Below are 114,610 nucleotides of genomic sequence, written 5' to 3'. Positions count from 1 at the left end.
TACTTCACCTTCGTGCAGCTGGGTCGGGAGGGGTACCGCCGCATCCATGCCGTGTCCCACGCCGTGGCGCAGGTGGTGGCCTCCGCACTGCAGGCGATGCCGCTGTTCGAGGTGCTGCACGATGGCAACCCCCACCGCGGCATCCCCGCCGTGGTGTGGCGGCTGGCGCCGGGGCAGGATCCGGGCTTCAGCCTCTACGACCTGGCCGATCGGCTGCGGGTGCGGGGCTGGCAGGTGCCTGCCTATCCGTTCACGGGCAGCCTCGCCGCCACCCCCTTCCAGCGCATCCTGGTCAAGCGGGGTTTCACGCGGGAAATGGCGGACCTGCTGCTGCAGGACATCCGTCAGGCGGTGGAGCACCTCAGCCGTCATCCCCGGGCGGTGCCCCTCTCCGCCGCCGAAGCGGCCTCCTACAACCACCTGTGAGCCGGGGGCTCCGGGCCATGGGGCGGGCTGTGACGCCGCTGGTTGTGCTGCTGGTGGCCGGGTTGGCGTGCCCCCTGGCGGGGGCCCAGCCCGCCGGCAGCGGCAACCAGGGGACTCCATCCCTGAGCCTGGCCGGTCAGCGCTACTGGCTGCGCTGGGCGAGGGCGGGACAGCACGAGTTCACCCCAGCCGGCCAGGAGGATCTGCGCCGCTGGAGCGAGATGGTCACACTGTGGCGGTACCCCGGCATCACGGCCGAAGAGCAGCTGGCGGCCCACGCCAACCACGTGCTGGCCGCCTATCGCCAGGCCGGAGCCCGCATCCTGCGCACCGCCTCCCTGCCCCGCAAGGCCGGGCAGCCTGCCGAACACCTGATCGTGGCGCGCTTCCAGCGGCCCGGCTTCAGCGAGTTCGCCGCCACTCGCCTGCTCCTGCATCAGGGCCAGGGGGTGGGCCTGATCTACGGCCGCCGCTTCTATGGGCCCCAGGCGGCCGCGCAGCTGGGGGCCTGGGTGCCGCGGCAGGCCGCGGCCATGGAAGCGGCCCTGCTCCAGGCCGACGGGCCCGCCCTGCTCCAGGCGGCGGCGCCCTGAGCGGGGCTGCGGCCGCAGGGCCTGGACTCAGCGTGAGGCTTCGGCGTGGTTCAGCAGCAGGTGCTCGACCTGGTCCAGCGATTCGCCCGCCAGGGCCCGCACCGTTTCGAACTGGCCATCGCCCTCCTCGAGCATGGCCACCGCCACGCGGTCCAGCAGGTCGTCGCGCTGTTCCTTCAGCAGCACCAGCAGCTCCCGTTCGATCAGCTGCTGCAGCACCTGGGCGCGCAGCGAGCCGTTGGAGCCGGTTGCTGCCAGGGTGCCCTGCACCAGTTCCCGCACGAACAGCCGCTGCACCTCATGGCTGCGCAGGAAGCTCTCCACTGCGTTGATCGCCCCGTCCACCACCGTGCGCTCCGGTTCGGCCTCCTCCCCCTGCAGCCGGAACTCCCAGTCGAGATGGCGGCGCTGCCAGCCCGGCTGGTGCAGGTGGGGGGTCACGCTCTGGCTGAAGCTGTCCACCGAGAGTTCGTAGACCCGCTCGGCCAGGCGCTCGCACCAGTCGCGGCCGTGGCGCTGAAGACTGTCATCCAGATCGGTGCGGGCCACGGTGTGACCGCCATGAAAGCTGTGGCAGACGCCATTGGGGCACTCAACCGCCGAGAGGCTCATGCTGAAGAAGGAGCAACGCCCCCACACCTAGCCACGGCCCGAGCCGAGCACCAACAGCGTCTGCACGTTCCGCCAACCTCTGCACGGCCCCCGATCAGGATTCCGATCAGGGCCCCGAGCCAGAGCCGGTAGGGTGCGCCGAGGAAGGAGTCCTGCAGGAGATCCTGTCGATGCGCATCCTCATGGTGCTCACCTCCCACGACCGGTTGGGAGACACCGGCGAGCCGACCGGGTTCTGGCTGGAGGAGCTGGCCGCCCCGTACTACGTGCTCCGCGATGCCGGCGCCGTCGTGACCCTCGCCTCGCCCCTGGGCGGCCAGCCGCCACTGGATCCCAAGAGCAGCGCCCCCGACTTCCAGACGGATGCCACCCGGCGGTTCCAGGCCGACCCTGCCGCTCAGGAGGCCCTGGCCGCCACGCTGCCCCTGGCGCAGGTGCGGGCCGACAGCTTCGAGGCGGTGTTCTTTCCCGGAGGCCATGGTCCCCTCTGGGACCTGGCCCACGACCCCACCGTCCGCGCCCTGATCGAGGCCTTCGTGGCCCAGGGGAAACCCGTGGCGGCCGTATGCCATGCCTCTGCGGTGCTCCAGGCGGCCACCACTCCGGCAGGTGAACCGCTGGTGGCGGGGCGCCGTGTGACGGGCTTCAGCAACAGCGAGGAGGCGGCCGTGGGGCTCACCGAGGTGGTGCCCTTCCTGGTGGAGGACAGACTGAAGGCTCTGGGGGGCCGTTACGCCGCTGCAGCGGACTGGCAGCCCCACGTGCTGGAGGACGGGCCGTTGATCACCGGCCAGAATCCCGCCTCCTCCGATCCGGCGGCCCGGGCCCTGCTGGAGCGGTTGCAGGCCGGGATGGCGGCGCGGGCCTGAACTTCAGGACGACTCCATTTCCAGGATCACGATCGCCATCACACCCACGCCCATGCCCAGATATTGCTGGCGGCTGATGGTTTCTCCATAGAGAAAGCGTGTGGCGATGATCAGCGTGATCACGTTGAACACCACGCAGATGATCGATGCCGTCGCGATGTTGCGGTGGCGGAAGGTGTGGGCAAGCACGGCCATGCCGGCCATGTAGATGGCCATGCCCAGCCAGAAGGCGGGGCGATTCTGCTGGATGATCCATGTCTTGATGGCCAGATCACCGAGGGTGAGGATGACGCCGCCGAGCAGCATCAGGGCCGTTGGACTCAGATTCAGCCACGTCATCACCGATCCCCGTCTCAGCGAACAGAACATCGTCGCCGCGGGTGCCAGGGCTCTCTGAGCGCCAACGCCAGGCAACGCTGCAGTGAGTTCAGGATGAATCCTTCATGGTGCTGGCTTTCCAGTGGCATTCCAGGCGATCGATGATCATGGTTGGTGATCGGGCAGCTTGATCAAGGGCGGCTGGGACAAGCTGTTCGGTCAGATTGGTCAGATCGGTCAGGCTGTTCGGTCAGATTGTTGGATCAGGCTGGTCAGTCCGGATGCTGAGTACGGATGATGGATCAAGTGGTTCGATGGAGCCTGTTGATCCGGCGGTTGTGCACGATTGGACGAACACGATTGGTTGACCAAGTTGGTTGACCAAGATTGGTTGTGCAAGATTCTGGCCATCGAGCACCCATCCAAACTGAAACCTAGCCATGGCTTCTTCGTGCTGCTGAACGTTGGCGTTCAACGTCAACATCTCGTCAACTTCACTCTGATGCCGGAATTCCGTGTCGGCCCGAACGGCTCAGGGGGCAGGGGTGTCGTCCTCGCCGGCGTGGTAGCTGCTGCGCACCAGAGGGCCGCTGCGCACCTGCGCGAAGCCCAGATCCCGGGCCACCGCCGCCAGCCGCTCGAACTCCTCGGGCCGCCAGTAGCGGGCCACGGGCAGGTGGGCCAGCGACGGCCGCAGGTACTGCCCCAGCGTGAGGCGCTGGCAGTCCACGGCCCGCAGGTCCTGGAGGCTGGCCACCACCTCCTCGAAACTCTCCCCCAGACCCAGCATCAGGCCGCTCTTGGTGGGGATCTCAGGCGCCAGCTCCCGGGCCGCCGCGAGCAGCCCCAGGGAGCGCCGGTAGGTGGCGCCGCGTCGTACCTCCCCCTGCAGCCGCTCCACCGTCTCCAGGTTGTGGTTGAAGCACACCGGCGCGGCGGCCAGCACGCTGGCCAGCCGCTGGCGCTGGGCTCGCACAGCAGCCACCGGATCCGCGTTGCCGCCCCAGAAGTCCGGCGTGAGCACCTCGATCGCCACCGCCGGAGTGCGGCGCCGGATCGCCGCCATGGTGGCGGTGAACAGGCCGGCGCCATGGTCGACCAGGTCGTCGCGGGCGACGGCGGTGAGCACCACGTAGCGCAGCTGCAGACTGGCCACCGCTTCGGCCACGCGCTCGGCCTCGCCCCCATCCACCGGCACCGGGGCCAGGCCCTTCTCCACCTGGCAGAAGGCGCAGCTGCGGGTGCAGATCGGTCCGCCCAGCAGGAAGGTGGCGGTGCCGGCGGCGTAGCACTCCCCGCGGTTGGGGCAGCGGCCCTCCTCGCAGATGGTGTGCAGCCGCTGCTGCTTCACCACCCCCTGCACCGCCTCCAGGCGGGACGCCTCCCCGACCGGCCGTCGCAGCCACTCCGGCAGCCGTTCGGCCGGAGGGATCGCGCTGTAGCGGCTGGTGCTTCCGCGGCTGGAGGCGGGGCTCATCGCTGTGGACAGGTCACGGGACGATCACGGGAGGGGCCGCCGGAGACGGAGACGGTGATGGAGCCTGGCTTGGCCTGGGGCGATGGGGCTGGGCGGCCTGCGCTGTGGGGTTCATTCCACCTGCCGCCGCCCTTCGAAGGCCCGGGCCAGGGTCACCTCATCGGCATACTCCAGCTCACTGCCCACCGGCAGGCCGTAGGCGATCCGGCTCACGGTGGTGAAGGGTTTGAGCAGACGGGCCAGGTAGAGGCTGGTGGTGTCCCCCTCCACGCTCGGTGTGAGCGCCAGAATCACTTCCTCCACGCCGTCGGCCGCCACCCGCTGCACCAGGGGCTGGATCTGCAGCAGTTCCGGACCGATGCCGTCCATGGGGGAGATCAGTCCGCCCAGCACGTGGTAGCCCCCTCGGAACTCCCGCGTCCGCTCCATCGCCAGAAGATCGCGGGAATCGGCCACCACGCAGAGCTGGCCGTTGCGCCGTTCCTCGTTGCGGCAGATCTCGCAGAGCGGTTCGGCGGAGAGGTGGAAACAGCGCTGGCATTGCCCCACCTGGCTGCGGGCGGCCAGCAGCGCATCGGCGAAGGCCCGGATCTGCTCCTCGGGCTGGCGCAGCAGATGCAGGGCGAGCCGCTGGGCGGTGCGGGGACCGACCCCGGGCAGTCTCTCGAACTGCTCGATCAGCCGGGCCAGCGGGCGCGTGAAACCGCTCAGGGGGGCCAGCGCAGGTGATCAGACTCTAGGCGGGGCATCCCAGGGGCCGTGTGCGGAGGGGGCGCCGCGCAGAATGGGCCCAGCCTTGCCTGCCCGTCCCCATGACCAGCCACTCCGCACCGGTGCCGCGCCTGCAGCCGCGTTTCCTGCTGCGGGGGGCGGTGGCCCTGCTGCTGGCGCTGGTGCTGGTGGGCTGCAGCGCCGCGGCCGCCGGTCTGAACCGCTACCAGAATCCCGATGGCCGTTTCGCCTTCCTCTACCCCACCGGCTGGACGCGGGTGCAGGTGAGCGAGGGGCCCCAGCTGGTGTTTCACGACCTGATCAACAGCGATGAAACCCTCAGCCTGGTGATCTCCGAGGTGGGCACCGACGGGGATCTCTCCGACCTGGGCAGCGCGGTGGCCGTGGGTGAGCGGCTGCGGCGGGCTGTGATCGCGCCGGAGGGGAGCGGCCGCCAGGCCGAGCTGCTGGAGGCCGACGAGCGCGACCAGGACGGCCGCACCTTCTACGACCTCGAGTACGCCGTCCACCTGGGGGACCGGGACCGTCACGAGCTGGCCACGGTGGTGGTGGACCGGGGGCGCCTCTACACCTTCGCCGCCAGCACCAACGAGATCCGCTGGAACAAGGTGAAGGAGCTGTTCCATCAGGTGGTCACATCCTTCACCCTGCTGGTCTGATCAACGATCCGGTGCCCACGGATCGCCGGACCGGGCCCTGGGATGTGGTGGTGGTGGGTGGTGGGCTTGCCGGTGGCCTGCTGGCCCTCGAGCTGGCTGAGCGATTCTCCTCCGTGCTGGTGCTCGACGCCGGTGACAGCTCGGCCACGGCCCTGAGCTACGGCGTGATGGCCCTGCCGGCGGCGCTCCCCTGGCTCGCGCTGCAGTTGCGCCATGGCGCCCTGGGGCTGCGCTGGCGCTGGGCGCGGCTGGCCAGCGTTCCTGGGGGCGGTCGCGGTCTGGAGCCCCTACTCGAGCGCCTGCCGCTGCCGGTGGCCCAGGTGGAGGCCCCCGCCTTCCTGGCGGCTCTGCCGGCCGCCCTCGCCGCTGCGGGGGTGGAACGGCTCCAGGCCCGGGCAGGCCGGCTGGAGAGCCTGCCGCGCCCCGATGGTTCACCGGGCTGGGCGCTGGCGCTGGAGGAGGACACGGTGCTGGAGGCCCGGCAGGTGGTGCTGGCTGCGGGATCCGGTTGCCGCAGCCTCTGGCCCGAACTGGACCCGCGTCTGCGCACCAGCTGGGCGGGCGTGCTGGAGCTGGACAGGCCACCGCCGCCATCGGTGCGCTGGCCGGCGGAGCTGGTGGTGCCCCGCCGCTTCCAGCGGCTGGAATTGGAGCGCCGTGCGGCGCAACTCACGGAACCCGCTTGGGTGGTGGATGCCGGAGTGGTGAGCACGGGCGGCCGCTGGCTGGCCGGCCAGATCAGCCGGGTGGATCCGCTGTCCGGGCCACCCGATCCTGAGCGGATGGAGGGATGGCTGCGGCGGGGACTGGCGGGACTGGAGCGGCACCTGGGCGCCGCCGCCGGCCGCTACCTGCAGGTGCCGGTGCCCTTCTGCACCGATGCGGTGCCCCTGGTGGGTGCGGTGCCCGGGGCCGATGGGCTGTGGGTGTTCACTGGCTTCACCGCCGCCTTCAGCCAGGTGCCCGGGAAGGCGCGCGCTCTGGCCAGGGCGATCCCTCAGTAGAGGTAGCGGTTGTCGAAACCGGGATCGGCCGCGTCCCCGGCCCTGGGCCAATCGGCCTCCCAGTAGCTGATGCCGTTGAGCATGAAGGGCCGGCCCCCCAGCCGTTCGGTCTTGAGTTCGGTGGTGCCCATGGCGGTGATCAGGCCACCCAGTTCCATCGGGCCGAGGTCGGTCTTCACGTCCTTGCCGCCCGCGTTCAGCAGCACGGGCAGGCGCACCAGATTCTCCGGCCTGGTGAGCTTCCTGAACAGGGCCTTGAGGGCCAGCTGCTGGCGCTCGATCCGGCCGATGTCGCCCCACTCGTCATGGCGGAAGCGCAGGAATCCCTCCAGGTCGTTGCCCTTCAGCAGCTGGGGGCCAGGCTGGAGATCGATGTACAGCCCCTGGCTGCGATCGGTGTAGCGCATGCGCTTGGGCACATCCACTTCAATGCCCCCGAGGGCATCGGCCATGTGGCGGATCGCCCGCAGGTTCACCACCACGTGATGGGTGATCGGCCGGCCCAGCTTGCGGGAGAGCTCCTGCTCCAGCAGATCGGTGCCGCCGATGGCATAGAGGGCGTTGATCTTCTGGGGCCCGTAACCCTCCGGTTCGATGTAGGTGTCGCGGGGGACCTGGGTGATGTGGGTGGTGCCGCCCTCGATCCTCAGGGTGGCGATCACATCGGTGTTGCCCCCGCCCACATCGGTGCCGAGCACGAGGATGTTCTGATCGCCGATCCCCCGCCAGGCGGTGAAGGGATTGGTGATGCGGGGGTTCTCCGGCAGCTGGGCCCCGCTCAGCCAGTCCGCCAGCGGCATCGAGGCCAGAAGCCCTCCACCCATCCCGATCAGCATCGCCAGCAGCACCGGTGCGCGCCGCCGCCGCCGTGGGGGCGGTCGATGGGGAGCCTGCGGGCGCGCCGACGTCTTCATCCCGAAAAGCTATTCCACGGCAGCGACGCGGCCGGTCGCCGTTGAGCCGGTTGCTGCGGCTGCCCTCAGAGGGTGAGGGCCTCATCCCGCCGCAGCCCCGCCTGCACCCGCCAGAGATTGGCGTAGGCCCCCTCGGCGGCGATCAGCTGGTCGTGGCGGCCGCTCTCCACGATCCGGCCGTGTTCCATCACCACGATGCGGTCGGCATGGCGCACCGTGGAGAGGCGATGGGCGATCACCAGGGTGGTGCGCTCGGCGGTGATCTGCTCCAGGGACCGCTGGATCGCGGCCTCGGTGTCGTTGTCCACGGCGGCGGTGGCCTCATCGAGCACCAGCACCGGCGGATTCTTGAGGATGGCCCGGGCCAGGGCGATGCGCTGCCGCTGGCCGCCGGAGAGGCGCTGGCCCCGCTCTCCCACCACCGTGGCGTAGCCCTGGGGCAGGGCCCGGATGAAGGCATCCGCCTCGGCCAGCCGGGCGGCCGCCTCGATCGCGTCGCCGCCGGCCTGGAAGCTGCCGTAGGCGATGTTCTCGGCCACGGTGCCGTGGAAGAGGAACACCTCCTGGCTCACCAGTCCGATCGCCTGGCGCAGGTCGTCGAGCCGCAGGGCGCTGATCGGGATGCCATCCAGCCGGATCTCACCGGCCTGGATGTCGTAGAGCCGCAGCAGCAGCTTCACGATTGTGCTCTTGCCGGATCCGGTGGAGCCCACGATCCCCAGGGTGCTGCCGGCCGGGATTGCCAGGTCGAAACGCCGCAGCAGCGGATCGCGGCCCGGGTAGGCGAAGTCCACCCCCTCGAAGCGGATCTCACCCCGCACATGGTCCAGGGGCAGCCTGCGCTCTCCGCCGGGAATGGTCACGGGGGTGTCGAGCAGATCCAGCACCCGGTTGGTGGAGGCCATCGCCCGCTGGTAGTCGTCGAGGGTGCGGCCCAGGGTGGTGAGGGGCCAGAGCAGCCGCTGGGTGATGAACACCAGGAAGGCGTAGGTGCCGGTGGCGATTGTGCCGCGCCAGGCCTGCAGTCCGCCGATCACCAGGATGGCGATGAAGGCGAACAGGATCGCGTAGCGGATCAGGGGAACGAAGGCGGCGGAGAGGCTGATCGCCCGGCGGTTGGCCAGCCGGTAGGCCTGGCTCTGCTGGCGCAGCCGCTCCAGCTCCCAGTCCTCGGCGGTGTAGCTCTTGATCGTGAGCATCCCGCCGAGGTTGGTGCTCAGACGGCTGGCCAGATCCCCCGCCTGCTGGCGCACGGCGGCATAGCGGGGGGCCAGCCGCTTCTGGAAGCGCAGCGAGCCCCACAGGATCACGGGGATCGGGATGAACGACACCCCGGCCACCGCCGGAGAGAGCACCACCATGGCGCCACCCACCGCCAGCACGGTGGTGATCAGCTGCAGGATCTCATTGGCGCCGTGGTCGAGGAAGCGCTCCAGCTGGTTGATGTCGTCGTTGAGCACGGCCATCAGACGGCCGCTGCTGCTCGTTTCGAAGTAGGCCATCTCCAGCTTCTGGAGATGGTCGTAGGCCTCGAGCCGCAGCTCGTGCTGCACGGTCTGGGCCAGGTTGCGCCACAGCACCCCGTAGAGGTATTCGAACAGGGATTCGGCGCTCCAGATCAGGAAGGAGAGCACCGCCAGCACGCCCAGCTGACCGGGCACGCTGCCCACGCCGAAGCGGCTCAGCCAGGCCGTGTTCTGCTGCACCACCACATCCACGGCCAGGCCGATCAGCACCGGTGGCGCCAGATCGAACAGCTTGTTGAGCACCGAGCAGGTAGCCGCCAGGCTCACCAGGCGTCGATGGGGCCGCAGGGCGGTGAGCAGCCGCTGCAGGGCCGAGGGGGAGGCCGGAGCCTGGGGAGCCATGGGCGTCGTCGCGATGCGGATTCACGCAGGGCCCACTCTCCCGCGCCGGGGTCCGCTCCGCCCCGGGCCGGCCATGGGCCAGGCGCGGGGGGCGGAGTGGGGGATTTCCGGGATCAGATCGGCTCCGCCGGCCCGGCGATCACATCACCAACGGTTGCCGCCGCCACCGCCACCGCCACCGCCACCGCCACCTCCGCCGTAGCCGCCGCCACCACCGCCGCGGTTCCCGCCGCCGTAGCCGCCGCGGTTGCCGCCGCCTCCTTCCCGCGGAGTGGCCTTGTTGACGCGGATCATCCGACCCATCCACTCCACGTCCTGGAGATCGTCGATCGCCTTCTGTTCGTCGGCGTCGTTGGCGAGTTCAACAAAGGCGAAGCCGCGCTTGCGGCCGGTCTCGCGGTCGAGCGGAAGGCTGCACTGACGCACCTCTCCGTACTGGCCGAAGAGATCGAGCAGGTCCTCGCGTTCTGCCTGGAACGAGAGGTTGCCAACGTAGATGGTCATTAATGGAGCAAAACCTGGAACTGATTCGGGAGATGCTGCGAGTCCCAGGGAGGGCCAGGGATGGCTGGACGACCCATGAGGGCGCAAGAACGCCTGGAATCGCCCACCAGCCTAGGGCTTGCCCTGCCGGACTATGGCGAAGATTGAAGGTGTTGTGAAAAGACCCTGTAGAAGCGCGGGCGATCCCCAAGACTGGTTCATTGTCAGCAAATCCTGATCCGATCCCGAAGCAGAGATGACGGCCCCTGTCCCCTGGAGCCTCGCCTGGAGCGAGGATGGAGAGCTGGCTCCGCAGGATCGATTCGACCTTCTGCAGAGCCTTGTGCTGAGCGAAACCGAGGAGGTGCAGGCCTCCCTGATCGCCGCTGTGGAAACCATGGCGGTCACCGACATCACCACCTGCACCTGTGCCTCGGTGACCCGCCTCTGTGCCTGAACCCCCGGAACGCCCGGGGGTCGCCGTCCAGCCTCAGCCCCGGAAGCGGGAAATCTGAAGAGGCTTGTTCAGGACCCTGAGGTTGCGCAGGCCCTGGAAGATGTCTTCCGGCATCCCCTTGGGCAGATCGATGATGCTGTGGGTGTCGAAGATCTGAATCCGGCCGATCGCCCGGCCCTGGAGCCCCGTCTCGTTGGCGATCGCGCCCACCAGGTTGCCGGGTTTGATGCGGTCCCGCCAGCCGAGCTCAACCCGGAAGCGCTCCATGTCGGGCTCGGGGGCGCCCACGGGTCGCTCGCTGCGGCCCCGGCGCGGCTCCCGGTTGCCGAAGTCCCTGCCATCGCGGCTCTCGCGGCCGTCACGGCGGTTCGGACCCTGGGAGCGCACCTGGGTGAAGTCGTCATTGCCGTGCAGCAGCAGCGGCTTGCCGCCGAGGCTGAGCTCCAGGGCGGCCAGGGCCAGCTGCTCCGGGGTGCAGGTCTGTTCCTGGGCCACCCGCTGCACGATCTCACTGAGCAGGGCCTGCTCCTCGGGGCTCACCGCGCTCTTGTGCAGGGCGTTGGTGAGGCGCTGGCGCAGGCGATCGAGCCGGTTCTGGTTGATGGTGGCGTTGCTGGGCACCTCCATCGGTTCGATCGGCTTGCCCGCGGCCCGCTCGAGTCCGCCGAGGAAACGGCGCTCCCGGGGGGTGAGGAAGAGGATGGCCTCACCGCTGCGACCGGCCCTGCCGGTGCGGCCGATGCGGTGCACGTAGGCCTCCCCGTCGAAGGGGATGTCGTAGTTGATCACCAGGCCGATCCGCTCCACGTCAAGGCCCCTGGCGGCCACGTCGGTGGCCACGAGCACGTCCACCTGGCCGTTCTTGAGCCGTTCGATCGTGCGCTCCCGCTGGGCCTGGGGAACGTCGCCGTTGAGCACGGCCACGTCATAACCGTGGGCTTCCAGCGATTCGGCCACGGTGAGGGTGATGGCCTTGGTGCGGGCGAAGATGATCACGCCCTCGCTGGTCTCGCTCTCCAGCACCCGCTCCAGGGCGGCGAGCTTGAGCGGGGCGGGCACCGTGAGGAAACGCTGACGGATGCGGCTGGCATCCGCGGCCTTGGTCCTGATGGTGATCTCGGCGGGACCGTTGAGGTACTGCTGGGAGATCCGCCGGATCTCGGCGGGCATCGTGGCGGAGAACAGCACCACCTGGCGCTGTTCGGGCAGCTGGCCCAGCACCCACTCCACATCGTCGATGAAGCCCATCCGCAGCATCTCATCGGCCTCGTCCAGCACCAGCGAGCGCAGTTCGGAGAGGTCGAGGGTGCCCTGGCGCATGTGATCCATCACCCGGCCAGGGGTGCCCACCACGACCTGGGCACCGCGGCGCAGATGGTGGATCTGGTCGCGGAAGTCGGCGCCGCCATACACGGCCACCGTGCGCACCTGGGGCAGCTGGGCGGCGTAGCTGTTGAACGATTCGGCCACCTGCAGGGCCAGTTCCCGCGTCGGGGCGAGCACCAGCACCTGGGGTTTGCGCTGCTCGGCATCGAGGCCCGCCAGCAGCGGCAGGGCGAAGGCGGCGGTCTTGCCGGTGCCGGTCTGGGCCTGGCCCACCAGATCCCGGCCCAGCATCAGCTCGGGAATGGCGGCCTTCTGGATCGGGGAGGGCTCGCTGTAGCCGATGGCGGCGAGGGCCTCGAGGATCTCGGGGCCGAAGCCGAAGCCGGCGAACCCGCCGGTGGGCGCGTCGGCCTGGGGGCCGGACTCGGGGGAGGCAGAGGGAAGGCTCTGGCTGGGATCGCCCACGGCGGATGCGCTCAGCGAGGGGTCGGCGAGGGATTCAGAGCACACGGAAGCGGTGCCGCTGATCGGTTCAGTCACGGAAGTCAATGGGGCCTGCACAGGCCGGAGCCTGATGTGATCCTTCTACGCAGGCTGGCAGTGACCAGAGGCTGAATGGCTCTGGGTCGCAAGGTGGAGTCGTCGCTGTTGGCTCCCGCCGTTCGATGACGTTCACGACGGTGAGGCTGGGCGTTGGGCCGATTGCCTTGCTGTCGATGCTTCGCGCCTGATGCGCTTAGGTCCTTGTAAGTACGCGTTAGGGGCGCAGTACTGCCGTGCCCTTGAAAAAGGGTGAAAACAGACACTAACACCTGAACCTCCCGCGTCCACAGTCAGCGCCCGTAGTCGTCGGCCAGCCGCTCGATGTCCTCCTCGCTGAGGATCTCGCCGCGCTGCACCTCCACGATCACCAGCGGACCTGCCCCCACGGCATGGGCACGATGCACCGCACCGAGGGGGATCCACAGGCTCGTGCCGGGTTGGGCAGCCACGGTGCTGCCCTCCACCTCCAGCTCCCCCTCGCCGGCCACCACCACCCAGTGTTCGCAGCGGTGGCGGTGGCGCTGCCGGCTCAGCCGCTGACCCGGCTCCAGCTGCAGACGCTTCACCCGGTAGCCGGGTCCCTCTCCCAGGGTCTCGAACCACCCCCAGGGGCGCAGCACCCGCTGCGTGGGCTGGTCGGGGTGGTGAGATCGATCGGGAGGAAGGGATGGCATGGCACCAGTCTGGGGACCTCAGGGCGCCGGGGTGATGGGCGGGGTGATCAACTGGGCCTGCTGCCGAGCCCGGGTGAGGGCGGTGTAGAGCAGCCGGTCGGTGGGACGGCTGCTGTCCGGCATCAGCACCCACACCTCCAGGGCCTCGCTGCCCTGGGCCTTGTGCACGGTGAGCGCCAGGGCAGGCTGGGGATCCGGCAGCTGGGCCGGGTGCAGCCAGAGCAGCTCCCCGTCACCGCCTGGCGCGAACAGCACCCGCCGGCCTTCACCGCCTGGGCTTCGGCCGGCCCCGGCAGCAGCGGCGGCACCCACCAGGATGCCCACGTCTCCATTGGCCAGCCCCAGGTCGCCGAGATTGCGCTGGCAGAGCACCGGTGTGCCGATCGGCCAGGCCTGGATCGGCTGCTCCACGGTGTCACCCAGGAGGGCCCGGTGGACGGCCTCCACGCCCCAGCGCCCCCGCCGCACGGGGCTCAGCACCAGCAGGGTGTCGAGCTCCTGCAGCAGGGCCCGTGCGGCGGAGCGATCGCCCGGCTCCAGGCTCAGGGCCAGCCGCTGCAGCTGCAGCTGGTGCTGCCGCAGCCGCTCCAGCAGCTCCGGAGGCAGGCGCCGTGGTGAGGCGGGCCGCCAGCCGAGGTTGGCGTTGGCCGGCAGCTGCTCCAGGGTGGAGCGGAGGCCGCGCCAGCTGGTGGCGGCCCCCAGCTCGCCCGGCTCGGCGCCCTGGCGCCGCAGCTGCCCTGCCACCTGGGCGATGGCCCCGTTGTTGCGGTAGGTGGTGCGCAGCTCCACCACGGCACCGCCCAGGGCGCCCCGCCAGCGGGGGCTCTGGAGTTCCACCAGCACGGCCCCCGGCCGCACCGGCGGCAGCTGGGCGGCATCGCCGACGAGCACGAGGCGGCAACGGGCCGGCAGGGCGTCCAGCACGGCGCCCATCAGGGCCAGATCCACCATCGACACCTCGTCGATCACCAGCAGGTCGAGCTCGAGCGGGTGGTGGCGGTGGCGTGCGAACCGCTCGCCCTGGCTCTCCAGCAGCCGGTGCAGCGTGCTGCAGGGCAGGGCAAGGCCGCTCCCGGCGCCGGCGATGGCGGCCCGCAGCCGTGCCGCCGCCTTGCCGGTGGGCGCCGCCAGCTGCATCCGCGCCCCGGGGGCGTGGGCCCGCAGAGCCGCCAGCATGCGGGTCACGGTGCTGGTCTTGCCGGTGCCCGGACCGCCTTCGAGCAGCACCAGCCCGTAGTGCAGCACCGCTGCCACCGCCCGGCGCTGTTCGGCGTCGAGGCCCTCGCCGTGCCCGGCGGCCTGCTGCCTGGCCTGCTCGAGGCTGCAGGGGTGCGCGGCGGCCGGTCCGGCCCGCCGGCCCAGGCTCTCCAGCACCCCCTGCCGCTGCTGGTGCCAGCGCCGCCAGAGCAGGCGATCGCCGTCGAGCACCAGCGGACTCCACGGCCCGCTGCACAGCGGCGATGCGGCCAGGTGCCGCCGCTGCTCCGGGTCGGGAAGTGGCAGCTCCAGCTCTCCATCGGCCAGGGCCCGCGCCATGGCGTCGATCACCGCCGGGATGGCCGGATCGGCTGGGCAGCCGTACAGGCGCGGCAGGGCCTCCGCCAGCCCCCCCGCCACGGCCTCCAGCCAGGCGGGACTCTGCGGCAGTGGGCTGGAGTCCGTCATGCGGCTGTCTCCCTGGAGCGGGCCAGGGCCGGGTTCAGGGCCCGGTCGAGGGCCAGCAGGCGCTCCAGCGGTGGACACTCCACGGCCAGGCCCGGCAGCACCGCGCCTTCTCCAGCCCGCTGCCGGAGCGCTTCCGACGGCTCCGCAAGGCCGCGCAGGAACACGTAGGCATAGCCGCCCAGGTGGCGGGCCGGGTCGTAGCCCCGCAGACGCCAGCGCAGGTACCGGTGCAGCGCCACCAGGTAGAGATGGGCCTGCAGGGGGTAGTGGTTGGCGGCCATCAGGGCGGCGAGCGCCGCGGCTCCGTAGTGCCGCGGGCCGCAGTGCAGGGGCTGGCCGTCGGCTCCACGTTCGCCGAGCCAGTTGCTCTTCCAGTCGGCCACCCACCAGCGGCCCTGATGGCAGAACACCAGATCGATCGAGCCCGTGAGGAAGCCGCGGCCCTGCACGGACAGCGCCGCCAGCTGGTCGGCGTAGCCGGCCCCGAAGCTGCCGCCCGGGTGGTCGCGGAAGGGGCGGGCCAGGGAGTCGCTGGTGACCGGGCCCAGGGTGAGATCGAAGTTCATCTCGTTGATGCGGGATCCGCGCTCCAGCCCGGCCAGCCGGAAGTCGCCGAGGGGCCCGCCCATCGGGCTCAGCCGCAGGCGCTCCACGCCGCTGAGCACGTCCTCCAGATGGTCACGGCCGATGCCGCTGCGCTCCAGCTCCCGCCGCACCGCCTCGGACTGCTGCGTGGCCGGACGCTGGTAGTCGAGGCTTTCGAGGATCCGGTGCAGACAGTCGCCGGCCCGGGACCCCCGCGGGATGTCCGCCAGCGGACTCTCCCCGGGCCAGGGCTCCTGGTCCACGGCCGCCAGCTCGGGTTCCCTCGCCAGAGCATCCGTTTCCCGCCCCTCCTCCAGGGCCTGGGGAGCGGCGGCGTGGCTGCCCCGGGTCCAGCTGGTGTAGCTGCTGCGGCCCCAGCTGTGATCGAGGCGCCGCTGCGGCACCGGCCCCAGCGTCAGGGGTTCCGTTGCGGTGGCTGGGGGTCTCCCCGGGAGTGGCCCGGCGGCGGGAGGCACCGTCATCAGCACCATCGGCACCTGGCGCGCGGCCAGCCCCAGCTCCAGGGCCTGGCGCAGTTCCCCATCCCCCTGGGTGGCGTAGGGGTCATCATCGGCATCCGCAAGGGCAGCCTGGGCCGCCAGCAGCCAGGGATGCAGGGGGTTGCCCGCCTGCCCCTTCACCGGACCCCAGGCCAGCAGCAGGCGTCGCTTGGCCCGGGTGCAGGCCACATAGGCGCGCCGCTCCGCCTCCTGCAGCTCCGCCGCCCGGTGCTGCTCCAGGGCCTGGTGGCCCCGGCCCCAGCGGCTGCCCAGGTGCAGGTCGAGCACCGGGCCCGTGCGATCGGAGGGCTGCCAGCGCAGGCCCAGGCCCCTGGGATTGGCATGGGGAGCCTTCCACAGGTACGGGCAGATCACCACGGGGTATTCGAGGCCCTTGCTGCGGTGCACCGTCACCACCCACACCGCCTCATCCTCCACATCGCTGTTGGGCTGGTGGCTCTCCGGGGGGGAGGGGTCCGGCGCCAGACGCCGCTGCCGCAACCACTCCGCAGCGGCGTCCGCCCCCAGCTGGTCGGTGTGGATCCGCTCCTGCAGCAACAGGGCGCACTGGTTGAGATCGGCCAGCACCCGGCCCTCCAGTCCAAGCCTGGCCAGCCCCTCGTCGTCGAGCAGCGCCGCCAGCACCCCCAGCAGCCCCAGTCGCGGCAGCCCGTCGCGGCCCCGCAGCAGTTTCTCGCTCAGCGCACTCCACTGCTCCGCCCCGGCGGCGGCGATGGCGCCGGCACTCCAGCCCAGCAGCGGTGATGCCGCCAGCAGCCGCAGGCGGCGGGGATCGCCGGGATGGGCCAGGCCATCGAGCAGCCGCTGCAGCGCCGTGGCGCCATCGCTGGCGAACACATCCCCATCGCTCACCAGCCGGCTGGCGATGCCGGCGCGGGCCAGGGCCACCCGCAGCTGGCCGGCCTGGCGATGGGTGCTCACCAGCAGACAGAGATCAGCGGGCGCTTCTCCGGTCCGGATCTCGGCGGCCACCAGCCTGGCCACCCGATCCGGCAGCTCCTGCTCCACGGCGGAGGTGGTGGGGGGCGCCTCGCCGGCCGGCCGGTCGCTGCCCAGCCAGAGCAGGGACAGCGTTGGGGCATCCCCGCCCTCCCCCCCTGGGGCGGACCACCCAGATGGGGAGGGCGGGGGCTGCACCGGCGGAACCGCCAGGCCCGAGCGCGGCAGGCCTGGCGCCATCAGGGCATTGAGGCCGGCGATGAGGGAGGGGGTGGCGCGGTAGTTGGTGTCGAGGCGGCTGATGCCGCCATCGGCCGCGGCCTGCCGGTAGGCCAGCCGGTAGGTGGCCAGTTCGCCGCCGCGGAAGCGGTAGATGGCCTGCTTGGGATCACCCACCAGCACCAGTCGGTGCCGCCGGGCGTCGAAGGCCCGGCTCAGGATCCGCCACTGGATCGGGTCGGTGTCCTGGAATTCATCCACCAGCACGGCGCTGTAGCGCTCCCCCACGGCGTCCAGCAGGGGGCACGGCGCCTCGGGGTCGTCACCCGGATCCAGGCTTTCGAGCAGCTGGCCGTAGCCCATGCGCCCCTGGCGCTCGCGTCGGTGCGCCAGCTCGCGGCGGCCCCAGTGGGCGGCGTGCAGGAGCACGGCCTCCGCCGGCCCTTCCCGGAGGTCGGCCACCGCTTCCAGCAGGGGCCGCTGGGGGAGGCTCGGTTCCCTGGCCGCCGGGCCCGATGCGGTGGCCTCGATCGGCCGCGCCACCTTCAGGAAGGCACCGGGATGGAAGTACTCCTTCAGCTCCTTCTGCTCGAGGGTGGCGGCGTAGTCCCCCTTGCTGCCCTGGTGCTGGATCCACTGGCTCAGGGCCTGGCAGCGGTCCTTCCGGGGTTTGGGGCTGTAGGGGGTGGTCTTGCTGGCCCCCAGGTCACGCCAGTGCCCGGCCGCGGCGCGCAGCTCCGCCTCCAGGGCCTCGCCGTGCTGCTGCCACAGCAGCTGAAACCGGTCCCAGCGGCTCTGCCACAGGCTCTCCAGCTGCGGGGCCAGGGGCTGGTCTGCCTCCATGCCGTCCGGCAACGGATCCACCGCCAGGGCCGGATCGCCATCCAGCGTCTGCAGCACATCCACCAGCGCCTCCGGACCCTTCACCAGGCGCTGCACCCCGTCGAGCAGGTGCGGCGGCAGGGCAAGCACCTGCTGGCGCCAGTAGTCGTGGCACACCTGGCGCACCAGCGGTGCGGCGTCGCTGTCGAGCTGGAGCTCCGGCGGTTGGCCCGCTTCCAGGGCCTGGCGCTGCAGGGTGCGCAGGCAGAAGCCATGGATGGTGGTGATGTCGGCGCCATCCAGGTCCTCCAGGGCCAGCAGCAGCGGCGCCCGCAGCAGGGCGGCCCGGGGCCGTGCCCACTGCAGCCAGGCCTCCAGGCTGGGATCAACCGGGTTCCCGGTCTCGACGGCCGCCTCCCCGCGATCGAGGTGGCCGAGGGCTGTTTGCAGACGCTGCCCGATCCTGTCCCGCAGCTCCGCGGCTGCCGCATTGGTGAAGGTCACCACCAGCAGCTGACGCAGCGGCACCTCGGCCTCACTCACGTACCGGAGCACCAGATGGGCCAGGGAGAAGGTCTTGCCCGTGCCGGCGCTGGCCTCGAGCAGCCGCAGGCCCGGCTCGAGCGGAAAGGTGTGGGCCTCGAAGCGGCTGGTCATGCCCGGTGCTCCAGCAGACCACCGAGCAGCTCCTCCGCCCTGGCTTCGGCTGCGTCCTCCAGCAGCTGGCCGGCGGGGAGATCCCGGCCGAAGCAGAGGGCCTGCTCGGGCTCCTCCCGTTCCCCCCGCAGCTGAAACGTTCCCTCCCAGCAGTCGACGGCGGCGGATCGGCCGCGGCTGAGCAGAGCCCAGCCGGTCTCTGGCGGCACCGGCCAGCAGCGGTGCCGCCAGCGCTCCCGCAGGGCGGCGAGCCGCGCCAGCTCGCTCCGGGCCTCGGCGGCCTCGGGGGGGCGAAGGCGCAGCTGCTCCCCGAAGCCCCTGTCGCCCCGGGCCACCACCACGCCGGCCCGGGGCTCCTGGCCGTCGGCCGCCGCCAGCAGCAGCTGCAGCCACAGATCCAGCCGGTGGTGGCTGCGGGGCCTGGCGGTGTGAACCACCACCACCGTGTCCCCGTGCCAGTTCAGGGTCGCCAGCCACGGTCCCGACTCGGCCGGTTGCTGCCGCGGGCTGCCGAGCCCCTCCAGCGTGCTCTGCAGATCGCTCCAGCGCTGGGCCAGCTGCCGGGCCTCCAGCACGCCCCCCGCCGCCGGGGGCAGCAGATTGCGGCCGCGCTGCAACCGCAGCCAGGCCTCGGCGTCGCCGGGATCGGCCTGCTCCGGATCCGTCGCCAGGTCGGCGGCGGGTTCACGGCGCAGCGCCTCCCGCAGCAGCCGTGAGCGCTGGCGCTCATCCAGGGTGGCGGCGTCCAGGTCATCGAGCACGTCGGCCCATTCCCGCGGCAGCAGGCCCAGCCCCTGCAGCCAGCTCGCCTGCGGGTGCATCGCCCACTGGCGCAGGTCCTCGAAGGTCATGGCTGCCGGCGGGCCCGCCTCGGGTTGTGGGGGCTGGCTGGCCGCAAGCTGGCGCGGCAGCAGCCGGTCGTCCGGACTGTCCAGCCGCTGCCGTGCCGCCAGCAGCCGCCGGTCACAGCAGGCGGGGGGGCGCTCCTTCGAACCCATGAAGTTGCCGCGATCGAGGGGATTGGCCGGATGCAGCACCGTCAGTTCCCCAGGCTGGTCCTTCAGCTGCTGCTTGAGCCAGGCCATCCACTGGCTCACCGGGGTGGCGGGCTGCAAGGGCTCGCCGTTGCGTTCGTCGCGGCAGTTCCAGGTCACCAGCAGGTGGTCGCGGGCCGACAGCACCGCCTCCAGCAGGGCGTAGCGGTCCTGATCCGCCGGGCTCGGATCCCCCAGCTGCCGCTGCCGCTCCAGATGGTGGAAGCCGGGGCGGTGCCGCTGGCGGGGAAAGCAGCCGGCATCCAGGCCCATCAGCACGATCACCCGGTGTGGAATCGCCCGCATCGGCTCGAGCGCACTGATGGTGAGCGCGCCGCTGCGGTGGCCGAACCGGCCCGCATCAGCCGCCAGACGCTCCTCCAGGACCGCCGCCACCACCGGCGCCGTCAGCTCCAGCTCACACCCCGCCGCCGCCTGCTGCCAGGCGTCGATGGCCTCCAGCACCTGGGGCAGCTCCCAGCCGGCCTCTCCACCGTCGCCGAACAGTTCGGCCAGGGCGGCCTGCAGGCTGGCGGCCCAGGCCGCACAGCTTCGGGGCCGTCGCCACTGCAGCAGCCAGGAGCGCAACCGTTGCAGCAGATGCAGCCATCGCCCCAGGCGTTCCAGATCGGGCGCGGCGCCGAAGGGAGCGGTGTCCGCCGGAGCCAGCCCCGGCTGCTCCGGCAGCACCACACCCAGCAACAGCCGATCGATGGCCCAGCTCAGGCTGCCGGTGGCCTCGCCGCCCCGCTCCTGGCCATCGAGTCCCCAGCGGAAGCCCGCCTGCTGCAGGGTGCGGTGCAGGCCATGCATGGCCTCACGCTCCAGCTCGAACCGTTCCCGCAGGGGGCCGCTCTCCAGCAGGGCCTGAAGCGAGGAGGCGGTGAGGCGCTCGCCCGCCTGGCGCAGCAGGGCCAGCAGGGTGCGCCCGAGGCCGGCCTGCTCCTGCTGGCTGCGGTCGGTGAGGCGCCACTCCAGGGCCACGCCCGTGGCGTCCCGATCCCCGAACACCGCTGCCACCAGGGGAGCGAAGCCATCCACCTGGGGCGTCATCACCAGCACGTCGCGGGGCTCGAGGCTGTCGTCGTCGTGCAGCAGCTGCAGGATGCGATCGCGCACCAGCTCCACCTGGCGCAGCCGCCCCGGGCAGGGGTGGAACTCGAGCGAGCTGTCGCCGGGAGCGCGCTCCAGAGCAGGTGCGGCGGCGGGATCCGCCAGCTGACGCTGCAGTTGCCGCAGCAACGGGGCTGGCCCGCAGGAGGCCGCCGGGCCGGAACCGGTGGCTGGATCGGGACGGGCCCGGTGGCGGGTGGGCTCCGGGAAGACGTCGCCATAGGAGCTCATGCCCAGCTGGCAGGCGCCGGTGCCCTCCAGCAGCTGCTGGAATTCGGCCCCCAGCCGGCCGAAGCGGGCCTCGAGACCGCCGGCCGCGGCGACCCAGTCGCCGCCGAGGGGCTCCCGCAGGGCCACGGCGTCGCTGAGGCGGGCGCGCCGGTTGGTGCAGTGCTGCCACAGGTCGGGGCAGGGGGTGAGCAGGTAGAGGTCCACGGGCAGGTGGGCGCTCACGGCGTGCAGCAGCTCCACCTGCACCGGAGCCATGCTGCTGAGGCCGAACAGCCGCAGGCAGCCGCCCCGCCAGGGGCCGTCCGCGGGCGGAGTCCACGGCGCCTCGCGCAGCCGGGCGATGGCCTCCCGCACCTTCAGCGCGAAGGGCTTCTCCCCCAGCCGCTGGCGCAGCTGGCGCACCAGCAGGGCCTGCCAGTCGCTGCCATCTTCCTCGCCCTCCCACCACTGCTGCAGCAGATCGGGGCGGTAGAGGGCGTAGTCGTCGAGCGCATCGGCGATGCTGCGGCCCAGCTGCCAGCGGGCCAGAGTCAGCTCCCGGGAGGAGCCGCCGCGGCGGTACAGCCACTGGCGCAGGCTGGCTGCCGCCGGTTGGTCCACGAGCGCAGGCAGGGCCTCCAGCACGGGCCACACCAGCTCGGTGGCGCGCCAGGGGTCGGGGCCGCCGGCCTCCTCCCCCAGCACCGCGTTCACCAGCCTGCGCAACTGGCTGCCGGGGAAGGGATAGCGGATGTGGGCCGCGATGCCGCCCAGCTCCTCAGCCAGCTGCTCCCCGAGCCAGCGGCTGGTGGGCCAGGTGTTCACCACCACCTCCACCGGTTCGAACGGAGGCGGGGGTGAATCGCGCAACTGGGCGGCCAGGATGCCGGCCAGGACTTCGGCGCGGTTGCTGCGGAAGACCGTGAGCACCGGAGGGGCTCAGGACCGGCAGACCTGCTGCAGGGTCCCGCGGGTTCCGGTGATGAGACCCGCCGACATGAACCAGGGCTTCACCCCCGGCACGCTGTGGCTGGAGCCGGTTTCGGGACAGTAGGCCGAGAGCAGGCCGCCGTAGCAGGCGCCGGTGTCGATCAGCACGATCTTTCCCCTGGCCTGCCGCCTCACCGCGTGGCCCGGTGTGTGGGCCACGATCACGTCGCCGAAGCGGCCGTCGTAGGCCTCCCAGAAGGGCATCCGCACGGTGAGGGAGGGCTCCCAGGTGGTGGGATCGAAGCCGGCGTGGGTGGCCACCCAGCCGTCACCCGCGTAGGTGAGGGGGAGGGAGGCCAGCCGCTCCATCCAGATGCGGCAACGGCGGTCGCCGAGCTGCCGGTAGGTGTCGCACCCCGCCAGGGTCTGCTCGGCCTGCCAGTCGCCGCGGCGCAGGGCGGCCACCAGATCGGCCTCGTGGTTGCCCTGAAGCCATACCGCCCGTCCGCTGCACACCAAAGACCAGGCCAGCTCCATGCTGCGCTCGATCTGGGGCCCCCGGTTGATCACGTCGCCGCAGAGGACGAGGCGATCGCGGGCCGGCAGGTCGTCCACCAGCTGTTCGAGGGCCTGCGCACAGCCATGAACATCCCCGATGACCCAGTGGCGGGTGGGGGCTGAGGGGGACGACATCAATCCGGGGCGATGGGCCCAGTCTTGCCTTGCCGGGGTCGGATTGTCAGCCCCGGGGCAGGACGGGTCTCCCCCCGTCGCTGGAAAGCGCTGGTACGGTTCGCTTCCCCCCGCCCGTGCCCGCCATGGATCTGCAGTCGCTGCCGGTGGGTCAGCGGGTCAAGGCGCTCGTGAAGGCCCTCAACGGCGCCCGGCGCACCAACGAGTCCCTGGCCCGCTGCAGCGATGGGGAGCAGATGCTGGATGTGCTGCTCGATGCCTCGGCCAAGCTCGGCCTCGGCCTCACCCGCCAGCAATTGCGCGACACCCCGCCCATCCGTGACTGGATCTGGTGGAAGAACAAGGAGGCGCTGCTCACCATCGGCGACAACAAGCCCCGCTACCAGCAGGACGGCGGCCAGGGACGTCCGCCCGCGCCCGCTCCTGACGAGCAGCCGGAAGGGAGCCGCAAGCGGTTCTTCGGGCTGTTCTGAAGGAGTCCCCGGACCTCAGTCCAGGCTGGCGAGGGCATCGGGGATGGCCTCACTCGGACTCTCGAAGCGGCCCACCAGCACGAACTCCAGGCGCAGCTTCAGAAAGGTGATGAACTTCTCGTCGGTGGACACCACCGCCGCCGCCGGTCTGGGCACCGAGGCACTGTCGGCCGCGAGGGCCGGCGCCTCCAGAAAGGCGGGCCGGCGCACGAGCCAGAAGTCGATCGCCTTGCCCTTCTCGCCGTAGTTCCGCACCCGCTCCCGCAGCACCTCCTCCAGCGGCTCCTCCACGGTGAGGAACGGCTCGCTGGCGGCAACGAAGTGGTAGGTGGTCATGGCTGCAGGCTGCCGAACAGGGGGTCGCGGCGGGGATTCTGAACCAGCACCTTCATCTCCCGCACCGCCTGCTCGAGGCCCACGGCGAGGGCGCGGGCCACGATCGTGTGGCCGATGTTGAGCTCCTCCATGCCCTCGATCGCCGCCACCGGCTCCACGTTCTGGTAGGTGAGGCCATGGCCGGCATTCACCCGCAGACCGAGGCTGCGGGCGATGAAGCTGCCCTCGGTGAGCCGGGCGAGTTCGTCGCTCTGCCTCTGCCAGTCGGCCTCGGCATAGGCCCCGGTGTGCAGCTCCACCCAGCGGGCGCCGATGGCCCGGCAGGCCTCCAGCTGGGCGGCGGCCGGATCCACGAACAGGCTCACGCCGATGCCCGCCTGCTGCAGGCGCGTCACCATCGCGGTGAGGGGGCCGGTCTGGGCCGCCACGTCCAGCCCCCCCTCGGTGGTCACCTCCTCCCGCTTCTCCGGCACCAGGGTCACCATGTCGGGCCGCAGGCGCAGGGCGATCGCCTCCATCTCGGCGGTGGCGGCCATCTCGAGGTTGAGCCGGCTGCGCACGGTCTGCCGCAGCAGCTCCACGTCCCGCTCCTGGATGTGACGCCGGTCCTCGCGCAGGTGCACGGTGATGCCGTCGGCGCCGCCCAGCTCCGCCAGCAGGGCGTAGGTCACCGGGTCGGGCTCCACGGTGCGCCGGGCCTGGCGCACGTTGGCGATGTGATCGATGTTGACCCCGAGGCTGGCCATGGCGGGTGAAGAAGGCCTGCCGGATCCTATGGAGCGGCACCCGGTGGGCCGCAGGGTCAACTGCCCGCCGCGGCGGTGTGAACGCGGCTGGGCTCCGTAGCGTTTGCCCCATGACCTTGATCGGGGAGCGAACGGCGCCGATGGCCCAGCCGGAGGCGGAGGGCGATGGCCGGAGTGCCGCGCCTGGCGACAGGCCGGGGTCGGCCCTGGCCGGCACCAGTCCGCGGGAGGCGCAGGTGTGCCGCGGCATCAGCCCCTGGCTGGCCCCGCTGGCCATGGTCACCACCCAGGATCTGGTGCTGCCCCTCTGGTTTCGCTCGATCCAGGTGGAGGGCCGGGAGCTGCTGCCCGCGGCAGGCCCGGTGCTGCTCGCCCCCACCCACAAGGCCCGCTGGGATGCCCTGTTGCTGCCCCATGCGGCCGGCCGACGCGTCACCGGCCGCGACTGCCGCTTCATGGTCACCATCGACGAGATGCGCAGCCTGCAGGGCTGGTTCCTGCAGCGGCTCGGCTGTTTCCCCGTGAACCAGGCCAGGCCGTCCCTGGCGAGCCTGCGCTATGCCGTGGACCTGTTGGCGGCCGGAGAGCAGCTGGTGGTCTTCCCCGAAGGCCGCATCCGCCGCGAGCAGGGGCCGCTCCGTCTCCACCAGGGTCTGGCCCGGCTGGCCCTGCTCGCGGCCGGGCGTGGGGTGTCCGTGCCGGTGGTTCCGGTGGGGCTGGCCTACACCCATCCCTCCCCCCGCCCCTGTGACCGGGCGGCCGTTCACTTCGGAGCCCCGATGTGGATTCAGGGGGAGGGGAGGGATGCGGCCCAGGCGTTCACCCAGGACCTGGCCGCTGCCCTCACCCTGCTCGAGGCCCGGGCCACGGCTTCGCTCGCGCCGGACGGCGATCCCCCGGTGCCCTCCGGATAGGCCTTCTCGTCGGGCTCTGGGGAGCTGGCGTTGGGGGGCCTCGAGGCCCCAGTCCTGGCCGCACGCTCCCTGCCGCGCTCCCGCTTCAGCGCCCAGAAGCGGTCCCTCCCAGTCCCTCTAGAGTCTTGCCCTCATGGTCCGATCTGCTGTGCGTAGGCCCTCCCGCCGTCTGTGCGGAACCGCCCTGGCCGCCCTGGCTGTTCTCGCCCCCGCCGCTGGCCTGCCGGCCCTGGCCCAGGAGGAGGCGGCGCAGACCGTCGCCGCCACCCAGAGCCCGATCAGCCTGGAGGCGGCCCGCCGCCTGCTCGCCCAGGGCGACGCCGCCGCCGCCAGCGGCAACCTGCCCGAGGCTCGCCGTCAGTACGACCTGGCCCGCGACTACTGCCGCCGCCTGCTGGGCTTCTACCGCGACCTCAGCGGTTCCTTCCGGGGCCTCGATGCCCGCATCCCCCGGGAAATGGATCAGAAGGGTCGTCAGGCCCTCGAACTCCTGGCCCAGACCAACCTCCGGCTGGCCGCCCTCTTCCGCCGCCAGAACGAGCCCGAAGTGGCCGTCCCCCTCCTGGTGGAGGTGGTGAAGGTGATGACCCCGGCCACCGAGGAAGGCCGCAAGGCCTACCAGATGCTGGTGGAGATCGGGTTCGCCACCACCCCTTACACCGCCGGGCAGGCCGCGGCGACCCGATGATCGCCACCACCCCCTAGATTCCGCCCGTCCCGTTCACACCCCGATGGTGCAACCTGACCAGGTCAAGGCCGCCATCCAGCGCGCCATGCCGGACGCTCTCATCGATGTGGAGGATCTCACCGGCGGTGGTGATCATCTGCAGGTGACGGTGGTGTCGAGTGCGTTTGCCGGGCTGACCCGCATCCGGCAGCACCAGCTCGTGTACGGCGCCCTGCGCCAGGAACTGGCCAGCGAGGCCATCCATGCCCTGGCCCTGCAAACGTCAACCCCCAGCTGATCCCATGGACGCATCCGTCAAGCAGCGCATCGACGCCCTCGTTTCCAGCAGCCCGATCATGGTGTTCATGAAGGGCACCAAGCTGATGCCGCAGTGCGGCTTCTCGAACAACGTGGTCCAGATCCTCAACGCCCTGGGCGTTCCCTTCGACACGTTCGATGTGCTGAGCGATCCGGAGATCCGTCAGGGCATCAAGGAGTACTCGGAATGGCCCACCATCCCCCAGGTGTACCTGAAGGGTGAGTTCATCGGAGGCTCGGACATCCTGATCGAGATGTACAACTCCGGCGAACTGCGCGAACAACTGGAAGTGGCCCTCGCCAGCTGAGCGGCAGCCATGCGGTTGCGGGCATGCTCCCGGGGCGCGTCGCCTCGATCAGGGGCGGGTCGCCTCAATGGCGGCCCGTTTCGCTCTCGTAGAGGGTGCGGGGGTCGCCGTTGGCGCCGATGAAGCTGGAGGGATCCATGATCCAGCGCTCCACCAGCTCCTCGAGCCGACGCTGGGCGATCGGGTCGAGCACGGCGGTGCGGCGCAGGGCGTGCAGGTAGCCGTCGGCATACAGGCGCATGTCCGCCGGGCTGTGGTAGCGATGGGCCAGCTCCTGGCAGGCATCGCACAGCGACTGGAAGTGGCGGATGGCGTCGGGATGCTGGAGCGCGGTCATGGTGGGGGGTGACCCTGCAACCATTGTGGCCATGATGCCGGCGGATTGCGCCGCTGGCGACCGAACCGTGGTCCCCGAACCCGGGGGCCTCCATGGACGGTACATCGGGAGGAAACACGTGAAGAAATCACGGCACGGGACAAGCGGACCAGAGGGGCTGATCCCCCGAGCAGAAGGGCCTCGGAGCGTCGCTTCCCTGCCCGCGGCCGCAGGCCAAACTGTCCGCCGCGAACCTGACCGCATCGACCGATACCGGTGAAAGTCCCGCAGGGCCGTTAGTTTGGGTTGAATCGGGGCTCAGACCCACGCCACCCCACGCCACGGTGCCAGCCCAACCACCCCCTTCGCCGCAGCCTGCCCCAGACCTGGCCAAGCGTGTGCTGGTGGTCGACCCCCACGCCACGCTCCGCACGGTGCTGGCCCAGCGTCTTCGTCAGGATGGCCACCTGGCCGCGGCCGTGGCCAGCGCCACCGAGGCTCTGGAGGTGTGCCGGGACCAATCCCCCGATCTGCTGATCAGCGCCGAACTGCTCGATGAGAGCAGCGCCCTCCGTCTCGCCAGTCAGCTGCGATGCCCGGTGATGGTGCTCACGGCCCGCACCGGCTCCGAACCGGTGGTGACCCTTCTCGATGCGGGCGCCGATGACGTGCTGCGCAAGCCCTTCGGGCTGGAGGAACTGGCCGCCCGCTGCCGCACCCTGCTGCGACGCAGCGCCACCGGCCTGCAGGAGAGGGTGTGTGTTGGTCCGCTGGAGGTGCATCTGCTGCTGCGGCAGGTGACCCTACGCGACCAGCCGGTGGAGCTGAGCCCCCGGGAGTTCGCGCTGCTCTGCGCCCTGCTGATGCCCCCTGGCGTGGTCCGCAGCCGCCAGGAACTGCTGCGCATGGCCTGGCCCCCGTTCAGTGGCGGGCCCCGGTCGGTCGATACCCAGGTGCTCACGTTGCGCCGCAAGCTCGAACAGGCCGGCCTGGGGGAAGGCGGGGGCATCGACACGGTGCGCCAGCAGGGCTACCGGTTCAGCCTCGACACCCTTCCCGAGGTGGCTCCAGGCAATGGAGAGCTGCTGCAGATGGGCAACCCCGGCAATCCGATCAACTCGGTGGCCTAGCTGGGGGGCTTCAGGATTCCTGACGCCCAGGCCAGTTCAAGGGCCAGCATCAGTCCGCTGAGCACGGCCAGCAGCTGGTAGGTCCAGGGCGGGCTGATCCGGCCGATCCCCTCCACCGACAGTCCGCTGGCACTGGCGAACCGGCCCAGGAAGTCGTCGAAACGGGCTACCCGTTGCGGCAGCAGCCAGGCCGATCCGTCCTGCCCGCGCACGTAGTACACCCGCCCGCCCTGGCTGGTGGTCACCGGGGTGAGACCGCTGATGGTGTGCCAGGGCAGATGCCAGCCCCGCCGCAGCCAGGGGCGGCACCAGGGTGGATGCCCCACCCGCAGGCCCTCGCGATCCACTTCCACCTGCTCGCTGGTGAGGGCGAGCACCAGCACCAGGCCGAGCGTGAGGGCCCCCAGCAGCAGCATGCGGCTGCTGCCCGCGGGCGCCAGGGCCGGCAGGGGGATCACCAGAGCCAGATACAGCGTCAGCAGGGTGCCCCGGATGAGCGGAGCCATCGGGTATCGCCGGCTTTCCTGCTCGGCCCGGTCCGGGCTGGCGAGGGGCGTGGAGGCCGGTGACGGCGTCATGGTGGGAAGCGGATCAGCGGTCCTCGGGGGAGCCGGGCAGGGGTTCCACCACGGCCGAGGGCTGGTAGCGGCCTCCGAACACCTCCTGTTCGCGGCCCTTCCAGAACTCGCCCAGCCGCATCAGGTCCGCGTGGGCTTCCTGCAGCCGTTCGAGATACTCCTCGGGCGGTAGGTCGTCCTTGGATTCCTTCAGCTTGGCGAGGCGCAGCAGCTGCAGCAGCCAGGGCTTACCGATCCCACCGCGCTGATCCAGGTAGAAGGCCAGCTCCCGGGAGCTGGGCAGTGGGCTCGGCTCGGGAACGTTGGCGGAACCACTGGCCATCGGAACGGGGCTGAAGGACACCACGTTATGAAGGGCCGCAGGGTGAACGTGAAGCCAGGACGCTGCCGTTGTCGCCCTCAGGCGGGCAGGGCCCAGGGATTGAGCCCCAGATCGGCGCCGATGCGATGGGCGCAGGCGAAGCCACTGAAGGCCACCGCATTGAGCCCCTGGCCCGGAAAGCAGGAATCCCCCACGCAGTAGAGGCCGGGCAGACCGGTGCGGTTGAAGGGCATCGGCAGCAGTCCGGGCAGGTTCAGGGCTGGGATCGGTCCGTAGCTGCCGCCGCTGCGGCCGAGGAAGCGGCGGTGGGTGCGGGGGGTCCCCACATCCCGATGGCGGATCGCCCCCTGCAGCCCGGGCAGCAGAGCCTCCAGCCGCTGGATCAGCCGGGCGGCGTCGGCCTCCTTCTTGGCGGCGTAGGCGCTGGGGCCGAGATCCTTCCAGTCCTCCATGGCGCTGGGGGTGAAGGTGTGAAGGATGTGGCGCCCCTCGGGGGCCAGAGATGGATCCAGCAGGGTGGGCATCGACACGAACACCACCCCCTGCTCCGCCTCCATTTCCTCCCAGCGCTCCAGCAGCAGGTGGTGGCAGTGGAACCCCTCGGGCACCAAGGCGGCGTCGATGCCCAGGTGCAGCGAGAGGAACGAGGAGGAGGGCCGGTAGCGCCGCCGCCAGGTGGCCTCCGCGGCAGGGGTGTGGGCCGCGTCCACGAGGGAGCTGCGCGGTGAGTCCTCGCCGCTGAAGGTGTCCCAGCGGGTGGCGTTGCTCACCACCCGCCGGGCGTGGAGCTGCTCACCACTGGCCAGCTCCACCCCCACGGCGTGGCCCTGCTCCACCAGCACCCGGGTCACCCGGGATCGGTAGCGGATGCTGCCCCCATGGCGTTCCAGCCCCGCCACCAGCTTCTCGGCGATCGTGCCCACGCCACCACGGGGGTAGTTGATGCCGCCGGCGTGGCGATCGGAGAACACCATGCCGGCATTGATCATCGGTGTGCGGTCCGCCGGCATCACCGACCAGCAGAAGCACTCCATGTCGATGAACTTCAGCAGCCGCTCATCGCGGATGTGCTGCCGCGCCACCGACCCCACATTCACCGGCAGCCAGCGGGCCAGGCCCAGGCAGGCCAGCGGTGCCCGGAAGAACACCTTGGCCAGGTAGGCCGGATCCTCCAGCGACAGCAACGGCATCGCATCGAGGCAGCGGAACACCTGCCAGCAGGTGTCGTAGAAGGCCCGGATGCCGCGCGCCTCATGGGGAAAGAGGGCGGTGAGATCGGCGATGAACCGTTCGTAATCGCGGTCCACCGCCACCTCCAGCCCGCCGGGCAGGTGGTAGGCCAGCTGGGCCGGATCCGGAATCGTGTCGCAGTGTTCGCCCAGGTCGGCCAGGGCGCGGGTGAGCAGGTTGGTGTGGCCCTGGGTGCCGAAGCCGAAGATCATCGAGGCGCCCACATCGAAGGTGTAGCCCTCGCGCCGGAAGCTGCCGCCGCTGCCCCCCGGGATCAGGTAGCGCTCCAGCACCAGCACCGTCGCCCCCTTGGCGGCCAGCTGGCTGGCTGTGACCAGGCCGCCGATGCCGGCGCCGATCACGATCACATCCCAGGGCCCTTGGTGATGAGCGGCAGGCGCGTCGACAGGGGAGGGGGCGAGGGTCACCGCGGGCGCTCGAAGGGGTGGGGGTGCACCGAAGTTAGGGGGCGCCTAGGGCGTGCCGACCGGAACGGGGGCCTCGCTGGGGGCGGGTTGCGCCTCGCCGTGGTGCCGGCGCCAGGCGTCCAGATCCGCCAGGGCCCGATCGCGGTAGGCGCCGTAGCGGCGGCGCTTGTCGCGGATCCGCTCGGGCAGCTCCGGCAGCAGGCCGAAGTTGGGCGGCATCGGCTGGAACCTGCCGGAGGGGGCTTCGGCGATGAAGTGGGCGAGGGCGCCCATCATCGTGGTGGGCGGCAGGGTGAGCGGCTCCAGGCCGCGGGCCAGGCGGGCGGCGTTGGTGCCGGCGAGCCAGCCGCCGGCCACGGCTGCGGCGTAGCCCTCGGTGCCGGTGATCTGGCCCGCCGCCAGCAGGGTGGGTCTGCGGCGGAACTGCAGGGTGGGATCGAGCAGCTGCGGCGCCTCCAGGAAGGTGTTGCGGTGCATCACCCCGAAACGCACGAACTCCGCCTGCTCCAGCCCCGGAATCATCCGCAGCACGCGCTTCTGCTCGCCCCATTTGAGGTTGGTCTGAAAGCCCACCAGGTTCCAGAGCCGGCCGTCCTTGTCCTCCTGGCGGAGCTGCACCACGGCGTAGGCCCGGCGGGCCCGGCGCACCTCCCGGTCGTTCACGTCGCCCCAGCGGGGGTCCCAGAGGCCGATCGGCTTGAGCGGGCCGTAGCGCATGGTGTCCTCGCCGCGGCGGGCCAGCTCCTCGATCGGCAGGCACCCCTCGAAGAAGCTGGCACTCTCCTTCTCGAAGTCCTTGAGTTCGGCCTGCTCGGCCGCCAGCAGCGCGGCGCGGAAGGCGAGGTACTGCTCCCGACCCATCGGACAGTTGATGTAGTCGGCGTCGCCCTTGTCGTAGCGGGAGGCGCGGAAGGCGACGCCCAGATCGATGCTGTCGCCCTCCACGATCGGGCTCGCCGCATCGAAGAAGTGGCAGTCGGCGCGGCCGGTGAAGGCCCGCAGCTGCTCGGCGAGGGGTTCGCTGGTGAGGGGACCCGTGGCCAGCACCGCGATCTGGTCGGCAGCGGGAAGCCCTGTCTGCTCGCGCCGCTCCACGGTCACCAGCGGATGCCGTTCGAGCGCCTCGGTGAGGGCGGCGCTGTAGCGGCCCCGGTCCACGGCCAGGGCACCACCGGCCGGCACGGCATGGTGGTCGGCGGTGCCGATCACCAAGGAGCCGAGGCTGCGCAGCTCCTGCTGCAGCAGGCCGGCGGCGCGGTCGCTGCTGAGGGCACCGAAGCTGTTGCTGCACACCAGCTCGGCGAATTCGCCGCTGTGGTGGGCCGGTGAGCGCCGCACCGGTCGCATCTCCACCAGCCGCACCGGCAGACCGGATTGTGCGATCTGCCAGGCCGCCTCGGTGCCGGCCAGGCCGGCACCTATCACCAGAAGGGTCAAGGCGGACTCAGGCGCGGGCGCGCTTGATCATCAGCTGCAGCTGACCCACGGCGGCGCGGCCGATGTGGAACACAGCCCAGGCGGCAGCGAGCAGGATCGGAGCGGCAACCAGCACCAGCCGTGCGTCCATGGGAGGGCAAGAAGGAAGTGTGGCGATCTTACGGACCGCGCCCCGCGCCAGAGCAGGCGAGGGGCTGGTCTGCATGGGTTTGTTAGATCCAGGGCCGCTGATCGGCTTCCCCGCGGCCGGCGTGGACCATCGCCAGTTGCCGGTAGCGGCGGGCGTGCTCGCGCTGGCCGGCGATCGCTTCCGGGGAGAGTTGCCGTTTCACGGCTGCCGGCGTTCCCATCACCAGGGCTCCGGGCGGCACGTCCCGGGTCACCACCGATCCAGCCCCCACCAGGGCCCCCTCCCCCACGGTGACGCCGTTGAGCACCACCGCGCCGATGCCGATCAGGCAGCCGTCCTCGAGGGTGGCGCCATGGATCACGGCCCGATGGCCGATGGTCACGTCCACGCCGATGGTCACGGGCTGGTCCGGATCGCCGTGCAGCACGGCGCCGTCCTGCACGTTGCTGCCCGCGCCGATCCGGATCGGGCAGACATCGCCCCGGGCCACGGCCGTGGGCCAGAGGCTGGCGCCGGCCGCCAGCTCCACTGCGCCGATCACCACCGCGCTGGCGGCCACCCAGGCGTCGGGATGGATCTGCGGGTCGGGCCAGGGGAAGGGCGCCATCGGCGGGGCCTAGTGGCCTCCATTCTCCCGGGCTCCCGCCCCGCTTGGAGGAGGTGATGGCGGGGTGATACCTTCCATGGGTGCCCAATGGGCGCGGGTCGCTAGCTCAGCGGTAGAGCACTCGGCTTTTAACCGATTGGTCCTGAGTTCGAATCTCAGGCGACCCATCAGCACAGTGCACTGCTCAGGGAACTGACCATCGCCGCACATGGTGCATTGCCCCGCGCACTGAACGGTGCGTTGACCCGCGCACTGAGAGCTCCGGCTTCGGCGAACGTTCAAGCCTCGGGCCGCCGCTGGCGCCAGGCGATCACCTGCCAGGCCAGCACCACCAGCACGGCGGGCACCACCACCAGCAGGGTGATCAGCCGGAAGTCCCCCAGTAGGGAGGGCGCCGTGCTCAGCAGCAGCTGCTCCACCAGATACACCCCATAGAGGAGCAGCAGCACGCCCCCCTCCAGGCGGCTGATCACCCCATGGCTCCAGAAGATCGGCAGGCAGGCGAGCGTGGTGAGCACCATGATCGGAAGGTCGCGCTGGATCATCACGGCGTCCACCTCCAGGCCCCGCGGCCCGGACACCACCGCGCAGATCCCCAGGATCACCAGCTGGTTGAGCAGGTTGCTGCCGATCACGTTGCCGATGGCCAGATCCGCCTTGCCCCGGTAGGCCGCCACCACGGAGGTGACCAGTTCCGGCATCGAGGTGCCGGCGGCCACCACGGTCAGGCCGATCACCGTGGTGCTCACCCCGAAGGCGAGGGCGGCGGTGGTGGCACCCGCCACCAGCAGCTGGGAGCCGCCAACCAGCAGGGCCAGGCCGGCGGCCAGCTTGACGGCTGCCACAGGAGCGGGGCTGGCGTCACCCCCGTTGATCTCATTGCCCTCATCGGGGTTCTCGCGGGCGGTGCGCATCTCCCACACCAGGTTCATCAGGGTGGCCAACAGCAGCGCCGTTCCGGCCTGCCACGTGAGCCGCCCGGTGGAGGCCATGCCCCATACCGCCATTGACACCCCCAGCAGCAGCGGCACATCACGCCGCACCAGCCTGCTGCGCACCCGCAGCGGCACGATCACCGCGCTGAGGCCGAGCACCACCAGCACATTGAAGATGTTGCTGCCCACGATGTTGCTCACTGCCAGGTTGTCGGCGCCGGCGCTACCCAGGTTTCCCTGGACGGTGGAGATCAGGCTCACGAACAGTTCGGGAGCGCTGGTGCCCAGCGACACCACCGTGAGGCCGATCACGATCTGGGGAATCCCCAGCAGCAGCGAGAGAGCGACGGACCCGGCCACAAACAGCTCTCCACCAGCGAAGAGCAGAGCAATGCCCAGAACGATCTGGACACCGCTCACCAGGGAGGACGACACGGGGCCGCTTCAGCAGATCCGTGATTCTGATCGACGAAGGGCCAAGGAATTCTGCGGAGAGACCAGGGTCTCAGCGGATCGGGATGAGCGTGCAGCGCCGCCGGCCTCAGCAGCAGCCGCCGCCGTCCGATTCCGCCCCGGTCTCCTCCTGCTCCAGCGAGGTGCTGCTCCGGAAGGGCAGGGCACCGCCGCAGCCGGGGAACAGTCCGAAATGACGGCTGAAGTCGCCGATGAGGTCAAAGTGGGGAGCGAAACGGGTGTCGGCGAGCATCCGGTAGGTGTTGCCGCACACCGGAAACACCCGCCCGGTTTCCATCCAGTGGTGGGTGTCGAGGCGGAAACCATGGGGATGGCCGGGAACCGTGCCCCGGTAGATCACCGCCTGACCGTGGTCTTCGCAGGCATCCTCCAGGTCATCGAGGTGGAAGAGGCGGTAGGTGGCCGAGAAGAACCGCACCGATCCGGTGCGCTCGGCCAGCAGCGGATCGGTGATGGCCAGAGGCCTGTGCTCCACCAGCCTGGGATCGGCGAATCCGGCCCGGCGGCTCAGGCGGAGGAAATCGTTCCAGTAGAGGGCTCCGCCCAGGCATTCGCCGTAGAGCACCGGATCGTGGCGCAGGGCCTCCGGCACCCGCCGATCGGCATAGACATCGGCGAAATAGAACTCCCCTCCCGGCCGCAGCAGCCGGCGCACCCCCTCCAGCACGGCCGCCTTGTCGGTGGAGAGGTTCACCACGCAGTTGGAGATCACCAGGTCGAAGCTGGCGGGCTCCAGCTCGAGGGCATCCAGGGCCTCGATCCGGCCCTCCAGGAAGTGCACATTGGCGAAGCCGAACTGCTCGGCATGGAAGGCCTGGTGGCTGCGGGCCACCGCCAGCTGCTCCGCCGTCATGTCCACCCCCACCACCTCGCCGCGGCTGCCCACCAGCTGGGCCAGCAGGTAGACATCGCGGCCGGTGCCGCAGCCCAGATCCAGCACCCGCAGCCCCTCCAGCAGCGGCGGCGCCACCAGGCCACAGCCGTAGTAACGCTCCAGCACCTCAGGGTGGATCCGGGCCAGGAGGGGCTTCAGCTGCGCCGGCACGGCGCTGGCGTCGCAACAGGCGCTGGTGCGCAGGTCGGCGCTGCTGCCCAGCACCTCGCCGTAGTACGCCCGCACCTGGCTGGTGATGGCCTGATCGCGGCTGGTCTGGTCGGGGCTGGTGGACACCATGGGGAACGGACGGAAGATCGAATCAGCCGAGGGCACCGCTGCAGCTGGAACCGCTGCCGGCCGTGCAGCCGTAGCAGTGGTCGTCCACCGCGATGGGCATGCCGCTGGGATCCTGACTCAGCAGGTCCCTGAGGTGGGGGCGGGGGTTGCGGCGGCCGCCGGCGGGCATCGCCAGCATCTGGTTGAAGTCGCAGTCGTAGAGGTATCCCTGCCAGTCCACGCTGATCAGGCTGCGGCACATCACCGCCTCCAGGTTGCTGTCCCTGTGGTTCCGGCGCAGCAGCTCCCTGTAAGGCTCCAGCTGTCCCGCCCGTTCCAGGCCTGAGGCGAAGCGCTGGATCGGCATGTTGGCCAGGGCGAACAGGCGGTTGAAGCGAATGCCGAAATCGGCCGCCAGCACCCGTTTGTAGTCGGCCTCCAGCTGGGGCTGGGGCGGTGGCAGCGCTGCTCCCTGGGGGTTGTACACCAGGTTGAGCTCCAGGCCGGAGTCGGGGTCGCCGTAGCCCAGGGCGTTCAGTTGCCGCAGGCCCGTGATGCTGCGCTCGAACACCCCATCGCCCCGCTGGCGATCGACGTTGCCGGCGGAGTAGCAGGGCAGCGAGGCCACCACCACCACCACCTGGGCGGCCAGAAAGCCGGCCAGATCCTCCTGGCCCGGTTCGCTCAGGATCGTGAGGTTGCAGCGGTCGATCACGCTGACCCCCAGCTGCCGCGCCTCCCTCACGAGTGAGCGGAACAGGGGATGGAGCTCCGGCGCGCCACCGGTGAGATCGAGTGTGGTGAGGCCCCGGGCCTGGAGCACGGCAGGAATCAGGGCGGCCGTGTCGGCCTCCATGCTCTCGGTGCGGGTGGGCCCTGCATTCACATGGCAGTGACTGCAGCTCTGGTTGCAGCGGTAGCCCAGGTTCACCTGCAGGCAGGCGAGCTCCCGGCGCCGCAGCGGCGGGAAGGAGGTGGCCGTGAGGCTCGGGGCTTGGGTCACAGGGGCTTCAGACGCTGGTGAGCACGCGGGGACCCTGGGGTCGCTCGCCCCCGGGGCGCAGCGGTTCGAGCCTGATGCTCAGCCGTCGCGCCTGGCTGGAGGGCTCGGTGGGAATGGGCATCGACACCACCCCCATGTCGTCGGGAACGAACTGCACACAGCCCACCTGGCGGCCGTCCACATCCGCCCAGAGCCGGTACACGTGGTCGGGGGGCGGCGACGGCAGACCCTTGATCTTGAGGAGGTTGTAGCCCAGGCCGGACTGCACCACCACCTGGCCGCTCGCCGTGCTGCCCGCTCCTTCCCCCCGCATGGTGAGGGTCCGCGCCACCGGCAGTGTCGGGGCTGGCTCGGCCCTCTGGGCCAGCTGCTGGCGCAGCTGGTGCACCTGCAGGCCCGTCACGAGGAGGCCGCCGGCCAGAGCCGCCATCACGAGCTTTCCCCAGATGGGGCGCGGCGGGGTTCCCGGCTCCCGTGGGGTGGGGAGTCTGCCGCGCAGGAGCTTGTCGCGGAGGCGGTGCGGTGGCAGGGTCTGCTCCGGCAGCGCCAGGGGCAGCAGCTGCAGGGTGGTGCTCAGCTCCTCGAGCCGACTGTGCAGGCTGGGATCGGCGGCCAGGTGCCGGCGCAGCAGCGTCTGCTCGGCCTCATCGAGATCGCCCAGGGCATGGCCGGCCAGCAGCTCGTCGATCGTGGCGGGATCCGGAGGAGGCAGATCGGGGTTCGGCATCACGGGCGGGAGCGGGGCAGGGGCAGGGGTTCGGCGGCGTCGCCTCGGAAATCCACCAGGTGCTGGCGCAGGGCCAGCAGCCCCTGACGGGACCGGGTTTTCACCGTGCCCAGGGGGATCGCCAGGCGCTCGGCGATGGCCGACTGGCTCAGGCCCTGGTAGTAGGCCAGCTCCAGCACCTGACGCTGGTTGGCGGTGATCTGGGCCAGGGCCTGACGCATCCGCTCCCCCAGGTCGTTGAGTTCGGCCCAGTGCTGGGCACTGGGCTCGCTGGGGGCCAGCAGCTGACTGGACCAGCGCTGCAGGATCTGCCAGCGGTTGCGCCCCTGGGCCAGCCGGTTCAGGGCCATCGAGCGGGTGAGCAGCAGCAGGTAGGCCAAAACAGGCCCCCGCTTCGGGTCGTAGCGGCCCTGCTGCCAGTAGCGCAGGAACACGTCCTGCACCAGGTCCTCGGCCGTGTGGCTGCTGCGGCACAGCCGCAGGGCCAGGCGGTAGACCGCCGCACCGTAGGCGTCGTAGAGGGCCGCCAGATCGCCGTGGTCGATGGCGAGGTCTTCCGCACCCGCGGCTCCGGCCTCCGGGGTCCTACCACCAGGGCTTGGGTCTCGGAGCCGGCCGGCCGGTGGGGGGATCGGCTCGAGGGCCATGGAGGCGATGGCTGGGACTGGAACGACTACCCGCGGGAGCGCCGATCGGATTCGGACCTGCCGCCGCCCCGGTCGAGCACCAGCAGCAGTCCTCCCATGATGGCCAGGTTCTTGAACAGCTGGATGCGTTCCTGGGGATCATCCAGGGCGGTGTGGAACACCAGCGTGGCGGGAACCAGAAACACCAGCAGCAGCACCGCCCCGAGCCCGCGGCGCCAGCCGCTGATCACCAGGGCCGAGCCCACCCCCATCGCCACCACGGCACCGGCCAGAAGCAGCTCGGGGAGCGGCAGGCCCATGGTGCCCATCCGTGCCGCCACGGCCCCGAAGCCGCTGAGCTTCCCCAGGAGCGATTGCACGAACACCAGGCAGAGGAGCACGCGGCCGAGGGCATCCAGCCAGGAGAAACGGGAGGGCATGGTCGACGTTCAGGCGGAGTGGATGGGGGTGAGGGCCGGGGCGAAGAGGAACACCGCATCGGCCAGGCGCAGGGCCTGACCGTCCATGGCGGAGATGCCGCCGCAGGCCAGGTCGATGAGGCGCTGGCCGGAACTGGACGCCATGGCGGCCAGGTTCACCACCACGGTCTTGCCGGCGCGCACCGCTTCGATCACGGCGCGGCAGTCATGCAGCTGGCGGGGCTCCAGAAGCACCACCTCGGGTCCCGGACACGATGGTTGCAAGCCCATGGTGCTCAGGCCGCGGCGGTGCCGGGTTCCGGGGGGGTCGATTCCCGCCGGAACAGGCCGTTGAGGTAATGCCTGGCCACGGCCCGGTCCTGGCAGCCGTGCTGGAACAGGAAACCGGCCAGAGCCGCCTGCATCAGGCGGTACTGGTCCCACTGGGGATGGGTGCGCACGAAGTCCCGCATCGCATCGAACAGGTCCTCCGGGAACTGGTTCTCCACCGACACGGTGGCGGGGGGGTGGTCGGGAACGTGGCTCACTCGGTTCGTCGCGCTGCCCCCCCATGACGCCATGCCGCCCTGCCCCCGTCAAAACCGCCAGCCGGGGGGCATCCCGCTGGGACCACCGGTGAGATTGCAGTTCGGACGGGCGTTCTGCCGTGGCGGGCTTCCGGAGCTTCCGGGCTCAGGGGCCCAGGCGCCGGGGCGTCAACGGGAAAGCCCCTTTTCCCCGGAGATCGGGTCTGGCGCCGCCGGGGGGGGCGCTCCTCGCCGCCGCGGCTGTGGAAAAGGGAAGCGCGATCTGTGGAAAACAGCGGAGAGCCGCGGAAAAGCCCATTGCTAAGCATTGGTGATCGGTCGCAGCGGCATCGGGATCGGTCTCCGTGGGGCGCTCACTTCGCCGACTGGTATCAATCGCTCCATTGGCTGGGGCAGGTCGGGCGCTTGGCTGATCTCCATACCCCTCATCAGCCCATGCCTTCCACCGCACGGCTCCAGGCCATCCAGACGATCCTGACGCGGCCGACCGTGCCGACCCAGCCCGCCAGCGCCCTGGAGGATCTCTGGGCTGCCGACGTCTTCACCCTCGAGAAGATGAAATCGGCCCTCCCCAAGACGGTGTTCAAGTCGATCCAGCGCTGCATCAAGGACGGCGGCAAGCTCGACAACTCGGTGGCTGATGTCGTCGCCCAGGCGATGAAGGACTGGGCCACCGGCCGAGGCGCTCTGTACTACGCCCACGTCTTCTATCCCCTCACCAACCTCACGGCCGAGAAGCACGACGGCTTCATCTCTCCCCAGGGTGACGGGGTGGCGATCACCGAGTTCACCGGCAAGCTGCTGGTGCAGGGGGAACCCGATGGGTCCTCCTTCCCCAACGGTGGCATCCGCTCCACCTTCGAGGCCCGCGGCTACACCGCCTGGGACGTGACCAGCCCGGCCTATCTGATGGCGACCCCCAATGGGGTCACCCTCTGCATCCCCACGGTGTTCGTGTCCTGGACCGGTGAGGCCCTCGACAAGAAAACCCCGCTGCTGCGCTCCAACGCCGCCATGAACCGGCAGGCCCAGCGGCTGCTGCGCCTGCTGGGGGAAACCGAGATCGCACCGGTGAACTCCAGCTGCGGCGCCGAGCAGGAGTATTTCCTGGTGGATGCCGCCTTCGCGGCCCTGCGGCCCGATCTGCAGCTGGCCGGACGCACCCTGGTGGGAGCGCCACCGGCCAAGGGGCAGCAGTTCGACGACCACTACTTCGGTGCCATCCCGGAGCGGGTGCAGGTGTTCATGCAGGACGTGGAGCGCCAGCTCTACCGCCTCGGCATTCCCGCCAAGACCCGCCACAACGAAGTGGCACCGGGCCAGTTCGAGATCGCGCCCTTCTTCGAGGCCGCCAACGTGGCCACCGACCACCAGCAGCTCACGATGACGGTGCTCAAGGCCACGGCCAAGAAGCACGGTTTCAGCTGCCTGCTGCACGAGAAGCCCTTCGCCGGCGTCAACGGCAGCGGCAAGCACGTGAACTGGTCGATCGGCAATCCCACCCAGGGCAATCTGCTCGACCCCGGCTCCACGCCCCACGAGAACATGCAGTTCCTGCTGTTCTGCTCCGCCGTGATCCGGGGTGTGCACCTCTACGGCCCGCTGATGCGTGCCGCCATCGCCACCGCCAGCAATGACCACCGCCTCGGTGCCAACGAGGCACCCCCCGCGATCATTTCGGTGTACCTCGGCAGCCAGCTGGAGGACGTGTTCAACCAGATCCGCTCCGGCAACCTGCAGGGTTCCGCCGAAGCGGCCCTGATGTCGCTGGGGATCGACACGCTCCCCGATCTCAACAAGGATCCCGGCGACCGCAACCGCACCTCACCCTTCGCCTTCACGGGCAACCGCTTCGAGTTCCGGGCCGTGGGCTCCGGCCAGTCGGTGGCCGGTCCGCTCGTGGTGCTGAACACGATCCTGGCCGATTCGCTGCAGTGGGTGGCCGATCAGCTGGACGCCGCCATGGCCTCGGGCCAGTCCCTCGATGAGGCCGCCCTGGTGGTGATGAAGCAGACCATGGACAGCCACGGAGCCGTGGTGTTCGGTGGCGATGGGTACTCCTCCGAGTGGCACAGGATCGCCGTGGAGGAGCGGGGTCTGGAGAATCTGCCCACCTCGGCGGATGCCCTGCCGGTGCTGCAGCGTCCCGAGATCCGTGACCTGTTCGAGCGCCAGGGGGTGCTGACCCCCCTGGAGCTGGAGAGCCGCTTCGAGGTGTATGCGGAGCAGTACGTGCAGGCCATCGAGGTGGAGGCCCGCCTGGTGCTGCGCATGGCCCGCACCCAGATCGTGCCGGCCGCGGCTGACGCGCTCGGCCAGCTGGCCACGTCGATCAAGAGCCAGCAGAAGGTGGGCCTCTCCCCCGACGACACCCTGCTGCATCAGATCGATGCCCTCAACGGCAAGCTGCTGGCGAGCTGCCGCCAGCTGGAGCAGGCGATGGAGGGCCATCCCCACGGCATGGAAGCCCACCTGCGCCACTGCGTGGAGGGACTGCTGCCGGCCATGACCGCCGTCCGTGAGGCCGCCGATGGACTGGAGCTGCTGATTGACGACGATCTCTGGCCGCTGCCCACCTACCAGGAGATGCTCTTCGTGCGCTGACGTCGCCCACCCCGACGCTTCGTGCAGGATGGGGTGGACGACCACCCCGCCGAGCGAACCATGGATCCGGATGTGGCGCTCCCCATCGGCGCCGGGCTGGTGCTGATCGTGCTGATCGTGGTGGGGGCGGTCGTGCTGGTGCTGCGGCCCAGCGACACGCCCGACCGCGACCCCTGAGCCCGGCTGTCCGGTCGGGGAAGCTCCCGGTTGTGTCCTGTGACAGCCCCGTGTTGCGAGGCGTTCCAGCTCGCTGAGAACTGTGCCGCATCAGGCCCCTGAGCTGGTGGCCTTTCTCCTTGCTGCCTAACACAGAGGCAGGCGTCACGCGTCAGGAATGAACCCATGCGTCTGGTCCCCTCCGACTGTCCATCCGCCAATCCGGCGCGGAGTCGGTTGGTGGTTGGTCAGGCGCTGCGCTACTTCGCGGAGCACTTCCATCAGCCGATCGCCATGCCCGCCGTGGCCGACAGGCTGGGCATCACGGTGGAATGCCTGGACTTCTGCTTTGACCAGTCCCGGGGGATGACTCCCTACGAGGCGCTGCAGCACCATCGGCTCAACCGCCTGTTCGCGGTGATCACCTCGGAGCCGCACCAGTCCCTGCCGCAGGCCATCCGGGCCTGCGGGTTGCAGCGCAGCGCCGAAACGGTGAGTCAGTTCGAAGAGACCTTCGGCATCACCATGCCCCTGTTCCTGCTCACCTGCCGCAGGGCGGCCGAGGATCGTGCCTTCCGCCGCCACCATCCCCAACGGCACGCCCTGGTGATCACGGGCCTGGAGCTGGACGGGGCCTTCTGAACCCGCGGGGCTCACTAGGATGGCCGTTGCGAGGACATTGCGCTGCACCATCCCTCCGCGGGCACCCCACGCCCCCCCCTGCTCCGTCGCCTGCTGCACGGCGTCGGGCCTGTCCTGATCATCGCGGTGCACCTGGGTTGCGGCCTGCTGCTCTGGACAGGCCTGAGCCTTGCCGCCGCCGCCTGGGCCCTGCTCCTCTATCTGGTGAGGATGCTGGCCACCACGGCCATCTACCACCGCCTGATCACCCACGGCAGCTACCGTGCCCCGCGGCTGGTGTGGTGGGTCGGCTCGGCGGTGGCCGCTTCCTCTGGCCAGATGGGGCCGAGCTGGTGGAAGGCCCACCACCTGGCCCACCATCGCCATGTGGACACCGCCGCAGACCCCCATTCGCCTCTCCAGCCGCGGCCGGGTTGGGCCCGGTTCTGGCACGCCCAGCTCGGCTGGCTGCTGAGCCCCGCCTTCCACCCGGCCCGCCTGCCGGCCGACATCGAGGCGGACCCGGTGCTGCGCGGCATCGACCGGCTCCACGCCCTGCCGTTTCTTGCCCTGGCGGCCCTCTCCTGGCAGCTGGGCGGGCTCGAATGGCTGGGGGCGTTCTGCCTCAGCACCACCGTGCTGTTCCATGGCGTGGCCAGCGTGAACTCCCTGGCCCACCTGGCCGGAGACCAGCCCTTCAGCACCGGCGATGCCAGCCGCAACAATGCCTTCGTGGCCCTCATCACCCTGGGCGAGGGGTGGCACAACTGCCACCACGCCTTTCAGGCGTCCGTGCGGCAGGGGTTCACGGTGCGCAACGGAGCCCCGGTGATCCTGCCGGATCCCACCTATCGCTTCGTCAGGCTCTTGCAGCGTCTGGGGTGTGCCAGCAACCTACGCGTTCCTTCGGATCATGCGCTGATGGCCCGTGCCAGCCAGCAAAAAGCCGCCCTTTGAGGGGCGGCTGGTGCGTTCAGGGTTGTTGGGAACGCCCTTCGGAACGGCTCTCAGGCGAGGCCGGTGATCACCAGCGGTTGCCGCCGCCGCCGTAACCGCCGCCACCACCGGCGCCGGCGAACTGGCGTCCGCCACCGCCACCGGTGCGGGGCTCGGCCTTGTTGACCCGGATGTTGCGGCCCATCCACTCGACGTTCTGGAGATCGTCGATGGCTTTGGTCTCGTCGGCCTCGTTGGCCATCTCGACAAAGGCGAAGCCGCGCTTGCGTCCGGTGTCGCGGTCCAGGGGCAGGGTGCACTTGCGTACATCACCGTATTCGGAGAACAGGTGCTGAACGTCATCAACCTCAGCGTCGAACGAGAGGTTGCCCACGTAAATGGTCATGAAGTCTGGTCTTGAAAACTATGAATCGATTCGTTGAACGCCCTGAAGAAAGTCGCTGGCCTAGTGGTCAAATCCTGGTTGGAGCCGCCGTTTCGGAAAGAAACCTGCTGAAGACTGGTTCTTGAATCGCTCTCACCCTACACCACGCCCTGGGGACACCAGGGTCAGGCCAGGGGGCTGCCGGTGGACTCCACCGGCACGGGGGACACCTTCCAGATGCGCTCGGCGTACTCCCGGATCGAGCGGTCGCTGGAGAAGAAGCCGCAGTTCATGGTGTTGGCCACCGACATCTGCGCCCAGCGGCTGGGGTCCTGCCAGCAGGCGTCCACCCGGTCCTGGGCCTGGCGATAGTCGGCGATGTCGGCCATCACCTTGAACGGATCGTGGCTGGTGAGGTTGGCCAGCAAGGGATAGAAGAGGTCGCGGTCGCCCTCGCTGAAGTGGCCGGCGCCGATCAGCTCGATCGCTTCGCGCACCACCGGATCCTTCTCGATCCAGGGCATCGGGTGGTAGCCCATGCGATCGAACTCCTCGATCTGCTCGGCCGTGTGGCCGAATAGGAAGAAGTTGTCGGGACCCACCCTCTCGCGGATCTCCACGTTGGCGCCGTCCAGGGTGCCGATCGTGAGGGCGCCATTGAGGGCCATCTTCATGTTGCCGGTGCCGGAGGCCTCCTTGCCGGCGGTGGAGATCTGTTCGGAGAGATCCACCGCCGGATAGATCTTCTGGCCCAGGCTCACGCTGAAATTCGGCAGGAACACCACCCGCAGCCGGCCTTCCATGGCCGGATCCATGTTCACGATCTCGGAGATCCCCACGATCAGCCGGATGATCAGCTTGGCCATGGCATAGCCCGGCGCCGCCTTGCCGCCGAAGATCACGGTGCGCGGCGGCAGGTCCTCCCCGTTGCGGAGCCGCAGGTAGCGCTCCACCACGTGCAGGGCGGCCAGATGCTGACGCTTGTACTCATGGATGCGCTTCACCTGCACGTCGAAGATCGAGCTGGGATCCAGCAGCAGGCCCTGGGTCTGGTGGATGTGGCGCACGAGCCGCTGCTTCGAGGCTTCCCGCACCTCCAGCCAGCGCTCCAGGAAGGCCGGGTCCTCCCGGTGGCGGTCCAGGTCCTGCAGGTGGGTGAGGTCGCGACGCCACTGGCTGCCGATCACCTCATCCAGCAGGTGCGCCAGACCCGGGTTGGCCACCACCATCCAGCGGCGTGGCGTCACCCCGTTGGTGACATTGGTGAAGCGCTCCGGCCAGATCTCGGCGAAGTCGGCCAGCACATGGCGCCGCAGCAGATCGCTGTGCAGCTCGGCCACACCGTTGGTTCGGTGGCAGCCCACCACGGCCAGGTTGGCCATCCGCACCTTGCGTTGGGGCCCCTCCTCGATCAGGGAGAGGCGGGCGAGTTTCTCCGGCTGGCCGGGGTAGCGGATGCGCGCCATCCGCAGGAACCGGGCGTTGATCTCGTAGATGATCTGGAGGTGGCGTGGCAGCAACTGCTGGAACAGCTCCACGCCCCAGGTCTCGAGGGCTTCGGGCAGCAGGGTGTGGTTGGTGTAGCTGAGGCTGGCGGTGGTCACGCCCCAGGCGGTGTCCCAGTCGAGGTGGTGCTCATCCAGCAGCAGCCGCATCAGCTCCGCCACGGCGATGGCCGGGTGGGTGTCGTTGAGCTGGAGGGCGAACTTGGTGTGGAACTGATCCGCCGGCAGTCCCTGCCCCCGCAGGATGCGGAACATGTCCTGCAGGGAACAGCTCACGAAGAAGATCTGCTGCGAGAGGCGCAGGCGCTTGCCCTGGTCCATCTCGTCGTTCGGGTAGAGCACCTTCGAGAGGGTCTCCGACTGCATCTTGTGCAGCACGGCCTTGGTGTAGTCGCCGGCGTTGAACGAGGCGAAATCCAGCTCCTCCGGTGCCGCGGCTGCCCACAGCCGCAGGGTGTTGGCCGTGCGCACGCCGTAGCCCAGGATCGGGGTGTCGTAGGCCACACCGATCACCGTGTGCTGGCCGATGGTCACCGGGTAGCGCCATTCAGGCCGGATCACCTCCCACGGATTGCCCTGGGCCAGCCACGAGTCGGTGACTTCCTGCTGGCCCTGGGAGGTGATCTGCTGGCGGAAGATGCCGAACTCGTAGCGGATGCCGTAGCCGATGGCCGGCAGCTCCAGGGTGGCCATCGACTCCTGGAAACAGGCCGCCAGCCGTCCCAGGCCGCCGTTGCCCAGGCCCGGCTCCGGTTCCTCCAGGATCAGTTCTTCGAGATCGAGCCCCAGCTCACGGCAGGCCGCCTCAGCTTCGTCCCGCAGCCCCAGGTTCACCAGGTTGTTGTCCAGGTGGGGGCCCAGCAGGTATTCCGCGGAGAGGTACACCGCCGTGCGCACCTGGGCGCGGGTGTAGGTCTCGGCCGTGTCCACCCAGTTGTGCAGCAGCCGGTCCCGCACGGCCAGGGCCAGGCTGCGGTAGTGATCGTGGCGGGTGGCCAGCGAGGGGGCCTTGGCCTGGCTGAAGAACAGATGCCGCTGCATCTCCTCGGCCAGGGGCCGGTGGATGAAGCAGGAGCGGCTGCGGGTGGTGCTGGATTCGGCCATGGGAGCCGCTGGGCGGGCTGGGTGACTCCGTTCTGGTGCCGGCTAGCACCCCCTCGCTGTCGGCATGGCTACAAAGGCCCGGGCGTGTGTGGGAAGCGGGTCGCACCCGCTCCGCCGCTGCCTGGGCCTGCCGGTTCTGAGGCGGCGTTCAGAGCTCGCTCTCCATGTCCGGTTTGATCGTGCAGTCCTCCTTCGGATAGCTCACGCAGAGCAGGGCGAAGCCCGCCTCGATCTGGTCGTCGTCGAGAAAACTCTGATCCGACTGGTCGACGCTGCCGCTGATCACCTTGCCGGCGCAGGTGCTGCAGGCGCCAGCCCGGCAGGAGTAGGGCAGATCGATGCCCGCTTCCTCGGCGGCATCAAGGATGTAGGTGTCGTCGCTGCAGCTGAAGCTGCGGCCGTCATCGAGGTTGATGGTGAAGGTGGCCATGGCGGGTCGCTGGGTCTGTCGGAACAACGTTGGGCCCATTGCATCCCCGTCGCCAGAGCAGCCGTGTGATCGGTGACACCTCTGTGGGCATCCGATCACAGTCCTGCCGCCCTTGGAACTCCGCGGGAAGTCCGCTGCCGCAGGGGCGGGGGCCACGCTGCAGGCCGTGCAAGCCTGGTGTCCATGAGCCTCGATCCGTCCCTTTCGCCGTTGCCGTCGCCTTCCCGATCGCCCGCAACCGCCCGGGAGCATGAGGTGGTGTTGGTGCGTCACGGCGAAACCGCCTGGAGCCGGGCGGGGCGGCACACCGGGCGCACCGACCTGCCGCTCACCGAGGCCGGAGAGGCCGAAGCGCGCCGGCTGGAGCCGGCCCTGGCGGGGCGATTCTTCGCTCAGGTGCTGTGCAGCCCGCTGCAGCGGGCCCGCCGCACCTGCGAGCTGGCCGGTCTGGCGCCCCAGGCCGCCTTCGACCCCGACCTGCAGGAGTGGGACTACGGCCTCTACGAGGGCCTCACCTCCCCCCAGATTCACGCCGAGGTGCCGGGCTGGCTGGTGTTCCGCGATGGCTGCCCGGAGGGGGAGACGCCGGAGGCGGTGGCTGCCCGGGTCGACCGGGTGATCGAGCGGGTCCGGGCCGTGGACGGCCCCGTGGCGCTGTTCGCCCATGGCCACCTGCTGCGGGTGCTGGCCGCCCGCTGGCTGGGGCTGCCGGCCGCCGCCGGCGCCCATCTGCTGCTGGACACCTCCACCCTCTCGACCCTGGCCTGGTACCAGGGGGTTCCGGCCCTGGGCTGCTGGAACGCCCCGCTCGTTCAGAGCTGATCGAGGGCCGCTCCGATGGCGGCATAGCAGCGCTCCAGCTGGGCATCGCTGAGGCAGAGGGGTGGCAGCAGGTACACCACGTTGCCCAGGGGCCGGAGGTACACCCCGGCGTCGAGGCAGAGGCCCTGGAGCCGCCGCCCCACCGCGCTCAGGTAACCCGGCTGCTCCACGGCCACGTCGAAGGCGGCCACGGTGCCGAGGCAGCGGGGCCGCAGCACCCGCGGATGGCGGCGGAGCCGCTCCAGCAGGGGCCTGTGGCGGGCCTCGAAACCGCGGTAGCGCTCCGGCGCCGCCTCGAGCAGATCCAGGCTGGCCAGGGCGGCGGCGCAGCCGAGGGGATTGGCGGTGAAGCTGTGGCCGTGGAAGAAGGTGGCCAGCGGATCCTCGCTGATGAAGCCCTGGTAGAGCCGCTCGCTGGCCAGGGTCACTCCCATCGGCAGGAATCCGCCGGTGAGGCCCTTGGAGAGGGCCATCAGGTCGGGGCTGAGGCCGGCGCGCCGGCAGGCGAACAGCGCCCCCGTGCGGCCGAAGCCAGTCATCACCTCATCGGCGATCAGCAACGCGCCGGCCGCCCGCACCCGCTCCTGCACCGCCTGCAGGAAGGCGGGCCGCACCATGGCCATGCCGGAAGCGCCCTGGATCAGGGGCTCCAGGATCACGGCGGCGGTGGGCACCGCCAGGGCCTGCTCCAGGGCGTCCAGGGCGGCCCGCTCCCGCCGCTCGGGGGCGGGCTCCTGCCAGCAGCCGTGGGGCCAGCTCACCCGCGCCACCGAGAACAGCCAGGGCTCGAACGGGTCGGTGAACAGGGAGCGGGCCCCCACCGCCATGGCCCCCACGGTGTCGCCGTGGTAGGCCCCTTCGAAGGCGATCAGCCGGTCCCGCGGCTCTCCCCGGTTGCGCCACCACTGCCAGGCGATCTTGAGAGCCACCTCCACGGCAGTGGACCCGTTGTCGGAGAAGAAGAGGCGCTCCAGGCCGCTGAGGGCACTCAGCCGTTCGGCCAGCCGTTCGGCCGGGGGATGGCTGAAGTTGGCGAAGATCACCTGTTCCAGCTGCCGGGCCTGGGCCGCCACGGCGGCGGCGATGCTGGGTTCGGCATGGCCGTGCAGCGTCACCCACCAGCTGCTGATCGCGTCGATCAGCCGGCGTCCGTCGGCGAGCTGCAGGATGGCTCCCTGCCCCTGCACGGCCCTGAGGGGGGCGGGGGCCACAGCCACCTGGGTGGTGGGATGCCACAGGTGGGGATGCCAGCCGGGCGGCTGCTGCTGGGCCGGGGTCATCGGCGCGTTGGGGTGATGGCGGGGAGTCTGCTCCGCGGCGAACGGCAACAAAGGTCCATGAATTCCGGTCACGCTCTGTGAGTTTTTACCCAGACTTCGACGGCCTTCGGGGGGAGCTGGATACGTTCGCTGCGTCGTCCTCCCTGCCCCCACCCTCGCCATGGCCCTGCCCCTTCTGGATGTCAAGCCCACGGCACTGAACGCACGGGTCCGCAGCTTCATGCCGGCCACCGAAGAGTCACCCCCGAAGCCGCCCCTGAGCCTGGCGCCGGTGCAGGACGCCGCCAGCCTGGATGTGCAGATCGATCAGGCCTACCGCCAGATCTTCTTCCATGCCTTCCGCTGCGACCGGGAACCGGTGCTGGAGTCGCAGCTGCGTTCGGGCCAGATCCGCATGCGCGACTTCATCCGCGGCCTGCTGCTTTCGGACAAGTTCCGCCGCGACTTCTACCGCTGCAACAGCAACTACCGCCTGGTGGAGCAGCTGGTGGGACGGGTGCTCGGCCGCCCTGTGTATGGGGATCAGGAGCGGATCGCCTGGTCGATCCTGATCGCTGAACAGGGACTGCCCGCCTTCGTGGACGCCCTGCTCGGCTCCGAGGAGTACCTGGCCAACTTCGGGGAGGAGCTGGTGCCGTTCCAGCGCTCCCGCACCCTGGCCGGCCGGGCGATCGGGGATCGGCCGTTCAACCAGCAGGCGCCCCGCTACGGCGCCGACTGGCGCGACACCCACGCCCGCCGTGTGCCCGCCGCGGGGTCGAGCCCCTGGACGCCCGGCACGCCCCGGCCGACCTGGCTGCGGGATCAGCCCACGCCGGCCGTGCAGAAGCTGTGGCTCGGCACCGTGGCCGCCGGTGCGGCCATCCTGAGCGTGTTCGGCCTGATCACCGTGGCCGCCATGCTCAGCACCTGACCCTGGCCTCAGGCGGCGGGGGCGCTGGAGCCCGCGCCGTCCCTCAGGGAGGGGAAGCTGGCACGGATCCGGTCAGTCAGTTCCTGCCCCATCCGCTCCCGGAACCGCGCCAGCGTTTCGCCCGCCAGCACCGGGTAGGTCCGGTCGGTGTTGGTCTCGCCCCGCAGGGGTTTCCAGCTGGTGGATTCCGTCTGCTTCAGGGTGTCCAGAGGGGCCTGGAAGTCGAAGCTGAGCAGCCGCACGTCAGCGCCGGCTTTGGCCTCCTCGATCCAGCCCTCGCGCAGCGGCTGCAGGTCGCGGGCCTTGAGGGTGTCCGGCAGACCGAGCACCGGTTGCAGCTCCTCCAGCACCTGCAGCTCCGCTTCGAGCAGCACCCGCCAGGCGCCCGCTTCATCGGCGCCCAGGCCCTGTTCCGCCGGGTCGGCCAGCATCGCATCGCGGTGGAAGGCCAGCCAGCGGTAGTACGACTTGTCCTTGAGGGTCTTCTTCTGGGCCGCCTTGCCCGTGAGGCGTCTCGGCAGGGCGGCTTCGGCCTTGCGCAGGAACACCCGGTCTTCCCGCTCCAGGTTGATCGCCCCCCAGCGCTGGCGGTACTCCCACAGTTCCGCGTAGCGGCGCACATCCTCCGCCGCCCAGCCCAGGGCTGTGAGCTCATCGGCTCGGCTGATCTCGTCCTTGGCCACGGCCCACTCTCGCGCTCGTGGCAGCGTAAGGGTCAGCCCAGGGCGCTTCCGATGGCCGCCACTCCGAACAGGAGGAACAGCCCGCCGCTCAGGCGGTAGAGCAGCCGTTCATCCACCCGGCGGCCGATCCACTTGCCCGCGCCCACCGCCAGGGCCGTGACCACCGCATGGCCCAGCAGCGTGCCCGCCAGCAGGCCGGCGAAGGTGAAGGCCGGCGATGTGGCAAGAAACACCGTGGCCAGCTGGGTGCGATCGCCCAGCTCGGCGATGAACACCAGCGTGAAGGCTTCCCAGATCACGGCGGGCGGGCGGCTGCTGCGCAGCTGGCGATCGGCGGCGAGCACGGCCTCCTCGGCCTCCTCGGCCTCCTCCAGGGCCGCATCGGCAGGCAGGGCCTGGGCATCCACCAGCAGCTTCACCCCAAAACCGATGAACAGCAGGCCCGCCAGCCAGGGCAGCAGCCGGGCGGGCAGCAGTTCCCGCAGGCCATAGCCCACGGCCAGGGAGATCAGGGTCACCGCCGCCAGAGCGGCGAAGCTGCCGACGAACACCCAGCGGGGCCGGTGGCGCACCGCGAGGATGAGCGCCATGAAGAAGGTCTTGTCCCCCAGCTCCGCCAGGGTGATGGCACTGAAGCTCGAGCCGAAGGCGGCTAGCCCAGGGTCCATCGTCACCGGCACGCCGCGGGGAGCTGACCCTTACTACCACTGAAGCCGACTGCTGAGGCCGACCGCAGAAGCCAACCGCCCAGCCCGGCGTCAGCGCACCACCAGCACCGGACAGGGACTCTGGGTGAGCACCCGCTGGGTTTCGCTGCCCAGCAGCAGGCCCTCCAGGCCGCGGCGTCCATGGGAGGCCATCACGATCAGGTCGCAGCCCTGGCTGCGGGCCTCCTCCACGATCGCCTCAGCCGGCTGGCTGCTGAGCCGCTTCACCACCTCCACCGGCACGCCGCCTGCCTCGGCCACCTGACGGGCGGCCGCGAGGATCTGCTCGGTCTGGGTGCGGGCCGCCTCCATCAGCGCCTCGATGGCGCTGGTGTCCACCAGTTCCCCCACGCCCACCAGGGACACCGGGAAGTTGCTCTGCACATGCAGGATGCGCAGGCGTGCACCCAGCTGGCGGGCCAGGGCCACGGCCTGATCCACGGCCTTGCCGGAGAGGTCGGAACCGTCGGTGGGCACGAGCAGGTGCTGGTAGGTCATGGCAGGGGAGGGGGCACATCTCCGGTTTAGTCCGATCCGGGGCCTGCGCATCAGGGCGGCCGCCGGATCGTCGCCAGGGTCAGTGGAGAGGATCACTGATCACGAGCACCGAGCCCGGCAGGCGGCGCAGCAACCGATCCACCCGATCGCTCGCGGGGATGGGCAGCCCCGCCACCAGGCGGCGCTGGGAGCGCAGGATCACCAGGTCGTGATCCCGCGCTGCTGCGGTGATGCAGCGCTCCACGCCGCCGCCTCTGCCTCCGCCTCCCCCCTGGGGCACCACCCGCACCTCGATCGGCACGGGTGGGCCCGCTGCGCCGGCCCCCCGCCGCCAGCCGGCCAGCTGCTGCTCCATCACCTGCCGCGCGCGCCGGCTCCGGGCCGATTCGGCCACGTGCAGCAGGGTGATGCTGCCCTGCTGGGCCAGCGCCAGCCGCTCGGCCAGCTGGAACTGCTCCAGCGCACCGGCGGTGAGGTCCTTCACGGGCACCAGCAGGCGCCCCAGCGTGGCCGGTGGCTGCTGCAGCCGGGCCACCACCACGGGGCAGCTCACCTGCCTGCAGGTGGCGTCAACCAGGTCGCCGAACAGCCACTGGCCCAGACCCGCGGGCGGTGCCAGCCCCATCACCACCAGATCCGAGGCCTGCTCGATCGCCACCCGGGCGATGCCGGCCGCCACATCACTGTCCACCCGCAGCAACGTCTGACACGGCACCCGCTCGCTGCCGAGCTGGGAGGAGGCGGAGCCCAGCAGGGCACGGGCCTCCGCCAGCGCCGAGGCCATGGCGGTGCTCACGGCCTGGGCCGGCGACACCACCACCAGCGGAAGCACCTGGCCGGGATCCTCGCCATCGCCCTGGATCAGCAGGCTGGCCAGGCCCAGCAGCGGTGCTTCGGTGCTGGGGTTGGACACGGGCACCAGCACCCGCAGCGAGCGCCGCGCCAGGGCGAGGCTGCCGTTCAGCTCGGCGCGGATGGCTGCGGCCGCCGCCTGGCCCAGCAGCGGCATGGCCCGTGCCGTGAGGGCGGGGCCCAGGCTCGCCGTCACCACCATCATGGCGAGCACGCTGTTCAGCACCGCGGTGTCGAACAGCCCGGCGTTGTAGCCCACGAAGGTGGCGGCCAGGGTGGCGGCCACCTGGGGCAGGGAGAGGGACCAGAGGGTGAGGATCTGGGCGTGGTTGTAGCGGTAGATCCGGCCGGCCCACCAGGCGGCCAGTCCCTTGGTGGCGATCAGGGTGGCGATCAGGGCCAGGGCGAATGGGCCGGCGAGCATGGTGCCCAAGAATCCCGGCAGGTCCAGCAGCAGCCCCAGATCGATGAAGAAGATGGGGATGAACAGGGCCGCGCCCACGAAGATCACCTGTTCCTTCACCCGGCCCTCCGGCAGCACGTGATTCACGGCCAGGCCGGCCAGGAAGGCCCCCACGATCTTTTCCACCCCGGCCAGCTCCGCCCCGAGGGCAGCCAGGAACAGAGCCAGCACCACGGCCACGAACAGCTGGCTCTCGTTGTTCACGCTGCGGCGCACCAGGTCCCGTCCCAGACGGGTGATCAGGGCGATGACCACCGCCGCGAACACCCCCACCCTGGCGAGCAGGGCCAGGATTCCCAGCGGGGTGAGCTCACCGCGGCTCAGCCCCATGCAGAGGGCCAGCAGCAGCAGGGCGGCCAGGTCGGTGAAGATCGTGCCGCCGATGGCCACGATCACCGACTCTTCGCGCATGGCGCCGTAACTGCGCACGATCGGGTAGCCCAGGGGCGTGTGGGAGGCCAGCACCGAGCCGAGCAGCACGGCACTCAGCAGCCCGTAGCCGGAGGCCAGGGCCAGGGCGGCGCCGCCCAGCAGCGGCAGGCTGAAGGTGAGCAGCCCGAAGCGGAAGGAGCGTTGCCGGATGCGGGCGAACTCGGCCAGATCGATCTCCAGCCCGGCGATGAACAGCAGGTAGATCACCCCCACATCGGAGAGCAGCCCCACCGTGGGGGTGTGGCTCTGGATCCAGCCCAGGGCATGGGGCCCGATCAGCACGCCCGCGGCCAGCAGCCCCACCAGATCCGGCAGGCGCAGCAGCCGGGCCACCGGAGGCACCAGCACACTCAGGCCCAGCAGCAGGGCGAAGACCGCCAGCGGCGTCTGCTCCAGGAAGCCCCCGATGGCACCGCCGAGCGGGATGGCCGCGTCAGCCACCCCGGCTCCCCCCTTTCCAGCCGGCCAGGTGGCCGGCGGCCGCCGACCGGGCCAGGGCCCGCGCCGCCGGCAGGGCGGGCTCGAGCTGGGCCGAGCTGAAGGGGGGGAGCGAGCGGCTGCGCAGCCAGGCTCCCCAGCGGAATTCGTGGAATGGAATCAGGGGCGCCGGCTCGATCACCCCCTCCTTCTTGAGGCGCCAGACCAGGCTGCGGTAGGGGTCATCCTGCAGACCGGTGAGCTGGGAAGGCAGCACCCCCGGCTCGAGGGGGCCCAGGCCCCGCCCGTCATAGAGGTAGAGCCAGCCTCGGCGCCGCAGTTCCTCCAGCACCACGGCACGGTCGTCTGTGTCCAGCTGGAGGGCCACATAGCCGAAGGCGGTGGCCTCCGGTTCCAGCTCCAGCAGGGCCCGCAGACGGTGGTGGCGGTCCACCATCCACACCTCGCCCGCGGCGCTGCGCACCAGCGGCACCGGCTTGGTGCCCAGATAGTCACGCCGCTCGCGTCGGTCCTCCGCCCGGAAGTCGCGCTGCCGGCTGCGCACTTCCGCCATCCCAACGCACAGCTGGGTGGGCCGCAGCCGGGCGATCGGCAGTTCGGTGAGGGCGACGCCCGGCTGGGGCGGTGGCAGCTGCTGGAAGGGGGGAAGGCGCAGCGCCATCGCGCGAGAGGAACCTGCTGGGGCTCATCCTCGCCCGGGTCTGGCGGCATCGCTCCGGTGTGCCCCGCACGTGATCGGGATAGGGTCGCTGCAGGCACGCGCTCCCATGCACTCCCCCTCCCCTGTCCCGGCTCCGGTCGCCTCGGAGGGCTCGCCCCTGGCGGATGGCGAAGGTTCGCTCGGCGTTCTGGTCTGCGGCCATGGCAGCCGCAACCGGCTGGCCGTGGCCGAGTTCGCCAGCCTGGCCCGGCAGTTGCAGCAGCGCTTCGATCCGGTGCCGGTGGCCTACGGCTACCTGGAATTCGCCACACCGATCCTGCGGGAGGGGCTGGAAAGCCTGAGGCGGCAGGGGGTGAAGCACGTGCTGGCGGTGCCGGCCATGCTCTTCGCCGCCGGCCATGCCAAGAACGACATTCCCTCGGTGCTCAACACCTACGCGGCCGAAACCGGCCTGCGGATCGACTACGGCCGGGAGCTGGGGGTGGATCGCCGCATGATCCAGGCGGCCGGTGCCCGGCTGCGGCAGGCGCTGGCGGCCGCGCCCGGGGATGTGCCCCTGGAGGACACCCTGCTGGTGGTGGTGGGCCGGGGCTCCTCCGATCCCGATGCCAACTCGAACGTGGCGAAGGTGACCCGCATGCTCGTGGAGGGCTTCGGCTTCGGCTGGGGCGAAACCCTCTACTCCGGCGTCACCTTCCCCCTGGTGGAGCCCGGACTGCGCCATGTGGTGCGTCTCGGGTATCGCCGCATCGTGGTGTTTCCCTATTTCCTCTTCTCCGGTGTGCTGGTGAGCAGGATTGCCCAGCACACCGACCGTGTGGCGGCCGATCATCCCGACGTGGAGTTCGTCAAGGCCTCCTATCTCGGTGACCATCCCCATGTGCTCGACACCTTTGTGGAGCGTGTCGAGGACGTGGTGCGTGGCGATACGAACATGAACTGTTCCCTGTGCAAATACCGCGACCAGGTTCTCGGTTTCGAACGCGAAGTGGGAGCTCCCCAGCACAGTCACCATCACCATGTGGAAGGGCTCACCGAGAGCTGTGATCTCTGTGAGAACGAATGCACCGGGGCCTGCCAGCCCGACGGCGTTCCCGTGCCCCTGGCCGGACACCACCACCACGACCACGCCGCCCATCACCACACGCCCTATCCCCATGCCGACCACCCCCTCGGTCCGCGAACCCTCAGAGGCGGCCACGGCTCCGATGGGGCCCCGGCGACGGGCCAGGCCGTCTCGTCCGGACCTGGTCTGGTGAGACCAGCAACTGATCAGAACAATTGATCTGTCCTGAGTTTCCCCATTCCTGCCCTGTTTTCCCCAGTTCGGCGGGGGGTTTTCCACAGAATCTGGCTCCTCTGCGCCGTTCCGGCGTGCGGCCTGTGGATTCTCGCCGTCTGTTCAGATTGCTCTTGACAGAGTTGGCGAGGGGTTGCAAGCCCGATGGAGGCACCCGCTCCCGCTGGCTCAGATCCCAGTGCGATCCCCCTGTCTCATCCTGAAAGCCGGTGGGCCAGCGCCGAAGACGACGCTTTGACGCCCCCGGGGCCGTTGTGGCGTACTGGGCGCGATTCACGGGCAGGGGCATCACCGAATGGACGACATCCTGGGTACTGGGCATGAAGCCTCGGGTCGGGAGGCGGGGCTGGTTCACCCTTCCATCCCGGGAGCCGTCTCGGGGATGCAGAGCTCGCCTGAGACGGGGACGTGGCCTCAAGCCGCCAGTTCGCCCTGCGACGAGTGCGCCGCCCATCTGGAGGCCGAAGTTCCAGAAGTGCTCTTCCACGGACTGCGGCAGTTCCTGGATCACCATCCGGAGTGGAACCAGCACCGGGTGGCCACCTCGGCCCTGGCCACGTTCCTGTTCCAGAACGGCTGCAAGGACACCTGTGTGAATCAGCACTATTTCAGTGCGCTCTTCCTGCGCTGACACCGAATCCCTCGATGCCGCAGGGATGGCTGCAGGCCCCTGGATGAAGGATGGCGGCACAATAAAGGCGGGACGAAAAAAAGGGCGAAGGTGCCAACCCTCGCCCTTGTTCTCCCTTGCCCGACCCTGTGAAAGGTCGCCCCGTCATTGTGCAGACCGTCCCCCGGGGCGGTTGTGACCATGGACACCGGATGGCAGCGCGTGTCTGGATCCGCTGACTACCCCTCGCCCCGCCGCAGCCGGGTCGCCGCGGCCTCGCAGGCCCGCCAGGTGATCGCCATCTCCGTGAGCGTCGGGCTCTGCCAGCCGGCGCTCGGCCAGCAGGCGCCATCGGTCACCAGCAGGTTGGGCGCCCGCCAGCACTGGTTCTGGGGGTTCACCACCCCGTCCTCCTCCCGGGCGGCCATGCGCGCTCCCCCCAGCTCATGGATGTAGTAGCCGGGGGGCGGAGCACCGCTGCGGGTGGCGAAGCTGCCCCGGATCCACGGCTCCAGCAGGGGCAGCACGAAGATCTCCTCGATCGGCCGCACCGTGCCCCCCGCCGCCGCCACCACGGCATCCATGCGCCGCTGCATGTGGGCCACCATGGCCGTTTCGTTGGGACCCCAGGCCAGGCTGATGTGGGGGGTGGGCAGGCCCCAGGCATCGAGCCGGTCAGGGTTGAGGGTCACGTGATTGGTGCTCTGGGGCAGCACCTCCCCGTGGCCGATCAGGAAGCCCACCGCCTCACCCCGGCGCCGTTGCAGCAGGCTGGGCGGGTCGAAGCGCTGCACGGCGGCCCAGAGGCCGTAGCCCCGGCGGAACTCCAGCGGGCTTCCGGGCTCCAGGTTCACGGTGTTGGGGATGAAGCAGCTGCCGGCGCCGGAGAGTTCGGGCGGCTCGGGCGGCGGCTCCACATCCGGGATCGAGAAGAAGCGGCTGGTGGAGATGTGGTCCATCAGGTAGCGGCCCAGGCTGCCCGAGGGGTCCACCAGTCCGCGGCCGCTGCTGGCCGTGTTGCCCTCGCTGGAGTGGAGCACGATCCGCAGGGTCTCGATCGTGGAGGCGCACAGCACCACCAGGGGCGCATCCAGCTGCTGGCGCGCGCCACTGGTGCTGTCCACCACCACCACGCCGCGGGCCCGGCTGCCGTCGGGGCGCATCACCACATGGCTCACCACCGCGCCGGTGCGCACCGTGGTGCGGCCCGTGGCCAGGGCCCGCGCCAGGGTGCTGCCGGTGCTGGCGGACCGGGCCCAGCCCCGGCCGCGGTGCAGGCCGAACCCGCGCGAGTGGATCAGCGGCAGGTCCAGCTGCTCGGCTGCGGCGCGCTGCAGGTGCCGTTCCCCGGGGGTGAGCGGCAGGGGATCGAGAAAGTGGCCGTCCGGCAGCTGGGGCAGGCCATCGGGGTGGCCATGCACCCCCAGCAGCGTCTCGAGACGGGTGTAGTAAGGCGCCAGCTCCTGCTCGCCGATGGGCCAGGAGGGTCCGTGCCCGTCGCGCTCACCGGCCTTGAACTCGTAGTCGCTCAGGCGCAGGGTGATGCCGCCCCAGGTGAGGCTCTTGCCGCCCAGCTGGCGCCCTCGGGTCCAGAGGAACGGCCGCTCCGGTGGCGTGGTGTAGGGGTTGCGGCGTTCATCGATGAACAGCTCGGGGTTCTGTTTCCAGTAGCCCGGGTGGTGGGCCTGCACGCGGTGGCGACCGCTGGAGAGATGGGCCAGCCGTCGCACCATGTTCGCCGGCTCACCGCCGTAGGCCTGGCGGGCGGTGAGGCTGGGCCCGGCCTCGAGCACCAGCACCCGAAGCCCCGCCTCGGCCAGCACCATGGCAGCCACCCCGCCGGTGGCGCCGGATCCCACCACGATCGCGTCGGGCTCCGCCAGGGGGGGCGGATCACTGCCGGGGGGCATCAGCGGATGTCTCAGCTGGCGGCGAGGCTCGCATCCAGGCGGATCAGGCTCTGCAGCAGCACGTTCACGCCCTGTTCGCACTGCTCGGGGGAGGTGAATTCGTCAGCCGAATGGGACACGCCATCGCGGCTGGGCACGAAGATCATCCCCATCGCCGTGAGCCGGCCCAGCTCCTGGGAGTCGTGGCTGGCACGGCTGGGCAGGTGGGTGTAGCTGAGCCCCAGCTGCTGGCAGCTCTCGGTGATCACCTCCTGGATCATCGGATCGGCGGGGCTGGGATCCACCACGAACTGCGGTGTCATGGCGATCCGGGTGCGGCTGGCCACGGCGATGTTCTCGATCTTGCGCTCCAGGTGGGCGCGCATGTGGTCGATCACGCTGTGGGACAGATCGCGCATGTCGAGGGTGAACTCCACCCGTCCCGGCACGATGTTGGCTGCGTTCGGCCACACCTGCAGCTTGCCCACGGTGGCCACCGGATCGCCGGGGAAATGGAGCGCCATGTCCTCCACCGCCAGGATGATCTGGGCGGCGGTGGTGAGGGCGTCGCGGCGCATGCCCATGGGCGTGGTACCCGCATGGTTGGCCTGGCCGGTGACGCTGATGGTGTAGCGCTGCTGCCCCACCACCCCCTCCACAACACCGATCTCCTTGCCCACGGCCTCGAGCACGCCGCCCTGCTCCACGTGCAGCTCCAGAAAGGCCGCGATCTCCTCGGGGGCACGGCGGGCGCTGGAGCGCTGCTCCCAGTCGCCGCCGATGCTGGCCAGGGCATCCTCGATCGGCAGTCCCAGGGCGGTGACGTAACTGGCGGGGTCATCGGAGCCCCGTCCCACCAGGGTCTTGCAGCCCACCATCGAGCTCTCCTCGTCGGCGAACACGATCACCTCCAGCGGGTGATGCAGCCGCTCCCCCTGCTCGGCCAGCACCCGCACCACCTCCAGCCCGGCCATCACACCGAGGGCACCGTCGTAGCGGCCCCCTTCCGGCACCGTGTCGATGTGGGAGCCCGTGGCCAGCACGGGAGCCTGGGGGTCGAGGCCCTCGTAGCGGCCGATCAGGTTGCCCGCGGCATCGATGCGCACCTCCATGCCCGCCTCCCGCATCCAGTCCTGCACGAGGTCGCGGGCGGCCCGGTCCTCATCGCTGAAGGCCAGCCGGCGCACGGCACCGGAGGGCAAGCGGCCGATCTGCGACAGCACCTCCAGGCTTCTGGCCAGCCGATCGCCGTTGGCGCGCAGGCCCAGCGGAAGACCGGAGGGCCGCAGTGGACCGTTGAGGCTGGCCTGGGAGCCGACGCTGAGCTGGGTCATGGCGGAGCGGAGCGTTGGGGCCGATGGTGCGCTACGGCACAACGCGCCGGAGCCGGATCGTCAATCATTCCACCACGCTGAAATTCACGGCCCTCGCGTGATTCAGAGCCCATCTGAAATCGCACCCTCCTCCCCATCCACCCTCCTGCGATGACCTACTCGATCGTTGCCTGGGACGCTGAGACCGGAATGACCGGCGTTGGGGTGGCGACCAAGCATCTGGCGGTCGGCTCGCTCGTGCCCCATGCCCGTGCCGGTGTGGGAGCCGTGGCCACCCAGGCCAGCACCAATCCCTACTTCGGGCCCTGGGGCCTCGACCGGCTGGAGCAGCTCCAGCTCGAGAGTCAGGGGCAGCTGGGGGCCGAGGCTGTTCTGAACTCCCTGCTGCAGGACGACCCCGGTCGTGACGGACGCCAGGTCCACCTGGTGGATTCCCAGGGCCGCACCGCCGCCTGGACCGGTCCCGACTGCGCCGGGCTGGCAGCCCACCGCTGCTACCCGGGCTTCTCCGTGGCCGGCAACTACCTGGCGTCGGAGCTGGTGCTGCTGGCGATGGCCGAGGCCTACATGGCCGCCGAGCGCCACGGCCTGTCCCTGGAGCATCGCCTGCTGCTGGCCCTCGAGGCCGCCGAGACCCATGGCGGCGACCACCGCGGCCGCCAGTCGGCGGCCCTGCTGGTGATGCACCAGGAGAGCTACCCCCACATCGACTTTCGGGTGGATCACCACCCCGAGCCCCTCGTGGCGCTACGGGAGATCCTGGCGGAAGTGGAGCAGCACTACTACACCGGGTTCCGGGCCACCCTGCCCACCACGCTCGGGGTGGCCCAGACCGCGGAGCTGCAGGCCACCGAGCTCCAGAGTGCGGAGCTCGAGGCCACCGAGCTCGAGGCCGACGAAGCTCAGCCCTCCGACATGCCGATCAGCGCGTAGGCGGGCTGCGCCTCCTCCTCCCGGTGGAGGCGCCAGCCGAGCCGATCGGCCAGCTCCCGGGCCTGGGCCGGAAGATCGGCGGCCACGAACAGCTGGTGCATGATCTGCACCCCGATCAGGTGGTTGATCACGGCATCGAGCTGCACCCGGGTGGCCGCGCTGGTGGCTGGGTCGTCGTGGCGGGCGAACAGCTGGGCCACCCCCTCGGCATCCAGCAGGCCGGCCTCGGCGATCGCCGAGGGACTGAGGTAGCGATCGGCCAGGGATTGCATGGCGGCCCGCTTCTGCTCATCGGCGTGGGCGGGAGGGGCCATGAAGGCGAATTTCTCCCGGCGGTAGAGCTGCTCGGGCAACAGCCCCCGCATGGCCTCCCGCAGCACGTATTTCTCGGTTTTGCCCTTGATGCGCAGTTCGGGGGGCACCTGCACGGCCACCGCGGCCAGATGGTGATCCAGGAAGGCCGGCCGGGCTTCCATGGCGTGGGCCATGTCCACCCGGTCGCCCCCCCAGGTGAGGATCTGCCCTTCCAGCATGGTCTTGATCCACACGTACTGAGCCCGGTCCAGGGCATGGCGGCCCTCCAGCTGGGAGGGATCGAGGGTGGCCGCAATGGCGGCCCCGGGGGCGTAGCCGCTGCAGGCCTGGCGATGCTCGGTTGCCAGCAGATCCGGCACCAGCGGAGCGCAGGCCAGCCAGGGCTGCAGGCAGCTGGGGGTGAAGCCCACCACCGCCTCCAGGGCCGGATCGTTCACCTGCTCCTCCGCCAGCATCGCGCCCTGCACCAGCTGGTTGGCCTCCTGCAGCAGCTGTTCCCATTCCTGCCGGTCGGCCTCGGGCAGCTCGGCCAGACCGTGCAGGAACATGTCACGGCGGAAGGCGGGATAGCCGCCGAACAGCTCATCGGAGCCTTCGCCCGTCATCACCACCTTGTAGTGGGAGCGGTTCACCTCCCGGCTCATCAGGAACTTGGCCACCGCCAGGGTGTTGTAGATCGTGCGCTCGGTGTGCCAGATCGTCTCCTCCAGGTGGCCGTAGAGCTCGTTGCCGGAGAGGCGCATCACCAGCTGGTCGGCACCGGTGGCCTCGGCCATGGCGGTGGCGATCGGCGTCTCGTCGTAGCGGCTGTCGTCGAAGCCGATCGTGAACGCCTTCACCGGGTTCTGGCTCACGGCCGCCGCCAGCCCCAGGATCGAGCAGGAGTCGATGCCGCCCGAGAGGTAACAGCCCACCGGCACGTCGGCCACCATGCGCACCTCCACCGCCTCCAGCAGGGCCTGGCGCACCGCAGCCACGTGATCAGCTTCGCTGCGGCTTGCGTCCCGTTCGCCCTGGCGGGGGAAGTTCACATCCCAGTAGGGCTGGTCGTCGATCACGAAGTCGCCGTTTCGGCGCTGCACCGTGAGCACGTGGCCGGGCCTGAGCTGGTGCACGCCCTCGAAGGCGGTGGTGCCGGGCACCATCGTCTGCATCAGCTGGTGGAAGAGGCCTTCGGAGCTGAAGCGCCGCTGCACCCCCGGGTGGGCGAACAGCACCTTGAGCTCGGAGCCGAACACCAGGCCCTCATCGGTCAGCGTCCAGTACTGGGGTTTGACGCCGAAGCGGTCGCGCACCAGATAGAGGGTGTCCAGACCCTGGTCGAACAGGGCGAAGGCGAACTCGCCCCGCAGCAACGGCAGACTCGCCTCCAGGCCCTGGCGCTGGTAGAGGCGCAGCAGAATCTCCGAGTCGCTCTTGCTGCTGAACCGGGCCCCCTGGGCGGTGAGCGAGGCCCGGATCGCCTGGAAGTCGTAGAACTCGCCGTTGTGGGCCATCAGCAGCTGGCCGTCCTCGGACACGAAGGGCTGGCGACCCCGGTTGGCGTCGAGATCGATGATCGAGAGCCTGGCGTGGCAGAAGCCCACCCCCTGGCCAGGGAGGCTGCGCACCCCGAAGCCGTCGGGTCCGCGATGCACCTGGATGGCGGCCATGTTCACGAGCAGCTGCTCGTCGATCGGCCGCTGGGCCTGGCGGTGAAAGATTCCCCCGATGCCACACATAGGTCGAGAAGCTGCTGGTGAACGAAGTGAACGAGAAGAAGGCCTGATCGGATCAGGCGGGAGCGACGCCTAGATGACGTCCATCACCTGGGCGGTGCGCTCCACCATGCAGGTGAGCAGGGCCATCCGGATGAACACGGCGCCGCGGGCCTGGGAGAAGTACCAGTTGTGCGGGCTGTTGTCGAGGCAGGTGCCGAGCTCGGCCCCGCGGGCCAGAGGGTGGAGGATGATGGCCTCAGGCTTGTAGGGAAGGTCGGCCGTGAGGTGGAAGCTGCGGCCGTGCACCTCATAGCTGTCCCCCACCCAGGCGATGGCATTGATGTAGATCACATCGAGCTCGGCAATGGCCCCCATCAGGTCGTCGCTGGTGACCACCGTGATCCCGGCCGCCTCCAGTTCCTGCCGTTGGCCGGGATCGAAGTAGGTGTCCGGCGCGCTGGGGTCGATGCCGGGCTCGTGGAACAGCACCAGCTCCCGGATCATCTGGGGGAACTTGGTGAAGATGCGCAGCAGGGAGCGCACGGTGCGCATGCGGCCGGGGATGCCCACCACGCCGATGCGGATCCGGGCCTGTTCGGTGATGTCTTTCTCCACCAGATCGGGCCGCCACTTGAAGATGGTGTAGAGATCGGCCATCGCTTGGGTGGGGTGTTCGTCGATGCCGTTGCCCGCATTGATGATCGGAATCCTCAGCGACTCACTCATCTGGTAGATCGCCTCGGCATTGGTGTCCCGCAACACCACGCAATCGCCGTAGTTGTTGAACATTTCCGCCACGTCCCGCAAGGATTCGCCCTTGGCGATGCCGGTGGTGCTCCGGTCGGTGATCGTGATCGTGTCTCCGCCAAGGCGGTGCCAGGCACTGTCGAAGGAGAGCCGGGTGCGGGTGCTGGGTTCGTAGAAGGCGTTGATGAGGATCTTGCGCTGCAGTGGACTGTTGAAGCGGATGTAGCGCTCGGGATTGCTTTCGAATTTCGCGGCCAGGCGGAACACCTGCAGCAGGGATTCTGGGCTGTATTGCAGGGTGGAGATCACATGCTGGTTCATCAGATCCTGCAGCGCCTTTCCGTTCTCCCGTATCTGCTCCAGCAGGGCCTGTGGGTGGGCGTTCCCGTAGACGTCCGGGCCGAGCCGGGTGAAGTGGGGAGTGTGCATCATCAGGCGTGATCCCGGCGCTGGGGATGTTGCGAATGAAGTGTGGAGTTCTCCATCATGAGTCGTGTTGAGGATGTCGGTCCGGAAATCTTGTGTTTTCTGCAACATCCCCGCAGGCGCACGTAGCAACGCGCACCGTTTGCCCTCCTCCTCACCACACCTTGCCGCCGCGCAACTCGATCGCCCAGATCGTGAGGATCACCAGGGTGGCCAGCACCAGTCCGGCGATGCTCCCCACCACCACAAGATTGAACAGCGAGCGCGGCAGCAGCCACTGGGGGCCGGCAGCCGGCGCTCCGGCCGCCGCGGCGAATCGAATCAGCAGGTCAGGAACGGACATGGCCAGGGCAGGACGGCGTGGAGGGCGGGCGCGGAGGACGGGCGTGGAGGAGGGCAGGGAGCCTCAGGCGGATTCGGCGGTTCCGGCCAGCCGGCGCCAGTCGAAGCGTTCCGGCCAGCAGCGACTGCCCAGGCCCATCACCACGGCGGACACGGCGGCGGAGATTAGGGCGGCGCAGTAGGGGGCGATCAGCCAGTAGGCCAGCAGTCCGGTGACGGAGCCGAGCACCATGGCCAGCGAGGCCGCCTGACGGTTGGCCTGGCGCCAGTAGAGCCCCATGGCGATCGGCCAGATGGTGGAGGCCACCAGCGCGCCGGTGAACAGCAGCAGCTGGTACATCGAGGTGATGTACTGCCAGGAGAGCACCATGGTGAGCAGCCCCAGCCCCACCACCACCTGGCGGGCCACCTGGCGGACCTGATGGTCGCTGGCGTCGGGTTTGAGCCAGTGGGCCACCACGTCCTCGGCGATCAGATCGGCACTGGCGGCCAGCAGCGAGTCGAGGGTGGAGGTGAGGGAGGCGAAGATGATCACGAACACCACCGCGGCGCCACCGCTGCCGAGCAGCTGGGCGGTGACGATCGGGAACACCATGTTCACCTGGGGGATCGGCAGGTTCTGGGCCAGGGCCGTCAGGGCGATGGCGCCCGTCACGACCGGCACCGTGACCCAGGCCAGACCCCCCAGCACGAAGGAGCGGAACACCACCGAGGAGCGGCTGGCGAACACCCGCGACCACCAGATGTTGTTGTGGAACACCTCCCCCATGCTGAACAGGCCGGTGTTCCAGGCGAAGAGCAGGCCGGTGGGCAGCAGCAGGTTGAGCCGGGAGGGGTTCTCCGCCGCAAGGGCGGCGTACACCTGATCGCTGCTGAAGCGGCTGAACCCGAGCACGGCCACCAGCACGAGCAGCCCCATGATCAGCATCGACTGGATGAAGTCGGTGCCCACCACCGCCCGCATGCCGCCGAACAGCGTGTAGATGGTGGACACCCCGATCACGCACACCATGCCGAGCCGGTAATCGAAGCCCGAGAGCGACTGCAGCAGCAGCCCCGCCCCCATGCCCTGGGTGATCAGGAATCCCAGGGTGTAGGCCATGGTGATCAGCAGGAAAATGGCCCAGCAGGCCCTGCCGTAGCGCAGCCGCACGAAGTCGCCGCTGGTGCGGGCCGTGGGCATCAGCCGCTTGATCCGCACCGCCAGCGGCGCGAACAGGAACAGGCCGAGGCCCGCCAGGGCGTAGCCGAACATGCCCCAGAGCCCGAGGGTGTAGCCCACCTCGGGAGCGGCCAGGGTGGTGTTGCCGGTGACCCAGCTGGCCATCAGGGTGGCGGTGCTGAGGGCCAGGCCGATGTTGCGTCCCGCCAGCAGGTAGTCATCGGCGTCGCCCTTGCCCCGCTTGCCCCACCAGATTCCGAGGGCGATCCAGAGCACGGAGAACCCCACCAGCAGGATCCAGGCCGTGCCCTGGGGCAGCATCGGCGGTGTGGCATCAGTCATGGCTGGGGTCGTCGAAGGGATCGCGCTGGTGCCAGCGGCGGTGGCCCCGCAGGATCATCACCACCGTGGCCAGGGTGACCAGTCCGCCCAGTCCGAAGATGAGGATGGCCTGCTGCAGCTCGGTCAGGGCGAGAGGCATCAGGCGGAAGGCAGGCTGAACAAAACGCCGGACACAGGGCTGAGCACAAAAAAAGCCCCGGCGATCCGGAGCTTGGTTGGGAGCAATCAAATGGTGGCGGGGGCGAGATTTGAACTCGCGACCTTCGGGTTATGAGCCCGACGAGCTACCAGGCTGCTCTACCCCGCGTCACAGGCGAAATTGTACCAGCCGGTGTCCGCCGATACAGGTGGGGCCCTCTTGGCCAGGCGTCTCCAGACCAGGCGTCTCAGTCGAAGCGCAGCTCCCCCACCACCTCCAGCTTCAGATGGGGGGCCGGCTCCATGAACGCCTGGCGCAGCTCCTCGAGGGTCATGGGGGTGAGCCAGTCGAGCTGCTCCAGCAGATGGAGCGCCACGGCGTGTTTGGCGCGGGCCGATCCGTCCTCCACCTTCACGGCCACCCCCAGCCCTTCTCCGACCCGGCTCAGGCACTGGATGCCCTCGGCGCCCCCCTTGCTCAGCACCTGCCCGTGGCCGCGGCGCATCAGTTCGGTGTCGAAGCGACCGTCGCCCGCCACCAGGTCGGGATGGCTGAGCATGGCGCGGCTGAGCCGCTCCAGATCGGGCTGGGCGCCGGCACCCAGGTGGGCGTAGAGCAGGGCCATCTGGGCCAGCTGCAGCTGCAGCGTGGGAGCGCCGCAGTCGTCGCGGGCCGCCACCAGTTCCGCGGCCGGCAGGCCCAGCAGCTCGGCCACCCGTTTGAGCACCTCCTGCTGCAGCGGATGCTCCAGCTGCAGGTAGCTCTCCAGGCTCCAGCCCATCCGCCGGCAGGTGGCCAGGAAGGCGGCGTGCTTGCCGGAGCAGTTGTGTTCCAGCGGGCTGCTGCCCAGCTCCGGAACCGGGCTCTGCAGCTGTTCGGCCTCCACTTCCGCGCCCCAGAGCAGCCGGAACGCCTCGCGGGCGTGGCGGGAGGTGCCGGCGTGGGAGGCACAGGCGATGGCCAGGCCCCGATCACCGCAGTTCACCTGGTCAGCCGTGCCGCTGGCCACGAACACCGAGGCCTGGAAGGGTTTGAGTGCCGAGCGCACGAAGCTCAGATGCTGGGGATCCCCGGCCCGCATCAGCACCCGTCCCCGCCCATCGCACACCACGGCGTGCACCCGGTGGCGCGATTCGACGATGCCGTTGCGCAGCAGCCGCACCTCCAGGGGCGGGATGCTGGAGCGGCCGCTACCGCCGAAGCTGGAGGATAGGGTCATGGGAGCCGGTCGGTCTGGCCGTGCTCACAGAGCCTGACAGAGGCTCGCCCCCACCAGCATCAGGGTGGCGGCCAGGCCGATGGCCTGCTGCAACCGCATCAGGATGGGGCGCACCTGGTGCTGGGCCACCAGCAGATCCTGCTGACGCCAGGCCAGGGGCTTCTCCCAGACCTGGCCGTCGTACCAGCCGGATTCCTCGTACTCCACCCGTTCGCTCACCAGCCGCTGGTGGATGGTGCTCCAGCCCAGCCACTGCCGCACCAGCAGCAGGGTGGGCAGGGCGATCCCCGCCACCGCGCCCGCCGCCACCATGCGGGCCGGGTCGTGGCGCAGCACCCAGCTGCCGCTCGCCACCACCAGGGTGATCGGCAGCACCGACAGCCAGCTCACCGCCAGCGGACGCAGCAGACCGGCAAGACTTTGGGCGGGCCAGGCGAAGAACCAGGAGCGGCTCAGTTCCTCGTACTGACGCAGCGGGCGCTGTTCGGCCGGCACCGGGCAGGGCCCCAGCAGCTCCATGGCGAACGTCAGACGGCGGGTGCGGATTCCGAGCCTAGGTAGGGCACCTGTTCGCCGTGGCCCCAGAAGGATTCGAGGTCGTAGTAGCTGCGCTCGGCCGGGGTGAGCACGTGCACGATCACTTCGCCGTAGTCGAGCAGCACCCAGCGGCCCTCGGCCTGGCCTTCCCGGCGCAGGGGCAGACGGCCCAGCTTCTCCTCGAGCTTGTCCTCCACCGAGCGGGCGATGGCGCGCACCTGCACGTCGGAGAGGCCGCTGCAGATCACGAACCAGTCGGCCAGCGATGACACCTCATCCACCCGGATCAGGCGGATGTCCACCGCCTTGCGGTCATCGCAGCCTTCGGCCACCAGTCGGGCCAGGGCCTCGGTCTGGGGGTCGCGGGGTGTGGCGGAGGGGTGCAGGGCCGGCTCAGCCATAGACGTTCTCGCTGGTGACCGACTGGCGGGAGCCCTGCTGCTGGGCCATCTCGGCGCGGGCCCGGCCGGCGCTCTTGCGCAGGGCTTCGAGGCGGTCTTCGTAGAAGGCGCGCTTCTTCTTCTTGCGGGTCTGCTCGGCGAGCTCCTTGAGCGCCCCGCCGAGGCTCTTGTAGGCGTTCGGCAAGGTGTAGCCGAAGCGGCAGGCCAGATCGATGGCCCGCTCGTCGGCGCTGATGGCGTCCTGCAGGCGCTTCTCGGAGTTGTTCTTCAGATAGAGGCGGTAACCCGCGAAGCCGGAGAGGCCGAGGGCCATCAGCAGCAGCAGGCCGTCCTGCACCCAGAGCTCACCGATGGCACCACCGAGGCCGATGGCCAGCGCGGCCATTTCCCAGCCGTCGCGGGGCACCGCATCGTTCTGGATGCGGCCCACCTCATGCCAGAAGAGGAGGTTGCGATGATCCAGGGCCAGCGCATCCCATTTCTCCAGATCGAGCTGGATCTCGATCTCATCCCGACCGATCTCCTCGATGGTGATGAGCGGGGGTTCCACCGACGCCGCGGCTTCCACGAACACCCAGCTCTGCATTTCGGGAGGCAGCAGCCCCTTCAGGCGCTGGAGTTCGCTCATCGACGGGATCAAAGGAGGTGGTCCACCACCCTAGCCACCGCCGGCGGTGAGGCCCCGTTGCCCCTGAACGTTTCGTGCCGCGGGGGCATGAGACGCTGGACCGGTTTGGCCGCTGCCCACGCCCATGCCCCGCCGCACGGACCTCAAACGGATTTTGCTGCTGGGGTCGGGCCCCATCGTGATCGGCCAGGCCTGCGAGTTCGACTACTCCGGCACCCAGGCCTGCAAGGCCCTGCGGGCCGAGGGGTACGAGGTGGTGCTGGTGAACAGCAACCCCGCCTCGATCATGACCGATCCGGACATGGCGGATCGCACCTACATCGAGCCGCTCACCCCCGAGGTGGTGGCGCGGGTGATCGCGATCGAGAAGCCCGATGCGCTGCTGCCCACCATGGGCGGACAGACCGCCCTCAACCTGGCGGTGACCCTGGCGGAGAACGGCACCCTGGCTGAGTTCGGGGTGGAGCTGATCGGGGCCGACCTCGAGGCCATCCGCAAGGCCGAAGACCGCCAGCTGTTCAAGCAGGCGATGGAGAAGATCGGGGTGGCGGTGTGTCCCTCGGGCATCGCCAACAACCTCGAGGAGGCCGAGGCGGTGGGCGATGCCATCGGCAGTTACCCGCGCATCATCCGGCCGGCCTTCACCCTCGGCGGCAGTGGCGGCGGCATCGCCTACAACCCCGAGGAGTTCCGCGCCTTCTGCAAGAGCGGTCTGGAGGCCAGCCCCGTCTCCCAGATCCTGATCGAACAGTCGCTGCTGGGCTGGAAGGAGTTCGAGCTGGAGGTGATGCGCGACACCGCCGACAACGTGGTGATCGTGTGCTCGATCGAGAATCTCGACCCGATGGGGGTGCACACCGGCGACTCGATCACGGTGGCGCCGGCCCAGACCCTCACCGACCGGGAATACCAGCGGCTGCGGGACCAGTCGATCGCCATCATCCGCGAGATCGGCGTGGACACCGGCGGCAGCAACATCCAGTTCGCCATCAACCCCGCCAACGGCGATGTGGTGGTGATCGAGATGAACCCGCGCGTCTCGCGCAGCTCGGCCCTGGCCAGCAAGGCCACCGGCTTCCCGATCGCCAAGCTGGCGGCCCGCCTGGCGGTGGGCTACACCCTCGACGAGATCATCAACGACATCACCGGCGCCACCCCGGCCTGCTTCGAGCCCACGATCGACTACGTGGTCACGAAGATTCCCCGCTTCGCCTTCGAGAAGTTCCAGGGCAGCCCGGCGGTGCTCACCACTTCGATGAAGTCGGTGGGCGAGGCGATGGCCATCGGCCGCAGTTTCGAGGAATCCTTCCAGAAGGCGCTGCGCTCGCTCGAAACCGGCCATGCCGGCTGGGGCTGCGACCGGCCCGACCCCAGCCCGGATGCCGCCGCCCTCTGCAGCGCCCTGCGCACGCCAACGCCGGAGCGCATCTTCGCCGTGCGCACCGCCATGGTGGCGGGGCTGAGCGATGCCGAGATCCACCGCCTCAGCGCCATCGATCCCTGGTTCCTGGCCAAGCTGCGCGGCATCGTGACCGCCGAGCAGGCCCTGCTGCGGGGCCGCAGCCTCGAGGAGCTGGATGGCGAGGCCCTGCTGCGGCTCAAGCAGCTGGGCTTCTCCGATCCCCAGATCGCCTGGGCCACCGGCAGCGACCAGCTGGCCGTGCGCCGCCGGCGTCAGGCGCTGGGGGTGAACGCGGTGTTCAAGACCGTGGACACCTGCGCCGCCGAGTTCGCCTCCCAGACGCCGTACCACTACTCCACCTACGAGCGTCCGCTCGAGCGCATCGGTGCCGATGGGGTGGTGGCGGTGGTGCCGCCCGAGAACGAGGTGACGCCGGAGAGCCGCCGCAAGGTGATGATCCTGGGCGGGGGCCCCAACCGCATCGGCCAGGGCATCGAGTTCGACTACTGCTGCTGCCATGCCTCCTTCGCCCTGCAGGAGGAGGGGTTCGCCACCGTGATGGTGAACAGCAACCCGGAAACGGTGTCCACCGACTACGACACCTCCGACCGGCTCTATTTCGAGCCCCTCACCCTCGAGGACGTGCTCAACGTGATCGAGGCGGAGAAACCCGCCGGAGTGATCGTGCAGTTCGGCGGCCAGACGCCGCTCAAGCTGGCCCTGCCGTTGCTGCGCTGGCTCGATTCGGCCGAGGGGCAGGCCACCGGCACCCGCATCTGGGGCACCTCGCCCCAGTCGATCGACACCGCCGAAGACCGCGAACAGTTCGAGGCGATCCTGCGCCGGCTGGACATCCGCCAGCCCCGCAACGGCCTGGCCCGCAGCGAGGAGGAGGCCCTGGCCGTGGCCGAGCGGGTGGGCTACCCGGTGGTGGTGCGCCCCAGCTACGTGCTGGGGGGGCGGGCCATGGAGGTGGTGTTCAACGTGCAGGAGCTGAAGCGCTACATGGCCGAGGCCGTGAACGTGGAGCCCGACCATCCGGTGCTGATCGACCAGTACCTCGAGAACGCGGTGGAGGTGGATGTGGATGCCCTCTGCGATGCCACCGGCACGGTGCTGATCGGCGGGGTGATGGAGCACATCGAGCCGGCGGGCATCCACTCCGGCGATTCCGCCTGCTGCCTGCCCACCGTGAGCCTGGGGGAGGCGGGCCTGGCCACGATCCGGGCCTGGAGCAAGGCCCTGGCCCTGGCCCTGGACGTGCGCGGCCTGATCAACCTGCAGTTCGCCGTGCAGCGCACCGCCGAGGGGGAGGAGCGGGTGTTCATCATCGAGGCCAACCCCCGGGCCTCCCGCACGGTGCCGTTCGTGGCCAAGGCCACCGGCGTGCCCCTGGCCAAGGTGGCCAGCCGGCTGATGGCCGGGCGCACGCTCGCGGATCTGGGGCTGCGCACCGAACCGGTGCCGCCCCTGCAGACCGTGAAGGAGGCCGTGCTGCCCTTCAAGCGCTTCCCCGGCTCCGACACCGTGCTCGGCCCGGAGATGCGCAGCACCGGGGAGGTGATGGGCATCGCGCCGGCCTTCGGCATGGCCTACGCCAAGGCCGAGCAGGGGGCGGGCGAGAGCCTGCCCACGGCCGGCCGTGCCTTCCTCTCCACCCACGACCGCGACAAGCAGGGGCTGGTGCCGGTGGCCCGGGGCCTGGCGGAGCTGGGCTTCGAGCTGATCGCCACCGCCGGCACGGCGGCGGTGCTGGCCGAGCAGGGTCTGCAGGTGGAGCCGATCCTGAAGGTGCATGAAGGGCGCCCCAACATCGAGGATGCGATCCGCTCCGGCCTCATCCAGCTGGTGGTGAACACCCCGATCGGTCGCCAGGCCGCCTTCGACGACACCTACCTGCGCCGGGCGGCCCTCGACTACGCCGTGCCCACCCTCACCACCCTGGCCGGGGCGCGGGCTGCGGTGGAGGCGATCCGCGCCCTGCAGGACCATCACCTGCAGGTGACGGCGCTGCAGGACATCCACCCGGCGCCGGCCGCCCAGCCTCCGGTGCCCGCTGGGTAGCGTTGGGGCCCCTGCGCCCCTTCCCTTGACCGCCACCCTCTCCAGTCCGATCCAGGCCGGCAGCGACTGCACCGCCGCCTTCAGAGCCGCCTACGAGAACCGCTACACCTGGGAGCCTGGTTTCGGCGGTTACCGGGGCCGCTGCGTGCTCGAGCAGGACGGCCGTGTGGTGGAAGGAACCTTCCAGGTGGGTGCCGATCTGAAGGCCAGTGTGGAGGGGATCGAGGCCGAGGCCGATCAGAAACTGCTGGCCGGCCAGCTGTGGGAGGTGGCCATTCACCGGGTGCGCCGCAGTTTCGAGCAGACCCACGGCGCCAACACCTTCACCGCCGGCGACACCGATGCGGTGGGCACGGAGGTGATCGTGGGCGGCAAGAACGCCGGTGACCGCTACCGCATCAAGGACAACGTGGTGACGATGGTGCACCGCCACATCCACGGCACCGTGGTGACGATCTTCACCGAGTCGGTGACCGACACCGGCGCCGGCTACCTCAGCCGCTGCTACACGAGCCAGTACGCCGATCCGGCCAGCGGCGAGGCCCGCGGCGGCCGCAGCCATTTCACCGACACCTTCGTGCCCCTGGGTGGCAGCGGTCCCTGGGTGCTGAGTGAGCGGGTGGTGGCGGTGGAGGCCCACGGCGACACGCCGGCCAGCCGCCAGGTGTTCCGTTTCGAAGACCTCCAGCCCCTGGGGTAGGGCTGGCCGAAGCGGGCGCCCCATGACACCATCGCGGCAATCTGCCGAGGCCCCGTGGACGTGCTCTCCCAAATCAGCGGTGTGGTCTGGGGGCCGGCCACGCTCTGGCTGATCGGTCTCACGGGCCTCTACCTGATGCTGGGGCTGCGGTTCATGCCGCTGCTGCGCATCGGTTTCGGCTTCCGCCAGGCGATCGCCTCGATCCGCTCCTCCAAGGGGGAGGGGGATGTCTCGGCTTTCGAGTCGCTCACCACGGCCCTGGCCGCCACCATCGGCACAGGCAACGTGGCCGGCGTCGCGGGTGCCATCGCCGTCGGTGGCCCCGGCGCGGTGTTCTGGATGTGGGTGATCGCCTTCGTGGGGATGGCCACCAAGTACGCCGAGTCGCTGCTTGCCGTGCACTACCGCGAGGTGGACGATCTTGGCGAGCACGTGGGCGGGCCCATGTACTTCATCCGCAACGGGCTCGGTCCCCGCTGGGCCTGGCTGGGGGTGCTGTTCGCCCTGTTCGGCACCCTGGCGGGCTTCGGCATCGGCAACGGTGTGCAGGCCCACGAGATGGCCAAGGCGCTGCAGGAATCCCTGGGGATTCCGACGTTGGCCACGGGCGTGGTGATGGCCGTGCTGGCCTACCTGGTGCTCATCGGCGGCATCGAGCGGATCGGCAAGGTGGCCGAAGTGGTGGTGCCCCTGATGGCGGCCGTGTACGTGGTGGGCTCCGTGGTCATCCTGCTGCTCCACATCGACAAGATCCCCGGCGCCTTCGGGGTGATCTTCGGCAATGCCTTCAGCGGCCAGGCCGCCGCCGGTGGTGCCCTGGGCACGGTGATCCAGAAGGGCATCGCCCGCGGCATCTTCTCCAACGAGGCGGGCCTTGGCACCGCTCCGATCGCCCAGGCGGCTGCCAAACCCGGGGATCCGGTGCTGCAGGGCAGTGTGGCCATGCTGGGCACCTTCATCGACACCCTGGTGATCTGCACGATGACCGCCCTGGTAATCGTGGCCAGTGGCCTCTATGACAGCGGGGCCCAGGGGGTGACCCTCACCATGGCCGCCTTCGACTGGGGCCTCCCGGGCGGCAAGTGGTTGGTGACCTTCGCCACGGTGTTCTTCACCGCCACCACGATCCTCGGCTGGGGCTACTACAGCGAGCGCTGCCTGGAATTCCTGGTGGGCACCGGCGGCATCAAGCCCTTCCGCTACGTGTGGGTGGCGGTGGTGGTGCTGGGTTCGGTGGCCAGCTTCGAGGCCATCTGGACCATCGCCGACATCCTCAACGGCCTGATGGCCATCCCCAACCTGATCGGCCTGCTGCTGCTCTCGGGCACCGTGTTCCGGCTGACCCGGGCCTACCGGTTCGACCCGGCCGAGTGAGGGTTCGGCCGGGTCGGGACCGACCTCAGCCCATGGGGGCGATGCCCTCCAGCTTCCCTTTGAGCTGGCTGGCCAGGGCCTGACGGCCCACCACCAGCACTTTGAGGGTGTCTTCGTGCATGCGGAGCTGGGTATCGGCCACCTGCATGGCCCGCACCAGCTCCTTCACTTCCGGCGGCAGGGCGTTGAGGTCGTAGCGCTGGCCTTCGAAGGTGAGGGTGGGCGGCGTGTTGGCGGAGTCGGTCACGAATGGAGCGTGGCGCAGGAACGGCCACACGGTAGGGGGAGGACAGCCCGGCGCAAACGGGCCGGCATCCAGGGCATTGGATGGAACAACGCCTTCGGTGCCGGACGGAACGGTATTGGATGGAACAAATACTCACCGCTGCCGTGAAGATTCGGGGGTGGTTTCCGTGATGTTGCATCGAGCTTAACCCCAGTATTACGAAGTTCTGTTGAGATACGGAGGAAATACGGAAGAGACTCTGGAGGCATCGTTGTGCCTTTGCGTGTTCATTTCTGAATGGTTTCTGAGTGTCTCTCCTACGGGGCGCCTCTCCTTCCGGTGAGCTGACGGGATCGGCTTCCTCCGCTTGAGTGGGGCAAAACTCTTCTCTGGCAGGCGATCTGGGATGAGTTCTGCTTGCTGCAGTCCCGACTGTCCCAGGGCGATTCAGGCAATCTTCAGGACATCACGTGGTGTATCGGGGGGGATGACGCCTTGTCATGGCCTTGGTCAGGGTGAAAGCACCCGTACTGCGTCCTTCAACGCGGCCTAATCCCATGCTGATCACCAAAGAGGATCTGCTGTTCATCCTCGAGCAGATCCAGGTAGCGGAAACCCACTCCTCTGAGACCCAAGCCGATCATGTGGTGGCGGCTGAAGCTGGTGTCGTCCTCGATTCCGAGGACAGTGCCGCCACGTTGGCCTCCCTGATCCCGGGCCAGACCGAAACCCCCACAGGCCTGCGTACCGTCAGCGGCACCCTCAACAACCTCACCCCGGGGCGCACCACCTTCGGTGCGGCCGATGTGGGCTTCTCGCCCTCGTCCAGCCTGCTCGCCTCGCTCACGCCGGATTTCGGAACCGGCACTCCGGGACCAGGACCCTTCCCCGGGGGGCCCGACTACACGATCACGGCCGATCCGACGACCTGGAACGTCAACGACGTGGAGCCCCGCTGGATCTCCAACATCATCGCCGATTCCAGCACCAGCAACCCGGCGGCGGTGGCGGCGGCGGCCACCCAGAACAGCCTGCTCGAGGCGCCGGTGCCGATGCCCGGCCAGAACGTGAACGCCTTTGGCGTGCCGCTCGGAGATGACGGTCAGGAACTCGGCATCGAGAACTTCGGTGGCGGCGACACCATCGAGATCCGCAACGTCGCCCCGCTGCCGATCAACGCCCCCTACAACTCCTGGCTCACCCTGTTCGGCCAGGGGTTTGACCACGGCCTGGATTTCATCAACAAGGGTGGTAACGGGAATGTGTTCATCCCGCTCGATCCCAGCGACTCCCTGTTCGACGCGGGGGCTGATGGGATACCGGGAACGGCCGACGATGGGCCCAACTTCATGGTCGTCACGCGTGCCACGCGTGACTTCGCCAATGGGGGAGCCACCCAGAACGTGACCACGCCCTGGATCGACATGAACCAGGCGTATGGGTCCCATGCGTCGTACCAGGTGTTCCTGCGGGATTACACCGTGAACAGCACCTTCGGCAGCGATGGCGATCCAGGGTTTAGCCCGATCTCCGGCCTGCAGCTGAACCAGGAGTTCGGTGCTGTGATCTCCACCGGCAACATGCTCGCCAGCACCCGAACGGGCAGCGGCCTGCCCACCTGGGCAGACATCAAGGCCAACGCCGAATCGATGTTGGGCTTTGTGCTCACGGACGACTTCGTTCTGAGTTCCCCCCTGCTGGCCACCGATGACTACGGCCGCTTCATTCCTGGGGCGAGTGGCCTGCCTCAGGTGGTGGTGGAAACCGCACCGGGTGTGTTCACCCTGGTGGAGGGCAACCTCACCACTCCGGTGGATCTCAGTGCTATTCCGGGCGGTGGAACCGTGGTGCGCACGGGTCACGCCTTCCTGCTGGATATCGCCCACCCCGCCAACCCCACATTCAATCCGGACGGAACGGTCGATCCGACGTCCTATGACCCGGCGCTGCTGAATGAACACTTCATCGCCGGTGATGGGCGTGTCAATGAGAACCAGGGTCTCACCGCCTTCCATACGATCTTCCACAACGAGCACGATCGTCTTGTTGCCGACTACAAGCGCATTGCCCTTGAAGCCGCTGCATCCGGCGACCTGAGCTTCATCAATGCGTGGCTGCGTCCCGGTAGGCAGCTTGCCTCAGGTGATCCGGTTCCCGGCGTTGACTCCGATGCCTGGGATGGCGAGCGCCTGTTTCAGGCAGCCCGCTTCATGGTGGAGATGCAGTACCAGCATGGGGTGTTTGAAGAGTTCGGCCGCTTCATCGACCCGAATATCGCCCTGGATTCAGGGTTCAATGTGACCCTGAACCCTGCCATCACGGCGGAGTTTGCCCACGCGGTGTACCGCTTCGGTCACTCGATGCTCACCGAATCGGTGGATCGGTTTGGGATTGACCCGGTGACGGGTGACTGGAGCAACAACTCCGAAAGCCTGATTGCGGCCTTCCTGAACCCGGTTGGTTTCCTCCAGTCGCTTGACGCTGTTGGCACGACTCAGGATCTCACTCCTGAGGAGGCTGCGGCGGAGGTGCTGCGAGGCATGACCCGTCAGCAAGGCAATGACATCGATGAGTTTGTCACCCCTGCACTGCGCAACAACCTGGTTGGGCTTCCGCTTGACCTCGCCACGATCAACATCGCCAGGGGGAATGAGCTCGGGCTACCCAAACTCAATGCGGCAAGGGCTGAATTCTTCTCCCTCACCGGTGGCAACCCCTCGCTGACCCCGTACAGCAACTGGAACGATTTCCGCAGCCATCTCAAGCACGACGCTTCGATCTACAACTTCGTGGCGGCCTACGGAACGCACCCCACGATTACCTCGGCCACCACAGTCGAGGCGAAGCGTGCCGCAGCCATGGATCTGGTGGATTACGTCCACCCCGATGGGCCGGCCTTCATGAACGCCCAGGGTGGCTTTGCTGGACAACGTGCTGGCCTCGACAATGTCCATCTCTGGATCGGCGGCCTGGCGGAGGCGCCTGAGGCGGGTGTCACGATGCTCGGCACCACGTTCGCCTTTGTGTTCGAACAGCAGTTGCAGGCCTTGCAGAATGCAGATCGCCTGTACTACCTGCGGCGTCTGAACGGCAACCTTCTCACCCAGATTGAGAACAACACCTTCGCGGCGATGGCGGAACGCGCGCTGGGAGGTGCGATCACAAGCCTGCCGGGCCACATCTTCTCGCTTCCCACTTACACCCTCGAGGTGGATGCGGCCACCCAGCACACCAACCTCGGCCTCGACGGCAAGGCCGACCCCGTGGGTGGTGCTGTGTCCTCCAATCTCCAGGAGGTCTATCGCACCAGCCAGGGGGATCCCAATCACTCGACAATCAGCCAGATTGGCTTCAATGTCGCCAACGTGCTCCGCTACAACGGCCTGGGCCATGTGGTGCTCGGCGGCGGCGCCGAAGCGGATCTGCTTCAGGCCGGCAGCGGCAACGACACGGTGTATGGCCGCGGTGGCAACGATGTGATCTTCTCCGGCCAAGGGGATGACCAGGTCTGGGGTGGCGAGGGCAACGACTTCATCTCGGACAACTTCGGCCTGAACTTCCTGCGGGGTGAGGCAGGCCACGACATCGTGCTGAGTGGATCTGGTGCAGGCCTTTCCTTCGGTGGCACGGGCAACGACTGGTTGGCGGCCCCACTGGGTGGCATCGGCAACGAGATGTTCGGGGAAACCGGGAACGACTTCATCCTGGCCAGTGATGCAGGTGGTGCCGGCAATGGCGGGGATGGCGACGACTGGTTCGAGGGCACGTTCTCCGGACCTGACAAATTTGTGCTCGACGACGGCGTGGGTGCTCTGCTTGGTGCCAGTGGTCTGGGCCGCCCGGGCCAGGCCAAGGGCAATGACGTGTCGATGTCGAAGGATGGCGACGACTTCATTGACGGCGACTTCGGCAACGACGTCTTCGTGGAGGGCTCCGGTGTTGACACCTACAACGGCGGTGCCGGCTTCGACTGGGTGAGCGGCGCTCGCAATGGCACGGATCCCGATCCACTTGTTGCTCCCCTCTCCGGTGCGGATGTGCACGGTCTGGGCATCGACCTGCTGGGTCTCGCGGCAGGAGGCATCGGCAACCAGTTTGCGGATGCCACCGATGGCCTGGTGGAAGCCCTGGCGGGTTCCAACCTGAACGACATCCTGATGGGTGACGACAATCTGGATCTGGTGGGCGGCAACGTCTTCCAGGATCTGAACCAGGACGGCGTCTTGAATGGCCTGGACTTCGTTCTGGATTCTGAACTCGTCGCCCGGGGGCTCAAGGTTGATGTCAATGGCCCTGCTGGGATTCCTGATGGAGTGATCAACCAGTTCGACAGCGGTGTGAGCTTTGACTGGAATGGGGATGGTGTTGTCGATGTGGCCGATCTGCTGCCGGTGGTTGTCAACACGAACTTCGACCCAACCGGGGCTATCCCAGGCAATCCTCTGATCGGAATTCCCCTTGCAGGTGTGTTCCAGGATACAGCTGCCGACAGTCGTCTGTTCAACCTGCCTTTGGATCAAGGCGGTATTGCTGGCCTGTTTGCTGATAACGTTCTTCCAGGGAACGACTTCCTGCAACTGATTCCCACGGCCCTGATCGAGAACACGGCGATCAACACCCGGATTCCCGATGTCACGATTCCTGCAGAAGCTCTCTTCGCTGCCGATATCTTCCTGGATCCTCCCGGAGTGATCACTGACGCGAATGGGGACGGCGTCACCAATGACGAAGACCAGTACTTCAATGCCGGCAATCTTCTGATCGGTGGTGGTGGTGCCGACATCCTCTTCGGCAAGGCTGGCAACGATGTGCTCGACGGCGATGCCTGGCTGAACACCCAGATCGTCTGGACCGCTCCTGCGGGCCATGCCTCGGGTCTGCCAGCTGGCACCCAGATCCGCTTTGCGGACATGGCCGAGATCAATCGGCACCAGCTGATCACTACGAACACGATCTCTCCTGGTGATCTGTCCATCGTCAAGGAATTGGCCTCCACCGTTTCGGCAGGCGATGTCGCCAGCTTCATCGGCAGCCCGGATGAATTCCTCTTTGAGGGCTGGCGGCGCCTTTACGTCAACGATGCTGGTGTGCCGATTGACGCTGACGGCTTGACTGCTGCAGACGTTGGCTTCGCTGGCGAGATTGACTACATCACCGATCCCTTCCTGGGGGTGCCGATCGGCTTCCCTGAGGATCCGAATCGTCCTGGGCAGCCTTTGTTCCTGGAGAGGGGGCTGGACGGCGTCTCCCTGAGCCTTTTTGACCTCGGGGCTGATGGGATCGCCGGGACCGCAGACGACATCTTCTTCGACCCCGGCCTTGATCCGGTGAGCCTGGCTGATGACGTCCCGGTGGGTACGACCTTCATCGGTGCCGATGGCCTGGCCCGTGCCTTCCCGCGTACCGCGCTGTTCGGTGCCGATGGTGTTCAGATCGAGTACAACTTTGATCCCACCACGCTTCTGTTCACTGGCGTGAGCGGTCTCACCACGACCAGCTTTACTGACGTGGGTTTCCCCTTCCCGGAAGGCGATGATCTCACCGGGGACACCCGCGGTGCTGGCGATGGATTCTTCTCCGTTCTCCATCACCCAACCGTGGCTCAGGCAGCGGATCCCTCCCGCGTGGCCCTTGTCGGTGGGGTGGCGCCGGAGCAGGGCATGGACTTCGTGCGCAACATTGAACTGCTTCGCTTCTTCACACCGAATGTTCTCGATCCGAGCCTGGTTGATGCGGCTGGCAATGCTGATCCGCTGTTCGTTCAGGACGGAGGCAGTTTCTTCGACATCGACACCATTGCCCTCCTGACGCAATTCCAGACCCCTGGTGTCGCGGTTGGAGACAGTGGCGCCGCCAACCTGGCTCAATTGCTGTCAAGCCGGAACTTCAATGCCGGCTTCGCGGCCACCGGTCCCCAGGCACCGGGTGCGGGCATCCCCAACGCGGTGCTCACCCTGGCCAACGACACCGGTGGATCCGGCAGCGACCTGCTCACCAGTGATGCCACCGTCCTGCTGAACGGGCGCGCCACTGGACAGCGCTATGAGATCTCGCCCACGGGCAATCCCATCAGCAACGACTGGGAGGAGCTCATTCCCACCGGTATCCCCGGTATCGGTGAGGTCATCCTCGAATCGGACCTGCGCACGCGCCTGCCTCTGGTGCAAGGTGCCAACACGGTGCACGTCCGGGTGGCCACCATCCCCTCCACGGACCCCCTCGCACCCCGCGATCCCTCCCAGCTGGGGGCTCCCACCAGCTTCACCTTCAACCTGGATGAGGTGAACCCGGATGCGCCGCTTCAGGTGGTGGGATCAGCTGGTGGCAACGACATCTTTACGGGCATCGAGCCCGGCGCCGTGCTCCAGTATTCGGTGGATGGCGTGGCGAACTGGGGCACCACCCCCTTCCCCACCGGCACCAACTACTTCGTCCGTCAGACCGACCTGGCGGGGAACGTGTCGACCACCCGCTCCGTGGTGGGCTCGCTGCCTGTGGCTCCTCCAATGGCTCCTCCAATGGCGCCTCCCGCTGCGCCCCTGCCACCCAGCACACCTCCGGGACCGGTTCCAGTCGAAACGGCGGGGAACGCCACGCTGCTGCCGAACAACCAGTTCGTCGCCAACAGCAAGCCGAACAAGGTGCGCACGATCAAAAAGCTCAACAAGTTCATGAAGAGGGGTACGGCCCTCGGCATTGAGCAGGTGAAGAAGGGCAAGTTCGACACCGTGTTCGTGAAGGGCGGCAAGAAAACCAAGTACGGCCTGGCCCATCTCAACAAGAACGGCAAGCGCCTCAAAGGTGAGATGGACAAGATCACCGGAAACCACAAGCGGATGGGCAAGTGGGAGAACAAGTTCGGCCAGGACTTCAACGGTGACGGTGTGATCGGCAAGCTCTCCAAGCAGATGCGCAAGGATGCTTTGCTCAGCAGCGCAGCGCCCTCGCTCAATTCCGAGATCGGCGCTCCCATCACCTCGGTGATCACCCCGCCTCCCAGCCCCACCACGCCGATCGTGGATCCGGTGCTGTCCGGCGTGGCTGCCGGCACCTCGCTGGTCTGAGCTCTACCGGCTTCGACCGCTTCGCCAGCCCCCCGGCTTTGCCGGGGGGCTTTTTCATGGAGGCCTCAGGTCTGCGGCCGCTTGAACACGAACATCAGCAGCGGGCCCACCTGGGCGGCTTCCACCATCTCCCAGTTCTCGCGGCCCAGGGCGTTGAGAAAGAACTGAAGCTGCTCGGCCGGGTGGCGGGGCCGGGCATTGGCTGCGGCGTACTGCTGCGGGAACTCGCGTCGCAGGAATTCGGGGCTCAGCGCACCCCCCAGCCGCTCGCTGTCGCTGCGGGGGGTGGGCGGCTCCGGCGGGGCGCCGCTCTCCACGTTGATGTGGATCACCCGGTACTCCCAGCCCATGACCCTCAGCGCGTGATTCTTCAGGCCAGCATGTCGCCTGCGGGGGGGAGGCGTCAGCTCTCGAGCTGGATGAACTGGCGCTCGCACAGCCGGCGGTAGGCACCGCCCTCGGCCATCAGCTGCTGGTGGCTGCCCTGCTGCACCACCGCCCCCTCGCACAGCACCACGATGCGATCGGCGTTCTGCACCGTGGCCAGACGGTGGGCGATCACCAGCACCGTGCGGCCGGCCATGGCGGCCTCCAGGCCCGTCTGCACGGCGGCCTCGGCCTCGGCGTCGAGGGCGCTGGTGGCCTCATCCAGCAGCAGCACGGCCGGGTTGCCCAGCACCGCCCGGGCGATCGCCAGGCGCTGCAACTGGCCGCCCGAAAGGTTGCTGCCCCGTTCCTCGATCCGGCTGCCGTAGCCCTGGGGCAGGCGGCGGATGAAGCCATCCGCGTTGGCGATCCGCGCCGCCTCCTCGATCGCCGCCGCCGTGGTGCTGCGGCCGAAGGCGATCGCCTCGGCCACCGTGCCGGAGAACACACTGCTCTGCTGCGGCACCAGCGCCACGGCCTGGCGCAGCTCCCGGGCCCGCAGGTCGGCCAGGTCGTGCCCATCGAGCAGCACCCGGCCCTGCTGGCAGGTGTTGAAGCGCAGCAGCAGGGAGAACAGGGTGCTCTTGCCCGCGCCGGAGGGGCCCACCAGCGCCACCACCTCGCCCGGATTCACCCGCAGGCTCACGGCCTTGAGCACCGGCTGACCCGGGCAGTAGGCGAAGCTCGCCTCCTCCAGCACCAGCTCGCCGCGCACCTCCCCCAGGGGCCGGGCGCCGGGCCGGTCACGCACCTCCACCGGCTCCCCCTCGATCGCCCGCAGCCGCTGCAGCGAGGCCTGCCCCTGCTGGAACTCGTTGTAGTTGGTGGTGAGGTGGGCGATCGGATCGATCAGCATCAACAGCGCCGCCACGTAGCTGCTGAACCCCTGGCTGTCCAGGTCGCCCGACTGGATGCGCCAGGCGCCGATCCACAGCACGGCCAGGATGCCTGCCGCCTCCAGCAGCCCCACCACCGGATGCTGCAGAGCGAGCAGCCGCAGGGTGCGGTAACGGGCCTGGCGGTGCAGGTCGATCTCCTGGTCGAAGCGTTGCTGCAGCCAGGGTTCGGCCGCGAAGGCCCGCACCAGGGGCAGCCCGGCGATGGCCTCCCCCAGCAGGCTGGCCAGTTCGCTCACCTGTTGCTGGCTGCGCTCCGCCGCCCCCATCACCCGGGCGCCGAAGCCACTCACCAGCAGGGCCACCACCGGCGCCAGCAGCAGGGTGGCCAGGGCCAGGGGCCAGTCGAGCCAGAGCATGTAGGTGAGCACCGCCAGCAGCTGCAGGGCGCTGGGCGTGGTGTCCTGGATCGTCTTGTAGATCACTTCTCCCACCCGGTCGGCGTCTTCGGTGAGCCGGTAGGTGAGATCCCCGGCGGAGAGCTTCTCGAGGGCGTTGAAGTCGAGCCGCTGCAGGCGGGCGAAGAGCTGGTGGCGCAGGGTCTGGCTCACGTGCAGGGCCGGGCTGGCCAGCAGCGTGTCCTGGCCGAACTGGGCCGCCTTCTGCACCATGAACACCCCCAGCGCCGCCAGGATCGTCTGCAGGGTGAGGCCCACGTCGCCGGCGCCGATGGCGGGGATCAGCCGGCCCGCCAGCCAGGCCAGCAGCGGCCAGCAGAGCACGAACACGAGGATGCAGGCACCCCCGGCCAGGAGCCGCCGGCGGTAGGGCCGCAGCAGGGGCCAGAGCCGACGGACCGTGCTGGCGAGGCTGGCCTTGGGCGGTGCGAGCATCCCGGCACGCTATCGCCCGTGGCGGCGGCATCCCGTTCCAGGATGGGCCGGTGCCGCCTGGGTTCGTGAAGCTCGATCAGTTCCTCAAATTCCAGGGCCTGGCGGCCACGGGCGGTGAGGCGAAGCTGCGCATCCAGCGGGGCGACGTGCGCGTCAACGGCGTGATCGAAACCCGCCGCGGCCGCCAGCTGGCTCCCGGTGATGCGGTGGGCATCGATGGCCGTGAGCTGCTGGTGATGCCCGGGCCGCCCAGCCGCTGACGGACGGCCCGTTAGCGTTTGCAGCACGTCGCTGGGAGTGGACCGTTGGCCAAGGCCGTCATCGCAGGCAACTGGAAGATGCACATGACCTGCGCCGAAGCGCGGGCCTATGCCGCCGCCTTCCGCCCCCTGATCGCCGCCCTGCCGTCTGACCGGCAGGTGCTGATCGCCCCGCCCTTCACCGCCATCCCCACCCTCAGCCGCCACCTGGAGGGCACGGGCGTGGCCATCGCCGCCCAGAACGTGCACTGGGATGAACAGGGGGCCTACACCGGCATGGTGTCGGCACCGATGCTGGTGGAGCACGGCGTGACCCACGCGATCGTGGGCCACAGCGAGCCGCGCAAGTACTTCAGCGAGTCCGACGAGCAGATCAACCTGCGGGCCCGCACCGCCCAGAAGCATGGCCTGATCCCGATCCTCTGCGTGGGGGAGAGCCTCGATCAGCGCGAGACCGGCGAGACCGAGCGCGTGATCTTCCGCCAGATCGAGCAGGGGCTGGAATCGGTGGATCCCACCCGGCTGATCGTGGCCTACGAGCCGATCTGGGCCATCGGCACCGGCAAGACCTGCGCCGCCACCGAAGCCAACCGCATCTGCGGCCTGATCCGCGGCTGGGTGGGCCACAACGACGTGACGGTGCAGTACGGCGGGTCGGTGAATCCCGCCACCATCGATGAGCTGATGACCCAGAGCGACATCGACGGCGTGCTGGTGGGCGGCGCTTCCCTCGATCCCGACAGCTTCGCCCGCATCGCCAACTTCCGGGTGTCGGCGGCGGTGTGAGGGCTGACGCCTGTGCTGACACCTGCGGAGCGGCCTGGCCGCAGGGCTGGCGCCGGCGCCCCCTGGTGATGGGGGTGCTCAACCTCACCCCCGATTCCTTCAGCGACGGCGGCCGCTACGACATACCCCGCCGGGCCCTGCGCCATGCCGCCGCCATGGTGGCCGCCGGTGCCGACCTGCTCGACCTGGGCGCCCAGAGCACCCGCCCCGGGGCCGAGGAGGTGGGGCCCGAGCAGGAGTGGCGGCGCCTGCAGCCCGTGCTCTCCGCGGTGCGGGCCTCCCAGCCCCAGCTGCCCCTCTCGGTGGACACCTTCCAGCCGGCGGTGGCGGAGGCGGCCCTGGCCGCGGGAGCCAGCTGGATCAACGACGTGCGCGGCGCCAACCCCGACCGCCGCGATCCGGCCATGGCACGCCTGGTGGCGGCCTCCGGCTGCCCCTACGTGCTGATGCACAGCCGAGGCGACAGCGCCGGCATGGATGCCCGCGCCGTGTATGGCGATGTGGTGGAGGAGGTGCGCGGGGAGTTGCTGCAGGCCACCGAGGCCGCCGCGGCGGCCGGAGTGGCCGCCGAGCGGATCGTGTGGGATCCGGGCCTCGGCTTCGCCAAGACCACCGAGCAGAACCTGGCGCTGCTGCGCCACCTGGACCGTCTGGGCGCCGAGGGCTTCCCGCTGCTGGTGGGCCCGTCGCGCAAGCGCTTCATCGGAGCGGTGCTGGATCAGCCCCGGCCGCGGGCGCGGATCTGGGGAACGGCGGCGGTGTGCGCCCATGCCATCGGCCAGGGGGCTGCCGTGCTGCGGGTGCACGATGTGGCTCCGATCAGCCAGATCGCCCGCATGCTGGCGGCCATCGGCTCAGACCCTCAGGAGATCGCGTAGTCGATCTCTCCCCTGGCGTTCACCTTGGCCTGGGAGAAGAACCGGGCCATCCCGGGCGAGATGTACCCCTTGGCAGCCAGGATCTCGCCAAGCCGCCCTCCGCCTGTGCGCTGCGCCGCCAGGGCCTCCTCCAGCTGGGCCTCGCTGACCGCCCCCATGTCCAGCAGGCGCTCGCCCAGCCGCTTGTCGTTGAAGCCGGAGGCGTCGAACAGGCTGGGGTTGAGCAGCAGGTCGATCATCTGCGGCGGCACCGAGAGATTCAGCCGCAGGAACTCGCCGAAGCGCTGGGTTTCGGCGAAGGGCCTGTACTGCTCCAGCAGTTCCTCGAGCTCGTCGAGTTCGATCACGCCGGCCTGAACGAGTTTGTTGCCGAGGTTCTGGTTGGTGAAGGTGGCGTCGGCGACCTGGTGGCCATCCAGATTCCCTTCCACCAGCTCAGGCGCGCCGAAGAACTCCTGCACCCAGGGGTCCTGCTGGAGGAACGCGAACAGATCCCGCGGGGGCACGGTCATGCCGCCGAAGTACTCCTCGATCAGTTCCTCGAGAAAGGCCACCTCCGTGGTGGGGCCGATGACCTGGAACGGCACCCGGGCCGAGTGGCCATTGCCGATCAGCTCCAGGCGCACCTGGTCTGAGGTCAATCGGAACCTGAACATCCAGCCAGCCGGAGAATCCGGACGTGATCCTGACAGCAAGCTAGCCGTGAACCCCGGGCTTGCGAACGCCGCGACCCCGGTCCGTTTGCTATCGGTTCGTTTCCTATCAATGTGTGCGCAGGGCGGATCAGTGGGTGGCAGGTTCCAGGATCCCGCCTACGTTCCAGGAATACCTCCTCCCCATTGTCGCGAACCGTGACAACCAACCCTGAACGTGGCGGCACGGCGGCTTCCCTGGGCGGGTTGGTCCAGGGCTTCATCCACAAGCTCCGTTCCGCCTTCGCAACGAGCCTCGATCTGATCGACGAGCTCGTGCACCACCGCTTTTTCCAGTCCCTTCGGGACGTGGACTGGAGTGCCTACCAGCTGGGGCCGATCCTGATCGCCTCGGTGCTGATCAATCTGCTGGAACTGGCCTCGCCCCTCTACATCAACATTGTCTACACCTCCATCCTGCCCACGGGCTCCATGTCCAGCCTGGTGGTGCTCTCGGTGGGGGTGCTGCTGCTGATGGCGCTGGGGGGCTGGCTGAAGTCCGTGCGCCTGGGCCTCACCGGTTCGGACGGTGCCCGCCTCCAGCACCAGCGCCGGATGGAGGCGTTGATCCACTTCTCCCACATGCGGCTGTCGGACTACCTGAGCCTGTCTCCGGCCGCCCATGCCGAGCGTCTCAACAGCATCAACCAGCTGCGGGATGAAAGCTCCCTCCAGGCGGTCACCACCGCCATCGATCTGGTCTTCTCCCTGCTGTTCGTGCTGGTGCTGTTCCTGATCGCCGGCAGCGTGGGGGTGGTGGCCGTGGTGGCGATCGTGATCTACCTGCTGCGGGCCCTGGCCTTCGCCCGCCAGTTCGAGGTGTTCTCCAAGCGGCGCGACCTCCTGGAGCTGGACCGCCTCGGCTACCAGAGCAAGGTGATGGGCGCCATCGACCTGATCAAGTCCAACGGGCTGGGCCGTCAGTTCCTGGTGGGCAATGAACAGCGGCAGGAGCAGCTGGCCTGGCAGCGGATGGTGAACTCCCGCTTCAGCGGCCAGCAGCAGGCCTTCAGCAGCCTGATGAGCCAGTTCACCCTGGCCGGCATCGTCACCTGGGGTGCGGTGCTGGTGATCCACGGCCACCTGTTGGTGGGCGCCCTGGCCGCCGCCCTGCTGCTGGGCGGCAAGATCCTCTCCCCCTGGCAGCAGGCCATGGCCCTGTGGAGCAGCTACCGCCGCCTCAGCCATGCCCGCGATGAGTACGACGCCCTGATGGCCATGCCGATCGAGCCGGAGGGGGGGCTGGAGCAGCCGCGGCTATCCAGCGGCAGCGCCGTGACCATCAGCCTCGCGCGCCAGCCCCTGGTGGCGATCCAGGGCGGCAGTGTGACCCTGCTCCGCGACAGGAACTTCGGTGCCGAAGTGCGGCACCTGTTCTTCTCCCTGATCCAGATCGAGCCGGATGACCAGCTGATGCTGAACGGTCTGCCCATCGCCGACTACCAGCGTGAGGCCCTGCGGGAGGTGATCCAGTTCGTTGACCCCGCCCGGGACTTCTTCGAGGGAACGCTCCTGGAGAACATCACCAGCTTCCAGCCCCGCACCTACCAGCGGCGTGCCCTGTTCTGGTCGTATCTCTCCGGCCTCGATGCCCAGGTCCGCTCCCTGCCCAACGGCTACAGCACCACCGTGGGGACCTCGGTTCCCACAGGACTCTCCAAGGATGTGCACCAGCTCTTCCACGTGATCACCGCCCTGGCCCGATCACCCCAGCTGCTGCTGATCGACCTGAGCGACTGTGCCTACGGCAAGGACTTCATTGATGGTTTGGAGCGGATCCTGCGCCGCACCCGGGGCAAGACCACGGTGCTGATCAACGGCGCCGGGCGTGTGCTCTCCTCCCTCAGTGACCAGGAAGTGGAACTGACCGCCGCCGGCGGTGAGGTGATCGCATGACGACGTTATCCAGCTCCATGCTGCTGAGGGATCTCACCCTCAGCCCCGAAGCGCCGATGGCCTTCTGTCTGCGGCTTCTGCTGCAGCAGATGATGTGGACCGGTCGCCCCGAAGAGCTGTTCGATCTGCTCGGCAGGGATCCCCGCCACCTGGATCTGGTGGATGCCCGCAACGTGTTGCTGCGGCTTGGTTTCAGCAGCCGCATGGAGGTGGTGGAGAGCTGGGAGCAGGTGAGCCCCCAGCTGCTCCCCGCCCTCTACGTGACCCCGGACAACGTCCCCTTCGTGCTCTCGCGCACCTCCAGGGGGGAGCTGGTGGCGGGCAACGTCAACGGACGCTGCGGCCTGATGGATCTGCCCGTGAACGGGCGGATCGTGATTCTGCAGGAGCGGGGCACCCAGGACCGCACCACCCTTCTCCAGCAGATCGTCTACCGGTTCAGCAACCGGATCGGCGTGCTCTATGGCCTCAGCTTCGCGCTGGCCCTTCTGGCCCTCACCCTGCCCTTCTACATCCGGGCGATCTAAAACATCGCCATTCCCAGCACCAGCCTCATCTCCACCTTCTGGATCTTTCTTGGGGTGCTGCTGCTGTTCTCCCTCGACTGGGTGCTGAGGCAGTGGCGTTCAGCCCAGCTCGCCCAGTTGGCCGGGCGGCTGGATGCGCTGGTGGGGGTGAATCTGATGGAGAAGCTCTTCGGGCTCGACTACCGCCAGATCGAGACCCTCGGCCGTGCCGGGCTCAACAACCGTCTGCGCAACCTCGACAGCCTGATCGGCTATCTGCAGGGGCCACTGGCCCTGGCTTGCCTCGATTTCCCCTTTGTGGTGATCTACCTCGGGGCGATTGCTTTCATCAGCGGCTGGCTCGTGATCGTGCCGCTCATCCTGATGGTGCTGAGCGGTCTGCTGGTGTGGCTCCTGTCCCGTTACTACACCGGGGCGGCCGAGCTCAACCTGGCCACGGGCATCGGCATCGGCCAGGCCCAGCAGGAAATGGTGAGCCGCTTCCTGGAAGTGAAGCTGGCCAATGTGGAGTGGGTCTGGCTGCAGCGGCTGCGGGGCCTCTCCGCTCAGAGCACCAGCAGCTCCCTGGTGCTCAATCGCCAGGTGGGGCGCCTTCAGATCATCACCAGCACGGCCGCCCAGCTGGCTGGTGTGCTCACGCTGGCCGTTGGGGTCTGGATGTCCTTCTCCAGCAACCAGGGGCCCGCAGCGATGGGCAACCTGATCGCCTCGATGTTCTTTGTCTGGCGGGTCTTCACTCCCTTCCAGCAGCTGATGAATGCTCTGCTGCGCTATTCCACGATGCGCACCCAGTACGCGCAGCTCAACCAGTTCTTGAAGCTCCGCTCGCCATCCCGCACGGCAGGTGGGATGGCCCTCTCCTCCACCCGGATGCGTGGGTCGGTGATCCTCGATTCCGGAGCCTGTCGTCTTGGTTCGGAGGGCGTGCTGGCCATCACGCGCGTGTCCCTGTCCGTCTCCCCGGGACAGATCCTGGCCATCACTGGCAATCCGGGCTGTGGCAAGTCCACCACCCTGCGGGTGATCGACCAGCTCTATCCACTGGTGAGCGGCACCTTGCTCTTCGATGGTCAGGATCACCGTCAGTTCAGCACTGAGGTGATCCAGCGCAATGTGGCGTTCCTCATGCCGGATACGGCGTTGTTGCCGGGCACCATCTGGTCGAATCTCACCGCCATGAACCCCAATGCCTCGGTGCCTGGGGTGCAGCGCGTGTGTGAGCAGCTTGGGTTGAGCGGATTCCTCTCCACCCTCAAGGATGGCCTGGAAACGGAGCTCACCGATGAAGTGGTGTACCAGCTGCCCAGCGGTTTGCGGAAGCTGCTTGCCCTGGCTCAGGCCGTGATCAAGGACACTCCGATCCTGCTGATCGATGATTTCACCCAAGGGTTGTCACCCGATCAGTTCCAGATCGTGATCGACGCGCTGCCGGGCTTGCGCACCTGCACGTTCAGTGGACAACAGCGCAGCGTGATCATTGCCACCGATAACAAGATGCTGCTTGAACAGGCTGATCGCCTCTGCATCCTGGACAAGGGTGTCACCACCTTCCAAGGCACCGCAGACGAGCTTCGTGCCCGCATGCAGAAGGCCAGCTAGCAGGCTGGCCTGTTGGTTCCACGTTGTTCGCAAGTTCTTCCTCTCCATCCCTGTCCAACCGGTTTTCGCTTCCCTCCCATGGCTTCCCTCTCCACCCAAGGTCCTGACAACCCCACTCCTGATGACGCCCTGGCATTGCCACCGGCGGGGGGCATTCTTTCCAAGCTTCCGGGCATGGACAGCCCGGATGCCATCACCCTGGTGGGCCGCAACCGTCTCAGCCAGGCGCTGGAGCTGGAGGAGAAGCCCGATAACCGCTATCTGCGTCTCAGTCTCTACATCCTGGGCGCTGCCGCCCTGATCTTTTTCCCCTGGGCGGCGCTGACGCCCATCACTCAGGTGGTTCAGGCCTCCGGGGAAGTGATTCCTGAAGGCGAGGTGAACGTGGTGCAGCACCTCGAAGGTGGCATCGTGGCCAAGGTGGATGTGGCTGACGGCGAGGAGGTCACCAAGGGTGAGGTGATGCTGGAGCTGCGGCCGAACCTGGTGGAGAGTGAATACAAAGCGACCGAGCAGCAGCTCAACAATCTCTTGGCTCAGCAGAAGCAGCTGCAGGCAGCGATCCGTGGTGAGCGTGTCTTTGTGGCTGAGCCAGGCAAAGTGGCCGATGCCCAGCGCAATCTGCTCAACAGCCGCATTGATAACCGCACCGATGAAATCGACCGTATCCAGGCTCAAGTTGACCAGAAGCGTGCTGAGATCACAGGTCTGAACAATCAGATTTCCCGTTTCCAGAGAGAGATTCAGCTCTACCGCGAGCAGCGTCAGATGTATGCTGATCTGGTAGCCACGGGCGCAGCCTCCAGGCTTAATCTCCTGAATGTCGAGCAGCAGCTCGCGGCGGCCAACACCAAACTTGCCGAGTTGGTGGGGGCTCGCAATGAAGCCACCAAGTTGCTCGCTGAAGCCGAAGCCAACCTGCGCAGTCTGCAGTCTGGAATTCGCCTCGAACAGAATTCTCAGATCGCGCAGTTGGTGAATGAAGAAGCCGTTGTCGCGGAGAACATCAAGAAGGTGCGCAACCAGTTGGATCGCACCAAAATCGTTGCCCCTGTCGATGGTGTTGTCAGCGACCTGCGCTTCAAGGCACCTGGTGCGGTCATCGGTCCGGGTGCCGTGGTGCTCTCCGTGGTCCCGAATGGCACCAAACGGCTGGTTGAGGTGCGCGTGCCCTCGTCTGACATCGGCTTCGTGCGGCCCGGCCAGGCAGTGGATGTGAAGCTCCAACCTTTTGATTCCAGCATCTATGGCTCTGTGCCTGGCCGTGTGATGACGATCGCCGCCTCAACGGTGCAGGATCCCGATGATCGCCGCTATTACTACAAGGCGCGCATTCAGCTGGATCGTCAGTTTGTGGATGTGCAGAACCGCAAATACCCGATCCAGGTCGGCATGCCTTTGGTGGCCGACATCAAGGGCCCGCAGCGGAGTGTTCTCCGCTACATCTTCCAGCCCTTCACACGGACGCTGGATTCTGCGCTTCGCGAATCCCGCTGAGCGCTGATCCGAAGGCCGGTCTCTGCCCTTTCACAGGCGGGGACCTGGAGGCCCCTCCTGGGGGTGTTGTCCCTTTTGGTCGACCAATCCTGTGTTCGGCCAAGCTTTGGCTGACAAAGCGGGATCCAAGGCCGGCAGGCCTGGATCGAAGACAGTCCGCTGCAGCGCTTCAGCCACGCCAGCAGCGCCGGCCGTGCAACGAAATGTCCCCTCTGAGAAACTCTCAGGCGGATCTCAGATTTGGGAAAAGCAGGCTGGAGCTGTGGTCTGGGCCACCAGGGCCCCATGACCGGCCGATTTTCAGGCTTTGTACCGGTTCCTGAGCGTGCGTGCAAGGCCCAGGGGGCGATTGCTTCATAGGGTGTCTGTGGAGCTCTATGAGGGTTGGCCATGACTAGTTCCTTTATCCCGGGGCCCCCCAGCGATGAATCCCTTGCCTCCAGCGCCGTAACCGGGCAGGAAGCCCAGGCCATGGAGGATGAGAACCGTGCGACAGGGAATATCACCGACCGCCGCGACTACCGCTCGCCTGCCTCCGGTGACAACCCCGGCGGTGCCACTGGCTTTCGCGATGCGGTCGACAACACCACCCCGGAGGAAGTCAACCCCAATGATGTCGGGGCGCTGAGGCCCACGACGCCGTCACCCCAGCCGGAAGAACCGAGTTTTGATGCGGCCGGTGGCAGTGGTGGTGTTCCGGGAGTGAACCCGGCGTCGCAACCCCCACAGAGTCCTTCTTCTGTCCCCGCCAGCGTGATCGGGGCCCCGCCTCCGTTCGATGCACCCGATCTTTCTGCGGCAGCGGCCGGACCTGGAGAACCTGAGCAGCCTGGTCCTCAGCCCCCTGAGGCTGATGACGACAGCCCTGAGCCAGGTCCTGGCCCGGGCACCCCGCCGGCCCCTGCAGCTCCCCCAACTCCTTCTTCGCCTCCCACCCCTGAGGAAGAGATCCCGCCTGGGGATGACGACGACGACATTCCTCCCGGCGATGACGACGACGACATCCCGCCTGGGGATGACGACGATGACATCCCTCCCGGCGATGACGACGACGACGTCCCGCCTGGGGATGACGACGACGACGTGCCCCCCGACGACGACGACGACGACGTCCCGCCGGACGACGATGACGACGACGCGTCGGACGATGACGACGACGACGACGATGCGTCGGACGATGACGACGACGATGCCTCGGATGACGACGATGACGCGTCGGATGATGACGACGATGCGTCGGATGACGACGACGACGATGACGACGCGTCCGGGGATGACGACGACGACGCCTCAGGCGACGACGACGATGACGCCTCGGATGACGACGATGACGCGTCGGATGATGACGACGATGCGTCGGATGACGACGACGACGATGACGACGCGTCCGGGGATGACGACGACGACGCCTCAGGCGACGACGACGACGATGCCTCGGATGACGACGATGACGCGTCGGATGATGACGACGATGCGTCGGATGACGACGACGACGATGACGACGCGTCCGGGGATGACGACGACGACGCCTCAGGCGACGACGACGATGACGCCTCGGATGACGACGATGACGCGTCGGATGATGACGACGATGCGTCGGATGACGACGACGACGATGACGACGCGTCCGGGGATGACGACGACGACGCCTCAGGCGACGACGACGACGATGCCTCGGATGACGACGATGACGCGTCGGATGATGACGACGATGCGTCGGATGACGACGACGACGATGACGACGCGTCCGGGGATGACGACGACGACGCCTCAGGCGACGACGACGATGACGCCTCGGATGACGACGATGACGCGTCGGATGATGACGACGATGCGTCGGATGACGACGACGACGATGACGACGCGTCCGGGGATGACGACGACGACGCCTCGGGCGACGACGACGATGACGCCTCGGATGACGACGATGATGCGTCGGATGATGACGACGATGCGTCGGATGACGACGACGACGATGACGACGCGTCCGGGGATGACGACGACGACGCCTCAGGCGACGACGACGATGACGCCTCGGATGACGACGACGATGCGTCGGACGACGATGACGACGCGTCCGGGGATGACGACGACGACGACGCCTCAGGCGACGACGACGATGACGCCTCGGATGACGACGATGATGCGTCGGATGACGGCGACGACGATGACGACGCGTCCGGTGATGACGACGACGACGACGCCTCAGGCGACGACGACGACGATGACGCCTCGGATGACGACGATGATGCGTCGGATGACGGCGACGACGATGACGATGCGTCCGGGGATGATGACGACGACGACGCCTCAGGCGACGACGACGACGATGCCTCGGATGACGACGATGACGCGTCGGATGATGACGACGATGCGTCGGATGACGGCGACGATGATGACGATGCGTCCGGGGATGATGACGACGACGACGCCTCAGGCGACGACGACGACGATGCCTCGGATGACGACGATGACGCGTCGGATGATGACGACGATGACGATGCGTCCGGGGATGATGACGACGACGACGCCTCAGGCGACGACGACGACGATGCCTCGGATGACGACGATGACGCGTCGGATGATGACGACGATGACGCGTCGGATGATGACGACGATGCGTCGGATGACGGCGACGACGATGACGATGCGTCCGGGGATGATGACGACGACGACGCCTCAGGCGACGACGACGACTTCAAACCTCCCTTCGATGAGTCTGAATCCGACTCTGATGCGAAGGAGAACAACGGGTTCGGCAATGGGGATCAAGATGCCCCAGGTCACTCCGGTCCTCATAACAACGCAGAAAATGCAGAGGAAGGACATGGATCACGCGGAGGCAAGTTTGCCGCCGAGTCCAGTGTGGCTCCCATCGCCATCGACCTGGATCACGATGGCAGCCTGAGCTTCCTCTCACGGGATGCGGGAGTTGCCTTCGACTACGGCGATGGCAACGTCGCCACGGCCTGGGTTGACTCCAACGATGGCCTGCTTGTCTTCGATTACAACCAGGATGGTTTGATCACTGAAGGCAAGGAGCTTGTCTTTACGCTTTGGGATCCCACGGCTCAGACCGACCTTGAGGCGCTGTCGAATTACTTCGACAGCAACTCCGACGGAGCCCTGAACAGTCAGGATGATCTGTTTGATGCTCTTGGCGTCTGGCAGGATCTCAACTCCAACGCCATTACGGATCCTGGCGAGCTGGCTTCCCTGGCTGACCGTGGAATCGAGGCTCTGGACCTCACTTACGTCCCAGAGTCCGAGCCCTCCGTTCAAGCGGACGGTGATGTCCTGGTCCACGGGGAGGCTGCGGTGGACTACACCGATGGGTCTCAGGGCCTGCTGGCGGATGCTGAGTTTGCGGTTGATCCCCAGCAGACGGCTGACGAACCAGCCGCCCAGTCGCAGGAAGCCCCTGAGCAACAGGAGGCGGCCTCGCTTGACCAGCCTCCCGCGGCGCCGCAGGGCGAGCCAGCAGCCGAAGAGGATGCCTCAGTGGCTGACCTAGTTGATGCCTATCTCCACCCAGAGGCCGATCCCGCTTCCTCCAGCGCTGATCAGCAGCCCGATCCTGCTGACGTCTCCACGGCCAGTGTTGATGATCTGGTTAACCAGTTCATCGAGGAACATCCTGTTTCGGATGAGTCACTGGCTGAGCTCGCCCTCGATGTTCAGGATTCCACGGATGACGATCCAGGTTCCCACCTGGAGCTTGATCCTGCCCTGAGCAGTGAGAGTGTGATCGGAGTGGGCGATGACTCCGGCACGGCCGACGATTCTGATCTGACAGACCAGTTGTCTGAGCAGGATCTGCTGGCGCCGGTGGACGATGTCTCCGTCGTGCAGCCCTCAGCCGATGAGTACGACTCCTATGTTGATCCGGGGGGTTGATCCCCCCCTGATCCAAGGCATCATGCCTGGAGTTTCCGGTCACGGAAGAGGGTGGTTTGAAACCTGCAGATCAACCTGGTGCAGTCCAGGAATCTGTTCCTTGTCACCCTGCTTCGGGTGATCTGAACGGACAGCCTCACCACGGCGGCGACCTTGAGGTCGCCGCCATTCTTGCTGCCTGTTATCTCGTCCGGCAGATCCTGCCATCAGGTCGATTTCTCTATCGCATCGATCCTTCTCAGCCTGAAAATACGACGCCAAGCTATAATCTTCTGCGTCATGCGGGAAGTTTGTATTCCCTCTGTCAGGCCTCTACGCAGCTGGGTGAAGACCTTGATCGATTCACCGGTCTCACCCATCCAGCTCTCGTCGCCAGACTGCGGCTCTGCGGGCGTTTTCTTCAGTCGTTTCTGAGGCCTTTGCCGGGCCATCCCGATACCCTTGTGGCCTGGAGTGTGCCTGGGAAGAATGATGGCGTTCGGGTCGAGCAGGTGAAGCTCGGTGGTGTGGGCCTCACTCTCCTGGCTCTCGCCGATCTCTCAGTTTTCGATGAAGCTGCCGTCGATCCCTCGGTTCTGCCGCGGCTGGGAGCGGGGATTCTGGCGATGCAGCGCTCCGATGGCTCCTTCGTGAGCAAGTGGGTGCCATCGGAAGGCGGGCCCCAGACCGACTGGGTGTCCCTCTTCTATCCGGGTGAGGCTGCCCTGGCTCTCTGCCGGCTGGGGGCTCTGGCGCCAGCCGGCAGAGAGCCGGCCACGGATCAGTGGTACGCCGCCGCGGGTCTGGCCCTCGAACACCTGGCCATCACGCGCCAGGCCCTACAGCCTGCACAGGTGCCGCTCGATCACTGGGCGCTGATCGCCACCGGGGCCTGGCTGAAGGATCCCCGTGCCGACCAGGCCCGTTCTGCTCTGCTGCTGCACCATGCCCGCCAGGTGGCTGAAGCCATGCTGTCGCGCCAGCAGCTCGGTTACAGCGATCCCCGCCTGCACGGGGCCTTCTCCAGCAGTGGCGGCACGGCCACCACCGCCACCTGTCTGGAGGGCCTCCTGGCCGTGCGGCACCTGTTCCAGGACGACCTGCCGATGGCGCTCGCGATCGCCGAGGCCTGCGAACGGGGGGTGGACTATCTCATGCGCTGCCAACTGCGCTCTGGCCTCTGGACCGGCGCCATCCCGGGGATGCGGCAGCCTTCCCCGGCGGAGGTGCGCATCGACGATGTGCAGCACGCCCTGTCCGCGTTTCTGGGAGAGATGGAGGCCCGCCCCCGTCGTGCTGCTCCACCCCAGGCGACCGCGCCGGCCGCCACGCCACTCCCCGCTGCGGCCGTGGGTGTGGCAGTGGCTGGCCCAATCGGCGCTGACCCTATTGGAACTGACCCGAACGGAGCGGGACTGCTGTCCGCCTCCCTCTGCCATGAATCCCTGGCCCTCGGGCTGCGCTTCCTGCTGGCCTGCCAGCAGGACGACGGGGGCATGGCCTACGAGGTGCCGCTCCGGCCGGCCCCACTGCCGCAGGGCCGACACCAGGTGCGCGAGGCCGGCGGGGTGTGGGGGCTGGCTCTTTACCTGCACCGGTCTCGGCTCGATCAGCCCGAGCGGAAAGCGATCTGGAAGGCCCTTAAGCGGGCGTTCGAGTTCGTGCTCCGCCACAGTGTGCTGGAGCGCGGTCAGCGTCGGGTCATTCCGCCCGATGCCAGCTCGGGATTCCTCGGCACCACCGCCCTCTACGGGCTTGCCCTGGTCGAGATGCTGGCCCAGCCCGACTGCCCCGATCCGGCCCAGCACCAGGCCTTGCTGGAGGAGCTGCTGGCCTTTCTGCTCAGCTGCCGCAGCGAGCGGGACCGCTTCCATGCCCGCTACCGCCTGGACAGCGGTGAGCCCTTCCGCGATCCCAGTCCCTATTTCGACGGCGAGAGCCTGCTGCTGCTGAGCCGTGCCAGTCGCCTCCTGGGCCTCTCCACCTACACCGTTCTGGCCCGCAGCGCCGGCGACGCCATGTTCGAGGCCTATGCCGAGCAGGCCCTTCAGGCCCGCGAACTCAGCGATCTCTGCAAGGGCTTCTACCAGTGGGGTTCGATGGCCTTCACCGAGCTCTACCTGCTCGATCCGGGGGAGGACCGCTGGCGGCAGCGCACCCTGGCCATGGCCGACTGGATCCTCACGGTGCACCGGGTGCTCGGGCGGCGCCGCAACACCGGCTATGCCTTCGAGGGGTTGGTGTCGGCCTACCGTCTCGCCCGGTTGAGCGATGCCGGGCCCACGGCTGACCGGTTGCGGGAGTCGATCGAGGCCGGCCTGCTGAAGCTGTGCCGCTGGCAGGTGGGGGGGTCCCTGCAGCTGTCCCAGCTCCAGGCCGTGCTGCCCCGCAATCCCCTGGCGATCGGGGGCGTGCTGGGAGAGCCGGACGAAACCCTGCTGCGCATCGACACCACCCAGCACCAGATGCATGCCCTGATGCTGGCCGAGCGCCATCTGGAGGGCCTGGCCCCATGACAGCCGCGTGCTGGGATCTCTCCCTCACCCTCTCGGATGGACGCCACGGGCCGAGCCGGAGCCGGTTGGCCCTCGCCCTGGAGGACGGGAGGTCGAGCGCGGATCTGGTGCCCCCGCTGGTGGCGGCTCTCGCACCGCTGCCGAGGCCGTCGTGTCAGCCGGTGTGGCTGCGGCTGCGGGTGGTGCCTCCGGATCAGCCCGGCGCCGCGGTTGCCACGTGGAGGGATCCCCTGCACCGGCAGCTGCTGCAGCAGCTGGACCTCGATCCGGCCCTGCCGCTGCAGTGGCGTGCCCCGGTGCTGGGGGATCCGGCCCACAGGCTCTGGCTGGATCGCACCAGCCTCGGCTCCGGCTCCGCCGCCGCCGAAGCCCTGGCGGCCCTGCAGGCCTTCCTGCTCCGTCTGGTCGGCATCGATGGATCACTGCCTGCCGCCGTGCCGGCCGGCACCAGCCTTGGCGTCTGCGGCCGCGCCCGCGTGCTGTGGAGTCTGCTGCTGCTGCAACGGGCCATGCCCTCCCCAGCCATGGAGCTGGCGGTGCTGGCGGTCACGCGCTCGCTGCTGCCGGCACTCCAGGCCCATGGCAGTCCAGCCGTGTTGCCCTCCCTGCCCCTGCTGCTGGCGCTGGTGGAGCTGGGAATCCACGCCAACCTGGCCGAGACGCTGGGGCGCAGGATCGGCCACCGTCTGCCCGCGCTGCCCCCGGGTCCCCGGGCCCAGGCCCTCTGTGCCCTGGTGGGGCTGGCCCGCCACGGAGCCGCTCCGGCCGGCTGGCTGGCTTCCTTGAGCAGCCTGGTGACGCAGCTGGCGGGGGATGGGGCGCCACGCGTGGCTGCCCGCACCTGGTGTCTGGCGGCCCTGCAGCAGGCCATGGCTCTGCAGGGCGAGGAGGGCGAGCAGGTGCACGGCCTGGTGCGCACCCATGCCGCGGGGCTGGTGCCCTCCTCGCTCAGGCCGCCACCGCAGACTCCCCTGACCCTGGGTTCAGCCCTGCGCCTGGCGCTGTTCAGCAGTGTGGCGGCGCAGCTGGATGGGCCGGGCGGGCCGCCGCCGGATCGGAAGCTGGGCGAGCGGGTGCTGGCTGCCTTGCTGGCGCGCCAGTGCGGGCCCGAACAGGCGCTGGAGAGTGAGCAGCCCCAGGTGGTGCTGGGCGGCTCACTGGCGATGGGGAGCGGGCTCCTTGAGCCCATGCCCCGGGTGCGGCTGGCCAGCCAGCTTCCCCTGCTGATCGGCCTGCTGGCCTGGCAGAGCGCCTGGTGGGAGGCAGCGGCATGACCGGAGCGGGGGTGTGATGGGCCAGCCTGAGCGTCGCGAGCTCCTGTTCGACTCCAGCCTGCTCGACACGCCGTCGGTCAGTGGTGGCTGGTGGCTGCGGCCCCAGCAGCGGCAGAGCTACACCGGTGTGTCCTACCTGCCGGGCGACATCCAGCCCGGCCATCTCTATGTGCAGCCTTCAGCGCTCTCCTGGGGGCGGGGCTATGACAAGGATCGGGAATCGCTGCAGCGTGTGAAGCAGCGCGGCGCCCGGGCGGTGGTTCTCGATGCCATTCCAGCCGAGGTGCCGGAGGGCCTGAGCGTCTATCTCGCCCCGGACACCTCCCTGGCCCTGGCCCAGCTGGGCCAGGCGGCCCGTGCTCTGGCTTCGCACCCGCTGGTATGCGTCACCGGCACCGTTGGCAAATCCACCACGAAACGGGGGCTGGCCATCCTGCTGGCCCGGTGCGGCAGGACCCACGAAAGCCAGCGCAATTTCAACCACTATCACGGTGTGACGCTGACCCTGGCCGATACACCCAAAGACACGGAATTCTCGGTGCTGGAGTTCAGTTCGGATCTGCCCCGCTACACCCTGCCCAAGGCCCTGATCGCCGCTCCCGATGTGGCCGTGATCACGGAGATTCAGTATGACCACACCGATTGCTACCCCACCCTGGAAGCCATCGCGGATCAGAAGTCGCTGCTCTTCCGTGGGCTGAAGCCCGAGGGCACGGCCGTGCTCAATCGCGATTCCCCCTACTTCGCGCGCATGCATGCGGCGGCCCGCTCCTATGGCGCCGCCCGGGTGCTCACCTTCGGGTGCAGCCCCCTGGCGGATGTGGCGCTGCAGGATTGCTCCCGCCAGCGCAGTGGCTGGCAGGTGCGGGCCCGCTGCCTCGACCAGAGCCTCACCTACACCCTGCCCCTGCCCGGCCGGCATGATGTGCGCAACAGCCTGGCGATGCTCGCCGGTGTGGTGGCCTTGGGGCAGGATCCCAACCGATGCCTCGCGGCGTTCTCGGCCCTGCAGCCCCTGCCCCGCCACTGCGCCCTGGAGCATCTGGCGGTGCAGGGTGGCGAGGTGCGGCTGATCGACGATTCCTTCAGTTCCAATCCGGCCTCCCTGCGTGCAGCACTGGAAACCCTGGCCCTGCAGGCGGAGGGCTCACCCGGCAGGCGGCTGCTGGTGCTGGGGGCCATCGACGAACTGGGCGAGCGCTCCGATGCGCTGCATGCCTCCCTGGCCGATCTGATCCTCCTGCATCGCATCGATCGGGTGTATGCCTATGGCTCCCACACACGCCACACCTGCGCCGCCCTGCCGGATCACCTGGTGGCGCTGCACACCACCGAGGCGCGGGAACTCACGCAGGTCCTGATGGCGGATCTTCAGCCGGACGACTGGCTGGTGCTGAAGTTCTCCCGCCACTCGCGCCTGGGAGAACTGCTCGGCCAGGCCTTGCGCACGGGGGCCACCACCCAGGCGTGAGGCTGACGCGTCTCCCCTGAAGCTGGTTTTTTCGGGGCCTGGTCTAGGGCCCGGAGAAACTCTCAGTGAGGTTTAAGAATGCCGGGCGCCCTTGCGGCAACTGGGTTCTGGCCTGTCAAGTCCCTGTCTGTCGCGGCTGGACTCCCCTTCTTCGGTCACAGCGTCCCTTGACGTCATCGCCGCGGTGAACCGGGCCCATAGGTTGAAGACAAAGGGATCGGCGCCGCCCTCCATCGCAGCGCCGGACCGGGTTGCCCAAGAGGACGGACCATGGCTGACAGCATCTTCATCGCTCCGCCGTCGGCGGGTGAGATCACGGACGGCGCTGCGGCTGTCGATCTCGGTGCCTCGTCCAGCGAACGGGAGAAGGACGCCACCGGCAACATCAGCGACGCAGCCCTGCACGATCCCAGCGGCGTGCGCGACAACCCCGGCGGCCACACCGGATTCGGGGATGCGGTCGATCACACCCCGGTGGAGACCTACAGCCCCCACGACGTGGGCGCTCTGGGGGTATCCAGCCCGATGCCCCAGCCGCCTGGCCCCAGCGTGGATGAGGCGGGGGGCAGTGGTGGTGGCCCGGGGATCAACCCGGCGCCGCTGCAGCCCCTGTCCAGCGGCGACGTGCCCACGGCCCCCCTCGCGGCTGCGGCGCTGATCGCGGCCCTGCCCAATCCGGAGCCCCTGAGCGGCACCGAGGAGCAGCCTCCGATCCCGCCGCAGGAGCCCACCCCGGTGCAGCCGCCCACGGTGGTTCCCATTCCGCCGCAGGTGACCCCCACGGTGGAACCCCCGGCCAACCTGGTGCCGTCGGTGTCCGTCACGCCGGATCCCACCGTGCCCACCGATGGCCTGGGCAATCCGGTCACCAATGGGCAGCTGGTGGGTTCCAACGGCGTCGGGGTGGACCTCGGCCCCGGCCAGGTGGCCGAACTCGGCATCGATCCGGCACTGGCGGGCAACCCCAACTTCACGCGCTTTGCGGTCACCAATGGGGTGATCAACCTGGCGGACCCCGACGGGGTTGCCGACATCGCCTTCGTCACCATCGCCGGGCGTCAGTTCAACTTCAATGGCAACAATCCCAGCCTGCCGTCGCTGCTGGATCTGATCAGCAATGGCGATCCCAGCGGCCAGCTGTCCTTCCTGCTGGAGGCCGGCGATGGCGATGCCACCCCGGAGGGCACCCTCACGATCACCGGGCTGACCCAGACCTCGGACACCACGGTTCAGCTCAGCTTCGTGTTCGTGCTCAGCGAACCGGTGAACAACGCGGCCGGCGCCAGCACGGTTCCCGGGGGCGTCATCACGCCCGAGTACGCCACGGTTCCCTTCGGCGTCACGGTGACGGATTTCGCCGGAGCGACGGCCACGGACACCGGCACCATCCTGATCATCGATGGGGAGCCCAGCGTTGTTGTCAACAACGACCTGTTGCCGGAGCTGATCGTTGACGAATCCCTGGGCGAACTCGGCACCGCCGGGGCCAGCGAGAACGCCGCCGGTTTCGACACGGTGAGTCTCAGCTTCGCGCCGCTGTTCGACAGCGACAGCGTGGCAGCCGGTGTGCAGACGAATTTCGGCCCTGATCTGGCCGGCACCGCGTCCTACAGCCTGGTGCTGAGCGGCACGGCGGTGCCCTCCGGCCTGTTCGCCCTCAATCCATCCGGCACCACAGCCGGCAGCCCGATCCTGCTGAGCCAGAGCGGCAATGTGGTCACCGGCTCCGCCGATGGCACCGTTTACTTCACCATCAGCCTCGATCCAGCCACCGGTGTGGCGACCTTCACCCAGCTGGCGGCCATCTGGCATCCGGTGCCCGGCAGCAGCTTCGATGAGCCGACGACCCTCACCCTGGCAAATCCTGCAGCCCTTCAGATCGTGCAGACCGTCACCGACTTCGACGGTGATGTGGCCAGCGCCGGCGTGAACCTCGGGGCTGGGGTGTTCACGATTGAGGATGATGGTCCGCAGGTGGAAGGCACGCCAACGGAAGGAGCAGCGGCGCTGGATGAGGAGAATCTGTCGGACGGAACCAATCCGAATGCCGGTGCGCTGACGGTGAACGGTGATCTGAGCACCCTCACGAGTGGCAGCATCGACTACGGCGCGGATGGATTTGGGAAGGTGAGCGACATCAGCATCGGCGGAACGATTCTTGCTGGTGCTGTGGGTCAAGTGATCTACCTGGCGCAAGATCACTCGGCGGTGGATAATGCCGTGACGGCGAGCCTTGCCAGTGGAGCGAATGACCGTGCCACGTTGCAGGTGAACGCGGACGGGACGTATACGTTCACGCTGATCGATAACTTCCTGCTGAGCGATCCTGGTGATACGACCGAGCAGACGGAGTCAATTTCGAGTCTTGTCGGTGGCATCAACATTCTTGTTGAAGACGGAGACGGAGATGCGGCGAACGGAACGACGGGGATTGCGCTGAGCCTGGATGTGGTGGATGACGTGCCGACGGTGGAAGGCACGCCAACGGAAGGAGCAGCGGCGCTGGATGAGGAGAATCTGTCGGACGGAACCAATCCGAATGCCGGTGCGCTGACGGTGAACGGTGATCTGAGCACCCTCACGAGTGGCAGCATCGACTACGGCGCGGATGGATTTGGGAAGGTGAGCGACATCAGCATCGGCGGAACGATTCTTGCTGGTGCTGTGGGTCAAGTGATCTACCTGGCGCAAGATCACTCGGCGGTGGATAATGCCGTGACGGCGAGCCTTGCCAGTGGAGCGAATGACCGTGCCACGTTGCAGGTGAACGCGGACGGGACGTATACGTTCACGCTGATCGATAACTTCCTGCTGAGCGATCCTGGTGATACGACCGAGCAGACGGAGTCAATTTCGAGTCTTGTCGGTGGCATCAACATTCTTGTTGAAGACGGAGACGGAGATGCGGCGAACGGAACGACGGGGATTGCGCTGAGCCTGCTGGTGAAAGATGACATTCCGACGGCTGTTCCCATCACAGAAAGCGGCGAGTCGTTCCCAACCGGTACCAATCTGTTCCTGGTGATTGATGTATCCGGAAGTATGGCGAACGCTTCTGGCGTGGATGGCATGACCCGGATGCAGCTTCAGATCAATTCAGCCCTTGAGCTGATTGATCAGTATGAAGCGCTGGGACCACTGAAAGTGAATGTGGTCACTTTTGCTACCGATGCAAGCGCTCCCTTTTCGACCACTTGGCAGGATGCTGATGCTGTTAAAACATTTATTCAGACTCTTGTGCCTACCAGCCGTACGAACTACGATGCAGCACTTAACCTAACAATTAATACGTTTAACGGTGGCACCGCCAGTGACATTGACGGCGCTACAAATGTGCTCTACTTCTTCTCTGATGGTGTGCCGAACGAGAATGATATCAGTGGCACTGGCCCCGGCAACGGTTCCCTCGGAGGCGGGGACGGCATTGACTCTTCCGAGGAAACTACCTGGGAAAACTTCCTCAATACCAATAACATCGCCAGTTTTGCTATTGGACTTGGCAACGGTGTCAACGCGTCCAACCTGAATCCAATTGCCTACAACGGCTTTGGTAGTGGTACAGAAGCGAATGCCATTGTCGTGACTGATCTCAGTCAGCTTGATGCCACCTTGCGATCCACGATTAGCAGTCTGCCGGTGAATGGCAGCTTGTTGGCGCCGGGTGCAAGCTTTGGCGCTGATGAGGATGGCTGGATTTCTTCGGTCACCATCAACGGCACTGAGTACACCTACACGCCGGGTGGGCCAGGAAGCATCGTGAACGTTGCCAGTGCGAATGCCGGCAGCATTGAAATCAACATGGATACGGGTGCATATACCTACACTCCCCCTGAGAACTTGACTCAGGATATCATCCAGAACATTCCTTTTGTGCTCTCTGATGCTGATGGTGATCAGGTCGGCTCAACACTCACGATCAACTATTCCGTCAACGGTGCCAGTCCTTTGGTGGTGCGTGATGATCTAGTGCTCACCAATCAACCCACAGTGGGAGGTGCTGATCCCATCACGATTCCTGCCTGGGCTCTGTTGGCGAACGACTCGGGAGGCTCCGGTGTGCCTTCCGTGAGTGCAGTGTCTGCCGCCTCTGATGGCTCCGTATCGCTCGCGGCAGGAACTGTGACCTTTACCGAGGAAAGTTCAGGTGCCACAGATGGTGGATCTTTCCTCTACACCAATACAACCGGAACGACGTCTGCAACAGGCAAGGTCACGATCATTCGCACCAGTGCTGACTCTGATGTGCCCGGACCTGTGGATCCCTCCGTGTTCCCAGGCGACAACACGATCGATGGCACGTATCGCAATGAAGTGCTGCTTGGGCGGGATGGCAATGGCGACACCATGAATGCCGGTGCTGGTAATGATGTGCTGGTTGGCCTCGGGGGGAATGACGTGCTTCGCGGTGATGGAGGCGACGATGTGCTGGTTGGCGGCACAGGCTCCGATACCCTGACCGGAGGATCGGGTCGGGATACCTTCATGTACCTGCGTGGTGAAGGCTCTGCCACTGATACGGATACGATCACAGACTTCAACAACACCCAGGATGTTGTTCTCATCAATGGCCTGGGTGCCAATGTCACCCAGGTTCAAGTCACGGGACCATCCGGTGGCGTGACCACCATCTCGGTTAACTTCGACCTCAATGGTACCGGTTCTACCGATGTCTATCGGATCCAAAATAATGTTCCGCTCTCTGCCACCAATGGAGAAACGGCAACATCTGTGCTGAACTCTTCCAACATCGTCATCACGGGTACGACCGCAACGATCGATGGCGAAATCGCTGGTGCCACTCTCTATCTCGACGACAACGGAAACTACAGAGTTGATCCCGGTGAGCAGTTCGGGTTTACAGATGCCCAAGGTAATGCCCAGTGGCAGATCTCCCTGGCTCAGCTTGATGTGAATGGTGATGGTGCTTTCTCCCTTGGCGAGGCTCGTGCGGTTCAGACCGGAGGGACAGACATCCAGACTGGCCTCACCTATGCCATCAACCTTTTCGGACCGGCTGGCTCTCTCACGATCACTCCGCTGACCAGTCTGTTGCAGGCACGCCTGGAGCAGGGTGACACTCTTTCTGAGGCCAATGCAGCCTTGGTCAGGGCTCTATCCCTTCCCACGGGCACTTCAGTGACCATCTTCAACCCCCTTGCCGGCAGTGTGGAAGCGGTTGTTCAGACTGCTGCCGTGATGACAGCGGCCATCCAGTTGGCAGAGTTGGCCTCCGCCCACCAGGGCGTCAGCCAGGCGGCGGTTTCATTTGACGTGTTCTCGGCTCTCGCCGACGGTCTGCTGAGTGCTTCTGCTGGTGGTGGTGTCGATTTCACGGATCACGCCTTCCTGGCCGGCGCTGTATCCAGCCTTGGGATCCCGACATTGGACCCCTCCATCTATGCCTTCATGGCGGCGAGCCAAAGTGCGCTGCAGAACTCCGTGGTCAATCTCGGCAGCGCGGATCAAGCTGTTCCTGCAGTCAGTGCCGTTCAGCAACTCACCCAGGGTTCCTTCGCGAACGTTCTCGGAGCTGTTGCGCAGGGTGATCTGGACGCTTCCAGCTTGAGCGGTCTCACCCAGGCTCTCGAAGCCGTGGCTGATGGATCCCTTGGCGTCGAAGCACTGGCTGCCGTCGACGACGCTCTCACCCTCGCCAGCGCTGATGCTGTGATCACCCAGGAAGAAGTCACGACCGCCTTGGAAGCGCTTCCCGATCTTCCGGCCTCCGTTGCGGTGGAGTCCCAGGAGCTTGACCTCGTTTCCGCAGCCGTGGCCGATGATCTCCCCACGGACAGTGCTGAGGATCCTGGAACTGTTGCATCTGTTTTCCAGGATCAGCCCGTGGCGGTTGAGTCCTCTGAGGAGGCGCCTGAGGATGTATCTGAGCAGGCAAGTGTTGCCGAGATGGTTGACTCCGTGATCGACGACCCCAGCCTCCTCTCTGATCTGCCCGCATCTGCCGAGGCCCCAGAGGGTGAGGGTTCTATGGCAGCTGAATCTGATGTGCTGACGGCAATGAACACCCTTGAGCTGATTCAGATGTTCTCTGAGAGCGAAGCAGTCTCGGATGCCCAGCTGGCTGAACTGCAGCATGAAGTGACCATCTCGCTGACTGACGAACCGATGGTTGAGAGCGGCCTGGATGAGGCTGATCCTGAACCGGTAGCCAGCGTGGACGACCTTGTGGCTGCCGATGCCGCGTCCATTGATCCTCCATCCCTGGATGATGCGGGGGATTTCGCCTACGTTGGGGTAGAGCCGCAAGACGACGTGCCCGTTTGATCGTCCAGTCCAGTTGCCGCCATTGACGCCATGACGGACGCCTCCACCCCTGACTCCCCTGCTGAGCTGATCGGGGCCCTGATCGACAGCTTCTTCGCTGCCCTCAAGGATTCCCCCGATCCGATCAGCCCGGCCGAACGGCCTGCCGAGATCGCCTATGAGCTCGATCAGGTGGTGAGCGCCTATCTGGACGAGCATGAACTCTCGGCCGAGGCTTACCACCAGATCGAGCAGGATGTGCTCAATACCATCGCCTCAGACCTGCACGCTCGCGAACTGGAGCACCCATTGCCTGAGTTCGGCTATGACGCCGACGGCAACGCCGACCCCCTGGCTGTTCTCTCGGCCCTGGATGACCATTTCGACGACCTCCTCAGCCACGACACCGCGACGGTCCCCGACCTTGACCTCCCCCTGGATTCCACCGATTTCAGTGCTGAGTTCAGTGCGGACGGTGGCTCTGACTTCGCCGGCGCCGACAGCCTGGTTTGAGGCGCGCCCACGCCTTCCGGTGTCCAGCCAGACCCTGAAGGCCTGAGCTGCTTGGCTGCCCGACTCCTGCTGGCCGAGCCCAACCCAGCCCAGGGTTCCCTGTTGCAGAAGCACCTCGAGGCGCAGGGATTCGGCGTGATCCGCCTGCCGGATCGGGAACGTGCTCAGCGGCGGATTCTCGATGCCTGCCCTGATCTGGCCCTGCTCTGCCCCGATCCCCAGCGTCTGGCGGCCTTGCCCCTGCTGGAGGAACTGCGCGAGCGCGGCAACACCACCCCGGTGCTGGTTCTGCTGCCCTCGGACGACTACGTGGAGCGGGTGCGGCTGCTCGATGCCGGTGCCGATGACGTGCTCTCCCGTCCCTATGCGATGGAGGAGCTCACCGCCCGGGTGCGGGCCCTCATCCGCCGCAGCGGCATGGGTGCTCTGCTGGCGGATGGGGTGGAACTGGCCCACAAGGACCTCCTCGTCAACACCAACCTGCGCCTGGTGACCCGCGCCGGCGAACCGGTGAAGCTCACCGTGCGGGAGTATGACCTGCTGCTCTACCTGCTGCGCCACAAGCAGACCGTGCTGCCGCGCCAGCAGATCCTCTATGCGGTGTGGGGCGATTCCTGGGTGGGCAATGACAACCTGCTGGACGTGTACATCCGCTATCTGCGGCGCAAGATCGACCCCCCCGGCCTCGAGCCGCTGATCCATACCGTGCGCGGCGTGGGGTTCTGCCTCGAATAGCCCGCCAAGCCCTTGACGGGACAGGTGGCGACCAGCGGCGATTTCTAGCATCGGGGCATCCTTCTGCCGGCAGCCCGGTTGCCCCGCCACTATTCACCCATCCGGATCGCGGCGGATTCCGCACGGGTGTTCGAGGTCCTCGCCGAGACCGCCCTGTTGCTGCGCTGCGAGGGGGCCACGTGGCACCCCGCCCTGGAACTGCGCGAGCGCGGTGAGCAGTTGTCGCTCCACTGCCCCGATGCCACAGGTGAGGGGGCGGTGCTCTCGGTGCCCCGCCCCCTGCTGATCCCCCTCTCTGGGCTCAGCTGGCACAACACCCCTGTGATGCTCAGCTGCGGGCGACCCCGGACGCCCTCTCGCCGATCCAGCGGGATCTGCTCAGCCTGATGCTGGAGCTGCTCAACGCCACCGGCAAGCTGCCCGCCTGGTTCACCTCCAGCCCCCGGGTGCTCGCCTTCCGCGATCCCCCCATCCTCGAAGCGCTGCGTCAGCTGCGCCCCCGGCTGTGGCGCTCCGGCTCAGCGGCGATCCCGGAGGCCTTCCTCTCCACCCGCCGCCTGCGCATCGTGGCCGTTGATGGGGCCGGCTCCGAACGCTACCTCCTCCCCCTGGTGGATCTCGCCAACCACCATCCCCTGGCGCCTCCCTTCAATCTCTCCGCCGGCCATCTGCGGCTCCTGCCCAGCCCCGCCGTGCCATCCGCCCAGCTGTGCGTGGACTACGGCGGCAGCCGCGACGGCCTCGACATCGCCCTGCACTACGCCTACGTGGATCCGGACGTCCGCTGGGCGTTCAGCGCTCCACTCCGCTTCGAGCTCCCCGGGCTCGGCCCCGTGCTGATCCAGGGCCGTCCCCTCGAGTCCAGCCGCCTGGGCGATCCCCCCCTGCTCAGCCACGGGCCGGTGGGTGAGGAGCTGGAGGGCACGGTGGTGTCGCATGTCTGCTTCGCGCCCGCCCATGCCGCCGGCCTTCGGGACTCCCTGCGCCGGGAGCTCGGCCGCTATGGCGACAACCGCGGCCTGGGCTTCACCCTCGAGCAGGTCGCCCGGCTGGCCTCGGCCTTGATCGAGGCGGTGGCGGCCCGCAACGTGGCCCTGCTGGAGGCTGTCGCGGGGCTGTGCGCCCGCACATCGGTGCGCGGCGAGGCCCCTGGCGTGCTGGCCTCAGCCGCCCTGAACCAGGTGGAGGTGATTCGCTCGGCCCAGGCAGCCGCGCTGTGATCCGTCGGCCATCAGTCGGTGGTGACCCCCTCGATCCGGTCTTCGATCTCCTGGTAGAGCTCCTGCAGCTGCTGGATGTTCTCATCGCTCGTCTCCCAGTAGCCGCGGCCGTTCACCTCCAGCAGGGTGCCCACGATGCGGCGGAAGCTGTGGGGGTTGAGCTCCATCAGCCGCTGGCGCATCTCGGGGTCGTTGATGAAGGTGTCGTTGGCCTCCTCGTACACGAAGTTGTCCACCGCGCCGCTGGTGGCGCTCCAGCCCAGGGTGAAATTGAGCCGTTTGGCCACCTCCCGCACCCCCTCGTAGCCGGAATTGAGCATCCCCTCGTACCACTTGGGGTTGAGCAGCTTGGTGCGGGAATCGAGCCGGATCGTTTCGCTCAGGGAGCGCACCTGGGCGTTGGCGGTGGTGGTGTCGGCGATGTAGCTGGCCGGCGCCTTGCCATCCTCCCTGAGGCCCTGGATCAGCTTGGTGGGATCGGAATCGAAGTAGTGGCTCACATCGGTGAGCGAGATCTCCGCTGAATCCAGGTTCTGGAAGGTCACGTCGGCAGTCTTCATCACCGATTCGAACACCTCCCGCTTCTGGTTCATCTCGCCGGGGTTGTCAGCGTTGAAGGCGAAGGTCTTGCGGGAGAGGTACATCTCCTGCAGCTCGCCCTCCTCCTCCCAGGTGCTGTTCTCCACCGCCAGGTTCACATTCGAGCTGTAGCTGCCGCTGGCGTTGGAGAACACCCGCGTGGCGGCATCCCGCAGGCTGATGCCCTCCTGGGCGGCCTGCTCGCGTGCGTGCTTGCGCACGAAGTTCATCGCCACCGGCTCATCGGCCTCGGCGGCCATCTTCACGCCCTGGTCGATCAGGCCCATCTGGTTGATGAACAGGTCGCGGAACACGCCGCTGCAGTTCACCACCACGTCGATGCGGGGCCGGCCCAGCTCCTCGAGGGGGATCAGCTCCAGCTTGTTCACCCGCCCCAGGGAATCGGGCACGGGCCTTACGCCGATGAACCAGAGGATCTGGGCCAGGGATTCGCCGTAGGTCTTGATGTTGTCCGTGCCCCAGAGCACGCAGGCGATCGTTTCCGGCCAGGTGCCCTGCTCGGCCTTCTGGCGCTCGATCAGCCGGTCCACCACCACCTTGGCGGCCGCGATCGCCGCCTTGGTGGGGATCGCCTGGGGATCGAGGGCGTGCAGGTTCTTGCCGCTGGGCAGCACACCCGGATTGCGGATCGGATCACCACCCGGCCCCGGCAGCACGTATTCGCCATCGAGGGCCCGCAGCAGGCTCTCCATCTCCATGTCGGCGCAGATCTGCTGCAGGCAGAACTGCAGATAGCCGAACAGCTTGTCGAGCTCGGCCTGATCCACCTGGGCGAAGCCGGCGGCGCAGCAGGCCCCCAGCCAGGGGCTCGGCAGCTTGAAGCCGAAGCGCTCCAGCAGGTTGAAGAACCAGCCGACGTTGCGCCGCAGCGTCACCCGCCCGTCGCTGCCGGTCACCGCCTTCACCATCGCCCCCACGGCGGCCCGGGAGGTCTCGGTGATCACCCGGTTGAGCTCCACATCGGCCAGCACGCCGGCGTCGTTGCCCTTGTACACCTCGGCGATCGTGCGGCCCCGGCACTCGGCCAGCAGGGCCGGCAGGGAGCGGATGCCCTCCTCCTCCCGTTCCAGCGCCGCGATATTCACCAGGGTGGCGATGGCCTCCTCGGCCGTGGGGGGCTTGCCGATCGTGTGCAGCCCGCAGGGCAGCAGCCGGCTCTCGATCTCCATCAGCTGGCGGTAGACCGCGCCGATCACCGCATCGCGCTGGGCCAGATCCAGCTCGGCGGCATCCGCCTCCGGCAATTGCACGTCCTTGTCGAGGTTGCACTGGCGCGCCGTTTCCACCACGGCGTTCACGATCTGCACGCCGCGGCTGCTCTCGCGCAGCTGCTGGTAGGAGCCCACCAGCTCCCCCAGCTCCTTGAGCCCCTTGTAGAGCCCGGCGTTCTCCGCCGGCGGAGTGAGATAGCTGATGGTTTCCGCATACCCCCGTCTCTTCGCGATCGTGGCCTCGCTCGGATTGTTGGCGGCGTAGTAGTAGAGATTCGGCAGGGCGCCGATCAGGGAATCGGGGTAGCAGGTGTCGCTCATGCCCATCTGCTTGCCGGGCATGAACTCCAGCGAGCCGTGGGTGCCGAAGTGCAGCACCGCATCGGCGCCCCACACCTTCTCGAGGTAGGTGTAAAAGGCGGCGAAGCCATGGTGCGGGCTGGCGCTGCGGGAATAGAGCAGCCGCATCGGGTCGCCCTCGTAGCCGAAGGTGGGCTGCACCCCCACGAACACGTTGCCGAAGTGGCGGCCGTAGATCAGCAGGTTGGTGCCGTCGGTGTTGAGGCTGCCGGGGGGCTTGCCCCAGTTCTCCTCCAGCCGCTCGGAGTAGGGGGTGAGCTGTTCGTACTCGGCCACGCTCATGCGGTGGGCGATGGCGAGCTCGGGGGCTCCCTCCATGGCCTCCGGGTCCTGCAGCACCGACTCCATCAGCGCCTTGGGGGTCCTGGGCAGGCCGCTCACGTCGTAGCCCCGGGCCGCCATCTCCTCCATCACCCGGTGGATGGAGCCGAACACATCGAGGTAGGCGGCGGTGCCCACGTTGCCCTTGTCCGGCGGGAAGCTGAACACCGTGATCGCCAGCTTCTTGGTGGCGCGGGGCTTGATCCGCAGCGAGGCCCAGCGGATCGAGCGCTCGGCGATCGCCTCCACCCGGTCCTGCAGGGTGTGGGCCTTGCCGGTGGCATCATCCCGGCCGCTGAGCACGATCGGCTCGATCGCCCCGTCGAGTTCGGGGATGGCGATCTGCAGCGCCACCTGCACCGGGTGCAGCCCCAGGTCGCTCTCCTCCCATTCCTGGGTGGTCTGGAACACCAGCGGCAGGGCCACCATGTAGGGGCGGTTGAGCTTCTTGAGCACCTCGATCGCCCTGGGGTGGTCCTGGCGGGCCGGGCCGCCCACCAGGGCGAAGCCCGTGAGCGACACCACCCCATCCACCAGGGGCAGCTCCGGGTTGAGCGGGTCGTAGAAGAAGGCGTTCACCGGCCGGGTGAAGTCGAGCCCACCGCAGAACACCGGGATCACGGTGGCGCCGCGGTATTCCAGCTCCTGGATCACGGCCACGTAGTGGGCCTCATCGCCGGTCACGATGTGGCTGCGCTGCAGCACCAGGCCGATCACCGGGCCCTGGCGCGCCTTGTCGGAGAGATCGCGGCGGCTGGCGCTCCAGTTGAGGTATTCCTTGAGGTCCTCGAACATCCCCGGCGCCAGGGGGTGCCAGATGCCCAGATCCGGGAACACCACCGGGTCCGCCACCTGGACGGCGGGGCGGCCTTCGCTGCTGCGGGGGAACACGTACTTGTCCGCCAGCATCAGCAGGAAGTTGCGCAGGTTGTCCGGCGTTCCCCCCAGCCAGTACTGGAAGCTGAGCATGAAGGAGCGGGCGTCCTGCGCCTTCTCCACGGGGAGATACTTCAGAACGGTGGGCAGCGTGTTGAGCAGCTTCAACATCGCGTCCTGGAAGCCGGCGCCGCCGGCCTCCTTCCGCTTCTTCATGAAGCCGGCAATGGCGCTCTTGCTCTGGCCCAGCTGGGCCATCGAGAAGGTGCCGAGCTTGTTGAGGCGCATCACCTCCGGCATGGAGGGGAACACCACGGCGGCCTTGAGCCGGTCGCGGTGGGGCGCCACGGCCTCCACCACCTTCTGGGCCAGGTCCTCGATGAAGATCAGCGAGGCGATGAACACATCCGCCGCCGCCACATCGGCGCAGAAATCGGCGTAGTTCTGCGGATCGCGCAGTTCCTCGATCAGGTAACCGCTCAGCTCGATCGCCAGGGGCCCGTTCTGGTCGTTGAGGGAGGTGGCCGCCTGGGTGAGGGCATTCTGGTACTGGGGCTCCAGCACCACATACACGGCCTTCATCACCGCACCGGTGTGGGAGGCGGCAGGGCTGACCCGACGGCTGGCGGAACGGACCTGCGTGAACATGTGGGCGCGGGAGCTGGTGGCCTGAGCTTACGAACTCCGTCCTTGCACGTGAGCCGCCCCATAGGCTCTGCTGCAACGGTTTACGTACAGGGTGACGACCCGATGACGAGCAGCAGTGGCGCCAGACCGATCGCCGTGGTGGTGGCCGGCGCCCTCGGCCGCATGGGCGCCGAGGTGGTCCGGGCCGTGAGCGCCGCCCCCGACTGCCGGCTGGTGGGGGCGATCGACACCACCCCCGGCAAGGAGGGCGCCGACGTGGGCGTCGAACTCGGCCTGGGCGAGCTGGAGGTGGCCGTGACGGCCGACTTCGAGGGCTGCCTCTGCCAGGCCAGCCAGCTGGTGCGCAACGACGGCCCCGGCCAGGGGGCGGTGCTGGTGGATTTCACCCATCCCAAGGTGGTGTACGAGCACACCCGCGGCGCCATCGCCTACGGCGTGCACCCGGTGATCGGCACCACGGGCCTCAGCCCCGGGCAGCTGGCCGATCTGGCCGCCTTCGCGGACAAGGCCTCGATCGGCGGCGCCGTGATCCCCAACTTCTCGGTGGGCATGGTGCTGCTGCAGCAGGCCGCCGCCGCCGCCGCCCGCTTCTACGACTACGCCGAGCTCACCGAACTGCACCACAACCGCAAGGCCGACGCCCCCAGCGGCACCTGCATCAAGACCGCCGAGCTGATGGAGGAGCTGGGCAAGGCCTTCAACGCCCCCCAGGTGGAGGAGCACGAAACCCTGCCGGGCTGCCGGGGCGGCCAGCGGGACAGTGGCCTGCGGCTCCATTCGGTGCGCCTGCCGGGGCTGGTGGCCCACCAGGAGGTGATGTTCGGCGCCGCCGGCGAGACCTACACCCTGCGCCACGACACGATCGACCGGGCCGCCTACATGCCCGGGGTGCTGCTGAGCGTGCGCAAGGTGCGGCAGCTGCCGGGACTGGTGTATGGCTTGGAGAGGCTGCTCTGATGCTGATCCCGCTCAAGCCCGGCGAGCTCAACCGGCTCATTCCGGCGGTGGCCACCGGCCCCCAGTTCAACGCCTGCAGCGGCTCGCCGCGCAAGCTGCTGCAGCGGGTGTTCATCTCCGTGATCGGCGGGGTGATCAGCGTGCTGATCAGCCAGACCCTGCTCTTCTCCAGCCAGGCACAGCCGTTCTTCCTGGTGGGTGGTTTCGTGTTCTTCCTCTACGTGCTCTGGGGGCCGATCGTGGAGGCGGGCCGCCGCAACGCCACCCTGCGGCGCTACCCGGCGGCGGCGATCTTCGAGGGCCAGGTGGCCGATCTCTACACCCGCGAGGTGGTGGAGGACCGCCGCGAGCAGGCCGATCCCAGCGGCCGGCTGGAGCTGGTGGAGAACCGCCGCACCTGGCTGACGCTGGAGCTGGAGGACGAGGAGGGCTACCTGGGCAAGCTGCGCTTTCCCATGGACAAGAAGAACCAGCTGATCCGGCGCGGCATGGTGATCCGCACGGTGGTGCTCAGTGAGCGGCGCGACTTCTCCCGGATCGGGGCTCTGACCGATGCCTGGCTGCCCCAGCTGAAGCTGTGGGTGGGGGAGTACCCGTTCCTGCTGAAGCCGGCGTTCGAGGAGCTCTGCCTGCGCCGCTTGCGCTGAACCATTGGTGACAGTTGGACACACTGCGCAACAATGTGTTACATTGCATCCAGCAAGACAAGCAACCGCATGACCCAAGCCACTACCACCGCCATCCGCGGCGCCACCGTCACCACCGAAGACGGCGGCCGTCTCAACGCCTTCGCCAGTGAGCCCCGCATGGAGGTGGTGAGCGCCGAGCGGGGCTGGGGCTTCCACGAGCGCGCCGAGAAGCTCAACGGCCGCATGGCCATGCTCGGCTTCATCGCCCTGCTCGCCACCGAGCTCGCCATGGGCGGCGAAGCCTTCACCCGCGGTCTGCTCGGCATCGGCTGATCACGCC

At 68.3% G+C, this 114,610-nt stretch carries 99 protein-coding genes and 2 tRNA genes (1 of these 101 cut by a window edge); 45 read left to right on the top strand and 56 right to left on the bottom strand.

The window, feature by feature from the left end; all coding sequences use genetic code 11:
• Positions 1–426: the 3' portion of a glutamate decarboxylase gene (locus CPCC7001_RS05275; RefSeq protein ID WP_043368647.1), read on the top strand. 963 nt of this gene lie to the left of the window's left edge; the window shows 426 of its 1,389 coding nt (coding positions 964–1,389); its start codon lies off the left edge, out of view; its stop codon occupies positions 424–426.
• Between the two features lie 17 nt (positions 427–443).
• The gene (locus CPCC7001_RS05270; RefSeq protein WP_043368644.1) at positions 444–1,019 is read left to right on the top strand and encodes a hypothetical protein; all 576 of its coding nucleotides are present in this window, start codon (positions 444–446) and stop codon (positions 1,017–1,019) included.
• A 27-nt stretch (positions 1,020–1,046) separates the two neighbouring features.
• Here the strand turns inward: CPCC7001_RS05270 and CPCC7001_RS05265 are convergent, their stop codons facing one another.
• On the bottom strand, positions 1,047–1,631 hold the full coding sequence (locus tag CPCC7001_RS05265; RefSeq protein WP_043368642.1) for a hypothetical protein: 585 nt from the start codon (positions 1,629–1,631) through the stop codon (positions 1,047–1,049).
• A gap of 170 nt (positions 1,632–1,801) precedes the next feature.
• Here CPCC7001_RS05265 and CPCC7001_RS05260 point away from each other — a divergent pair, with 170 nt between their 5' ends.
• A complete protein-coding gene (locus CPCC7001_RS05260; protein ID WP_006909513.1) occupies positions 1,802–2,500 on the top strand; it encodes a type 1 glutamine amidotransferase domain-containing protein in 699 nt (232 codons plus the stop codon).
• A gap of 3 nt (positions 2,501–2,503) precedes the next feature.
• Here the strand turns inward: CPCC7001_RS05260 and CPCC7001_RS05255 are convergent, their stop codons facing one another.
• The 3 genes from CPCC7001_RS05255 to recR form a co-directional block, all read right to left on the bottom strand.
• Positions 2,504–2,839 carry a hypothetical protein gene (locus tag CPCC7001_RS05255; protein WP_043368641.1) on the bottom strand — a complete coding sequence of 112 codons (336 nt, stop codon included), beginning with the start codon at positions 2,837–2,839 and terminating at the stop codon, positions 2,504–2,506.
• A 511-nt stretch (positions 2,840–3,350) separates the two neighbouring features.
• Positions 3,351–4,295 carry a lipoyl synthase gene (lipA, locus tag CPCC7001_RS05250; protein WP_006909269.1) on the bottom strand — a complete coding sequence of 315 codons (945 nt, stop codon included), beginning with the start codon at positions 4,293–4,295 and terminating at the stop codon, positions 3,351–3,353.
• A 111-nt stretch (positions 4,296–4,406) separates the two neighbouring features.
• Entirely contained in the window at positions 4,407–4,985 is a 579-nt protein-coding gene (gene recR / locus CPCC7001_RS05245; RefSeq protein WP_043368640.1) for a recombination mediator RecR, read from the bottom strand.
• A gap of 122 nt (positions 4,986–5,107) precedes the next feature.
• Between recR and psbP the strand changes: the two genes are divergently transcribed.
• Together psbP and CPCC7001_RS05235 are read left to right on the top strand one after the other, a co-directional pair.
• The gene (gene psbP / locus CPCC7001_RS05240; protein WP_006909600.1) at positions 5,108–5,686 is read left to right on the top strand and encodes a photosystem II reaction center PsbP; all 579 of its coding nucleotides are present in this window, start codon (positions 5,108–5,110) and stop codon (positions 5,684–5,686) included.
• Positions 5,687–5,697: 11 nt separating this feature from the next.
• Positions 5,698–6,690: an FAD-dependent oxidoreductase gene (locus CPCC7001_RS05235; RefSeq protein WP_006909289.1), complete on the top strand. Its 993-nt coding sequence runs from the start codon at positions 5,698–5,700 to the stop codon at positions 6,688–6,690.
• Here CPCC7001_RS05235 and CPCC7001_RS05230 read toward each other — a convergent pair.
• From CPCC7001_RS05230 to CPCC7001_RS05220, 3 genes are all read right to left on the bottom strand, one after another.
• The gene (locus CPCC7001_RS05230; protein WP_050757193.1) at positions 6,684–7,526 is read right to left on the bottom strand and encodes an LCP family protein; all 843 of its coding nucleotides are present in this window, start codon (positions 7,524–7,526) and stop codon (positions 6,684–6,686) included. The two genes, CPCC7001_RS05235 and CPCC7001_RS05230, sit on opposite strands and share 7 nt — an antisense overlap.
• A gap of 143 nt (positions 7,527–7,669) precedes the next feature.
• Positions 7,670–9,472 (bottom strand): ABC transporter ATP-binding protein, encoded by a 1,803-nt coding sequence (locus CPCC7001_RS05225; protein WP_006911060.1) that lies wholly within the window; start codon positions 9,470–9,472, stop codon positions 7,670–7,672.
• A 144-nt stretch (positions 9,473–9,616) separates the two neighbouring features.
• A complete protein-coding gene (locus tag CPCC7001_RS05220; RefSeq protein ID WP_006910990.1) occupies positions 9,617–9,976 on the bottom strand; it encodes an RNA-binding protein in 360 nt (119 codons plus the stop codon).
• A 235-nt stretch (positions 9,977–10,211) separates the two neighbouring features.
• Here CPCC7001_RS05220 and CPCC7001_RS05215 point away from each other — a divergent pair, with 235 nt between their 5' ends.
• A complete protein-coding gene (locus CPCC7001_RS05215) occupies positions 10,212–10,412 on the top strand; it encodes a hypothetical protein (RefSeq protein WP_006910262.1) in 201 nt (66 codons plus the stop codon).
• A gap of 33 nt (positions 10,413–10,445) precedes the next feature.
• Here the strand turns inward: CPCC7001_RS05215 and CPCC7001_RS05210 are convergent, their stop codons facing one another.
• From CPCC7001_RS05210 to CPCC7001_RS05185, 6 genes are all read right to left on the bottom strand, one after another.
• Positions 10,446–12,278 (bottom strand): DEAD/DEAH box helicase, encoded by a 1,833-nt coding sequence (locus CPCC7001_RS05210; protein ID WP_006911423.1) that lies wholly within the window; start codon positions 12,276–12,278, stop codon positions 10,446–10,448.
• Positions 12,279–12,571: 293 nt separating this feature from the next.
• The gene (locus CPCC7001_RS05205; RefSeq protein WP_006911679.1) at positions 12,572–12,955 is read right to left on the bottom strand and encodes a phosphomannose isomerase type II C-terminal cupin domain; all 384 of its coding nucleotides are present in this window, start codon (positions 12,953–12,955) and stop codon (positions 12,572–12,574) included.
• 18 nt (positions 12,956–12,973) lie between these two features.
• A complete protein-coding gene (locus tag CPCC7001_RS05200; RefSeq protein WP_006909507.1) occupies positions 12,974–14,620 on the bottom strand; it encodes an ATP-dependent RecD-like DNA helicase in 1,647 nt (548 codons plus the stop codon).
• Entirely contained in the window at positions 14,617–18,363 is a 3,747-nt protein-coding gene (locus CPCC7001_RS05195; RefSeq protein ID WP_006911593.1) for a UvrD-helicase domain-containing protein, read from the bottom strand. The genes CPCC7001_RS05200 and CPCC7001_RS05195 overlap by 4 nt, the downstream gene beginning before the upstream one ends.
• Positions 18,360–21,650: an exodeoxyribonuclease V subunit gamma gene (locus CPCC7001_RS05190; protein ID WP_006910848.1), complete on the bottom strand. Its 3,291-nt coding sequence runs from the start codon at positions 21,648–21,650 to the stop codon at positions 18,360–18,362. Before CPCC7001_RS05190 ends, CPCC7001_RS05195 begins: the two co-directional genes overlap by 4 nt.
• 9 nt (positions 21,651–21,659) lie before the next feature.
• Positions 21,660–22,343 (bottom strand): metallophosphoesterase, encoded by a 684-nt coding sequence (locus tag CPCC7001_RS05185; protein ID WP_006909732.1) that lies wholly within the window; start codon positions 22,341–22,343, stop codon positions 21,660–21,662.
• A 125-nt stretch (positions 22,344–22,468) separates the two neighbouring features.
• On the opposite strand from CPCC7001_RS05185, the gene CPCC7001_RS05180 reads away from it, so the two are divergent.
• Positions 22,469–22,816, top strand: coding sequence for a hypothetical protein (locus tag CPCC7001_RS05180; protein WP_006909188.1), 348 nt, complete (start codon positions 22,469–22,471; stop codon positions 22,814–22,816).
• Positions 22,817–22,831: 15 nt separating this feature from the next.
• Here the strand turns inward: CPCC7001_RS05180 and CPCC7001_RS05175 are convergent, their stop codons facing one another.
• Both CPCC7001_RS05175 and CPCC7001_RS05170 read right to left on the bottom strand, forming a co-directional pair.
• Positions 22,832–23,152 (bottom strand): MgPME-cyclase complex family protein, encoded by a 321-nt coding sequence (locus CPCC7001_RS05175; protein WP_043368638.1) that lies wholly within the window; start codon positions 23,150–23,152, stop codon positions 22,832–22,834.
• Entirely contained in the window at positions 23,149–23,898 is a 750-nt protein-coding gene (locus CPCC7001_RS05170; RefSeq protein ID WP_006910250.1) for a pyridoxine 5'-phosphate synthase, read from the bottom strand. The genes CPCC7001_RS05175 and CPCC7001_RS05170 overlap by 4 nt, the downstream gene beginning before the upstream one ends.
• Positions 23,899–24,008: 110 nt before the next feature.
• Between CPCC7001_RS05170 and CPCC7001_RS05165 the strand changes: the two genes are divergently transcribed.
• The 4 genes from CPCC7001_RS05165 (at position 24,009) to grxD (ending at position 26,105) form a co-directional block, all read left to right on the top strand.
• A complete protein-coding gene (locus CPCC7001_RS05165; protein WP_006910248.1) occupies positions 24,009–24,812 on the top strand; it encodes a 1-acyl-sn-glycerol-3-phosphate acyltransferase in 804 nt (267 codons plus the stop codon).
• Between the two features lie 148 nt (positions 24,813–24,960).
• Positions 24,961–25,500: a hypothetical protein gene (locus CPCC7001_RS05160; RefSeq protein WP_006910569.1), complete on the top strand. Its 540-nt coding sequence runs from the start codon at positions 24,961–24,963 to the stop codon at positions 25,498–25,500.
• Between the two features lie 43 nt (positions 25,501–25,543).
• A complete protein-coding gene (locus tag CPCC7001_RS05155) occupies positions 25,544–25,777 on the top strand; it encodes a BolA family protein (RefSeq protein WP_006909733.1) in 234 nt (77 codons plus the stop codon).
• Positions 25,778–25,781: 4 nt separating this feature from the next.
• Positions 25,782–26,105: a Grx4 family monothiol glutaredoxin gene (gene grxD, locus CPCC7001_RS05150; RefSeq protein ID WP_006911010.1), complete on the top strand. Its 324-nt coding sequence runs from the start codon at positions 25,782–25,784 to the stop codon at positions 26,103–26,105.
• 64 nt (positions 26,106–26,169) lie between these two features.
• On the opposite strand, the gene CPCC7001_RS05145 is transcribed toward grxD, so the two are convergent.
• Positions 26,170–26,442 carry a DUF6761 family protein gene (locus tag CPCC7001_RS05145; protein WP_006910503.1) on the bottom strand — a complete coding sequence of 91 codons (273 nt, stop codon included), beginning with the start codon at positions 26,440–26,442 and terminating at the stop codon, positions 26,170–26,172.
• Between the two features lie 323 nt (positions 26,443–26,765).
• Between CPCC7001_RS05145 and CPCC7001_RS05140 the strand changes: the two genes are divergently transcribed.
• Positions 26,766–27,551 (top strand): response regulator transcription factor, encoded by a 786-nt coding sequence (locus tag CPCC7001_RS05140; RefSeq protein ID WP_050757072.1) that lies wholly within the window; start codon positions 26,766–26,768, stop codon positions 27,549–27,551.
• Here CPCC7001_RS05140 and CPCC7001_RS05135 read toward each other — a convergent pair.
• From CPCC7001_RS05135 to CPCC7001_RS05110, 6 genes are all read right to left on the bottom strand, one after another.
• On the bottom strand, positions 27,548–28,057 hold the full coding sequence (locus CPCC7001_RS05135) for a hypothetical protein (protein ID WP_043368635.1): 510 nt from the start codon (positions 28,055–28,057) through the stop codon (positions 27,548–27,550). The two genes, CPCC7001_RS05140 and CPCC7001_RS05135, sit on opposite strands and share 4 nt — an antisense overlap.
• Positions 28,058–28,142: 85 nt before the next feature.
• On the bottom strand, positions 28,143–28,451 hold the full coding sequence (locus tag CPCC7001_RS05130) for a hypothetical protein (protein WP_050757192.1): 309 nt from the start codon (positions 28,449–28,451) through the stop codon (positions 28,143–28,145).
• A gap of 77 nt (positions 28,452–28,528) precedes the next feature.
• The gene (crtH, locus tag CPCC7001_RS05125) at positions 28,529–30,109 is read right to left on the bottom strand and encodes a carotenoid isomerase (RefSeq protein WP_225867177.1); all 1,581 of its coding nucleotides are present in this window, start codon (positions 30,107–30,109) and stop codon (positions 28,529–28,531) included.
• A 45-nt stretch (positions 30,110–30,154) separates the two neighbouring features.
• Positions 30,155–31,546 (bottom strand): FADH(2)-oxidizing methylenetetrahydrofolate--tRNA-(uracil(54)-C(5))-methyltransferase TrmFO, encoded by a 1,392-nt coding sequence (gene trmFO, locus CPCC7001_RS05120; protein ID WP_006909064.1) that lies wholly within the window; start codon positions 31,544–31,546, stop codon positions 30,155–30,157.
• Between the two features lie 7 nt (positions 31,547–31,553).
• Positions 31,554–31,676 carry a photosystem II protein Y gene (locus CPCC7001_RS05115; protein WP_006910263.1) on the bottom strand — a complete coding sequence of 41 codons (123 nt, stop codon included), beginning with the start codon at positions 31,674–31,676 and terminating at the stop codon, positions 31,554–31,556.
• Between the two features lie 82 nt (positions 31,677–31,758).
• Positions 31,759–32,283, bottom strand: coding sequence for a gamma carbonic anhydrase family protein (locus CPCC7001_RS05110; RefSeq protein WP_006909335.1), 525 nt, complete (start codon positions 32,281–32,283; stop codon positions 31,759–31,761).
• 95 nt (positions 32,284–32,378) lie between these two features.
• On the opposite strand from CPCC7001_RS05110, the gene CPCC7001_RS05105 reads away from it, so the two are divergent.
• A tRNA-Lys gene (locus tag CPCC7001_RS05105) sits at positions 32,379–32,450 on the top strand.
• A 111-nt stretch (positions 32,451–32,561) separates the two neighbouring features.
• On the opposite strand, the gene CPCC7001_RS05100 is transcribed toward CPCC7001_RS05105, so the two are convergent.
• From CPCC7001_RS05100 to CPCC7001_RS05065, 8 genes are all read right to left on the bottom strand, one after another.
• Positions 32,562–33,653, bottom strand: a complete 1,092-nt coding sequence (locus CPCC7001_RS05100) for a calcium/sodium antiporter (RefSeq protein ID WP_006909060.1) — start codon at positions 33,651–33,653, stop codon at positions 32,562–32,564.
• Between the two features lie 106 nt (positions 33,654–33,759).
• A complete protein-coding gene (locus CPCC7001_RS05095; RefSeq protein WP_006909156.1) occupies positions 33,760–34,866 on the bottom strand; it encodes a methyltransferase domain-containing protein in 1,107 nt (368 codons plus the stop codon).
• 22 nt (positions 34,867–34,888) lie between these two features.
• The gene (gene arsS, locus CPCC7001_RS05090; RefSeq protein WP_006910122.1) at positions 34,889–35,848 is read right to left on the bottom strand and encodes an arsenosugar biosynthesis radical SAM (seleno)protein ArsS; all 960 of its coding nucleotides are present in this window, start codon (positions 35,846–35,848) and stop codon (positions 34,889–34,891) included.
• A 7-nt stretch (positions 35,849–35,855) separates the two neighbouring features.
• Complete coding sequence (locus CPCC7001_RS05085) at positions 35,856–36,575, bottom strand: anti-sigma factor (protein WP_006911490.1); 720 nt, start codon at positions 36,573–36,575, stop codon at positions 35,856–35,858.
• The gene (locus tag CPCC7001_RS05080; protein ID WP_006911321.1) at positions 36,575–37,222 is read right to left on the bottom strand and encodes a sigma-70 family RNA polymerase sigma factor; all 648 of its coding nucleotides are present in this window, start codon (positions 37,220–37,222) and stop codon (positions 36,575–36,577) included. The genes CPCC7001_RS05085 and CPCC7001_RS05080 overlap by 1 nt, the downstream gene beginning before the upstream one ends.
• A gap of 26 nt (positions 37,223–37,248) precedes the next feature.
• Complete coding sequence (locus CPCC7001_RS05075; protein ID WP_006909434.1) at positions 37,249–37,641, bottom strand: DoxX family protein; 393 nt, start codon at positions 37,639–37,641, stop codon at positions 37,249–37,251.
• A gap of 9 nt (positions 37,642–37,650) precedes the next feature.
• On the bottom strand, positions 37,651–37,905 hold the full coding sequence (sepF, locus tag CPCC7001_RS05070) for a cell division protein SepF (protein ID WP_225867176.1): 255 nt from the start codon (positions 37,903–37,905) through the stop codon (positions 37,651–37,653).
• 11 nt (positions 37,906–37,916) lie between these two features.
• Positions 37,917–38,168, bottom strand: coding sequence for a DUF2811 domain-containing protein (locus CPCC7001_RS05065; protein ID WP_006909997.1), 252 nt, complete (start codon positions 38,166–38,168; stop codon positions 37,917–37,919).
• Between the two features lie 435 nt (positions 38,169–38,603).
• Between CPCC7001_RS05065 and CPCC7001_RS05060 the strand changes: the two genes are divergently transcribed.
• The 4 genes from CPCC7001_RS05060 to CPCC7001_RS05050 all read left to right on the top strand — a co-directional run bounded on the left by CPCC7001_RS05060 (position 38,604) and on the right by CPCC7001_RS05050 (position 42,506).
• On the top strand, positions 38,604–40,772 hold the full coding sequence (locus tag CPCC7001_RS05060) for a glutamine synthetase III (RefSeq protein WP_006911021.1): 2,169 nt from the start codon (positions 38,604–38,606) through the stop codon (positions 40,770–40,772).
• Between the two features lie 33 nt (positions 40,773–40,805).
• Positions 40,806–40,949 carry a hypothetical protein gene (locus CPCC7001_RS15755; protein ID WP_225867175.1) on the top strand — a complete coding sequence of 48 codons (144 nt, stop codon included), beginning with the start codon at positions 40,806–40,808 and terminating at the stop codon, positions 40,947–40,949.
• Positions 40,950–41,114: 165 nt separating this feature from the next.
• Positions 41,115–41,570: a hypothetical protein gene (locus CPCC7001_RS05055; RefSeq protein ID WP_156796682.1), complete on the top strand. Its 456-nt coding sequence runs from the start codon at positions 41,115–41,117 to the stop codon at positions 41,568–41,570.
• 126 nt (positions 41,571–41,696) lie between these two features.
• Positions 41,697–42,506 carry an acyl-CoA desaturase gene (locus CPCC7001_RS05050; RefSeq protein ID WP_006911153.1) on the top strand — a complete coding sequence of 270 codons (810 nt, stop codon included), beginning with the start codon at positions 41,697–41,699 and terminating at the stop codon, positions 42,504–42,506.
• 67 nt (positions 42,507–42,573) lie between these two features.
• On the opposite strand, the gene CPCC7001_RS05045 is transcribed toward CPCC7001_RS05050, so the two are convergent.
• The 3 genes from CPCC7001_RS05045 to CPCC7001_RS05035 form a co-directional block, all read right to left on the bottom strand.
• Positions 42,574–42,891 carry an RNA-binding protein gene (locus CPCC7001_RS05045; RefSeq protein ID WP_006911289.1) on the bottom strand — a complete coding sequence of 106 codons (318 nt, stop codon included), beginning with the start codon at positions 42,889–42,891 and terminating at the stop codon, positions 42,574–42,576.
• A gap of 164 nt (positions 42,892–43,055) precedes the next feature.
• Positions 43,056–45,479, bottom strand: coding sequence for a glycogen/starch/alpha-glucan phosphorylase (locus tag CPCC7001_RS05040; RefSeq protein ID WP_006910881.1), 2,424 nt, complete (start codon positions 45,477–45,479; stop codon positions 43,056–43,058).
• A 148-nt stretch (positions 45,480–45,627) separates the two neighbouring features.
• Positions 45,628–45,909 (bottom strand): 2Fe-2S iron-sulfur cluster-binding protein, encoded by a 282-nt coding sequence (locus tag CPCC7001_RS05035; RefSeq protein WP_006911555.1) that lies wholly within the window; start codon positions 45,907–45,909, stop codon positions 45,628–45,630.
• 183 nt (positions 45,910–46,092) lie between these two features.
• Between CPCC7001_RS05035 and CPCC7001_RS05030 the strand changes: the two genes are divergently transcribed.
• Positions 46,093–46,731, top strand: coding sequence for a histidine phosphatase family protein (locus tag CPCC7001_RS05030; RefSeq protein WP_083782579.1), 639 nt, complete (start codon positions 46,093–46,095; stop codon positions 46,729–46,731).
• On the opposite strand, the gene bioA is transcribed toward CPCC7001_RS05030, so the two are convergent.
• The gene (gene bioA / locus CPCC7001_RS05025) at positions 46,722–48,011 is read right to left on the bottom strand and encodes an adenosylmethionine--8-amino-7-oxononanoate transaminase (RefSeq protein WP_006911253.1); all 1,290 of its coding nucleotides are present in this window, start codon (positions 48,009–48,011) and stop codon (positions 46,722–46,724) included. The genes CPCC7001_RS05030 and bioA overlap by 10 nt on opposite strands.
• A 160-nt stretch (positions 48,012–48,171) precedes the next feature.
• Between bioA and CPCC7001_RS05020 the strand changes: the two genes are divergently transcribed.
• Positions 48,172–48,924 (top strand): phycobilisome rod-core linker polypeptide, encoded by a 753-nt coding sequence (locus tag CPCC7001_RS05020; RefSeq protein ID WP_006910743.1) that lies wholly within the window; start codon positions 48,172–48,174, stop codon positions 48,922–48,924.
• An 8-nt stretch (positions 48,925–48,932) separates the two neighbouring features.
• Here CPCC7001_RS05020 and CPCC7001_RS05015 read toward each other — a convergent pair whose 3' ends face one another.
• From CPCC7001_RS05015 to CPCC7001_RS04995, 5 genes are all read right to left on the bottom strand, one after another.
• Complete coding sequence (locus tag CPCC7001_RS05015) at positions 48,933–49,607, bottom strand: hypothetical protein (protein ID WP_006911595.1); 675 nt, start codon at positions 49,605–49,607, stop codon at positions 48,933–48,935.
• Between the two features lie 32 nt (positions 49,608–49,639).
• Positions 49,640–50,275: a TMEM165/GDT1 family protein gene (locus CPCC7001_RS05010; protein ID WP_043369581.1), complete on the bottom strand. Its 636-nt coding sequence runs from the start codon at positions 50,273–50,275 to the stop codon at positions 49,640–49,642.
• 90 nt (positions 50,276–50,365) lie between these two features.
• Positions 50,366–50,812 (bottom strand): universal stress protein, encoded by a 447-nt coding sequence (locus tag CPCC7001_RS05005; protein ID WP_006910732.1) that lies wholly within the window; start codon positions 50,810–50,812, stop codon positions 50,366–50,368.
• Between the two features lie 79 nt (positions 50,813–50,891).
• Entirely contained in the window at positions 50,892–53,000 is a 2,109-nt protein-coding gene (locus CPCC7001_RS05000) for a cation:proton antiporter (protein WP_006911127.1), read from the bottom strand.
• On the bottom strand, positions 52,993–53,658 hold the full coding sequence (locus tag CPCC7001_RS04995) for a ParB-like protein (protein ID WP_006910631.1): 666 nt from the start codon (positions 53,656–53,658) through the stop codon (positions 52,993–52,995). The genes CPCC7001_RS05000 and CPCC7001_RS04995 overlap by 8 nt, the downstream gene beginning before the upstream one ends.
• A 106-nt stretch (positions 53,659–53,764) precedes the next feature.
• On the opposite strand from CPCC7001_RS04995, the gene CPCC7001_RS04990 reads away from it, so the two are divergent.
• Together CPCC7001_RS04990 and CPCC7001_RS04985 are read left to right on the top strand one after the other, a co-directional pair.
• Entirely contained in the window at positions 53,765–54,943 is a 1,179-nt protein-coding gene (locus CPCC7001_RS04990) for a sirohydrochlorin chelatase (protein ID WP_006910856.1), read from the top strand.
• Between the two features lie 397 nt (positions 54,944–55,340).
• On the top strand, positions 55,341–55,589 hold the full coding sequence (locus CPCC7001_RS04985) for a DUF2811 domain-containing protein (protein WP_043368628.1): 249 nt from the start codon (positions 55,341–55,343) through the stop codon (positions 55,587–55,589).
• A 218-nt stretch (positions 55,590–55,807) separates the two neighbouring features.
• On the opposite strand, the gene CPCC7001_RS04980 is transcribed toward CPCC7001_RS04985, so the two are convergent.
• Both CPCC7001_RS04980 and CPCC7001_RS04975 read right to left on the bottom strand, forming a co-directional pair.
• Complete coding sequence (locus CPCC7001_RS04980; protein WP_006910780.1) at positions 55,808–57,478, bottom strand: GMC oxidoreductase; 1,671 nt, start codon at positions 57,476–57,478, stop codon at positions 55,808–55,810.
• Between the two features lie 11 nt (positions 57,479–57,489).
• Positions 57,490–58,791 (bottom strand): Zn-dependent hydrolase, encoded by a 1,302-nt coding sequence (locus CPCC7001_RS04975; RefSeq protein WP_006911057.1) that lies wholly within the window; start codon positions 58,789–58,791, stop codon positions 57,490–57,492.
• Positions 58,792–58,941: 150 nt separating this feature from the next.
• On the opposite strand from CPCC7001_RS04975, the gene CPCC7001_RS04970 reads away from it, so the two are divergent.
• On the top strand, positions 58,942–59,724 hold the full coding sequence (locus CPCC7001_RS04970) for a DUF1028 domain-containing protein (RefSeq protein WP_071778268.1): 783 nt from the start codon (positions 58,942–58,944) through the stop codon (positions 59,722–59,724).
• Here the strand turns inward: CPCC7001_RS04970 and asnB are convergent.
• The 10 genes from asnB to CPCC7001_RS04925 all read right to left on the bottom strand — a co-directional run bounded on the left by asnB (position 59,694) and on the right by CPCC7001_RS04925 (position 67,682).
• A complete protein-coding gene (asnB, locus tag CPCC7001_RS04965; RefSeq protein ID WP_006910736.1) occupies positions 59,694–61,760 on the bottom strand; it encodes an asparagine synthase (glutamine-hydrolyzing) in 2,067 nt (688 codons plus the stop codon). The two genes, CPCC7001_RS04970 and asnB, sit on opposite strands and share 31 nt — an antisense overlap.
• A 69-nt stretch (positions 61,761–61,829) precedes the next feature.
• Positions 61,830–62,918 carry an aspartate carbamoyltransferase gene (locus CPCC7001_RS04960; RefSeq protein ID WP_043368627.1) on the bottom strand — a complete coding sequence of 363 codons (1,089 nt, stop codon included), beginning with the start codon at positions 62,916–62,918 and terminating at the stop codon, positions 61,830–61,832.
• A 148-nt stretch (positions 62,919–63,066) separates the two neighbouring features.
• Positions 63,067–63,255 carry a hypothetical protein gene (locus tag CPCC7001_RS04955; RefSeq protein WP_006909694.1) on the bottom strand — a complete coding sequence of 63 codons (189 nt, stop codon included), beginning with the start codon at positions 63,253–63,255 and terminating at the stop codon, positions 63,067–63,069.
• A gap of 63 nt (positions 63,256–63,318) precedes the next feature.
• Entirely contained in the window at positions 63,319–64,758 is a 1,440-nt protein-coding gene (locus CPCC7001_RS04950) for an urea transporter (protein WP_043368626.1), read from the bottom strand.
• The gene (locus CPCC7001_RS15015) at positions 64,751–64,897 is read right to left on the bottom strand and encodes a hypothetical protein (RefSeq protein ID WP_006909700.1); all 147 of its coding nucleotides are present in this window, start codon (positions 64,895–64,897) and stop codon (positions 64,751–64,753) included. Before CPCC7001_RS15015 ends, CPCC7001_RS04950 begins: the two co-directional genes overlap by 8 nt.
• 91 nt (positions 64,898–64,988) lie before the next feature.
• A tRNA-Met gene (locus tag CPCC7001_RS04945) sits at positions 64,989–65,065 on the bottom strand.
• Between the two features lie 79 nt (positions 65,066–65,144).
• Positions 65,145–66,116 (bottom strand): asparaginase, encoded by a 972-nt coding sequence (locus CPCC7001_RS04940; RefSeq protein ID WP_006910044.1) that lies wholly within the window; start codon positions 66,114–66,116, stop codon positions 65,145–65,147.
• Between the two features lie 24 nt (positions 66,117–66,140).
• On the bottom strand, positions 66,141–66,635 hold the full coding sequence (locus tag CPCC7001_RS04935; protein WP_006911588.1) for a CGLD27 family protein: 495 nt from the start codon (positions 66,633–66,635) through the stop codon (positions 66,141–66,143).
• An 8-nt stretch (positions 66,636–66,643) separates the two neighbouring features.
• Positions 66,644–67,054 carry a ribosome silencing factor gene (gene rsfS, locus CPCC7001_RS04930; protein ID WP_006910290.1) on the bottom strand — a complete coding sequence of 137 codons (411 nt, stop codon included), beginning with the start codon at positions 67,052–67,054 and terminating at the stop codon, positions 66,644–66,646.
• Entirely contained in the window at positions 67,047–67,682 is a 636-nt protein-coding gene (locus CPCC7001_RS04925) for a DUF3318 domain-containing protein (protein WP_006911545.1), read from the bottom strand. The genes rsfS and CPCC7001_RS04925 overlap by 8 nt, the downstream gene beginning before the upstream one ends.
• A gap of 124 nt (positions 67,683–67,806) precedes the next feature.
• Between CPCC7001_RS04925 and carB the strand changes: the two genes are divergently transcribed.
• Genes carB through CPCC7001_RS04910 form a run of 3 tightly spaced genes read left to right on the top strand, consistent with a single transcriptional unit; the run spans position 67,807 to position 73,222 of the window.
• Positions 67,807–71,148 (top strand): carbamoyl-phosphate synthase large subunit, encoded by a 3,342-nt coding sequence (gene carB, locus CPCC7001_RS04920; RefSeq protein WP_006911345.1) that lies wholly within the window; start codon positions 67,807–67,809, stop codon positions 71,146–71,148.
• Between the two features lie 25 nt (positions 71,149–71,173).
• Positions 71,174–71,848, top strand: coding sequence for a DUF3386 domain-containing protein (locus tag CPCC7001_RS04915; RefSeq protein ID WP_006909474.1), 675 nt, complete (start codon positions 71,174–71,176; stop codon positions 71,846–71,848).
• Between the two features lie 54 nt (positions 71,849–71,902).
• Entirely contained in the window at positions 71,903–73,222 is a 1,320-nt protein-coding gene (locus CPCC7001_RS04910; protein ID WP_006911305.1) for a sodium:alanine symporter family protein, read from the top strand.
• 25 nt (positions 73,223–73,247) lie between these two features.
• Here the strand turns inward: CPCC7001_RS04910 and CPCC7001_RS04905 are convergent, their stop codons facing one another.
• Positions 73,248–73,469, bottom strand: coding sequence for a DUF6447 family protein (locus CPCC7001_RS04905; RefSeq protein ID WP_043369569.1), 222 nt, complete (start codon positions 73,467–73,469; stop codon positions 73,248–73,250).
• Between the two features lie 983 nt (positions 73,470–74,452).
• Here CPCC7001_RS04905 and CPCC7001_RS13990 point away from each other — a divergent pair.
• Positions 74,453–80,512, top strand: coding sequence for a peroxidase family protein (locus tag CPCC7001_RS13990; protein WP_198006454.1), 6,060 nt, complete (start codon positions 74,453–74,455; stop codon positions 80,510–80,512).
• Between the two features lie 65 nt (positions 80,513–80,577).
• Here the strand turns inward: CPCC7001_RS13990 and CPCC7001_RS04895 are convergent, their stop codons facing one another.
• Together CPCC7001_RS04895 and CPCC7001_RS04890 are read right to left on the bottom strand one after the other, a co-directional pair.
• Entirely contained in the window at positions 80,578–80,862 is a 285-nt protein-coding gene (locus tag CPCC7001_RS04895; RefSeq protein ID WP_006910750.1) for a hypothetical protein, read from the bottom strand.
• Between the two features lie 53 nt (positions 80,863–80,915).
• The gene (locus CPCC7001_RS04890; RefSeq protein ID WP_006911619.1) at positions 80,916–82,667 is read right to left on the bottom strand and encodes an ABC transporter ATP-binding protein; all 1,752 of its coding nucleotides are present in this window, start codon (positions 82,665–82,667) and stop codon (positions 80,916–80,918) included.
• Positions 82,668–82,732: 65 nt separating this feature from the next.
• On the opposite strand from CPCC7001_RS04890, the gene CPCC7001_RS04885 reads away from it, so the two are divergent.
• The 3 genes from CPCC7001_RS04885 to folP all read left to right on the top strand — a co-directional run bounded on the left by CPCC7001_RS04885 (position 82,733) and on the right by folP (position 84,591).
• Positions 82,733–82,927 carry an RNA-binding S4 domain-containing protein gene (locus CPCC7001_RS04885; RefSeq protein WP_043368625.1) on the top strand — a complete coding sequence of 65 codons (195 nt, stop codon included), beginning with the start codon at positions 82,733–82,735 and terminating at the stop codon, positions 82,925–82,927.
• A 45-nt stretch (positions 82,928–82,972) separates the two neighbouring features.
• Complete coding sequence (tpiA, locus tag CPCC7001_RS04880; RefSeq protein WP_006910964.1) at positions 82,973–83,713, top strand: triose-phosphate isomerase; 741 nt, start codon at positions 82,973–82,975, stop codon at positions 83,711–83,713.
• Between the two features lie 68 nt (positions 83,714–83,781).
• Positions 83,782–84,591, top strand: a complete 810-nt coding sequence (gene folP / locus CPCC7001_RS04875) for a dihydropteroate synthase (protein ID WP_006911581.1) — start codon at positions 83,782–83,784, stop codon at positions 84,589–84,591.
• Here folP and CPCC7001_RS04870 read toward each other — a convergent pair.
• On the bottom strand, positions 84,576–85,232 hold the full coding sequence (locus CPCC7001_RS04870) for a hypothetical protein (RefSeq protein ID WP_043368624.1): 657 nt from the start codon (positions 85,230–85,232) through the stop codon (positions 84,576–84,578). The genes folP and CPCC7001_RS04870 overlap by 16 nt on opposite strands.
• A gap of 210 nt (positions 85,233–85,442) precedes the next feature.
• Here CPCC7001_RS04870 and CPCC7001_RS04865 point away from each other — a divergent pair, with 210 nt between their 5' ends.
• The 13 genes from CPCC7001_RS04865 to CPCC7001_RS04810 all read left to right on the top strand — a co-directional run bounded on the left by CPCC7001_RS04865 (position 85,443) and on the right by CPCC7001_RS04810 (position 108,668).
• Positions 85,443–87,179 carry an ABC transporter transmembrane domain-containing protein gene (locus tag CPCC7001_RS04865; RefSeq protein WP_006909893.1) on the top strand — a complete coding sequence of 579 codons (1,737 nt, stop codon included), beginning with the start codon at positions 85,443–85,445 and terminating at the stop codon, positions 87,177–87,179.
• The gene (locus CPCC7001_RS15750; RefSeq protein WP_225867174.1) at positions 87,176–87,706 is read left to right on the top strand and encodes a hypothetical protein; all 531 of its coding nucleotides are present in this window, start codon (positions 87,176–87,178) and stop codon (positions 87,704–87,706) included. Before CPCC7001_RS04865 ends, CPCC7001_RS15750 begins: the two co-directional genes overlap by 4 nt.
• Before the next feature lie 54 nt (positions 87,707–87,760).
• Positions 87,761–89,305 (top strand): ATP-binding cassette domain-containing protein, encoded by a 1,545-nt coding sequence (locus tag CPCC7001_RS04860; protein WP_006909810.1) that lies wholly within the window; start codon positions 87,761–87,763, stop codon positions 89,303–89,305.
• A 78-nt stretch (positions 89,306–89,383) separates the two neighbouring features.
• A complete protein-coding gene (locus tag CPCC7001_RS04855) occupies positions 89,384–90,802 on the top strand; it encodes an HlyD family type I secretion periplasmic adaptor subunit (protein WP_006909038.1) in 1,419 nt (472 codons plus the stop codon).
• Positions 90,803–91,192: 390 nt separating this feature from the next.
• Positions 91,193–94,699 carry a hypothetical protein gene (locus tag CPCC7001_RS15010; protein ID WP_156796680.1) on the top strand — a complete coding sequence of 1,169 codons (3,507 nt, stop codon included), beginning with the start codon at positions 91,193–91,195 and terminating at the stop codon, positions 94,697–94,699.
• 506 nt (positions 94,700–95,205) lie between these two features.
• Entirely contained in the window at positions 95,206–97,194 is a 1,989-nt protein-coding gene (locus tag CPCC7001_RS04845; RefSeq protein WP_225867173.1) for a hypothetical protein, read from the top strand.
• Complete coding sequence (locus tag CPCC7001_RS04840) at positions 97,191–98,468, top strand: hypothetical protein (RefSeq protein ID WP_043368621.1); 1,278 nt, start codon at positions 97,191–97,193, stop codon at positions 98,466–98,468. Before CPCC7001_RS04845 ends, CPCC7001_RS04840 begins: the two co-directional genes overlap by 4 nt.
• Positions 98,469–98,484: 16 nt before the next feature.
• Complete coding sequence (gene murF / locus CPCC7001_RS04835) at positions 98,485–99,939, top strand: UDP-N-acetylmuramoyl-tripeptide--D-alanyl-D-alanine ligase (protein WP_006910076.1); 1,455 nt, start codon at positions 98,485–98,487, stop codon at positions 99,937–99,939.
• 270 nt (positions 99,940–100,209) lie between these two features.
• Positions 100,210–106,221, top strand: a complete 6,012-nt coding sequence (locus CPCC7001_RS04830) for a DUF5801 repeats-in-toxin domain-containing protein (RefSeq protein WP_006909859.1) — start codon at positions 100,210–100,212, stop codon at positions 106,219–106,221.
• Between the two features lie 30 nt (positions 106,222–106,251).
• On the top strand, positions 106,252–106,713 hold the full coding sequence (locus tag CPCC7001_RS04825) for a hypothetical protein (protein WP_006909262.1): 462 nt from the start codon (positions 106,252–106,254) through the stop codon (positions 106,711–106,713).
• A gap of 51 nt (positions 106,714–106,764) precedes the next feature.
• Positions 106,765–107,448 carry a response regulator transcription factor gene (locus CPCC7001_RS04820; RefSeq protein ID WP_006909407.1) on the top strand — a complete coding sequence of 228 codons (684 nt, stop codon included), beginning with the start codon at positions 106,765–106,767 and terminating at the stop codon, positions 107,446–107,448.
• 126 nt (positions 107,449–107,574) lie between these two features.
• Positions 107,575–107,835, top strand: coding sequence for a hypothetical protein (locus CPCC7001_RS04815; protein WP_198006453.1), 261 nt, complete (start codon positions 107,575–107,577; stop codon positions 107,833–107,835).
• Positions 107,835–108,668: a hypothetical protein gene (locus tag CPCC7001_RS04810; protein WP_006910741.1), complete on the top strand. Its 834-nt coding sequence runs from the start codon at positions 107,835–107,837 to the stop codon at positions 108,666–108,668. The genes CPCC7001_RS04815 and CPCC7001_RS04810 overlap by 1 nt, the downstream gene beginning before the upstream one ends.
• Positions 108,669–108,679: 11 nt before the next feature.
• On the opposite strand, the gene CPCC7001_RS04805 is transcribed toward CPCC7001_RS04810, so the two are convergent.
• Positions 108,680–112,684 carry a magnesium chelatase subunit H gene (locus tag CPCC7001_RS04805; protein ID WP_006910172.1) on the bottom strand — a complete coding sequence of 1,335 codons (4,005 nt, stop codon included), beginning with the start codon at positions 112,682–112,684 and terminating at the stop codon, positions 108,680–108,682.
• A gap of 102 nt (positions 112,685–112,786) precedes the next feature.
• Here CPCC7001_RS04805 and dapB point away from each other — a divergent pair, with 102 nt between their 5' ends.
• The 3 genes from dapB to CPCC7001_RS04790 all read left to right on the top strand — a co-directional run bounded on the left by dapB (position 112,787) and on the right by CPCC7001_RS04790 (position 114,603).
• Entirely contained in the window at positions 112,787–113,641 is an 855-nt protein-coding gene (gene dapB, locus CPCC7001_RS04800) for a 4-hydroxy-tetrahydrodipicolinate reductase (RefSeq protein WP_006911533.1), read from the top strand.
• Positions 113,641–114,288 carry a hypothetical protein gene (locus CPCC7001_RS04795; protein WP_006911441.1) on the top strand — a complete coding sequence of 216 codons (648 nt, stop codon included), beginning with the start codon at positions 113,641–113,643 and terminating at the stop codon, positions 114,286–114,288. The genes dapB and CPCC7001_RS04795 overlap by 1 nt, the downstream gene beginning before the upstream one ends.
• 69 nt (positions 114,289–114,357) lie before the next feature.
• Entirely contained in the window at positions 114,358–114,603 is a 246-nt protein-coding gene (locus CPCC7001_RS04790; RefSeq protein WP_006909995.1) for a hypothetical protein, read from the top strand.
• Positions 114,604–114,610: the final 7 nt, after the last annotated feature.

This window comes from Cyanobium sp. PCC 7001, from assembly GCF_000155635.1.
Taxonomy (GTDB): domain Bacteria; phylum Cyanobacteriota; class Cyanobacteriia; order PCC-6307; family Cyanobiaceae; genus NIES-981.
The sequence above is the reverse complement of the archived record's forward strand: the minus strand, read 5'-3'. Positions and strand labels throughout refer to the sequence as shown.

Coding starts and splice junctions, on each gene's coding strand:
- CPCC7001_RS05200 (WP_006909507.1), bottom strand. CDS start 14,620: ATGACGGACTCCAGCCCACTGCCGCAGAGTCCCGCCTGGCTGGAGGCC.
- CPCC7001_RS05020 (WP_006910743.1), top strand. CDS start 48,172: ATGGCCCTGCCCCTTCTGGATGTCAAGCCCACGGCACTGAACGCACGG.
- CPCC7001_RS04955 (WP_006909694.1), bottom strand. CDS start 63,255: ATGTCCGTTCCTGACCTGCTGATTCGATTCGCCGCGGCGGCCGGAGCG.
- CPCC7001_RS05030 (WP_083782579.1), top strand. CDS start 46,093: ATGAGCCTCGATCCGTCCCTTTCGCCGTTGCCGTCGCCTTCCCGATCG.
- CPCC7001_RS05195 (WP_006911593.1), bottom strand. CDS start 18,363: ATGACCAGCCGCTTCGAGGCCCACACCTTTCCGCTCGAGCCGGGCCTG.
- CPCC7001_RS04830 (WP_006909859.1), top strand. CDS start 100,210: ATGGCTGACAGCATCTTCATCGCTCCGCCGTCGGCGGGTGAGATCACG.
- CPCC7001_RS04795 (WP_006911441.1), top strand. CDS start 113,641: ATGCTGATCCCGCTCAAGCCCGGCGAGCTCAACCGGCTCATTCCGGCG.
- lipA (WP_006909269.1), bottom strand. CDS start 4,295: ATGAGCCCCGCCTCCAGCCGCGGAAGCACCAGCCGCTACAGCGCGATC.
- grxD (WP_006911010.1), top strand. CDS start 25,782: ATGGACGCATCCGTCAAGCAGCGCATCGACGCCCTCGTTTCCAGCAGC.
- CPCC7001_RS04925 (WP_006911545.1), bottom strand. CDS start 67,682: ATGAGCGAACTCCAGCGCCTGAAGGGGCTGCTGCCTCCCGAAATGCAG.
- CPCC7001_RS15010 (WP_156796680.1), top strand. CDS start 91,193: ATGACTAGTTCCTTTATCCCGGGGCCCCCCAGCGATGAATCCCTTGCC.
- CPCC7001_RS05095 (WP_006909156.1), bottom strand. CDS start 34,866: ATGGTGTCCACCAGCCCCGACCAGACCAGCCGCGATCAGGCCATCACC.
- CPCC7001_RS04985 (WP_043368628.1), top strand. CDS start 55,341: ATGCAGAGCTCGCCTGAGACGGGGACGTGGCCTCAAGCCGCCAGTTCG.
- carB (WP_006911345.1), top strand. CDS start 67,807: ATGCCCCGCCGCACGGACCTCAAACGGATTTTGCTGCTGGGGTCGGGC.
- CPCC7001_RS04990 (WP_006910856.1), top strand. CDS start 53,765: ATGCACTCCCCCTCCCCTGTCCCGGCTCCGGTCGCCTCGGAGGGCTCG.
- CPCC7001_RS04980 (WP_006910780.1), bottom strand. CDS start 57,478: ATGCCCCCCGGCAGTGATCCGCCCCCCCTGGCGGAGCCCGACGCGATC.
- CPCC7001_RS04855 (WP_006909038.1), top strand. CDS start 89,384: ATGGCTTCCCTCTCCACCCAAGGTCCTGACAACCCCACTCCTGATGAC.
- psbP (WP_006909600.1), top strand. CDS start 5,108: ATGACCAGCCACTCCGCACCGGTGCCGCGCCTGCAGCCGCGTTTCCTG.
- CPCC7001_RS04960 (WP_043368627.1), bottom strand. CDS start 62,918: ATGATGCACACTCCCCACTTCACCCGGCTCGGCCCGGACGTCTACGGG.
- CPCC7001_RS05265 (WP_043368642.1), bottom strand. CDS start 1,631: ATGAGCCTCTCGGCGGTTGAGTGCCCCAATGGCGTCTGCCACAGCTTT.
- CPCC7001_RS05175 (WP_043368638.1), bottom strand. CDS start 23,152: ATGACCACCTACCACTTCGTTGCCGCCAGCGAGCCGTTCCTCACCGTG.
- CPCC7001_RS15015 (WP_006909700.1), bottom strand. CDS start 64,897: ATGCCTCTCGCCCTGACCGAGCTGCAGCAGGCCATCCTCATCTTCGGA.
- CPCC7001_RS05270 (WP_043368644.1), top strand. CDS start 444: ATGGGGCGGGCTGTGACGCCGCTGGTTGTGCTGCTGGTGGCCGGGTTG.
- CPCC7001_RS04950 (WP_043368626.1), bottom strand. CDS start 64,758: ATGACTGATGCCACACCGCCGATGCTGCCCCAGGGCACGGCCTGGATC.
- murF (WP_006910076.1), top strand. CDS start 98,485: ATGGGCCAGCCTGAGCGTCGCGAGCTCCTGTTCGACTCCAGCCTGCTC.
- CPCC7001_RS05085 (WP_006911490.1), bottom strand. CDS start 36,575: ATGCCGAACCCCGATCTGCCTCCTCCGGATCCCGCCACGATCGACGAG.
- CPCC7001_RS04975 (WP_006911057.1), bottom strand. CDS start 58,791: ATGACCCAGCTCAGCGTCGGCTCCCAGGCCAGCCTCAACGGTCCACTG.
- CPCC7001_RS05075 (WP_006909434.1), bottom strand. CDS start 37,641: ATGCCCTCCCGTTTCTCCTGGCTGGATGCCCTCGGCCGCGTGCTCCTC.
- CPCC7001_RS04940 (WP_006910044.1), bottom strand. CDS start 66,116: ATGACCCTATCCTCCAGCTTCGGCGGTAGCGGCCGCTCCAGCATCCCG.
- CPCC7001_RS05180 (WP_006909188.1), top strand. CDS start 22,469: ATGGATCTGCAGTCGCTGCCGGTGGGTCAGCGGGTCAAGGCGCTCGTG.
- CPCC7001_RS05060 (WP_006911021.1), top strand. CDS start 38,604: ATGCCTTCCACCGCACGGCTCCAGGCCATCCAGACGATCCTGACGCGG.
- CPCC7001_RS04790 (WP_006909995.1), top strand. CDS start 114,358: ATGACCCAAGCCACTACCACCGCCATCCGCGGCGCCACCGTCACCACC.
- CPCC7001_RS04810 (WP_006910741.1), top strand. CDS start 107,835: ATGCTGGAGCTGCTCAACGCCACCGGCAAGCTGCCCGCCTGGTTCACC.
- CPCC7001_RS05080 (WP_006911321.1), bottom strand. CDS start 37,222: ATGGCCCTCGAGCCGATCCCCCCACCGGCCGGCCGGCTCCGAGACCCA.
- CPCC7001_RS05225 (WP_006911060.1), bottom strand. CDS start 9,472: ATGGCTCCCCAGGCTCCGGCCTCCCCCTCGGCCCTGCAGCGGCTGCTC.
- bioA (WP_006911253.1), bottom strand. CDS start 48,011: ATGACCCCGGCCCAGCAGCAGCCGCCCGGCTGGCATCCCCACCTGTGG.
- CPCC7001_RS05185 (WP_006909732.1), bottom strand. CDS start 22,343: ATGTCGTCCCCCTCAGCCCCCACCCGCCACTGGGTCATCGGGGATGTT.
- CPCC7001_RS05035 (WP_006911555.1), bottom strand. CDS start 45,909: ATGGCCACCTTCACCATCAACCTCGATGACGGCCGCAGCTTCAGCTGC.
- CPCC7001_RS04895 (WP_006910750.1), bottom strand. CDS start 80,862: ATGGGCTGGGAGTACCGGGTGATCCACATCAACGTGGAGAGCGGCGCC.
- CPCC7001_RS05130 (WP_050757192.1), bottom strand. CDS start 28,451: ATGGCCAGTGGTTCCGCCAACGTTCCCGAGCCGAGCCCACTGCCCAGC.
- CPCC7001_RS05135 (WP_043368635.1), bottom strand. CDS start 28,057: ATGGCTCCGCTCATCCGGGGCACCCTGCTGACGCTGTATCTGGCTCTG.
- CPCC7001_RS05260 (WP_006909513.1), top strand. CDS start 1,802: ATGCGCATCCTCATGGTGCTCACCTCCCACGACCGGTTGGGAGACACC.
- CPCC7001_RS05145 (WP_006910503.1), bottom strand. CDS start 26,442: ATGACCGCGCTCCAGCATCCCGACGCCATCCGCCACTTCCAGTCGCTG.
- folP (WP_006911581.1), top strand. CDS start 83,782: ATGGGGGTGCTCAACCTCACCCCCGATTCCTTCAGCGACGGCGGCCGC.
- dapB (WP_006911533.1), top strand. CDS start 112,787: ATGACGAGCAGCAGTGGCGCCAGACCGATCGCCGTGGTGGTGGCCGGC.
- CPCC7001_RS04970 (WP_071778268.1), top strand. CDS start 58,942: ATGACCTACTCGATCGTTGCCTGGGACGCTGAGACCGGAATGACCGGC.
- asnB (WP_006910736.1), bottom strand. CDS start 61,760: ATGTGTGGCATCGGGGGAATCTTTCACCGCCAGGCCCAGCGGCCGATC.
- CPCC7001_RS05205 (WP_006911679.1), bottom strand. CDS start 12,955: ATGCCATCCCTTCCTCCCGATCGATCTCACCACCCCGACCAGCCCACG.
- CPCC7001_RS05170 (WP_006910250.1), bottom strand. CDS start 23,898: ATGGCCAGCCTCGGGGTCAACATCGATCACATCGCCAACGTGCGCCAG.
- CPCC7001_RS05005 (WP_006910732.1), bottom strand. CDS start 50,812: ATGACCTACCAGCACCTGCTCGTGCCCACCGACGGTTCCGACCTCTCC.
- CPCC7001_RS04805 (WP_006910172.1), bottom strand. CDS start 112,684: ATGTTCACGCAGGTCCGTTCCGCCAGCCGTCGGGTCAGCCCTGCCGCC.
- rsfS (WP_006910290.1), bottom strand. CDS start 67,054: ATGGCTGAGCCGGCCCTGCACCCCTCCGCCACACCCCGCGACCCCCAG.
- CPCC7001_RS05115 (WP_006910263.1), bottom strand. CDS start 31,676: ATGGACGCACGGCTGGTGCTGGTTGCCGCTCCGATCCTGCTCGCTGCC.
- CPCC7001_RS05220 (WP_006910990.1), bottom strand. CDS start 9,976: ATGACCATCTACGTTGGCAACCTCTCGTTCCAGGCAGAACGCGAGGAC.
- CPCC7001_RS05010 (WP_043369581.1), bottom strand. CDS start 50,275: ATGGACCCTGGGCTAGCCGCCTTCGGCTCGAGCTTCAGTGCCATCACC.
- CPCC7001_RS04935 (WP_006911588.1), bottom strand. CDS start 66,635: ATGGAGCTGCTGGGGCCCTGCCCGGTGCCGGCCGAACAGCGCCCGCTG.
- CPCC7001_RS04825 (WP_006909262.1), top strand. CDS start 106,252: ATGACGGACGCCTCCACCCCTGACTCCCCTGCTGAGCTGATCGGGGCC.
- CPCC7001_RS05255 (WP_043368641.1), bottom strand. CDS start 2,839: ATGACGTGGCTGAATCTGAGTCCAACGGCCCTGATGCTGCTCGGCGGC.
- CPCC7001_RS05230 (WP_050757193.1), bottom strand. CDS start 7,526: ATGCTGATCGGGATGGGTGGAGGGCTTCTGGCCTCGATGCCGCTGGCG.
- CPCC7001_RS04890 (WP_006911619.1), bottom strand. CDS start 82,667: ATGCTCGCACCGCCCAAGGCCAGCCTCGCCAGCACGGTCCGTCGGCTC.
- CPCC7001_RS05055 (WP_156796682.1), top strand. CDS start 41,115: ATGCGTCTGGTCCCCTCCGACTGTCCATCCGCCAATCCGGCGCGGAGT.
- CPCC7001_RS05045 (WP_006911289.1), bottom strand. CDS start 42,891: ATGACCATTTACGTGGGCAACCTCTCGTTCGACGCTGAGGTTGATGAC.
- CPCC7001_RS04840 (WP_043368621.1), top strand. CDS start 97,191: ATGACAGCCGCGTGCTGGGATCTCTCCCTCACCCTCTCGGATGGACGC.
- CPCC7001_RS15750 (WP_225867174.1), top strand. CDS start 87,176: ATGACGACGTTATCCAGCTCCATGCTGCTGAGGGATCTCACCCTCAGC.
- CPCC7001_RS05165 (WP_006910248.1), top strand. CDS start 24,009: ATGACCTTGATCGGGGAGCGAACGGCGCCGATGGCCCAGCCGGAGGCG.
- CPCC7001_RS05155 (WP_006909733.1), top strand. CDS start 25,544: ATGGTGCAACCTGACCAGGTCAAGGCCGCCATCCAGCGCGCCATGCCG.
- CPCC7001_RS05215 (WP_006910262.1), top strand. CDS start 10,212: ATGACGGCCCCTGTCCCCTGGAGCCTCGCCTGGAGCGAGGATGGAGAG.
- CPCC7001_RS04995 (WP_006910631.1), bottom strand. CDS start 53,658: ATGGCGCTGCGCCTTCCCCCCTTCCAGCAGCTGCCACCGCCCCAGCCG.
- CPCC7001_RS05110 (WP_006909335.1), bottom strand. CDS start 32,283: ATGGCGCCCTTCCCCTGGCCCGACCCGCAGATCCATCCCGACGCCTGG.
- CPCC7001_RS05040 (WP_006910881.1), bottom strand. CDS start 45,479: ATGGCCGAATCCAGCACCACCCGCAGCCGCTCCTGCTTCATCCACCGG.